The sequence below is a fragment of the Microvirga puerhi genome, from assembly GCF_020089865.1.
In the GTDB taxonomy this organism is placed as follows: Bacteria; Pseudomonadota; Alphaproteobacteria; order Rhizobiales; family Beijerinckiaceae; genus Microvirga; species Microvirga puerhi.
Genome location: NZ_JAIRBM010000002.1, coordinates 115,343 through 228,721, shown reverse-complemented (window position 1 = coordinate 228,721; position 113,379 = coordinate 115,343). Strand labels below are relative to the sequence as shown.

The 113,379-nt window shown below is 59.4% G+C and carries 106 protein-coding genes, 2 tRNA genes, 1 other RNA gene and 2 pseudogenes; 42 read left to right on the top strand and 69 right to left on the bottom strand.

Annotated elements, in window-relative coordinates; translation table 11 throughout:
- Positions 1-4 precede the first annotated feature (4 nt).
- Positions 5-1,603 carry a TIGR04028 family ABC transporter substrate-binding protein gene (locus K9B37_RS03410; protein ID WP_224311581.1) on the bottom strand — a complete coding sequence of 533 codons (1,599 nt, stop codon included), beginning with the start codon at positions 1,601-1,603 and terminating at the stop codon, positions 5-7.
- Between the two features lie 492 nt (positions 1,604-2,095).
- On the opposite strand from K9B37_RS03410, the gene K9B37_RS03405 reads away from it, so the two are divergent.
- The gene (locus K9B37_RS03405) at positions 2,096-2,557 is read left to right on the top strand and encodes an Lrp/AsnC family transcriptional regulator (protein ID WP_224311387.1); all 462 of its coding nucleotides are present in this window, start codon (positions 2,096-2,098) and stop codon (positions 2,555-2,557) included.
- Between the two features lie 13 nt (positions 2,558-2,570).
- On the opposite strand, the gene K9B37_RS03400 is transcribed toward K9B37_RS03405, so the two are convergent.
- The 3 genes from K9B37_RS03400 to K9B37_RS03390 form a co-directional block, all read right to left on the bottom strand.
- Complete coding sequence (locus K9B37_RS03400; protein ID WP_224311386.1) at positions 2,571-3,125, bottom strand: NAD(P)H-dependent oxidoreductase; 555 nt, start codon at positions 3,123-3,125, stop codon at positions 2,571-2,573.
- 287 nt (positions 3,126-3,412) lie between these two features.
- Positions 3,413-4,624: a glycoside hydrolase family 1 protein gene (locus K9B37_RS03395; RefSeq protein WP_224311385.1), complete on the bottom strand. Its 1,212-nt coding sequence runs from the start codon at positions 4,622-4,624 to the stop codon at positions 3,413-3,415.
- A gap of 19 nt (positions 4,625-4,643) precedes the next feature.
- The gene (locus tag K9B37_RS03390; protein ID WP_224311384.1) at positions 4,644-5,957 is read right to left on the bottom strand and encodes a family 1 glycosylhydrolase; all 1,314 of its coding nucleotides are present in this window, start codon (positions 5,955-5,957) and stop codon (positions 4,644-4,646) included.
- Positions 5,958-6,277: 320 nt separating this feature from the next.
- Here K9B37_RS03390 and K9B37_RS03385 point away from each other — a divergent pair, with 320 nt between their 5' ends.
- Positions 6,278-8,152: a glycoside hydrolase family 2 protein gene (locus K9B37_RS03385; protein ID WP_224311383.1), complete on the top strand. Its 1,875-nt coding sequence runs from the start codon at positions 6,278-6,280 to the stop codon at positions 8,150-8,152.
- Positions 8,153-8,241: 89 nt separating this feature from the next.
- On the opposite strand, the gene K9B37_RS03380 is transcribed toward K9B37_RS03385, so the two are convergent.
- From K9B37_RS03380 to K9B37_RS03350, 6 genes are all read right to left on the bottom strand, one after another.
- Positions 8,242-8,649 carry a response regulator gene (locus tag K9B37_RS03380; RefSeq protein WP_224311382.1) on the bottom strand — a complete coding sequence of 136 codons (408 nt, stop codon included), beginning with the start codon at positions 8,647-8,649 and terminating at the stop codon, positions 8,242-8,244.
- Positions 8,650-8,852: 203 nt separating this feature from the next.
- The gene (locus tag K9B37_RS03375; RefSeq protein WP_224311381.1) at positions 8,853-9,788 is read right to left on the bottom strand and encodes an HlyD family secretion protein; all 936 of its coding nucleotides are present in this window, start codon (positions 9,786-9,788) and stop codon (positions 8,853-8,855) included.
- The gene (locus K9B37_RS03370) at positions 9,785-10,024 is read right to left on the bottom strand and encodes a DUF3302 domain-containing protein (protein WP_224311380.1); all 240 of its coding nucleotides are present in this window, start codon (positions 10,022-10,024) and stop codon (positions 9,785-9,787) included. The genes K9B37_RS03375 and K9B37_RS03370 overlap by 4 nt, the downstream gene beginning before the upstream one ends.
- 694 nt (positions 10,025-10,718) lie before the next feature.
- Positions 10,719-11,480: a creatininase family protein gene (locus tag K9B37_RS03365; protein ID WP_224311379.1), complete on the bottom strand. Its 762-nt coding sequence runs from the start codon at positions 11,478-11,480 to the stop codon at positions 10,719-10,721.
- Positions 11,477-12,352 carry a Rid family hydrolase gene (locus K9B37_RS24860; RefSeq protein WP_369414201.1) on the bottom strand — a complete coding sequence of 292 codons (876 nt, stop codon included), beginning with the start codon at positions 12,350-12,352 and terminating at the stop codon, positions 11,477-11,479. The genes K9B37_RS03365 and K9B37_RS24860 overlap by 4 nt, the downstream gene beginning before the upstream one ends.
- Before the next feature lie 10 nt (positions 12,353-12,362).
- On the bottom strand, positions 12,363-13,508 hold the full coding sequence (locus K9B37_RS03350; protein ID WP_224311378.1) for a mandelate racemase/muconate lactonizing enzyme family protein: 1,146 nt from the start codon (positions 13,506-13,508) through the stop codon (positions 12,363-12,365).
- A 144-nt stretch (positions 13,509-13,652) separates the two neighbouring features.
- Between K9B37_RS03350 and K9B37_RS03345 the strand changes: the two genes are divergently transcribed.
- The gene (locus tag K9B37_RS03345) at positions 13,653-14,429 is read left to right on the top strand and encodes an SDR family oxidoreductase (RefSeq protein WP_224311377.1); all 777 of its coding nucleotides are present in this window, start codon (positions 13,653-13,655) and stop codon (positions 14,427-14,429) included.
- A 24-nt stretch (positions 14,430-14,453) separates the two neighbouring features.
- Here K9B37_RS03345 and K9B37_RS03340 read toward each other — a convergent pair whose 3' ends face one another.
- Genes K9B37_RS03340 through K9B37_RS03330 form a run of 3 tightly spaced genes read right to left on the bottom strand, consistent with a single transcriptional unit; the run spans position 14,454 to position 17,360 of the window.
- Entirely contained in the window at positions 14,454-15,338 is an 885-nt protein-coding gene (locus K9B37_RS03340) for a MurR/RpiR family transcriptional regulator (protein ID WP_224311376.1), read from the bottom strand.
- Positions 15,339-15,363: 25 nt separating this feature from the next.
- Complete coding sequence (locus K9B37_RS03335) at positions 15,364-16,356, bottom strand: hypothetical protein (protein WP_224311375.1); 993 nt, start codon at positions 16,354-16,356, stop codon at positions 15,364-15,366.
- Positions 16,357-16,388: 32 nt separating this feature from the next.
- Positions 16,389-17,360 carry an extracellular solute-binding protein gene (locus K9B37_RS03330; RefSeq protein WP_224311374.1) on the bottom strand — a complete coding sequence of 324 codons (972 nt, stop codon included), beginning with the start codon at positions 17,358-17,360 and terminating at the stop codon, positions 16,389-16,391.
- Positions 17,361-17,470: 110 nt separating this feature from the next.
- Here K9B37_RS03330 and K9B37_RS03325 point away from each other — a divergent pair, with 110 nt between their 5' ends.
- Both K9B37_RS03325 and K9B37_RS03320 read left to right on the top strand, forming a co-directional pair.
- The gene (locus K9B37_RS03325) at positions 17,471-18,544 is read left to right on the top strand and encodes an ABC transporter ATP-binding protein (protein ID WP_224311373.1); all 1,074 of its coding nucleotides are present in this window, start codon (positions 17,471-17,473) and stop codon (positions 18,542-18,544) included.
- Positions 18,541-20,196: an ABC transporter permease gene (locus K9B37_RS03320; RefSeq protein WP_224311372.1), complete on the top strand. Its 1,656-nt coding sequence runs from the start codon at positions 18,541-18,543 to the stop codon at positions 20,194-20,196. Before K9B37_RS03325 ends, K9B37_RS03320 begins: the two co-directional genes overlap by 4 nt.
- Before the next feature lie 356 nt (positions 20,197-20,552).
- Here the strand turns inward: K9B37_RS03320 and speB are convergent, their stop codons facing one another.
- The 8 genes from speB to argH all read right to left on the bottom strand — a co-directional run bounded on the left by speB (position 20,553) and on the right by argH (position 29,066).
- Positions 20,553-21,617 carry an agmatinase gene (gene speB, locus K9B37_RS03315; RefSeq protein WP_369414210.1) on the bottom strand — a complete coding sequence of 355 codons (1,065 nt, stop codon included), beginning with the start codon at positions 21,615-21,617 and terminating at the stop codon, positions 20,553-20,555.
- A gap of 20 nt (positions 21,618-21,637) precedes the next feature.
- Positions 21,638-23,032 (bottom strand): MmgE/PrpD family protein, encoded by a 1,395-nt coding sequence (locus K9B37_RS03310; protein WP_224311578.1) that lies wholly within the window; start codon positions 23,030-23,032, stop codon positions 21,638-21,640.
- 97 nt (positions 23,033-23,129) lie between these two features.
- Positions 23,130-23,972 carry an ABC transporter substrate-binding protein gene (locus tag K9B37_RS03305; RefSeq protein WP_439651674.1) on the bottom strand — a complete coding sequence of 281 codons (843 nt, stop codon included), beginning with the start codon at positions 23,970-23,972 and terminating at the stop codon, positions 23,130-23,132.
- A 37-nt stretch (positions 23,973-24,009) separates the two neighbouring features.
- On the bottom strand, positions 24,010-24,798 hold the full coding sequence (locus K9B37_RS03300; RefSeq protein ID WP_224311370.1) for an amino acid ABC transporter ATP-binding protein: 789 nt from the start codon (positions 24,796-24,798) through the stop codon (positions 24,010-24,012).
- A 10-nt stretch (positions 24,799-24,808) separates the two neighbouring features.
- Complete coding sequence (locus K9B37_RS03295) at positions 24,809-25,654, bottom strand: amino acid ABC transporter permease (RefSeq protein ID WP_224311369.1); 846 nt, start codon at positions 25,652-25,654, stop codon at positions 24,809-24,811.
- A gap of 25 nt (positions 25,655-25,679) precedes the next feature.
- Positions 25,680-26,672 (bottom strand): NAD(P)H-quinone oxidoreductase, encoded by a 993-nt coding sequence (locus K9B37_RS03290; RefSeq protein ID WP_224311368.1) that lies wholly within the window; start codon positions 26,670-26,672, stop codon positions 25,680-25,682.
- A gap of 22 nt (positions 26,673-26,694) precedes the next feature.
- A complete protein-coding gene (locus K9B37_RS03285) occupies positions 26,695-27,558 on the bottom strand; it encodes an ABC transporter substrate-binding protein (protein ID WP_224311367.1) in 864 nt (287 codons plus the stop codon).
- A 101-nt stretch (positions 27,559-27,659) separates the two neighbouring features.
- Positions 27,660-29,066 carry an argininosuccinate lyase gene (gene argH, locus K9B37_RS03280; protein ID WP_224311366.1) on the bottom strand — a complete coding sequence of 469 codons (1,407 nt, stop codon included), beginning with the start codon at positions 29,064-29,066 and terminating at the stop codon, positions 27,660-27,662.
- Positions 29,067-29,187: 121 nt separating this feature from the next.
- Here argH and K9B37_RS03275 point away from each other — a divergent pair, with 121 nt between their 5' ends.
- On the top strand, positions 29,188-30,105 hold the full coding sequence (locus K9B37_RS03275; protein WP_224311365.1) for a LysR substrate-binding domain-containing protein: 918 nt from the start codon (positions 29,188-29,190) through the stop codon (positions 30,103-30,105).
- Between the two features lie 14 nt (positions 30,106-30,119).
- Here K9B37_RS03275 and K9B37_RS03270 read toward each other — a convergent pair whose 3' ends face one another.
- From K9B37_RS03270 to K9B37_RS24850, 6 genes and pseudogenes are all read right to left on the bottom strand, one after another.
- The gene (locus K9B37_RS03270; protein ID WP_224311364.1) at positions 30,120-30,989 is read right to left on the bottom strand and encodes a polysaccharide deacetylase family protein; all 870 of its coding nucleotides are present in this window, start codon (positions 30,987-30,989) and stop codon (positions 30,120-30,122) included.
- Positions 30,990-31,088: 99 nt separating this feature from the next.
- Positions 31,089-31,520, bottom strand: coding sequence for a GNAT family N-acetyltransferase (locus K9B37_RS03265; RefSeq protein WP_224311363.1), 432 nt, complete (start codon positions 31,518-31,520; stop codon positions 31,089-31,091).
- Between the two features lie 769 nt (positions 31,521-32,289).
- Positions 32,290-32,775, bottom strand: a complete 486-nt coding sequence (locus tag K9B37_RS24855; protein ID WP_369414200.1) for an HU family DNA-binding protein — start codon at positions 32,773-32,775, stop codon at positions 32,290-32,292.
- Between the two features lie 313 nt (positions 32,776-33,088).
- Positions 33,089-35,224, bottom strand: a complete 2,136-nt coding sequence (locus tag K9B37_RS03255; RefSeq protein ID WP_224311573.1) for a CHASE2 domain-containing protein — start codon at positions 35,222-35,224, stop codon at positions 33,089-33,091.
- Positions 35,199-35,666: a hypothetical protein gene (locus tag K9B37_RS03250; RefSeq protein WP_224311601.1), complete on the bottom strand. Its 468-nt coding sequence runs from the start codon at positions 35,664-35,666 to the stop codon at positions 35,199-35,201. Before K9B37_RS03250 ends, K9B37_RS03255 begins: the two co-directional genes overlap by 26 nt.
- A gap of 547 nt (positions 35,667-36,213) precedes the next feature.
- Positions 36,214-36,462, bottom strand: a pseudogene (locus tag K9B37_RS24850) (FecR domain-containing protein); the annotation flags it as partial.
- A gap of 655 nt (positions 36,463-37,117) precedes the next feature.
- Here K9B37_RS24850 and selD point away from each other — a divergent pair.
- On the top strand, positions 37,118-38,164 hold the full coding sequence (gene selD, locus K9B37_RS03240) for a selenide, water dikinase SelD (protein WP_224311362.1): 1,047 nt from the start codon (positions 37,118-37,120) through the stop codon (positions 38,162-38,164).
- Positions 38,165-38,570: 406 nt separating this feature from the next.
- Here the strand turns inward: selD and K9B37_RS03235 are convergent.
- From K9B37_RS03235 to K9B37_RS03200, 8 genes and pseudogenes are all read right to left on the bottom strand, one after another.
- Positions 38,571-38,666, bottom strand: a tRNA-Sec gene (locus K9B37_RS03235).
- Positions 38,667-38,777: 111 nt separating this feature from the next.
- Positions 38,778-40,610: pseudogene (gene selB, locus K9B37_RS03230) on the bottom strand (selenocysteine-specific translation elongation factor); the annotation flags it as partial.
- Positions 40,607-42,007 carry an L-seryl-tRNA(Sec) selenium transferase gene (gene selA / locus K9B37_RS03225; protein ID WP_224311572.1) on the bottom strand — a complete coding sequence of 467 codons (1,401 nt, stop codon included), beginning with the start codon at positions 42,005-42,007 and terminating at the stop codon, positions 40,607-40,609. The gene selA and the pseudogene selB, both read right to left, overlap by 4 nt.
- Before the next feature lie 6 nt (positions 42,008-42,013).
- On the bottom strand, positions 42,014-42,931 hold the full coding sequence (fdhE, locus tag K9B37_RS03220; RefSeq protein ID WP_224311361.1) for a formate dehydrogenase accessory protein FdhE: 918 nt from the start codon (positions 42,929-42,931) through the stop codon (positions 42,014-42,016).
- Between the two features lie 42 nt (positions 42,932-42,973).
- Complete coding sequence (locus K9B37_RS03215) at positions 42,974-43,669, bottom strand: formate dehydrogenase subunit gamma (protein WP_224311360.1); 696 nt, start codon at positions 43,667-43,669, stop codon at positions 42,974-42,976.
- Positions 43,669-44,619 carry a formate dehydrogenase subunit beta gene (gene fdxH, locus K9B37_RS03210; protein ID WP_224311359.1) on the bottom strand — a complete coding sequence of 317 codons (951 nt, stop codon included), beginning with the start codon at positions 44,617-44,619 and terminating at the stop codon, positions 43,669-43,671. Before fdxH ends, K9B37_RS03215 begins: the two co-directional genes overlap by 1 nt.
- Positions 44,620-44,630: 11 nt before the next feature.
- On the bottom strand, positions 44,631-47,714 hold the full coding sequence (gene fdnG / locus K9B37_RS03205; RefSeq protein WP_224311358.1) for a formate dehydrogenase-N subunit alpha: 3,084 nt from the start codon (positions 47,712-47,714) through the stop codon (positions 44,631-44,633).
- A gap of 509 nt (positions 47,715-48,223) precedes the next feature.
- On the bottom strand, positions 48,224-48,412 hold the full coding sequence (locus tag K9B37_RS03200) for a hypothetical protein (protein WP_224311357.1): 189 nt from the start codon (positions 48,410-48,412) through the stop codon (positions 48,224-48,226).
- A gap of 661 nt (positions 48,413-49,073) precedes the next feature.
- Here K9B37_RS03200 and K9B37_RS03195 point away from each other — a divergent pair.
- Positions 49,074-50,123 carry an alpha/beta hydrolase gene (locus K9B37_RS03195; RefSeq protein ID WP_224311356.1) on the top strand — a complete coding sequence of 350 codons (1,050 nt, stop codon included), beginning with the start codon at positions 49,074-49,076 and terminating at the stop codon, positions 50,121-50,123.
- 94 nt (positions 50,124-50,217) lie between these two features.
- Here the strand turns inward: K9B37_RS03195 and K9B37_RS03190 are convergent, their stop codons facing one another.
- Together K9B37_RS03190 and K9B37_RS03185 are read right to left on the bottom strand one after the other, a co-directional pair.
- The gene (locus K9B37_RS03190) at positions 50,218-51,840 is read right to left on the bottom strand and encodes an ABC-F family ATP-binding cassette domain-containing protein (RefSeq protein ID WP_224311355.1); all 1,623 of its coding nucleotides are present in this window, start codon (positions 51,838-51,840) and stop codon (positions 50,218-50,220) included.
- Between the two features lie 211 nt (positions 51,841-52,051).
- The gene (locus K9B37_RS03185) at positions 52,052-53,680 is read right to left on the bottom strand and encodes an NADP-dependent glyceraldehyde-3-phosphate dehydrogenase (RefSeq protein ID WP_224311354.1); all 1,629 of its coding nucleotides are present in this window, start codon (positions 53,678-53,680) and stop codon (positions 52,052-52,054) included.
- Between the two features lie 786 nt (positions 53,681-54,466).
- On the opposite strand from K9B37_RS03185, the gene K9B37_RS03180 reads away from it, so the two are divergent.
- The 5 genes from K9B37_RS03180 to K9B37_RS03165 all read left to right on the top strand — a co-directional run bounded on the left by K9B37_RS03180 (position 54,467) and on the right by K9B37_RS03165 (position 57,016).
- Positions 54,467-54,721 carry a hypothetical protein gene (locus K9B37_RS03180; RefSeq protein WP_224311353.1) on the top strand — a complete coding sequence of 85 codons (255 nt, stop codon included), beginning with the start codon at positions 54,467-54,469 and terminating at the stop codon, positions 54,719-54,721.
- 113 nt (positions 54,722-54,834) lie between these two features.
- On the top strand, positions 54,835-55,647 hold the full coding sequence (locus K9B37_RS03175; RefSeq protein ID WP_224311352.1) for a hypothetical protein: 813 nt from the start codon (positions 54,835-54,837) through the stop codon (positions 55,645-55,647).
- 247 nt (positions 55,648-55,894) lie between these two features.
- Positions 55,895-56,425 carry a YqhA family protein gene (locus tag K9B37_RS03170; RefSeq protein WP_224311351.1) on the top strand — a complete coding sequence of 177 codons (531 nt, stop codon included), beginning with the start codon at positions 55,895-55,897 and terminating at the stop codon, positions 56,423-56,425.
- A gap of 151 nt (positions 56,426-56,576) precedes the next feature.
- Positions 56,577-56,801, top strand: coding sequence for a DUF7696 family protein (locus K9B37_RS25045; RefSeq protein ID WP_439651673.1), 225 nt, complete (start codon positions 56,577-56,579; stop codon positions 56,799-56,801).
- 29 nt (positions 56,802-56,830) lie between these two features.
- The gene (locus tag K9B37_RS03165) at positions 56,831-57,016 is read left to right on the top strand and encodes a hypothetical protein (RefSeq protein ID WP_224311350.1); all 186 of its coding nucleotides are present in this window, start codon (positions 56,831-56,833) and stop codon (positions 57,014-57,016) included.
- On the opposite strand, the gene K9B37_RS03160 is transcribed toward K9B37_RS03165, so the two are convergent.
- Positions 57,013-57,531: a hypothetical protein gene (locus tag K9B37_RS03160; protein ID WP_224311349.1), complete on the bottom strand. Its 519-nt coding sequence runs from the start codon at positions 57,529-57,531 to the stop codon at positions 57,013-57,015. The two genes, K9B37_RS03165 and K9B37_RS03160, sit on opposite strands and share 4 nt — an antisense overlap.
- Before the next feature lie 340 nt (positions 57,532-57,871).
- Here K9B37_RS03160 and K9B37_RS24845 point away from each other — a divergent pair, with 340 nt between their 5' ends.
- Together K9B37_RS24845 and K9B37_RS03150 are read left to right on the top strand one after the other, a co-directional pair.
- Positions 57,872-57,967, top strand: a complete 96-nt coding sequence (locus K9B37_RS24845; protein WP_224311570.1) for a DUF6471 domain-containing protein — start codon at positions 57,872-57,874, stop codon at positions 57,965-57,967.
- A 964-nt stretch (positions 57,968-58,931) separates the two neighbouring features.
- A complete protein-coding gene (locus K9B37_RS03150; RefSeq protein WP_224311348.1) occupies positions 58,932-59,084 on the top strand; it encodes a hypothetical protein in 153 nt (50 codons plus the stop codon).
- A 227-nt stretch (positions 59,085-59,311) separates the two neighbouring features.
- On the opposite strand, the gene K9B37_RS03140 is transcribed toward K9B37_RS03150, so the two are convergent.
- The 3 genes from K9B37_RS03140 to K9B37_RS03130 all read right to left on the bottom strand — a co-directional run bounded on the left by K9B37_RS03140 (position 59,312) and on the right by K9B37_RS03130 (position 62,739).
- Positions 59,312-59,821 carry a DUF1993 domain-containing protein gene (locus K9B37_RS03140; RefSeq protein ID WP_224311347.1) on the bottom strand — a complete coding sequence of 170 codons (510 nt, stop codon included), beginning with the start codon at positions 59,819-59,821 and terminating at the stop codon, positions 59,312-59,314.
- Between the two features lie 1,498 nt (positions 59,822-61,319).
- A complete protein-coding gene (locus K9B37_RS24840; RefSeq protein ID WP_224311569.1) occupies positions 61,320-61,682 on the bottom strand; it encodes a thermonuclease family protein in 363 nt (120 codons plus the stop codon).
- Between the two features lie 169 nt (positions 61,683-61,851).
- Positions 61,852-62,739 (bottom strand): PhzF family phenazine biosynthesis protein, encoded by an 888-nt coding sequence (locus K9B37_RS03130; RefSeq protein WP_224311346.1) that lies wholly within the window; start codon positions 62,737-62,739, stop codon positions 61,852-61,854.
- 623 nt (positions 62,740-63,362) lie between these two features.
- Here K9B37_RS03130 and K9B37_RS03125 point away from each other — a divergent pair.
- The 5 genes from K9B37_RS03125 to K9B37_RS24570 all read left to right on the top strand — a co-directional run bounded on the left by K9B37_RS03125 (position 63,363) and on the right by K9B37_RS24570 (position 67,113).
- Entirely contained in the window at positions 63,363-63,515 is a 153-nt protein-coding gene (locus K9B37_RS03125) for a hypothetical protein (RefSeq protein WP_224311345.1), read from the top strand.
- A 75-nt stretch (positions 63,516-63,590) separates the two neighbouring features.
- Positions 63,591-64,847, top strand: a complete 1,257-nt coding sequence (locus K9B37_RS03120; RefSeq protein ID WP_224311344.1) for an ABC transporter substrate-binding protein — start codon at positions 63,591-63,593, stop codon at positions 64,845-64,847.
- A gap of 78 nt (positions 64,848-64,925) precedes the next feature.
- Positions 64,926-65,804, top strand: coding sequence for a carbohydrate ABC transporter permease (locus K9B37_RS03115; protein WP_224311343.1), 879 nt, complete (start codon positions 64,926-64,928; stop codon positions 65,802-65,804).
- Positions 65,805-65,836: 32 nt separating this feature from the next.
- Positions 65,837-66,649 carry a carbohydrate ABC transporter permease gene (locus K9B37_RS03110; RefSeq protein ID WP_224311342.1) on the top strand — a complete coding sequence of 271 codons (813 nt, stop codon included), beginning with the start codon at positions 65,837-65,839 and terminating at the stop codon, positions 66,647-66,649.
- A gap of 329 nt (positions 66,650-66,978) precedes the next feature.
- On the top strand, positions 66,979-67,113 hold the full coding sequence (locus tag K9B37_RS24570) for a hypothetical protein (RefSeq protein WP_255616381.1): 135 nt from the start codon (positions 66,979-66,981) through the stop codon (positions 67,111-67,113).
- Positions 67,114-67,210: 97 nt separating this feature from the next.
- Here the strand turns inward: K9B37_RS24570 and K9B37_RS03105 are convergent.
- Both K9B37_RS03105 and phhA read right to left on the bottom strand, forming a co-directional pair.
- Positions 67,211-67,286, bottom strand: a tRNA-Lys gene (locus K9B37_RS03105).
- 102 nt (positions 67,287-67,388) lie between these two features.
- Entirely contained in the window at positions 67,389-68,246 is an 858-nt protein-coding gene (phhA, locus tag K9B37_RS03100) for a phenylalanine 4-monooxygenase (protein ID WP_224311341.1), read from the bottom strand.
- A gap of 120 nt (positions 68,247-68,366) precedes the next feature.
- Between phhA and K9B37_RS03095 the strand changes: the two genes are divergently transcribed.
- The gene (locus K9B37_RS03095) at positions 68,367-68,843 is read left to right on the top strand and encodes an Lrp/AsnC family transcriptional regulator (protein ID WP_224311340.1); all 477 of its coding nucleotides are present in this window, start codon (positions 68,367-68,369) and stop codon (positions 68,841-68,843) included.
- A 169-nt stretch (positions 68,844-69,012) separates the two neighbouring features.
- Entirely contained in the window at positions 69,013-69,267 is a 255-nt protein-coding gene (locus K9B37_RS03090; RefSeq protein ID WP_224311339.1) for a hypothetical protein, read from the top strand.
- Between the two features lie 141 nt (positions 69,268-69,408).
- Here K9B37_RS03090 and K9B37_RS03085 read toward each other — a convergent pair whose 3' ends face one another.
- Entirely contained in the window at positions 69,409-69,846 is a 438-nt protein-coding gene (locus K9B37_RS03085; protein WP_224311568.1) for a YqaA family protein, read from the bottom strand.
- Positions 69,847-69,934: 88 nt separating this feature from the next.
- Here K9B37_RS03085 and K9B37_RS03080 point away from each other — a divergent pair, with 88 nt between their 5' ends.
- Both K9B37_RS03080 and K9B37_RS03075 read left to right on the top strand, forming a co-directional pair.
- Positions 69,935-70,201, top strand: a complete 267-nt coding sequence (locus K9B37_RS03080; protein WP_224311338.1) for a metal-sensing transcriptional repressor — start codon at positions 69,935-69,937, stop codon at positions 70,199-70,201.
- Between the two features lie 7 nt (positions 70,202-70,208).
- Positions 70,209-71,315, top strand: a complete 1,107-nt coding sequence (locus K9B37_RS03075) for a HoxN/HupN/NixA family nickel/cobalt transporter (protein ID WP_224311337.1) — start codon at positions 70,209-70,211, stop codon at positions 71,313-71,315.
- A gap of 90 nt (positions 71,316-71,405) precedes the next feature.
- On the opposite strand, the gene K9B37_RS03070 is transcribed toward K9B37_RS03075, so the two are convergent.
- A complete protein-coding gene (locus K9B37_RS03070; protein WP_224311336.1) occupies positions 71,406-72,968 on the bottom strand; it encodes a 2-isopropylmalate synthase in 1,563 nt (520 codons plus the stop codon).
- Positions 72,969-73,345: 377 nt separating this feature from the next.
- Entirely contained in the window at positions 73,346-74,188 is an 843-nt protein-coding gene (locus K9B37_RS24565) for a methyl-accepting chemotaxis protein (protein ID WP_255616380.1), read from the bottom strand.
- A gap of 340 nt (positions 74,189-74,528) precedes the next feature.
- Between K9B37_RS24565 and K9B37_RS03060 the strand changes: the two genes are divergently transcribed.
- Positions 74,529-74,861, top strand: coding sequence for a hypothetical protein (locus tag K9B37_RS03060; RefSeq protein WP_224311335.1), 333 nt, complete (start codon positions 74,529-74,531; stop codon positions 74,859-74,861).
- Here K9B37_RS03060 and K9B37_RS03055 read toward each other — a convergent pair.
- The 3 genes from K9B37_RS03055 to pdxY are packed head-to-tail and all read right to left on the bottom strand — an operon-like array spanning position 74,827 to position 77,333.
- Positions 74,827-75,579 carry an NUDIX hydrolase gene (locus tag K9B37_RS03055; protein ID WP_224311334.1) on the bottom strand — a complete coding sequence of 251 codons (753 nt, stop codon included), beginning with the start codon at positions 75,577-75,579 and terminating at the stop codon, positions 74,827-74,829. The two genes, K9B37_RS03060 and K9B37_RS03055, sit on opposite strands and share 35 nt — an antisense overlap.
- A complete protein-coding gene (locus K9B37_RS03050; RefSeq protein WP_224311333.1) occupies positions 75,576-76,481 on the bottom strand; it encodes a PhzF family phenazine biosynthesis protein in 906 nt (301 codons plus the stop codon). Before K9B37_RS03050 ends, K9B37_RS03055 begins: the two co-directional genes overlap by 4 nt.
- Before the next feature lie 3 nt (positions 76,482-76,484).
- Entirely contained in the window at positions 76,485-77,333 is an 849-nt protein-coding gene (pdxY, locus tag K9B37_RS03045; RefSeq protein ID WP_224311332.1) for a pyridoxal kinase PdxY, read from the bottom strand.
- A gap of 152 nt (positions 77,334-77,485) precedes the next feature.
- Here pdxY and K9B37_RS03040 point away from each other — a divergent pair, with 152 nt between their 5' ends.
- From K9B37_RS03040 to K9B37_RS03030, 3 genes are all read left to right on the top strand, one after another.
- Positions 77,486-78,001: a DedA family protein gene (locus K9B37_RS03040; RefSeq protein WP_224311331.1), complete on the top strand. Its 516-nt coding sequence runs from the start codon at positions 77,486-77,488 to the stop codon at positions 77,999-78,001.
- A gap of 74 nt (positions 78,002-78,075) precedes the next feature.
- Positions 78,076-78,231 (top strand): hypothetical protein, encoded by a 156-nt coding sequence (locus K9B37_RS03035; RefSeq protein ID WP_224311330.1) that lies wholly within the window; start codon positions 78,076-78,078, stop codon positions 78,229-78,231.
- 114 nt (positions 78,232-78,345) lie between these two features.
- The gene (locus K9B37_RS03030; RefSeq protein WP_224311329.1) at positions 78,346-78,702 is read left to right on the top strand and encodes a hypothetical protein; all 357 of its coding nucleotides are present in this window, start codon (positions 78,346-78,348) and stop codon (positions 78,700-78,702) included.
- A 74-nt stretch (positions 78,703-78,776) separates the two neighbouring features.
- Here K9B37_RS03030 and ilvC read toward each other — a convergent pair whose 3' ends face one another.
- Positions 78,777-79,796, bottom strand: coding sequence for a ketol-acid reductoisomerase (gene ilvC, locus K9B37_RS03025; protein WP_224311328.1), 1,020 nt, complete (start codon positions 79,794-79,796; stop codon positions 78,777-78,779).
- A gap of 210 nt (positions 79,797-80,006) precedes the next feature.
- On the opposite strand from ilvC, the gene K9B37_RS03020 reads away from it, so the two are divergent.
- Both K9B37_RS03020 and K9B37_RS03015 read left to right on the top strand, forming a co-directional pair.
- The gene (locus K9B37_RS03020) at positions 80,007-80,414 is read left to right on the top strand and encodes a hypothetical protein (protein WP_224311327.1); all 408 of its coding nucleotides are present in this window, start codon (positions 80,007-80,009) and stop codon (positions 80,412-80,414) included.
- Between the two features lie 35 nt (positions 80,415-80,449).
- Positions 80,450-80,998, top strand: coding sequence for a DUF924 family protein (locus tag K9B37_RS03015; protein WP_224311326.1), 549 nt, complete (start codon positions 80,450-80,452; stop codon positions 80,996-80,998).
- Positions 80,999-81,000: 2 nt separating this feature from the next.
- Here K9B37_RS03015 and ilvN read toward each other — a convergent pair whose 3' ends face one another.
- Entirely contained in the window at positions 81,001-81,543 is a 543-nt protein-coding gene (gene ilvN, locus K9B37_RS03010) for an acetolactate synthase small subunit (protein ID WP_224311325.1), read from the bottom strand.
- A 37-nt stretch (positions 81,544-81,580) separates the two neighbouring features.
- Positions 81,581-83,353 (bottom strand): acetolactate synthase 3 large subunit, encoded by a 1,773-nt coding sequence (locus K9B37_RS03005; protein WP_224311324.1) that lies wholly within the window; start codon positions 83,351-83,353, stop codon positions 81,581-81,583.
- A 273-nt stretch (positions 83,354-83,626) separates the two neighbouring features.
- On the opposite strand from K9B37_RS03005, the gene K9B37_RS03000 reads away from it, so the two are divergent.
- A complete protein-coding gene (locus K9B37_RS03000; RefSeq protein ID WP_224311323.1) occupies positions 83,627-84,454 on the top strand; it encodes an RMD1 family protein in 828 nt (275 codons plus the stop codon).
- Here K9B37_RS03000 and miaA read toward each other — a convergent pair.
- Positions 84,414-85,364, bottom strand: coding sequence for a tRNA (adenosine(37)-N6)-dimethylallyltransferase MiaA (gene miaA, locus K9B37_RS02995; protein ID WP_224311322.1), 951 nt, complete (start codon positions 85,362-85,364; stop codon positions 84,414-84,416). The genes K9B37_RS03000 and miaA overlap by 41 nt on opposite strands.
- Positions 85,365-85,378: 14 nt before the next feature.
- On the opposite strand from miaA, the gene serB reads away from it, so the two are divergent.
- Positions 85,379-86,284 (top strand): phosphoserine phosphatase SerB, encoded by a 906-nt coding sequence (gene serB, locus K9B37_RS02990; RefSeq protein ID WP_224311321.1) that lies wholly within the window; start codon positions 85,379-85,381, stop codon positions 86,282-86,284.
- A gap of 124 nt (positions 86,285-86,408) precedes the next feature.
- On the opposite strand, the gene K9B37_RS02985 is transcribed toward serB, so the two are convergent.
- From K9B37_RS02985 to K9B37_RS02950, 8 genes are all read right to left on the bottom strand, one after another.
- Entirely contained in the window at positions 86,409-87,929 is a 1,521-nt protein-coding gene (locus tag K9B37_RS02985) for a DegQ family serine endoprotease (RefSeq protein WP_224311320.1), read from the bottom strand.
- A 91-nt stretch (positions 87,930-88,020) separates the two neighbouring features.
- Positions 88,021-88,212, bottom strand: a complete 192-nt coding sequence (locus K9B37_RS02980) for a DUF2065 domain-containing protein (protein ID WP_224311319.1) — start codon at positions 88,210-88,212, stop codon at positions 88,021-88,023.
- Positions 88,213-88,218: 6 nt separating this feature from the next.
- Positions 88,219-89,139 carry a protease modulator HflC gene (hflC, locus tag K9B37_RS02975; protein WP_224311318.1) on the bottom strand — a complete coding sequence of 307 codons (921 nt, stop codon included), beginning with the start codon at positions 89,137-89,139 and terminating at the stop codon, positions 88,219-88,221.
- Complete coding sequence (gene hflK, locus K9B37_RS02970; protein WP_224311317.1) at positions 89,136-90,287, bottom strand: FtsH protease activity modulator HflK; 1,152 nt, start codon at positions 90,285-90,287, stop codon at positions 89,136-89,138. Before hflK ends, hflC begins: the two co-directional genes overlap by 4 nt.
- A gap of 117 nt (positions 90,288-90,404) precedes the next feature.
- Positions 90,405-90,932 (bottom strand): dihydrofolate reductase, encoded by a 528-nt coding sequence (locus tag K9B37_RS02965; RefSeq protein ID WP_224311316.1) that lies wholly within the window; start codon positions 90,930-90,932, stop codon positions 90,405-90,407.
- Positions 90,933-90,943: 11 nt separating this feature from the next.
- The gene (locus tag K9B37_RS02960) at positions 90,944-91,450 is read right to left on the bottom strand and encodes a GNAT family N-acetyltransferase (protein ID WP_224311315.1); all 507 of its coding nucleotides are present in this window, start codon (positions 91,448-91,450) and stop codon (positions 90,944-90,946) included.
- Positions 91,451-91,489: 39 nt separating this feature from the next.
- Positions 91,490-91,795 (bottom strand): DUF2293 domain-containing protein, encoded by a 306-nt coding sequence (locus tag K9B37_RS02955; RefSeq protein WP_224311314.1) that lies wholly within the window; start codon positions 91,793-91,795, stop codon positions 91,490-91,492.
- 5 nt (positions 91,796-91,800) lie between these two features.
- Positions 91,801-92,595 (bottom strand): thymidylate synthase, encoded by a 795-nt coding sequence (locus tag K9B37_RS02950; RefSeq protein ID WP_224311313.1) that lies wholly within the window; start codon positions 92,593-92,595, stop codon positions 91,801-91,803.
- 80 nt (positions 92,596-92,675) lie between these two features.
- Between K9B37_RS02950 and ssrA the strand changes: the two genes are divergently transcribed.
- Positions 92,676-93,032, top strand: a transfer-messenger RNA (tmRNA) gene (gene ssrA / locus K9B37_RS02945).
- Positions 93,033-93,056: 24 nt separating this feature from the next.
- Positions 93,057-93,665 carry an SspB family protein gene (locus tag K9B37_RS02940; protein ID WP_224311312.1) on the top strand — a complete coding sequence of 203 codons (609 nt, stop codon included), beginning with the start codon at positions 93,057-93,059 and terminating at the stop codon, positions 93,663-93,665.
- A 36-nt stretch (positions 93,666-93,701) separates the two neighbouring features.
- Here the strand turns inward: K9B37_RS02940 and K9B37_RS02935 are convergent, their stop codons facing one another.
- From K9B37_RS02935 to K9B37_RS02925, 3 genes are all read right to left on the bottom strand, one after another.
- Positions 93,702-94,928 (bottom strand): RNA polymerase sigma factor, encoded by a 1,227-nt coding sequence (locus K9B37_RS02935; protein ID WP_224311311.1) that lies wholly within the window; start codon positions 94,926-94,928, stop codon positions 93,702-93,704.
- Positions 94,928-95,275, bottom strand: a complete 348-nt coding sequence (locus tag K9B37_RS02930) for a YciI family protein (RefSeq protein WP_224311310.1) — start codon at positions 95,273-95,275, stop codon at positions 94,928-94,930. The genes K9B37_RS02935 and K9B37_RS02930 overlap by 1 nt, the downstream gene beginning before the upstream one ends.
- 167 nt (positions 95,276-95,442) lie before the next feature.
- Complete coding sequence (locus K9B37_RS02925; RefSeq protein ID WP_224311309.1) at positions 95,443-96,879, bottom strand: cytochrome P450; 1,437 nt, start codon at positions 96,877-96,879, stop codon at positions 95,443-95,445.
- Positions 96,880-96,954: 75 nt separating this feature from the next.
- Here K9B37_RS02925 and fumC point away from each other — a divergent pair, with 75 nt between their 5' ends.
- The 3 genes from fumC to K9B37_RS02910 are packed head-to-tail and all read left to right on the top strand — an operon-like array spanning position 96,955 to position 98,784.
- Positions 96,955-98,346 carry a class II fumarate hydratase gene (gene fumC, locus K9B37_RS02920; RefSeq protein WP_224311308.1) on the top strand — a complete coding sequence of 464 codons (1,392 nt, stop codon included), beginning with the start codon at positions 96,955-96,957 and terminating at the stop codon, positions 98,344-98,346.
- A 14-nt stretch (positions 98,347-98,360) separates the two neighbouring features.
- Complete coding sequence (locus K9B37_RS02915) at positions 98,361-98,546, top strand: DUF4169 family protein (protein WP_224311307.1); 186 nt, start codon at positions 98,361-98,363, stop codon at positions 98,544-98,546.
- 1 nt (position 98,547) lies between these two features.
- Positions 98,548-98,784: a ribbon-helix-helix domain-containing protein gene (locus K9B37_RS02910; protein WP_224311306.1), complete on the top strand. Its 237-nt coding sequence runs from the start codon at positions 98,548-98,550 to the stop codon at positions 98,782-98,784.
- Here the strand turns inward: K9B37_RS02910 and K9B37_RS02905 are convergent.
- Together K9B37_RS02905 and K9B37_RS02900 are read right to left on the bottom strand one after the other, a co-directional pair.
- The gene (locus K9B37_RS02905) at positions 98,762-102,331 is read right to left on the bottom strand and encodes an AsmA protein (protein WP_224311305.1); all 3,570 of its coding nucleotides are present in this window, start codon (positions 102,329-102,331) and stop codon (positions 98,762-98,764) included. The genes K9B37_RS02910 and K9B37_RS02905 overlap by 23 nt on opposite strands.
- 84 nt (positions 102,332-102,415) lie before the next feature.
- Positions 102,416-103,831, bottom strand: coding sequence for an FAD-binding oxidoreductase (locus tag K9B37_RS02900; protein WP_224311304.1), 1,416 nt, complete (start codon positions 103,829-103,831; stop codon positions 102,416-102,418).
- 176 nt (positions 103,832-104,007) lie between these two features.
- Between K9B37_RS02900 and K9B37_RS02895 the strand changes: the two genes are divergently transcribed.
- A complete protein-coding gene (locus tag K9B37_RS02895; RefSeq protein ID WP_224311303.1) occupies positions 104,008-104,562 on the top strand; it encodes a thioesterase family protein in 555 nt (184 codons plus the stop codon).
- A gap of 13 nt (positions 104,563-104,575) precedes the next feature.
- Here the strand turns inward: K9B37_RS02895 and K9B37_RS02890 are convergent, their stop codons facing one another.
- A complete protein-coding gene (locus tag K9B37_RS02890; protein WP_224311302.1) occupies positions 104,576-104,857 on the bottom strand; it encodes a hypothetical protein in 282 nt (93 codons plus the stop codon).
- 133 nt (positions 104,858-104,990) lie between these two features.
- On the opposite strand from K9B37_RS02890, the gene K9B37_RS02885 reads away from it, so the two are divergent.
- Both K9B37_RS02885 and K9B37_RS02880 read left to right on the top strand, forming a co-directional pair.
- Positions 104,991-107,366 (top strand): ATP-dependent helicase, encoded by a 2,376-nt coding sequence (locus K9B37_RS02885; protein ID WP_224311301.1) that lies wholly within the window; start codon positions 104,991-104,993, stop codon positions 107,364-107,366.
- 275 nt (positions 107,367-107,641) lie between these two features.
- On the top strand, positions 107,642-108,913 hold the full coding sequence (locus K9B37_RS02880) for an SAM-dependent methyltransferase (RefSeq protein WP_224311300.1): 1,272 nt from the start codon (positions 107,642-107,644) through the stop codon (positions 108,911-108,913).
- A gap of 138 nt (positions 108,914-109,051) precedes the next feature.
- On the opposite strand, the gene K9B37_RS02875 is transcribed toward K9B37_RS02880, so the two are convergent.
- Entirely contained in the window at positions 109,052-109,927 is an 876-nt protein-coding gene (locus tag K9B37_RS02875; protein WP_224311299.1) for an SDR family NAD(P)-dependent oxidoreductase, read from the bottom strand.
- Between the two features lie 273 nt (positions 109,928-110,200).
- Here K9B37_RS02875 and K9B37_RS02870 point away from each other — a divergent pair, with 273 nt between their 5' ends.
- Both K9B37_RS02870 and K9B37_RS02865 read left to right on the top strand, forming a co-directional pair.
- Complete coding sequence (locus K9B37_RS02870) at positions 110,201-111,889, top strand: sensor domain-containing diguanylate cyclase (protein WP_224311298.1); 1,689 nt, start codon at positions 110,201-110,203, stop codon at positions 111,887-111,889.
- A 113-nt stretch (positions 111,890-112,002) separates the two neighbouring features.
- A complete protein-coding gene (locus tag K9B37_RS02865; RefSeq protein ID WP_224311297.1) occupies positions 112,003-112,953 on the top strand; it encodes a 50S ribosomal protein L11 methyltransferase in 951 nt (316 codons plus the stop codon).
- A gap of 91 nt (positions 112,954-113,044) precedes the next feature.
- On the opposite strand, the gene K9B37_RS02860 is transcribed toward K9B37_RS02865, so the two are convergent.
- Positions 113,045-113,266, bottom strand: a complete 222-nt coding sequence (locus K9B37_RS02860; protein WP_224311296.1) for a hypothetical protein — start codon at positions 113,264-113,266, stop codon at positions 113,045-113,047.
- Between the last annotated feature and the right edge of the window lie 113 nt (positions 113,267-113,379).

Sequence of the window (113,379 nt, the reverse complement as noted above, 5' to 3'; positions counted from 1 at the left end):
TTTATTACGAACGGGGGGCTAGCCAGATATCGTAGAAGCTCGGACGCCCTACTGCCTCGAAGGCAATTCCGTTCACGTAGGGTGCAGCGGCAAACGCCTGAGGTTCTTCGAAAATCGGAATGGCATAAGCCTGATCGATCACGTAGGACTGAATCTCACCTGCGATCGCGAGGCGCTTGATGCGGTCAGGCTCGGAGGCCAGACTTTCCAAAAGGCTGTTCAGCTTTTCATCGACGAAGGATTTCACCTTGTCGCTATTGCCGCCCTTCTGCAGCAAAACATTGCGGTTCGTCGGATAGTACTGGCTCTTGATGACGTCCGGATCGGCGCGCCCGACCATGGCAGGTGATACAGGAGCCTTGGACGGGTCCAGGTTATTCACCGTCGCAGTTCCAGAGTCACCGGTCAGGACGTTGAGCTTCACGCCGATCTTGCCCCATTGCTGGGCAACCAGTTGCAGCGTTTCCTTGTTCTGCGGCTGCGGCAAGGATTCATAAGCCGAGAGATCAAGCGTTTGGCCGTCCTTCTGGCGCAGACCATTGGAACCTACCTTCCAGCCCGCTTCGTCGAGCAGGGCTTTCGCCTTGTCGATGTCGTAAGTCAGCTTCGATGAAAGGTCAGTGTATCCGAGTGCGGTCCTCGCGATGATTGACGTCGCCTTGGGATAATTGTGTGAGAAGAGTGTGGAGACAATCTCGTCCGTATTGGTGGCATGAAGTAGCGCCCGGCGAACGCGAATATCGGCTACCAAGGGGTTGTCCGGCCGGAACACAACACTGTTGTTCACGCCGCGTGTCGAAGGCGCATGGATCCGATACCCTTCATCTTCCACTTGCTTCTCGTCGTAGGCTTGGATCTGGCGAATGAAATCGGCTTGGCCGGCGAGCAAAGCACCGATGCGGACACTATCTTCCGGGGTGACGATGAGCTTGATGGTGTCGAGATAGGCGCGTCCTTGATGAGCCAACTTTGCAGGCCCCCAGTTATAGTCCTTGCGCGCGGCGAGAGTGAGTTCACGGCCGAGCGTCTCGCTTGTCACCACGAACGGACCAGACCCAATAATCTTCGTGGCGTCGCCGAGCGCCTCGTAAGGCAGTGACAAGGTTGCCAGAGACACGAGTCCTGAGCCGATGACGGAGGTCCCTTGTAAGAACCCAGGTGATGACCTCTTGAAATAGAACTTGACGGTGAGTGGATCGAGAACTTCGCTGCGCTCGTAGTTATTGATCACCTCCGAAATCGGAAGCTTCAATTCCCTATTGCCACGACCGAATGTGTCATAATTCTTGGCAACGGCCGCTGCATCAAGCGGCGTCCCGTCGGAGAAAGTGATGCCAGACCGGATCTTGAAAGTGTATTCGGTTGCGTCCGCATTCACCGTCCACGCCTCTGCGATCCAAGGCTCGATCTCGAGGGTCTGCGGGTTCTGGTAAGTCAGCTTGTCCGTGATCTGATTGAGAATACCCCCGTTGGGATAGAATCCTCCCGCTGGGGGATAGAGATTCGTATGGGTCTGCTGCTCGAGATAGACCAGCGTTCCACCGATGGAGGGCGTCTTATTCCGATCCGCCGCCAATGAAGCCTGCCCCCAGCCGATGGCCAAGAGCGAGACCCCGACTCGTGCGGTCAAACCGGCTTTGTTTACGAAGCGTCCCGTGAGCGACACGATTATTACCCCTGCATGCTGTCTCGATGATCCGAGTGACTGAGGGAATTATCTCGGCAATTGGACGGAACGGCAATTGGAACGTTCTTTTTTTAGAACAAGGACATCTGGAAGATTCTTCTATCTCTGCCATGCGCCGTAGAAGAACCGTCTTTTTTTTGGAACCTCACCGGTTCCGAGACCGGAACCAGCGGTAAATCGTGCCGACAGCCTGTTGTCTCGTTCGTTATATAGAACGTCTCTAACTTTATGTAGCGGAGACACTATGCGACACTGAGAATTGTCGCCTTGGGAGGCGGCCAGATCTATTTTCGCCTTGCAAAAGGAACAAAATTCCACAAATGATCGAAAACGACTAGGCATTTAGAATAATTTTCTAAATCGCCTTCTCTGGCCTCTTTCTGATCCCTTGGATTTGCAGTTACCCAAATGGATGCGACTGATATCAAGATCCTGACTCTCCTGCAGGAGGACGCGAGCATTTCGATTGCGGAACTCGCGCAAAAGGTGAACCTGTCTCAGACCCCCTGCTGGAAACGCGTGCAGCGACTAGAAGCATCCGGCGTGATTCAAAAACGCGTCGCTCTGGTCAATCCGGAAAAGGTCGGACTCGGGCTGACCGTCTTCGTATCGATCGAAACCAATGATCATTCCGGCACGTGGCTGGAGCGCTTCGCAGAACTAGTCTCGGTCATGCCCGAGGTCATGGAATTCTATCGCATGGCTGGAGACGTAGACTATATGCTTCGCGTCGTCGTTCCCGATATGGCTGCTTATGATCGCTTTTATAAGCGGCTCATAGGGACAATTCCGCTCAAGAACGTTACCTCACGCTTCGCTATGCAACGGGTGAAAGCGACCACGGCCCTTGCTCTGAATCCAGAGAGGTAACGCAAGCTTTCACTTAGGCAAGACTGCTGTTCCGAACGCGGCTGCGTGCACGAAGTGCAGCAACTCCCTCCCGAACGAGATGAGACAGGCGCCGTTGCAGGAGTGCATCCTGTATTCGCCCGTCACGATAGGCACTGTCAGAGACAAAGACGCCTGTCGGTAATACCTGAGCATTGAAGAAGCCGAAGAGTGGACGGAATTGGTGGTCGATGACCATCGCATGACGGTCAGTGCCGCCTGTCGCAAGCAGAGCGACGGGAACGCCAATGAGAGACTTGTAATCGACGAGATCGATGAAGGCCTTGAAAAGACCTGTATAGGAGCCATTGTAGACGGGAGATCCAACAATCAATAAGTCGGTCCGTTCGACATCACGCAATGCCTCGATCAGGAGCGCCGAGGCATCAGCGCGGGATCGAACAGTGAGTTCGGGCGCGATTTCAGCAATGTCAATCATCCGCGCACTCGCGCCGGTCTCCTGGGCAATACGGATCTGAATTTCCGAAACCAGTCGGCTCGTGCGGGACTGAAGCGTAGGGCTGCCTGAAATGGCAACGATCTTGGGCATGGAATTTTGCTCGCTGATGCGCCTTTCAGAATTTCCTGAATGCTCAGCCAAATCAATAGAACGCTTTCCTAAAATCTCCTGCTGTCGAGAAATGCTGTTTCCCCTGCAGCCGCCATTGGAGAACTTTTGTCGTCCGTGCCGACTCCAATGCCTCCCAATGACGCGCTGTCCAATCGAACAGAGGGTCGATGCCACGAGTTGCGCTCTCGTTGAAAGAAAACTTGCATTATCAGGGTTTGGCGGCGGCTCAGCCAAACCTCTTAACGGGCTCCCCGCGACTATATAAGCTACTCGGCAGTCACTTCACGTCGCTCGATCCACTTCGCTCTGAGACTCGCTGCCCGCCTCTGTGCGGCACGATGGAGCTCATCAATGTGGCGGGCCGCCTGCAGTGCTTCGAGCATAGGCTCGTGGATCAGACGCTCGCCATGGGGCTCATGGTGCGAAACCGGATCCCACAGTCCCATAGGGGTCCAGACGTCTCGATCATGCCATTCCGGCATTCCGAGGATGGGATAGAGACACACGCCACGTAGGGGAACCTCTTCGAGAAGCAACACCTCTGCCTCGACAGCGACCTCCTGCAACCAACGGCTCCGATGCTCCCCGATATGGCTCGTTTCGGTAATCATAACGTCGCCACCATAACGAGACCAAACCGAGCGAACGAGATCGCCCAAATTCCATCGTCGCGGATCATCATCGGAGAGCGGTGGAATGACCCCGTCGTCCTGTGCAGTTCCCCCCAACTCCCACTGGTTTGTCCAGTAATAGTTGATCCCCACGACGTCGAGGTGTCTGCGGCTTCCTCCGAGTTCGGGCAGGAGCCGTCCACACAACATATCCCAGCTCTGAAACACAAGACGCTCGTTGAAATCTCGCGCATCTTCCTCCAAGTCAGGGCGATCAGGAGGATAACTCACGCGACATAATGGATCGACGTTGATTATGCGCGCTCGCGGGCAGGCAGCCCGCAAGGCATTGATACCTTCGATAGCAGCTCTTGTGAGCGCCACTTTCAGATCCCAGCCCCGACCGGTCGCATGCGGAGCAAATAGCCCTTTCTCTCCGGCTGCGTAAGCCATGAATGAAGGCTCGTTCACAGGCGTGAAGGCACAAATCCCATCCGTGCGCTGAGCGATGTAGCGACCAACCGCATAGCAATAATCCGCAAAAATATTCGTGAATTCATCGCTCCAGGGATCGAGATTCTGCGGATAGCCGTAATGGAAAAGGTCCCATATGACCTCCACACGATGTCGGCGGGCTGCTTCGACGAAGGGCTCAACAGTGGAGAAGTCGTAGTGCCCATTCCGAAGGTCGACCAAGGGCCAACGAATTGTCTCACGCGCCGCATGAATATCGAGTTCCGCGAGTTGTCGATAATCCTCATCAACGGTCTTGTCATGGCCTGTAGCGACGACTTGGTCGAACCAGAGACCATGACGATTGTACCCTGTAGAGCCCTCGAAGCCCGCCAGAAAGAAGCTGCGGAACATTGTGCTCTCCCTGTCTGCCTTATTGCATCATAGAAACACGAGACGAAGCATCTGACAGCGTGCCAACACCTTCCAACCCGCTCCGTACCAGCCGCATGTAGGCCTCCATAACGGGTGTGGGCACCCGTCGCAGCGGATCTGCCGGGTCCGGGACGATGTCCCACAGCCCCATCTGTGCCAAATGCTCAGTCACCGGACGTCTGCCTTGACGATAGGCCCACGTGACAAGCGCGAACATCGGCCACCATGTATAGCCAACAAGTGGAATGCCTTTGCTGCGGAGCTGCCGCGTGGCTTCAACCGAGTTCTCAAGCCAAGAAAGTCGGCGTCGCACGGACCCCATCGACGCGGTCTCCGAGATCATGAGCGGCACGCGATAGCGCTCATAATACAAATGCCCGAGGCGAGTGATGAGCTCAGCTCCCGCATAGGGCATGCGGATGCGGAAGCGTCCGCCAGCATCGCGCAGCAACTTCTTTTGCGTAAACATCGGATAAAGGTTCATGCCGACAATTGGCAATTGGACAGCACTATCAAGAAAATAGGCAAGTTCGGGTTCGCTCGCCCCGTTCTTCAATAGCCATGTCCATAAAGAATGACGGTCATCGACCCGGCCCGAGACAAGATCGAGTGCCAGAAATACGATCTCCTGTCGACGCTTGGCCTCGTCTGCAAGCTCGCTATCGTCCGTGTCGAAGAGATCCGTGGCATCGACGAAATACGGCACGATGCGAGGATCGACACTTTCGAGTGCCTTGACCGTTTCGACCATTCCTTTTGCGATGGCCAGCATCAGAGCCACAAACCCAGGCCAGCTGCGACGGAAAGGTGGCCACCATCCGAGACGCCCGCAATACCAAGCCGTAATGCGGGGCTCGTTGAGAGGTGTGTACCATGTAATCCGCCCGCGAAAACGTTCGGCGAGACGAGCCGCATAGTCAGACACGAGTTTTGGATAATCGGGGTGAAGAAAGGCACCCTCGATCCATCGCGGCAATCCATAGTGAACGAGATCAACCTGAGGTTCGATCCCCAGTTCAAGAAGGCGGCCTAAGGTCTCATCAGGGAAGGTCCAATCCCAAGTTGCTCGATCGGGCTGGATCCGATGCCACGGCACCCCGTAGCGCGCGCAGGGCACACTAAGCTCGGCAATAAGACCGAGATCCTTATACCAGCGATCATAATGGCCGGTCAGTTCGTACTCGTCGAGAGTCCGCCCCGTTGCAGCATGCGGCGCTGTAATGAATGTATCCTCGATCCCCGTGGACCACCAGAATGCATCTGGAGCGGTCAAACGGTGCAGTTGAGATCGACTGGGAAGAGTTTGGGTCATGCCGGGGCCGTCCCTTGAGCGTCAGTGCTTCCACTGCAGCACAGCGGTTCGGCCGCAAAATCAACCTCGGCCGTCACGTGATCCACGCCAGGAAACGGTTCAACTGCGAGAAAGTTGCATGCGGATCTCAGAACATCTCCGATCTTTCTGCGTTAACCGTAAGCGGGGCTTTTGCGTCAAGCGGAAAATAGAGCGACCTTGAACCGGGCGAAGCCACCTCCAGTTTGGCTTATATTTGGCGTCGCCTGGCTGCCCGGCCGCAAGCCTAACGATAGAGGCCTCGCGGCGCGGGCGGGCCTTTTTTAGCGGGGAGCGCTTCAATGATCGAGATGATCTCACAGGCAGGTACTCATCCCCGTCCACAGTTCCGACGTGATCGCTGGATCGATCTGTGTGGCAAGTGGCGATTTGCCTTCGATGATCGCAACCGGGGACTGGTTGAGCGATGGTTCGAGCAGACCACCTCTTTCGATCGTGAAATAGTGGTTCCCTTTCCTGCCGAAAGCAAACTTTCGGAAGTCCATGATACGAGCTTCCATCCTGTAGTTTGGTACTACAGGGAATTTCGCGTCGATGAAACAGCTCGCAAGGATCGCCTTCTCCTTCACTTCGGAGCAGTCGATTACAAGGCGACTGTCTGGGTCAACGGTCGAATGGCCGTCGAGCATGTTGGGGGACAGACACCATTCGAAGCGGATATCACATCGCTGCTCGTTCCCGATGAGACACAGACGATAACGGTGAGAGCCGAGGACGACCCGAGGGATCTGCAGCAACCGCGCGGCAAGCAATATTGGGAAGAACAGCCCGGCTATATCTGGTATCATCGAACGACCGGAATTTGGCAGCCGGTCTGGCTAGAGCCAGTCCCAGAGGTAGCGATTTCCGAGATTCGGTGGACACCCGACGTCGACCTTTTTGGTGTAGCGCTGACGCTCAGGCTTGACAGGGCGCCTCGTGATGGATGGCATATTCGCGTCCAGCTTTCAGGTGATCGCCCGCGGCAGCTCCTCATCGACGATCGATACAGTCTCTCTGTACGCGAGATACGGCGCGTTCTGCTGCTCGATATTAACAACGCTGCCATTCGTCGTCGCCGCAGCCTGCTCTGGGCTCCGGAGCATCCTAATCTCATTGACGCGACTATTGAACTTCTTGATGAGAACGATGTTGTTATCGACCGCGTGGAGAGTTATTTCGGCCTGCGCCGGATAGAGGCACGCGATGGACGCTTCATTATAAACGGTGTCCCCATCTTTCTGCGGCTGGTATTGGCGCAAAACTACTGGCCAGATTCTCTGCTTGCGGCTCCAGATGCAGAAGCACTCAGACGCGAGGTAGAGCTCGCCCAATCCCTCGGATTCAACGGCATTCGCATTCATCAGAAAATCGAAGATCCACGTTTCCTCTATTGGTGTGACCGACTCGGCATGCTGGTCTGGAGCGAAGCAGCCAATGCTTATGTCTATTCCGATCGATCTGCGGAGATGCTGGCGCGCGAATGGATGGAGGCCGTGCACCGAGACTATAACCACCCATCGATTATTACATGGGTGCCCCTCAACGAAAGCTGGGGTGTTCCGGATCTCGATCGCTCGGCTCAGCAGCGTGACTTTGTACGGGCATTGTATCACCTTACCCATGCCCTCGATGCAACTCGGCCTGTGATCGCGAATGATGGCTGGCAGCATGCTGTCGGCGATATTTTCGGCGTGCACGACTATGCGCCTACTGGCGATATGCTGCGAGAGCGATACTCGGATCGCCAAGCCATTGCGACAACATTTCGCGAAATTCGCCCTCACCACCACCCTTTGCTCGGAGAAGGAGTCGCTCTTAAAGACCAACCAATCATCATAAGTGAGTTCGGCGGCCTAGGTTTCGTGCCACAAGCCAGCGAAGACTGGTTCGGATATGGACAGTTCACGAGCCCCAACGAGTTGCTGGACCGCTACGAGCAACTTGTCGATGCTCTGCTTTCATCGAGTGCATTGGCGGGCTTTTGCTACACTCAACTCACTGACACCGGACAAGAAACGAACGGCCTCTTTACGATCGACCGTCAAGCAAAATTCGACTCTGCTCGCATACGCGCCATTAACAGCCGCCCCTCGAAGGCCGTCCCCAGCGAGATTCTGGATGCCCTGATCAAACAGGAGGTCGAACGGCGCCGGAAGGACCGTGGGCAGGAGTAGTACAAGCTTCCATTGCAAATAAACGGCGCGTCAATTTCGCCATGATATCGAACAGATCGTCCGCGGCAAAAGCCGTATGATCGATACAGTCAATGCGACTGCGCAACTGGAAACTGAGATTGATGGATAGCCTTCTCCGCTTGAATAAGCACGTCCAAGCCGCGCCAAGGTTTAGGGATAAAGGTAACACAATCGGGAAGAGTTTTGAGGCGATCGCCATTGCTTCCCGACGTAACCACAATCCTGATTGTGGGCCAGTTCCTTGCGGCGAATTGTGCAAGCTCGACCCCATCCATTTCCCCTGGAAGTCGGATATCTGCAAAGATCATTGCTACCTCGCCTCCGCGTTTCTGAAGGTAGGCAAGCGCAACTTCCGCATTCTCAGCCTCGACCACATCAAGTTCGGTCTCTTCCAGCAACGTTGCCGCGAGTTCACGAACTTCTACGTCATCTTCGATGATCAAAGCGACATGCTGCAAGGGTTGCAGGCTGCTCATGACCCATCTCCCCGTTCTCTGCTTGCGGCGAAATACAGGTACATCGCGCGTTTCCGTATCCTGCAAAGCAGTCTGGTTAGACTAACATACGTTGAAATGTGGAACGATCGACCTGCTCACTGGTTTCAGCGTGGCAGTAGAAACAGTTATTTCATGAGCAGTTTCGAACGTAGCAGAATATACGATAGCAATCTTTGGGCCGCTCAGAACGGATTGACATAGTTTAATATTGCTGCCTGCCGCAGGACGACTTTCCGAATGATGTGACTTGCCTTCACATGATCGGTAAAAATTGCTGCGAGTCCGGTACTTCCCGCTGGAAGATGATGCGCCGCGTCCTGATCGTCGATTCTTACGCGGACCACGAAAGGAGCTGCCTGGATCTCCGAGGGGGCAACGGCAAGACCACTTGGCTGAGTCTGCCCAGTGGCGATCGCCTGCAGCACCGCCTCGACGCGACCAGTATAGATTTGGCCGGGGAAAGTCTTGAATGTGACTTCAACCGGCTGGCCGATCGCAATATAGCGCGCGTAGATTTGTGGAACTTCTATACCTAAGATCGTTTCCGACGTGTCGATGAAAGCCATCACCGGAGACTGTGCTGTGATGCGCGCCCCCTTGCGCAGCGCCAAATTGGTCACATAGCCGTCGACGGGTGCGCGCACCGTGGTCTTGTCGAGGTTCCATTTAGCTGCGTCGAGGTCAGCCCGCAGTTGTTCGACTTCGGCCTCTCGTTGCTGAACATCGAAGGCCCGTCCTGTGTCGTGTCTCTGTAGCTCAGAGAACTGGGATAGGCGCAGCTCAGCGAGCTTGAGTTGTGCCTCAACTGCCCGAGCCTGAGCTTGATAGGTTGTTGGATCGATGCGGAACAAAACATCTCCCGCTTTGACCGGTGTATTAGCCGCGACTGGCACATCAACGACCTCGCCTGCGACCGAAGGAATGATCTGAACCGAATTGCGCACAACTGCAACGGGTCCCGACGGTGCACCCCACCCCATGGGAATGAACAGGCCAACAAGGAGAAGGAGCAGTACGAGAACCGGCGAAAGCTTCCAGAACAGGTTGAATGGTATGAAACGCAACCAGACGAACAGGGCAAGGAGGGCAATGTACGAGTTGAGCAGGACAACGATCATCGCGCCGGCTCCCGCCGTACTGGTACGTCTACATACGCCCAGATCAAAACCAGGGGCCAGAATACGAAGCCGCAGATCAACGTGGCCCAACTCCCGACTGTTACCGCCTCAGGCCACGGATGCCCGCGTTTGCGCGCAATGTGCCCCGGCATCATCCCGAGAGCCACAAAGACCGCAATGAGGCTTGCAAAGAGTACGAATAGGACGATCCACGCGAAAACATCGATGGCAGACATCAGGATCTCCCCACGGCGTCGAATTCGAACATTTTCTTCGGATCCGCACCATATGACTGCCGATCTATTCCGTGCGCTAGCATTTGAGATGCTTCTGGGACGTCGAATGAAGACGCTGCAACTGCAAGCCAGAGCTCGCAAGTCGCCTCGGAGGGGGGCATAAATTCAGTCGCCCGACCCGAAATGGCGATTCTCAAATTGCGGCTGCATCGATAGAGCAGGCGCCAGAGCAGGCCTCGACAGGCTGAACCTTTATAAAATCGATCTGAGGTCGACGCCCTTTGCGAATCCATGAGCCCCCGCTAGATGCGGATATCTGGCGATATAGGAGCGGCGTCGACAATGCTGCCGATCAAAGAAGGCTCGCCGTGAGCCTAGGTGGACGCAGGACTATTGATCTCTATTCATCAATGCATCTAGGGCGGGCGTGAGAAGCGGGAAGGGTCACTTAGGATAGTTCTCACAATGGAAGATCGAGGAACTCCGCTCTAATGTTTCGCATCGGTAAGCTTCTAAAGCGAGACGGTAGTCCGGATGGAAAAGCCGACCATGCCGCGCGGACGATTTCCAATGTCGGCCTTGCACAGCGAGCTTGATATGATCGCGATGGGTCTTTCAGCGCATCGGTGCCGGCTTCAGGATCACCGAGTCGATATGCAAGCATATTGACGGGTGTCTTCCCGACTGCGGAGCGTCAGTGTGCTTGTGTGAGGCTCTCGACAACGTGGACCAACTGATCGACCACTGCTGTTGTGATCCGTTGGCCCTTGTCGGCGCTTGCGCGCGATGGATCGCCGACGACGCCCGTGCCGCCAGACATATCCTTCATACTGCGGAACAAGGCTCCTCGTGCCGGCAGGATCATATCGGAATTGGCCCAATCAAAAGTTCCGGCATAGTTCATGCCGGTTATAAGGTCACGCCTAACACTGTCCGGAGCAGCAAGCAGCATGAGCGATGTCTCGAACTCACACGCGTGATTGACGCCGGCAAAGTCGCTTTCGCGGATTTTGCTCAACTCGCTGGCAGCGAGGCGCCACCAAGTCAGCATCGCAATGCGACAATCCTTATGTTTGGCGCCGAAGCTTTCCAGCAGAACCTGACCGATAGCCTGGTTCCCGCCGTGGCTGTTGAAGAGAATGATATTCCGAAATCCATGACGGACAACGGATTCGATGATCTCGCCAACGTACAGAAGAAACGTCTCGTGCCGAACGGTCAAAGTGCCGGTGAAATCCATATGATGTTCGGAACAGCAGACTTTGACCTGCGGCAGGATGAGCACTCCCTTATGAAGTCGCTCATCCAGCTCACTCAGGAAGTGGTCTCCGATACGGGCATCCGTGTCAAGCGGGAGATGTGGTCCGTGTTGCTCAATGGCTGCGATATTCAGCACAATAGGAACTGAGCGGTCTATGGTATTGATCTCTTGCGTTGTGAGCGTTTCCCATCTCATGGCTTCACCGCCCAGAGTTCGATTTCCACGACGAAGTCCCGAAGTAATCTGGTCTCCACCGCTGTCCTAACCGGGAGCGGATGCGGCATCATCTCGGCATAGACTTCGTTGAAGGCCGGCCAATCATTCAAGTCCGTCATATAGACGTTGACCTTGAACACGTCGGCCAGGGTGCAGCCCGCATTGCGGAGCTGCATGGCGCAGTTCTCGATGGTTATCCGGGCCTGCGTACGAATATCCGCTCCGACCGTTTTCCCATCCGGGCCGACGCCAGCCTGCCCGGAAATCACGACGATGCGGCCTGGAGTAACCTCAATAACCGGCGAGTACGGACCGTGCCCAGGCGCCTGAGCGGCAGGCGGTGCGCGCTTGACTGCTTCCGGGCGATGGTTTGTTCCCATCGGATTGGGAAGGTACCCAATGAAACCCGCGATCCGCCAACGGCCTTCAATGTTCCGGCAAAAATACTGCGTCTGCCAGCGCAGTGTCGTTACTGTTCCATCATCCAGACGGAGAGAGCCGTCAAACTTCTTTCGCGCGAGAGCGAAATCACCCATGATCTCGATATCTCGCAGGCCCGTAAGCTCGAAGAGAGATTTGCGCAAGGCCTCATCAGGGATACGCCCCTTAAGCTCCCTCGCACCATCCAGCCATGCCTGCCGGTAGCGGTTGATATCCGCATATGTGACGCGCCAGCTGTCCGGGTTATCTGAGAACCGCCCGTCGATCCCGAAGAATAGATCCGGTGCGAAATCGCGAAAATGCGCATCCCAATCGCCAGCCACGAAAGCATCGATATCGCGATGAACGAGCATTTCCCAGATCGCATGGCGCGCCGCATCGGTCGACGGGAATGGATTAACGTCTGTCATGGTTCTGCCCCTAACGGATCGTTCGCTCCGACACTTTGAAACGGCGGACCGCCTCTTCGTCAAGTTCAATGCCGAGACCCGGCCCCTCAGGTAAGCGAATATGCGGCGGGGACACAATGAGGGGTGTCTTGAGCAGATCGTGTGAGCGGATCATGCGACCGAAAATGTCACTCGGCCATGTGCAACTCGCTGCGGCAGCGCTCTGATGCACATACATCGCTTCCAAAATGCCGAGATCGACCTCTGATCCATGCCAGCACGGCAATCCCGACATTGCCGCCATATCAGCCATCGCCTTGAACTTGGCGAGCCCACCATTGAAATTGAAGCCATCAACCGCGCCATGGGCAACGGCATTCACAGCCTCATAAGGACGCTGCCCCTGAAAAACATAAGGTAAGGATACATGGAGGGCGATGGGGATGGCACTGAACTGGCGAAGATTGGCATAGTCCTGGATCATCCAACGCTGAATCGGATCCTCCAGCAGAAGGACATTTCCGATCTTCTCCAGATCCCGGATGATCGGCCGGGCATTTCCGGCATTTTCCCAGCGCTGATTGGGGTCGAAGATCACCTTCATACCGGGTGCATGCTTATGGATTTCTTTGCACCAGGCGACCACGTCATCCTCGAGGTCGCATTTGAACTTGATGCAATCGAACCCCTGCTCTCGGTACTGCCGGACCCAGGGGCCGATTTCACTCACCGTGCGGTGACTCGACCATGCGCTGATCTTTACGTGGCTGCGAACTGCACCGCCGAGAAGACGGTGAAGCGGAACGTCAAGGGATTTTGCATAGGCATCCCAGATTGCGCACTCGAAGCCATCATATTCACGGCAAAGAGCGATAGGAAGATCCTGCAACGGCATCTCGGCAATGCTCTGGCCAAGAAGCATGCTCGAGATATTCTCGATGATCGACCAGTTGTGATCCCGATAGAATTCCGCGAGCCCCACGGTTCCATCTTTGAGGGTCATACGCAGAATGAGCTTGGGCAACTCGTCGAATTGAACCGACCAAGCACGCTTCCCCGCCACCGGTAACATGTGGAGAGGCTTATTAAGGCTCTCGGAATTGATCACGCCGGGATGGGCGGGAACAATGACCTCTTCATAGTCGAAGCGAACAATGGTTTTAGCGTTGATATCCATACGACACCGGTCAAGAAGCAAAGGGAGACTACAAGCAGAAAAGTAGTTAAACAACGGAATTTGCAGAGCTCAGAAAAATTTTGACCACTGAATTTTTGTGACGCTACATTTCGTAAGGAACAGGATTCGGCGGGAGTGACGACGATGAGCCAAACCATTATCGTGACGGGCGGCGCAGGTGACATCGGGCGGGCCATGTGCGCGCGCTTTCTTCGAGATGGCCATCGCATTGCCATGCTGGATAAGGATCGCGCGGCACTTGAGCTCGCGCAGGAGAGCCTTGGCTCTTCTGAGCGACTGATCGTGATTCCCGCCGACGTGACAAACGTAGCGTCCATCGCGAGCGCTGTCGCGGAAACTGAGGGGCGCCTGGGGCCCATCGACGTCCTGATCAATAATGCCGGAGGCGTCGTCAGTCCGACCCTCTCGAAGACCTCAGAGGCGGCCTGGCTTTCTGACATGGAGCTCAATCTCAACGGCGCGTGGCGCTGTGTGCGGGCTGTCCAGGACGGTATGCAGGCCCGTCAGCGTGGAGCGATTATCAACATCGCCTCCGTTAACGGTGTGGGCATCTACGGCTACCCCGCCTACAGTGCAGCCAAGGCAGGCCTCATTCAGCTCACACGCTTCCTGGCAGTGGAATTCGGGCGTTATGGCATTCGCGCGAATGCCATCGCTCCGGGAACGGTCAAGACTCAAGCATGGCAAGCCCGGGTGAAGGAGAACCCAGCAATTTTCGAGCGTCTTAAGCGCTGGTACCCACTAGGAGACGTCTGTGTCCCCGAGGACATCGCGGGTGTTGCGACCTTCCTCATCGGCTCAGACGCGAGAATGATCACTGGTGCCATTCTTCCCGTCGATGGCGGTCTCTCGGTGGGTTCGATCACGATGGCTCAGGAATTCTGCGGTGACGCCTTCTAGCCCATTCAACTCGCTGCGGCTCTCCTAATCGCCGATCGGCTGCGCCTCGGTATGGCCGTGAAGGGCGAGCAGACTTGTCCGGATTCTATGCAACCGACGTGCCGAGGCCGGCTGCTTCAGCGCGCCCACGATTGCCGAAAGGCAGTCGATCACCAGCAGTTGGCCATAACGTGTGCGATTGGGAAAGTTGAAATGAACCTCGTCGCCTGGAACGACGAGCGGTAATAGCAGAGTGGATCGCCCGGCAAGGGGAGAGTCCGGTAACGTCACCGCAATGACTGAGGCGCCTCGAGCGGTCGCTATTTCGGCCGCATCGACAAGGGACTGCGGTTTGCCGGTGACGGAGAAGATCAGGAACGCATCACCTTTCTCAGCAATGGCGGCAAGCATCTGCTGCTTGTAGGCATCTGCCGACGAACTGACAGCCAAGCCGAACCGGAACAGCCGATTTTCCATCTCCTGTGCCATGATGGCGGAGCTTCCACCGACACCGAGGCATACGATGCGATTCGCTTGGGCAACTGTTGCAGCCGCTGTGTTCAGGAGCATCTCGTCGAGGCCGGAGAAAGTCGTTGCAAGCGCATCCACACCCGATTGATAAACCCGCTGTGCCGTCGTGCGAGCATCGCCGGACTGGACCTTTCGCTCAGCCTCGATATACATCCGGCCAACGGCAAAATCCTGAGCCAGCCGTATCTTGAAATCACTGAAGCCATCGCATCCCAGACGACGTGTGAAGCGCATCACCGTCGGCTCGCTCACCTCGGCTTGTGCTGCGAATGCTTTGATACTGATGCGGGTCATCCCCTCAATATCCCGCAGCACGAGATCCGCGACCCGGCGCTCGGCCTTTCTCAGGGATGGTGCGACCTGTTCAATGGCTTCGATCAGGCTGGCAGGATGCTTCATGCTGTTGGTCCCAAAGGACGAGGCTCTAGAATTTAACCCCGAGATAGGCCCTGTCATCGGCCCAAGTCGCCTCTGTCGATCCCTTCGGCGAAAGATAATGAATGACTTTCGATGGATCCTCACGCTCAGCCCGAGCGAAAGCCTCCTCCCAGGAGGCGACACCGAAAGCTGCCCCCTGTTCGAAATATCCATCGGAGTAAATTTCCACAGTCTCGACCTTCTCCAGGGCAAACTGCTCGATCCGGATCAGATTCTCCGGGACGGGGAACCCATCGAGACAGGCGTAACCAAGGATGGTGGAGCTATCATTCTGATAGGCGCCTTGGGCGTTAACGATGCCACCTTTGACGAGATGCTCGATCAAATCACGTGACATATGCGGCAGAGCCGAAAGACTTCGGCTGATGGCACACTCTTCGATCTGCCTCATATCATCTGCCGTCAGAAGGCCATCGAAGGCGTCAATCGCTTGGCGAGTGCCATGCCAGGTAATGCGTCGCGACAGTTGCTCGTGCTGAGCACGGTTCCGAATCTTGCGGACGATGACCGGCCATGCCTCTCTACGGAGCGTCGAGGTGATTAGATCCAGGTCTTTCTCGACGCGTAACGTTTCCCGGCCATTGAGACGTACGCCGCTGTCGCCAACAAGAATCACCTCCAAGCTCGGCCCACGAACCCAAACAAGGGCTAGCGCAGCGGAAAGTCGGATATTCCAATCGATCTTAGCTTTCTCAAAGACGCCATGAGCCTTGTACGCTCGCTCAAGAGCCCCGGTCAGTGCACGGACGAGGGCAAATCCATCCTCTGGCGTGCTTGATGCGCTCAGAATTTGCTCAAGTGCGCCCTGAACAATCGTCGCTGCATATTGGCCGGAAAGCATGCCGTCATACCGGGTGCCGAGCCGGTCCGTAACACCGTCGATGACGGCATACGCCCGGCCCGGGAGAATGACGAGGCGATCCTCGTTCGTATGAGGCTTGGACGGATCCTTCGCCTCTGAGAATGCCTCGATCAGCATGGTTCTATTATCGCGTTAGATATCCGTTGACTTCAGCGGCTCTGAAGAGCCGCCTTCCACTTGGAAATCCACTCGTTGCGATGCTCGGCGACTTTCTTGATATCGTAATCGACCAGCTTGACCTCGCTGATCGGCTTAAGTCCTGCACCAGTCACGTCCTTGCGCACGGAGCGACGGCCGATTTCCGATACAAGCTGCTCCTGGACAGGCTTGGACAGAAGCCAGTCGATAAACACCTTGCCATTGTCCGCGTGAGGAGCGCCCTTCACGAGTGCGACGCCGTCTGCCACTGTGGATGAGCCGTCTTCCGGATAGACAATCGCGACGTTACCGCCGCCCTTGACATAGTCGAGAGCGTTGTCCTCGAGCGTAAGGCCTACCAAAGCCTCTCCATCGTTAACATAGCGCGGGACGGCGCCAGAAGAATCGGACAGATTCATATTGGCGAGAGTCTTGTTATAGACATCCCAGCCCTTGTCCTTATAGGCGAGCAGGACTGTCGCGAGCTGCTGGAACGAGGAGCCAGATGTATCAGGCCGGGCTGAGGAGACCTTGCCTTTCCACTTTGCATCGCCGAGTTCAGCCCAGGTCTTCGGATACTCGTTCGGCTTGAGTTCCTTATTATTGACGGCCATGACCAGGAGAATACCGGTATAGGGAATCCATTCCGGACTTACCTTGTAAGTCTGAAGGATTGCAGCGTCTTCCTTGGGCGAATAGGTCTGCAGTAGGTCCTTGTTGTCTTCCAGCTGCTCCCCGCCGATGCTCCAGATCACGTCGGCCTTGGCGGAGGACGATTCAGCTTTGACCCGTTTGATGATATCGCCGGAGCCAGCCTTCACCACGTCGACCTTAATGCCCGTCTCCTTTTCGAATTTGGGAACGAGTGCATCGACAATCGATGCCTTGTGCGCCGTATAAACGACCACCGTCTTCTCTTGCGCCATGGCTGCGACGCTCAGCGACGCCAGCAACATTCCGGCTGTTAGCCCTACTTTCAGCATTTTTCCCTCCCCCGATTAGGTAGCAAAGCTACGCCATGTTGCTGAAAGCTGTAAGTTTTGTAAAGTCGGAAGCGACCAAGATGTAGTTATACCAAAAACAGGAGTGGGGCGTGGCCGAACTGAGGATCCAGGGATTGGCAAAGAGCTATCGGGATGTTCGCGTCCTCGAAAGTATCGATTTGACGATCGCCTCTGGGGAGTTCTTTACTCTGCTGGGCCCGAGCGGATGCGGAAAGACCACCCTCCTGCGGACCATCGCAGGCTTCCAGCACCAAGATCGCGGCGAAATCGTCGTCAAGGGCGAACGTATCGACCTGAAACCTGCCCACAAGCGCGACATCGGCATGGTCTTCCAGGATTATGCCGTTTTCCCTCACCTTACGGTTGCTGAGAACGTTGCATTCGGGCTCAAGGCTCGCTCTCTGCCTAAATCCGAAATCGAGACGCGTGTCGCAGAGAGCTTGAAGATGGTGCGGCTCGATGGCTATCAATCGCGCCTTCCAGCTGAAATGTCCGGCGGGCAGCAGCAGCGAATCGGCTTGGCCCGGGCTATGGCGATCCGTCCCACATTGCTTTTGATGGATGAGCCCCTCTCGAATTTGGACGCCAAACTCCGGATCGAGTTGCGCGAGGACATCCGCGATATCCAGCGACGCCTTGGCATCACGACGATCTACGTCACTCATGATCAGGAAGAGGCCCTGGCGGTCTCCGACCGCATCTGCGTCATGGATAAAGGGCGCGTGGAACAGATTGGAACGCCGTTCGAGATCTATCGCCACCCCGTCCGTCGCTTTGCCGCGGGCTTCGTCGGAACCATGAATTTCATATCCGGGACGCTGAAAGCCGGACAGTTGCTCATCGGCAGCCGATCCGTGCATTTTCCGGGAGCTGATGGAACAGGGCCGGTTGAACTGGCGATCAGGCCCGAAAACGTCATCCTCTCCGGCAGCTCCCCCGGAGCAGCCATACCTCTGCGCGGGGAGGTCCGAAAGGTTACGTTCCTCGGCCGCGAGGCACACTACACGCTAGGAACCGAGGCCGGAGAGATCATTGCTCAGGCGATGGATCCGAGTGCGGATTTCATCGCAATGGAGGGGCAAACAATCGATATTGTGCTGCCCATCGCGAAAGCTGCCCTGTTTGATGCCAATGGCGATCTCGTGAGCGCTGGACGGCCATGATGACAAAGCGCATCCGCTTCGAACTCTGGACCTGCGTGCTGATTGCCGCATGGGCTATCGTCTTTCTTCTTTTGATCTGGCCCTTGTCGTCTATCCTGAAGGCGAGCCTGATCGACAATGAGACCGGGACTTTTTCCCTGGTTCATTATGTCGAGATCTTCACACTGAAAGCCTACCAACGTGCCATCGGAAACACCTTCCTCGCCGGACTGGGCGGGATGGCTGGGGCGCTCATTCTTGGCGTTACGCTCGCCTTCATAACGACGCGTTTTCGCATTTTCGGCCGCGCCCTGATTCAAACTTTGGCGGTCGTAGCGCTGGTATCGCCGCCCTTCATCGGCGCCTATGCATGGATTGTGTTGTTCGGGGCAAGCGGGGTCGTTCGCAAGGCTCTTTCGTCGATCGGCCTTTCAATCCCGCCGATCTATGGCGCGGCAGGCGTCATCCTCGTGTTCAGCCTCAAGTTCTTCCCCCACGTCTTCCTGATCACCTCAGGAGCTCTGGCGGCCATCAACCGATCCGTGGAAGAGGCGGCGGAAAGTCTCGGTGTCCCGCCATGGAAGCGGCTCTTCATCGTAACCTTCCCGCTGATCCTTCCCGCCATTTCGGTCAGCGCGCTCTTGACCTTCGTACTTTCCATTGCGGACTTTGGCACGCCTCGCATCATCGGTCGCGATTTCAATGTTCTGGCGACGGAGGCTTTCAATCTGTTCTCAAGCGAGGTCGGAGGCAATCCTGGGATGGCCTCGGCGCTCAGCGTGGTCCTGATCGTACTCTCTATGATCGTGGTGCTCGCTCAGCGCTGGATGTTGCGCAAGAACGTCTATTACAGCAATTTGATCAAGAAGCCTGAACGCCAGCGGGTACGCGGCCTCAAGGCGACCGGTCTCCATATCCTCGCGTACACGATCGTCCTGCTCGGCGCATTGCCGGCGCTCATCGTGGTGCTGTTCTCCTTCAGACGCACCAGCGGACCGGTCTTTCAGCCTGGTTTCAGCCTTCAAAGCTATGAGAAGGTGATCTCAACCGTTTCCGATCCAATCTGGAATACACTGAACTTTTCATTCGCCGCGGTAATCGCCATCGTCATCAGCGGTACCCTGATCGGTTATTTGATCTCCCGGCGCCCCAGCGTTGCGACAGGGTCCCTCGATGCCCTGCTGATGATTCCCTATGTCGTTCCGGGAATCGTGATGGGCATCGCGTTCATCACCCGCTTCAACGATCCGCCGCTCGCGTTCACCGGCACGGGCTTCATCATCATTCTCGCCGTCTATATTCGGCGCCTCCCCTACTCTGCGCGGTCAGTAGCTGCAGCGTTGAAGCAGGTCGGGCCAAGCCTTGAAGATGCGGCAGTCAGCCTTGGATACTCACCGGGCAAGGCCTTCTTGAAAGTGACCGTGCCTTTGATCGCCCCAGGCATCCTCGCCGGAGCGCTCATGAGCTTTGTGACCGCCATGAACGAACTGTCGTCGTCGCTCGTTCTCTACGTCGGTAGAACGATCACGATGCCGGTTCGTATCTATCTTTCAGTCATGGATGGTGAGTATGGCACTGCATCCGCGCTCTCGACAATCCTACTCACCATGACTGTCATCGCAGTCTATGGCGCATTTCACTTGTCCGGACGAAAGGAGAGCGCATTGCTCTAGCCGTCCCTTGTCATGTGGAGTTTTCCCAAAGAGCTATAGCCTTATAAGACTGCCAGCAGCCTATGCGCCCTAGTTTCGCTGCATAGGCTGCGGAGCGACGGATGATATAACTTAAAAAAAAGCCGGGCACGAAGCCCGGCTAAAGTGAGGTCCGACAAAAGTCAAAACCTTCCAGAGGGAACGGCCGACACGGCAGCGCTGGGAGGAAGAAAGCGATGCCGCGTTGAAATCAGCCACTGCTCATATCGGCTGCATTGCGCCCTTTTGCAATGCAGCATGCCTCATAAAAGGGCTGCACTATGCGCATGGCCATTTCTGAGACTTGTTATGCTGTCGTTCATCGGCAATCCGAGCGGTTATGACTGCCGGATCTCGTGTCGCTTCAAATTGCTTGATGCGAGGCAAAGGAGTTCGAAGAGGACCTGCGCACCGGCTTGCGCCGTATTGCTCGTCGCATCGTATTGTGGCGCGACTTCGACCACATCGCCTCCAACCATGTTGATGCCGACGAGGCCCCTGAGAATCTCCAGCACCTCCCGCGGCTGAAGCCCGCCCACTTCAGGCGTACCAGTTCCCGGCGCAAAACCTGGATCGAGACTGTCGACGTCGAACGAGATATAAGTAGGCTCATTCCTGACGATGGTGCGCGCCTTCTCGACAATGGCAGCGATCCCCATTTGGGGGACCTCCTCGGCGTGAATGACCGTCATGCCGGAGGCGTAGGAGAATTCCCACAGATACTCCGCACCACCGCGAATACCGATTTGAATCACGCGCTCCGGATCCAGTGTTCCCTCAAGAACAGCCTGCCGGAAGGGGCCGCCGTGATGAAATTTCGATCCCTCATAGACTCCGCCCGTATCGCAATGAGCATCGATGTGGATCATACCAACGGGACGATCCTTTCCAACCGCAGCCAGGATGGCGCGAGTGATCGAGTGATCGCCACCGACGGCCAGCGGAAGGACACCCGCGCCGACGACTTTCGCGAAGAAGGTCTCAATGTCCGCATGACATGATTCCAAACTGAATCGGCTACGAAAGGGGACATCACCAATGTCTGCGACCTTCACATCCGCCATGGGCGTCATGCGCAAGACGTGTTCATAGGGACCGATCCGCTCGATTGCGCGCACAGCACGTGGCCCAAGGCGAGCGCCAGCCCGGTTAGTGACTCCGAGATCCATCGGCACGCCGATCAGTGCCACATCGATTCCACCGAGATCAGGCAACTCAGTTACGTCCGGACGAAATGGCGCGTCAAGAAAGGTTGCGGGATCAGCGAAGGGCCATTTGCGTCGATCGCTTTCAGAGAATTGCAGGCTTGCGGCTTTGCGGAAATCTGCATTGTCGATATCGCCGCCCGTTGCTCCCTGGTACCGAACGCGCAAGCGTTCGAGCTTCCTCTGGTCCATGCTGATATTCCCCATGCCTTGAATTTCTATCGGAAGACGGACGGACGAGACACCTCTGAGCGCAGAGCATTGTTCAGCCAGCGCATATCCTGCTGTCTCCACAGCCCCAGCACGCCTTCAATAAGGCGTTCCGCACGCGCTTCGTCCAGCGACATCGCGGTAAGGCTTCGGATCTTGGCAAAGTAAGCGTTCTCAGTGATCGGATTTGCAGGTGAACCGAGCGCCTTCTGTACGCGTGCTTCTTCCACGTGCCCATTGGACGTTATCACGCGCACGAACGGTTCTTCGTTCGCAGCAATATCCTGGTCGACAATAAGACTGACCCGCCCCATCGCGGCCTGAAGGCGCGGATCGGCTCGCTTGTCAGCTGCGTAGGCAGACAGTCCAGCCTGTCCGAACGCAAGGCGCGCAGCAAGCGCGTAAGGCAGGCTCATCTGAGCAAACGGCAAGGTGGAGACATCCCGACCGCCGCACATATCATGGAGGAATGGGCTAAGTCTGACCTCGATCTGGCCCACCTCGTCAACTGCTAGGCCCTTGCCGTCAAGAATCTGCCCCAACGCGTCAATCGACGAATGTGTGCCACGACAGGAGGCGTAAGGCTTCAGAGAAACCCGTTCGAGACGCCAGCTATCGCCGAGCCCTACACAGAGAGCTTCAGGCTGTGCGGAATCGGGCGCAAACGTCTTAAGAAAGCCGCCCCATGCGTCATCGAAGACTGCGGAAGGCCCGCTCACGCCGGCGCGCGCCAAAAGTGCGGCAAATAACCCACCCTCCGCGGCACGCCCGGCATGAATGCGCTTAGTCTGGCTGCCGTCGTGGATAAACGCCCATAGCCCACCGCTGAAGCTCGCGGCATGACCAAGCGCATGCGCGATGCACATCGCATCGAGTCTAAGGATTCGTGCAGCAGCGACGGCTGCCCCAAAAGTGCCGCAGGTTGCGGTCGAATGCCATCCGGCCTCGTTGTGCGGCTCATAGCCACCGCATGCCTCAAGGACGCGGCGTGCCACATCGTAGCCTAGCACGACTGCCAGCAGGAACTCCTCGCCACTGATCGGGTATTCAGCAAGCGCCACAGCGGCCAAAGCGGCTGGGACGACCACCGCACCCGAATGGTCGCACCCGCCAGTATCGTCAAGCTCGAAGGCATGACAGGCAATACCGTTGACGAGAGCAGCGGATCGAACACCAAGCGCCTCGCTCGTACCCCAGATTGGAACGGCGCCTCTCTGTTCGGTGCTGAGGATGAGGTCGAGAGTGGTCTGTGCCTCCCGCGAGGCGGCCCCGGCAACGCCACAGGCCAGCGTATCAAGCGTATGGCGGGCCGCCTTGAACCGAATGGGCTCCGGAAGGTCAGAAGGAGCTGCGGATGCGACGAACTGAGCGATCGCAGCCACACGCGACGAGCGGATTTGCATGTTCAAGACCGGGAACGACTCTTAGAAGTGGAAAAATAGGAAGACGCTTCTCGCATGTACCGCCGGCATCGGGCGATGCCGGCGGTACGCTCGGAGGCTACTGTGCCTTGGCTGCCTCGCCGTTGATCATGATCTTGTCGACCTTGGCCGAGGAGAGCTCCCATTTCTTGAGCACGTCGGCATAGGTACCGTCTTTGATCATTTCCCCGAAGGCTCTCGCAACAGCATCGCGCAACTGCGTGTCCTTCTTGGCGAAGCCCATACCCTGATAGACAGACGTGAAGGGCTCTCCGAGAATGACGTAGCTGTTCGGCTCCAGGTTCAGAAGGTATGGCAGGGTCTCGGAACCCTGGACCGCCGCATCAAGGCGCTTCTGTCGGAGCTGAGTGCGAGCGTCGGCGGATCCCTCCGTCCCGACAATCTTCAGAGGCGGTTTTCCTGCGCCCTCACACGCGGTCTTGCTCCAAGTTTCCATTTCCTTCGGAAACGACGTGCGCCGGCTTGCACCGACGGTCTTCCCACAAAGATCTGTGAGGGTCTTGAACTCGTCCTTACGATCGGCGGTCGTATAGAACTGCGCTCCAGACTCCAGATAATCGACGAAATCAAGCGTATCGCGGCGGGTTGGCAGATCACTCATTCCGGACAGGATCATATCGGCCCGGCCGGTCGTGAGCGCGCTCACCATCTGCTCGAAGCTAATCTCCTCCCACTTAATTTCGACACCGAGCTTCTTCGCTAGGGCGTTGCCGAGATCAATGTCCAGTCCCGTGAGGGTTGCGCTCTTTGGGTCCTTGAACTCGAGCGGTGGATAATTTGGCACGTTAGCCACCACGATGACTTTCTTCGACGCGATGGGCTCGGGCAGCTGCTGTGCCATGGCGATACCACCGGTGGTTACCAGGGCGGCAAGTGAGCAGAGAATAGTTCTCGCTTTCATGTTCGATTTCCTTTTTCTGGCATTGATTTATCCGAACTTACTTATGTACGGCCGAGATGAACTCCCGAGTGCGGGCCTGTTGCGGATTTGCGAGGACGGAGCGCGAATCCCCTACTTCCACAAGCTGCCCCTGATCCATGAAGGCTGTGCGGTGGCTTACTTCCCTGGCAAAACCCAACTCATGAGTAACGACGATCATCGTCATGCCTGTCTGTGCCAAGTCGCGCATCACATTCAGTACCTCTCCCACGAGTTCCGGATCGAGGGCGGAAGTCGGTTCATCGAAGAGAAGGAGCTGTGGCTGCATCGCCAACGCACGGGCGATCGCGACACGCTGCTGCTGCCCCCCTGAAAGATGAGCCGGATAGACATCGCGCTTGTCATACAATCCTACCCGCTCAAGCAGCGCGTGAGCGCGCTTCTTCGCCTCGTTCGGATTTTCGCGGAGAACCTGAACCGGACCCTCGATAATGTTCTCGGTCACGGTGAGGTGTGGGAAGAGATTGAAGCGCTGAAAGACCATCCCGATGGCGCGCCTCTGCCGCGCGATCTGCGCATCATTCAACTCATGAAGATTGTCGCCTTCGCGTCGGTAGCCGATCAACTCGCCACCAACCCATATGGCGCCGCCGTCGATGCGCTCGAGTTGGTTGATGCAACGCAGGAATGTGCTTTTGCCGGATCCAGAGGGGCCGATGATGCAGAGCACTTCACCTTTCTGCACACTGACATTGATCCCCTTCAGAACTTCCAGTGGGCCGAAATGCTTACGAACGTCGGCAGCAATGACGAGCGGGGCGTCAGGAGAGAGATTTTGCGTTTCCATATTCTGCTCCTCACTTCGCATTGCCGACTGCGGCCACGCCTCTGGAGAAGTATTTCTCGATCCGCCCCTGAATGAGGCTAAGAATGGTGACCACGACGAGGTACCAGATCGCAGCAACGATCAGGAGTTCAATGACGCGGGAATTGGCGTAGTAGATATTCTGCGCGCTATGGAGGATCTCTGCGTATTGAATAACGCTGGCCAGCGATGTCAGTTTGACCATACCGATGAACTCGTTTCCGACCGGCGGAACAATCACACGCATGGCCTGCGGCATGATAATCCTACGCAACATCTGGAGTCGCGTCATGCCGATGGTCTGTGCCGCTTCGTATTGTCCGCGATCGACCGAAAGCAGGCCGGCACGCACGACCTCGGCGGTGAACGCGCCTTGTTGAATGCCGAGGCCGAGAAGAGCCGCTACGAAAGGCGTCATGATATCGACGGTCTTGAGCGAAAACAGGCCCGGAATTCCGATGGTTGGGAAGACCAGCGCTAGGTTGAACCACAAAAGCAACTGTAGCAGTGCCGGAATGGCACGGAAGAACCAAACGTAGCCAAGCGCAGTCATTGAGAGGACAGGATTCTCAGACAAGCGCATAATGGCGAACACGATGCCGAGTACAATACCTAGTACCATGGCGAGGATAGCCATGATGATCGTGTTCAAAAGACCTTTCATGATCACCGGGACAGTGAGGAACTCACCGACATAGTTCCACTCGATCTGCCCTACTGCGAATGCATGAACGATGACTGCGAGCACCGCCACTACAATCGCCGCTGCAACCAGGCGTCCGTAATGCCGGCGTGGAACCAAAGTGAGATGACTGACTTGATAGATTGTATCGCTCATGGCCTGCGTTTTTCTCCACGGCTCTTCATATTTGTCGTTCTTTTACGCTTACCACGATCTTTCCGACATGCTTTCCATCCTCCATATAGCGATGAGCCGCAGGCATATCGGCAAACGAGAAGATCCGGTCGACCGTCGGCAAGATGTCACCGCGCTCGACAAGCGGCCAGAGATCTCGTCGCACGCCTTCCACGATCCGTGCCTTGGCCGCAAGAGGGCGATCACGAAGAGAAGTGGTGAAGAGCGATCCGCGCTTGGCCATCATGCGTCCGAGAGGAATTTCTGCGTCTCGGCCACTCTGAAGGCCGATCATTGCGATTCGACCATCCGATGCAAGCGCATCGATGTTCCGCGACAGATAGGCCGCGCCCATATTGTCAAGGATGATATCCACACCATGCTGCCCCGTCTCGTTCAGCACGACCGTCTTGAAATCCTCATTCCGATACGAAATGGCGCGCTCTGCCCCAAGGTCCATGCAACGTTGCAATTTTTCCTTGCTGCCTGCCGTTGCGAAGACGCGCGCGCCCATCGCGCGACCGGTCTGGATTGCGAATGTACCGATCCCTCCGGCGCCGCCATGAACGAGGAGCGTCTCTCCAGGAGCCATCCTGGATATATCGAGAAGATTGGACCACACGGTACAGGCCGCCTCCGGCAATGCGGCCGCGGTTATCAGATCGGCGTTGTATGGACGCGCTAGGAGCTGAGTGGCGGGGACCGCCACTCGCTCTGCATAGGCACCACCGGAGACCAATGCGCAAACCTCGTCACCGACGGCCCAGTTCGAGACTCCTTCGCCGATTTCGATGATCGTGCCGGAGCACTCGATGCCAAGGATACTCGGCAAGTTGGCCGGCGTTCCATAGGTACCTCGTCGCTGCAGGAGATCAGCGAAGTTCAACGCAGTCGCATGAACATCGACGATAACCTCGCCTGCGGCGGGGTGCGGATCAGGAACCTCGGCCAATACCAAAGCTTCCGGCCCACCTGTCTGTGGCAGGATGATAGCGCGCATGATGCTCTCCGAGACGGACTAGTCAGGTCCCAGCGTCTATCTTCGCTTCTGGCAGAGCCTGGCGTTCGAGACCGAACTTCTGCAGGGCCTGCTTATAGGCGCCGCTTTTCATGGTTGCGGTCAAAGCAGAAGCGACAGCATCGCGCAAAGCAGTGTCGTTCTTGTTGAACGCAAATCCGAAGAGCGTCCTGATCAGAGGCTCCCCCGCCAGAACATAGGTATTCGGCTCATCCGCCATCAGATGAGCCACAAACTCCGGCCCGAGCACCGCGGCGTCGAGACGGCCCTGCTTGAGATCGAGTCTAGTTGCCGTTGCTCCGGCGGTTCCGTTGATTGTCGCAGCAGGCTTTCCTGCACCAGCACAGTTCTTGTCGTTCCATGCCTGGGCGACTGGATAGTAGTTCGTGGTCCGCGGAGCCCCCACGGTCTTACCGCAGAGATCGGCTTCCGACCGGATCTTGTCTTTGTTCGCGACAGTTGTGAATGGTTGAGCGCCGGTCATGAGATAGTCGACGAAGGTCAATTTCTCGCGGCGCGATGGCAAGTCGCTGATCGCAGTACCGATCATGTCGATGCGGCCAGTCGTCAGGGATGTCATGAGCTGCTCGAAGCTCATCTCCTCCCACGTTACCTTCACACCGAGTTCCTTCGCGATACTCTCGACAAGGTCTATGTTCACACCGATGCGCTCATTGGACTTTGGATCCTTGTAAGCCATCGGCGGATATGTGGACTCGATGCCGACGACGAGCGTACCGGCAGCTTTCACCTTCTCGGGAAGCGCGGCGGACTGTGCTTGCGCTGCCATCGGCAACAGTATTGCAAGCGCGGCTCCGACCGCGGCATGACGGACGCTCCGGGAGAGCGGGTTGTATGTAATCATCATTTCAATTTCCCTTGGCTGGATCAAGGCCACGGTTTCCTCCGCAGCTCGTTGCTCTTATTCAAGAGAGTTCGGAACCGGCGCTTCCTCTCGCCGGTCTGAGATCAAGCTTTCGCCCACTCGCGCTGATGCGAAACGAGTTCTTTAAGGCGTGCGATCTGCTCGCTCACTCTCGCAGGTGCCGTGCCACCATATCCCGAGCGTGCAGAAACGGCCGCCTCGGGCGTAAGATGCCCGAGCAAGTCGGGGTCGAGACGGGAGTCTACTGTGGTTAGATCGCTCGGCGTGAGTTCCGAGAGCTCAAATCCCTTTTCCTCACAATAGCGGACGAGTGCGCCTGTAATTTCGTGTGCCTCGCTGAAGGGGACGCCGCTGCGAGCAAGCCAGTCGGCAACCTCGGTAGCCAGAGTAAAGCCCTCGGTCGACTGGGTTTTGAGCCGATCGGCATTGACCCGCATGGTCGCGATCATCCCCGCCATCGCCGGCAAGACAAGATCAAGGGTGTCAATCGCCTCGAATGACGCCCACTTGTCTTCGGAAAGGTCACGGTTATAGGCAAAGGGCAAGCCCTTCAGCGCCGTGAGCATCGCATTGAGGACGCCAATCAGACGCGACGCCCGGCCTCGGGTGAGCTCAGCGATATCCGCGTTCTTCTTTTGCGGCATGATCGATGAGCCGGTGGCATAGCTATCATCCAGCGTAACCCATCGGAACTGCCGCGACGACCAAAGAAAGACCTCCTCCGCGAGCCGAGATAGATTTGCTCCGATCATCGCACAGACGAAAAGAAACTCCGCCACATGATCTCGGCTGCCTACTGCGTCAATAGAGTTCTCGCAGGGCGCATCGTAGCCGAGCTCAAGGGCAGAAATCTCGGGATTAAGCGCAATGGCGGAGCCAGCCAAAGCGGCTGCGCCAAGCGGGGAACGGGAAGAACGGCGGTCCCAATCTTGCAGACGCTCAATGTCACGCGAAAATCCCTGGGCATGAGCGAGAAGCTGATGAGCGAAGGTGACCGGTTGCGCCGGTTGAAGATGCGTGAAACCGGGTGCAAGGGTGCTCTGATGCTCACTCGCCTGCGCAATTAGTGCATCCTGAAGTGCGAGCAATGCGTTGGCGATCTGCTTCGCAGCGCTGCGCAGGTGGAGCTTGAGATCGTTCGCGGCTTGATCATTGCGTGAACGGCCCGCTCGCAGTTTACCCCCTAAGGAACCCAAGCGCTCCACAAGCACTCGCTCAAGGAAAGTATGCACATCCTCATCCGCCTGCGATGGCGCAAGCGTTCCGGTGGCATAGTCCTTGCCAATCGTCGTGAGTGCATCAGCGATACGCCCTCCTTCCTCCTGTGTGAGAATGCCAGACCGCACGAGCTCACGAGCGTGCGCGATGGAGGACTTCAGATCTTCGGGGACCAGTCGGAAATAGTTCCCAGGCGCCCGCGAAAGGCGCATCAGCGCTTCGGACGGGGATGTCCGGAATCGCGCTCCCCAAAGTCGAACCGGTTCGGTCATAGCCATCCTCCCTATCAATGGGATGCTTGCACCTGACCAAAATGTAGACAATTGAATTGATTTCTCGAACTATAGTCCAAAATGGAATAGACACATTATCACAATGGAGCTGTGTGAAAGGATGTCCAGATCGCATCTCCCGAGCACCATCGGATTGCGGGTCGTGGCGGCCCTCGCGCAATACGGTACCGTTTCCTCAGCGGCCAACGCTCTTCATCTCACGCAAAGCGCTGTAAGCAAGCAGCTTAAGAACGTTGAAGCCGTTGTGGGAATGCCGCTCTTCGATCGTACGGGTCAGGGCCTATCACCGACGCAGGCGGGCATGATCTACATCGAGCAGGCGCGCATCGCTCTCGGCGCGATGGAAACGGCAGCTATGCGTGTCGCAGCCCTCCGCAGTTCTCAACCAGCAATCAGGCTACATGTTCTCCCCATCCTTGGAGATCGCTGGTTCATGCCTCGGTTCTCGCGCTTTGCGGAGCGTCACCCGGATATCGACGTTCAATTCACCACCTTCGCACCGACTGATACTCTCGAAGAGGCAGACGCCGTCTTCCGCTTCGGCATCGGAGAATGGCCTGGGTGGAGGGCTGACTACGTTCTGGGCCGCGACGTCATCCTGGTTGGCTCGCCTCAACTGATTGCAAAGTACGAAGGTATTGCGTCGATAGCGGACATTCTCCGCTATCCGCTCCTCGAACATCTCCAAACTCCGCTCCGATGGAATGACTTTGCAGAAGCCTGTCATCTTCGCGATTTCACGCCGGCAAGAGTTACGCGCTTCGGCTACTACTCTCTGGTCATTCGCGCCGCTATCGGTGGACAGGGGCTCGCCCTTGTGCCGCGCAGCCTTATCCTTGATGAGCTCGCGGGCGGCCAACTCATGAATCCGAGCGGACTGGGCTTCACGAGCCGCAATTGCTATTGGCTGACAACGCCCGACGACAGACCGCCGAACGCAAGCCTCGCGGTCCTGCGCGACTGGATCCTCCAAGAGGCGCAGGCGTCGGAGCATAACAACCCTGAAGGGCTTAGTTAGCGATCATCGAACCCTCACTTGGAAGCTTGCTCGCAGGCCTCGAAATGCTCAGCGATCTCACGGCCCGTCGTCCACCAGACATCGTCATAGCGACGGACATATTGCAGGAATTCCTCAAGGATCCGGTAACGCATCGGCCGGCCGGAGACCTGCGGATGCATGATCATGGTCGCAACACCACCCCATTCTCGGGTCTGGTCGAACTCATCACGCCAGATCGAAAGCACTTCCTCCCGTCCGAACAGGGCTCGCGGGCTCATTCGATGCGTGATGCCGAAGTTCCAATCGTCGAAGCTGTAGTTGACGGGAATTTCGATCGGCCCCGGGCCGTCCGGCAGGACATGTCGATAGGGCCGGATGTCGTCGCGCCATGAGCTTGAATAGCGAATGCCGCGATCCCGCAGCAGCGCGAGAAGCTCCGTGAAACTCTCGCCCGAGGGTGCACGATAGCCGACTGGCTTCACGCCGAGAACTCGCTTAAGCGCTTCGAACCCACGATCGACCTCTTCCACCATCGCGGTAAGATCACCCGGCTCGGGCCTCAGATGCCAATAGCCGTGGTGACCGATCTCGTGACCCGCCTTGAGAATCGTCTCGCATACTGCTGGATGAGCCTCGACGGTCCATCCTGTGACGAAGAAGGTTGCCCTGACATCGTAGCGAGCCAACAGTTCAAGCAACTTCGGAATGCCAACACGCGCCTCGTAGCCCCCATAGGACATCGTCACGAGGCGCTCCGCATTGCGCCGATCCATGCCAAGCCAAACCGACTCCGCGTCCACATCAAACCCAGGAAACAGAGCACATTTCTTCCCATCGGGCCATGGGAAGTCCGGCGCTGGGGGGGCTAGGTTTGCTGGATGTGGGTGGGTGTTGTTCGACATGACGTTCCTCTTCGCGCGGCATCGATGCTGCGCGCTTGAGGCGATCTGGCAATTGAATAGTTTTCCACGCCGCCAGTCGCGAATGGAATATTTCGAACTCTACGTCGTCGCCGTCCCGCTCGCCAATGCCTGCAACGCGTCCGACGTGATCGTATAATAGACCTTCTCCTTCACCACTCCACCCAGGGCGACATAAAGCCTCTGGGCGGCGGCATTGTTGCCATCGGTGGTAAAGTCCATACGGCCGATATCGTTCTCAGACGCGAAGGCTGCGAGAAATCTCATGATTCTGGTGCCGGTGCCGAGGCCGCGAGCACCTTCGGCCACATAAAGATCCTTGAGATAGAGCAAGCCTCGCAAATCCCGACCAGGACGCAGAATTGCCACGCAGGCGAGGCCAATGCCCCGATTTTTATTGTCTTGAGCAATGACAAACCGGGTTCCCTCCCAACTTCCGATGGCCTCCTCGATCGTCCTAAGATAGTCCGTCTCGGGTCGTAGAATCTCACCAGGCCGATAGTAGCGATCCATGTCTCGAACCAACTGAGCTACTACAGTGGCGTCTTCAAGGGTTGCAAAATGGATGGTCCCGGACATTGATGCACTGCCTACGTGAATTCACTTCTATGATATTCTAAGTTCCAGAAAATCCGCTTAGAGCCAAGCCCACAGCTGGATTTCCCAGCTTTTCGCACCCGAAATGTCTCGTTTAACTATTCGCCATTCAAGGAGACAATGGCCTCGATAGCGAGGCTGTTCAGCGCGATGGTTCAGTGAATGCGCGAAAAAGCGATACGATGCCCCAATCGTGATCTCTATATCAAGGCGATATCACTGATCCCACCGGGCCAGGAGCGAAGGCCCACAAAGGATTGATTGGCTCAAAAAAATCCGCTCATTGACTTGGTCATCGATGAGCCTATCCATCAGCGCCTGACAAACACATTAACAAAATGTCGATAGCTGCTTAAAAACGCACAAAGATCTCAACGTGAGCCGGATCGCGCCGCCATACACTCCTGGGCCTCTCAGTACGGCTGAGCTAAACCTCAAGACGATGATACTGCGGTCGGCAGAGAGCCCGTTAGAACTGCTCCCCATGCTGACTTAGTTCGCCACGTCTTACGCCTATCAAGATCAATATCGAAGGGAATTTCAAGGACAGCGAACGGAGAGCTTTGGCTTTGTCTCGCAGCACAACCGCGTCCGGCGTGTTTAACATAAATTATGACAATGCCGCAACGACAGCGGACAATCGCTTGAAATGGGCGGACCGAATGACCGGCCCGCCCATAAAATATTAGATTGCTTCCTTGAGGTCCTTGGCGGGCCTAAAGGCAATCTTCTTCGAAGCTTTGATCTTCACCGGCTCCCCAGTCTGTGGGTTGCGCCCCATGCGAGCCGCGCGCTTGCGCACCTGCAGAATGCCAAGCCCCGAAAGTCGGATCTTATCCCCCTTCTTCAGGCTCTTGGTGATTGCCTCGACCACATGGGTGAGCATCTCATTGGCTTGACGCTTCGGAACCTCGAACGCGTCCGCGAGCTGCTCGGCGATATGGCGGAGGGTCAAGATTGGGCTTGCCGTTGCCGCAGAAGCCTTCGTTGCCTTTTTGATAGCCTTGGTCGCGGTCTTTGCCGCGGCGGCCTTGGTTGCGGTCTTTGCTGCGGCAGCTTTGGCGGGCTTGCGCGCAGTCTTAGCGGTCGCCTTCGGCGCAGCCGCTTTGGTTGCAGCCGCCTTGCGTGCGGCCGGCTTCTTGGTGGTGGTTTTGGTTGTAGCTCTTGCCACGGGATTATCCCTTTTCTCGAGAGAGACCTTTCGGTCCGCGCTTCGCCATAATCATAACCTAGGGATTTTCAATCAAAAATGGCGGTTTCGACAAGAGGTGGGGATAAAGATGCACATTTCTTTCGTTTCAAGCGGCCCAAACTGGAGGCTGAACTTGCCCTGATGGGCCTCCGCACTCCTTCGTTGACAGTTAGGGGCCCCGTAGAAACAACCGTATGAGGGCGGCCGATGGCAATCCATCCGAGCTCATAGACCCCAACGGCGTCACGACCGACCCGTTTAGATGTCCATCAAAATCAGCACCATACCTCGTTCAGAGAGGCTCCCGCGCCAGTCGGGGTTTAGCTCGGTCGACGGCTATGTGCCTGACGCCGCCTCTGTAGAACCCATACAGCCACGGAAAGCATCGATCGGCGAGTGCGTTGCAAGCGGAAAGTGCAGCAGCGTTGGCAACGCTCTTCTCAACGGAGGCCAAGAGCTCCGCGTGATGATGCTTCAGCTCGATGTACTCTGGGCTGGAAGCCGTGCCCCCATCACCAGCCAATATAAACAGCTTCACCTTGTGCGACTTGCCTCGCAGTGCAAGTCGGCCCGCCTTCAAATAGGCAAATTCGTGCGCCGATGCCTTAACGGTGTCGGCAACGACGATGTCTACGCACAGAGGCTTGGCCTGACCCTCGACCCGGGAGGCGACATTCACGGTGTCGCCGACAACCGAATAATTGAACCGGACATCTGAGCCCATATTGCCGACGAGTGCCGGTCCGGTATTAATGCCAATTCCGATAGCGACATCCGGAAGTGGGTTGGTTCTCTGCCGGAAGCGGAATGCATCACTTTCGTTGAGTTCGTGAAGCGTATTTCGAATGCGCAATGCGGCACGACAGGCACGTGCGGCATGGTCCGGCACCTGGATCGGCGCATTCCAGAATGCCATGATCGAGTCTCCAATATACTTATCGATCGTTCCCCCCTCGGTGAGAACATCCCTGCTCAAATGCCCAAGAAGCACGTTCAAAAACTCGACGACCTCTGTTGGAGACAGCCGCTCGCTCAGGCTCGTAAAGTCGCGGATATCAAGGAACAGGATCGTCATCTCGCGCTCGTCTCCGCCAAGCCTGAGACTCGCTGGATCCTTCTCGATATGTTCGAGATAGGACGGCGCAACGTAGCGGGCAAAGGCTTGGCGCACGAACCGTCGATCGCGATCCGAGACGAAGTAGCGGAACGAGATCATGGCGACGTATAGAAAAAGGCCCGCCGCGCAAGGATAGGTAGGGTCGAGAAGAATTCCCCCCTGGCTGAACGCTATCCAGGCGCCGAGAAATGTCACGGCTGCCAGCGTACCACCATAGGCAAGCGCAGTGCCAGGCGAACAAGTCGCCGCAACGATTGTGGTCGCGGCGCCGAGAAGCAGCATCCAGGCCCATTCGAGCGGATCGCCCCAATCGGGACGTCGCAGATGATCGCCTGCCAGTATCTGTTCAAGGGCCTGTGCATGCACGGTGACTCCCGGAACAGTCTCGCCGAGGGGCGTCACACGGTAGTCGTAAAGGCCAACCGCCGATGTGCCGATGAGCACTGCATGGCCTGCGATCAACTCTCGCAACCCATCGCTATCCGCTCGATACAGCAAAGCTTCCGCCGAGATGCGCCGGGCTGGCGTGTCGTGTCCGAACCGGATCCGCAACTCCCCCGCCGAGGTCGTCGGAAGATCGAAGCGTCCCACCCGCACGCCAGTTACTGCGAAGGGTGCGGTATCCCTGCTATGCACGAGCACCGAGGTTTCGCCCTGCATGACACGCAAAACCTCGACAACCAGACTCGGATAGATGCGCCTGCCGTCAGTCCAGAGCAGTGGAATCCGACGCACCACCCCCTGCGTATCGAGCGGACTCAAGGTGATCGCGCCGATACCTCTGGCGACACCGTCGAATTCCCGCAGGTTCAGAGTGCCGGAGGTGAATGACGGAAGGGCGGGACGGGGATCTTCACCCGTGAACGCCAGACCTGTCTTGATTGCGGGGCGGCGTTCGTCGCTGCCGGGGATTGCAGCGAAGCCGAGCACGACCGGCTTTCCCGCCACCGCCGCAGCAAACAGTTGGTCATAGTCCGGAACGCGAGATGCGATGCGTTCGGCAAGATCTGCTCCGATGGCGACCTTCAAATCAGACTCCTGCACGAGCCTCGATGGAGATAGCCGATCAGCCTCAGGGAATACCATATCGAATGCGATAGCGGATGCGCCAAGGTCGTGCAGGCGCTCGACAAGGCGAGCAAGTTCGCTGCGAGGCCAGGGCCATTGACCGATTTTGGCAAGCGACGCCTCGTCGATATCCACAATCTGGACGGGAACCTTGCGATTGGGTCGCGGAAGAAGACGTTGGTATTCATCAAAGACCAATTCCCGCGCGAGGCGTAGTTCATACGGATCCGCGATGCGGAGCATCGAGCAGAGTATGATGCCGACGAGGCCGAGCGAAAGGGCCAGGATCTGCGACCGGGTAAGAGCAGGCCACAGATGATGTCCTAGCATCCGCAGCACCGCCTTCATCGGTTCCCGTCGCCTCCATCGCGCCTGCCATCTGATCCGCCATTTCTGTGGCCACCGCCATCGTCGCGATCGGAGCGACCATGTTCGCCCGTTCGGTTCTCACGTCCGCTGCGATCTCGCTCGCCGGATTGATCGAAGCGGTCTCCTCTGCCGAAACTCCGTCCGGCATCCCCGCTGAAACCTCGTCCGGGTCCGAAACCACCGCTTCGATCTTCTCCCCTGTTGCGCCCCTTGTCTGCGTTGCCCCATCCATGATCACCGTCACCGTGGTGACTCGGCCCACCTTTGTCACCACGCCCTCGGTCTGTACCATCCCTGTGTCCACCTTTATGATCATTGCTCGCCCCCAGAGCAGGCGGTCCCGGGGCTGGTGGCGACGTGGCCGGTGGGGACGTGGCAGGGCTTGCAATCGGCCCTTGCGATGGCGGTGACGAAGCCAGTGGCGCAGCGGAGGAACTAACGGAAGTTGGGGCGGCTGCAGCAGGAGTCGCGTCGCGGGTCGGCACGGAGGCAGGCTGGGGATTCGGTGCGGGAGTGGCGGGCTCCGACCGCGGTGAGGCTTCCAGAGGCGCAGATCTGATGATGGGGTCATTGGTTTCGGATGGCAGATTCAGGGCTGCGATATTTCCGCACGAGCGCACATCGATCCTAAATTCCTGCCGCAGACTTGTGTGCTGCGTCCAGACATAAGGGAAATAGAATCTGAGCCGTCCATTGCGGTCTTCACGCTCCGTGACGGCGCGAATGGGCCCGTTCGGAGGCACCGAGATCGCACTGCAGGCCTGCTGCGCGACAATACAGGCACCGGCACGGTCGCAAACACGAGCCTGTCCGTGGAAAAGGACAAATTCGGTGCCTCCGTTCGGGAGAACGGTAAAATCGAACTCGGTACCGCGCACGCCGATCGTGGCCGTGGGCGTGCGGATCGCATAGGCAGGCTTCGGACTCGCGCCGCTGATGAACCGGAATGCTCCGCGCAACGCGCTTACGACGAAGCTGCTCATCGTCCTTCGATTCCGCATGACGGAACTGTCAATGAGCAAGGACGAAGCCGGCCCTACGACGAGGCGCGTGGAATCGACGAAATGGATCTGCGCCTCGCCGCTGGAGCCCGTCTGAATACGATCGCCCATGTAGACAGGCTGCTGAACTGCTAACGGACGGTTGCCTTCAGGCCGCAGGGCGGATGCGTCTGGAATAACTCCAACCGCACGTCCCGACGGCTCCTGAGCACATAAGGAGCTTTCCAGTGCAAATTGAACCAAGATGAACGCAAATACGCCAGCCCATACAAGAACACGTCGAGGCATTCGCGCCTCCTGGTTGTTTCAGGGGCTAACGCTGCAAAAATGATACGCTTTGTGACACTTCCCAGCAATGTAACCTTTGGAGCCATTTCACGCGCGTGCTGTCCGATAAGCTTCGCAACGGCCCTGCTGCTCGGAGAGCTGGAATTCCCGTAACTCGACGAGTGATAGGCCTTGAATCTTGAACGTTTCGCGCCGCCTTTCCGAGCCAGTCACACTTCGGAAAGCGCCCCTCGCCTGGACACAAGGACGTCTCCACTCGATGTGAAAAGTGAATATTCCTATTGCCTCGCACATCAACTGCGACATCTTGAGTGAATGAACCCTCAGGCGCAGGTGCGGGAGCTTCCTAAACTCATTCAAGGCCCGGAGAGAGCGAGCATGGGATTAGGCTTCTGCTATAATTGTCCAGGGTTTCAGTCTGCCGGGAATTTGCCCCACCTGCACTCACGGCCATCGATAGTGAAAGCAAGAGGATGTCATGGACACACAGGAAGTTCGGCTCAGCCAATTGTCCCATGGCGGTGGCTGCGGCTGCAAGCTGGCACCATCGGTCCTCCAGCAGCTTCTCTCGGAGCAGCCGGCTGCCGGGCCATTTCGCGAACTGCTTGTCGGCACCGAAACGGCGGACGATGCGGCGGTTTGGCAGTTGAACGCCGATACATGCATCATTGCCACCACCGATTTCTTCATGCCGATGGTAGATGATCCGTTCGATTTCGGGCGCGTTGCGGCAACGAACGCCATCTCCGACATCTATGCCATGGGCGGACATCCGCTCATGGCACTGGCGATTCTCGGCATGCCGCTGGGCAAGCTCGCGACGGCCACCGTGCGCGAAATTCTCAGAGGAGGCGCTGCGATTTGCGCGAAAGCTGGAATTCCCGTAGCGGGTGGCCACTCCATCGATTGCCCGGAGCCAGTCTACGGCCTTGCCGTCATCGGGACGGCGAAACCAAGCGAGATACGCCGCAATAATGGCGCCAAGGCGGGGGACGCCCTGATCCTGACGAAGGCCCTTGGTGTCGGCATCTACTCGGCAGCTTTCAAGAAAGACGCACTCTCGGCTGGCGGATATGAGGAGATGATGGCCTCCATGACGCTTCTGAACAAGATCGGGACAGTACTTGCGCAGGAGCCGGACATCCATGCCATGACGGATATTACCGGCTTCGGCATTCTCGGGCACGGCCTCGAAATGGCGCGCGGATCAGCGCTTTCCATCGCGATCGAGCGCACGCGCCTACCCTTGTTCCAAGAGGCTGAAACTCTCGTGCGTCAGAGCTACGTCACAGGAGCATCCACACGAAACTGGGACAGCTACGGCGCCGATGTTGTGCTGCCTAACGGAATCGAACTGTGGCAAAGGCAGTTGCTCACCGATCCTCAGACCTCCGGCGGCCTCCTTGTTTCATGTTCTCCGGGGAGCGCAGAGAAGATTCTTCGGACCATCGTCGATCAAGGTTATCCATCCGCGCGGATTGTCGGCAGCGCAGAAGCTGGCCCTCCACAGATCAGGGTGATCTGATGAGCCCAGGAACTGGGCCACGCGTCAATGCGTTCCTCAAGCGTCGGTTTGCACGAGGAGTAATATGCATGATGCGCATGACTTCGGCCTTCGCCGTCATTGTCTTCGGGCTAGCCACTCCATGCTGGGCACAGCCTGCTGATCGAGATTGCAACAACGCAGCAGCGACGACGGGCGCAACGCAGCACGATCCCAATAGTCAGGCCTCTGGAACTTCGCCAGGAACGGCCGGCTCTACCGGTTGGACAGGAGGAACCGGCGGATCCTATATTGGCACGGCGCCGAAGGGGCCGACGCCGACCTCACCATCGGATCATCCTGCAACAGCGAGCGGTTTGGATCCCATGAAGTCGGCGACCGTCGAGAAAAAGTGCTAGGCCCGCCGCTTCGCGGCACTTGGTGATGATGGCGGAAGAGAGTGGGAGTCGAACCCACCTAGGACCGTCTCGCAGCCCCACCCGGATTTGAAGTCCGGACGCCCCACCAGGGACGCTTCTCCTCCTTGAATATCCTCTAGCCGCGCCTCTCGGAAAAGGTCCAGCCGGTGCTTGTTGATGCGACGGAGGTCACCCCGGCGCAGGGTAACACCATGGCGGTCAAAGAACTCAAGAATCTGAATTGCGACCTTACGGCCGTTCAGCACCTTATCGCGAAACTGCGCAGCCGTGAATTGCTCTCCGGGCACATCAAGTGCAAGCTGTTGGATGATGCCGACCATCTCGGCCACGGTGCTCCGCAGAAAGAAATGGTCATGCGCAATCTCGTCAAGCTGACCAAGGCGGCTGAGCAATTTGCACAGAGCGCGGATTTCTTCCTCAGATCCTCCCAAATGCCCCGCAATGTCACGGACTCGCGGAGGGCGAAAGCGCTCCTCGCCCGATAGAAGCGGCTGGAGAGATTGCCACAGATGTTCTTCGTCTGAACTCAGCCGCACTTCATGCTCAGGAAGATGAATCCAAGAACCTTCGACCTTGATCCGGCCGGCCGCGATAAGAGCATGAAGCGCAGCCCGGAAGCCCGCTACAGGGAGCCGCGGTTCGCTTTGAAGACGGAGCCTCTCGAAACCAATACCCTGTAGGTCGGGATTTTCCGCATGGTACTTCTTGAGGTCGCCGATGAGGTTCGATTCGAAACTCAGCCAGCATTCCCGTTCAAGGACAAGACGTGCGTGACCAGCGACCAGACGCATCAGTCCAAGGCCCTCTGCAATGCTCTCGGCATCCTCAAGCCTCATCGCCCTATCCCGAGCAAAAGCCGAAAGATCGAAGAAATGCGGCGGCACCGCAGAGAGGCACCTCATTGCCTCAACAGGTTCCTCCTGTGCCAAGGCCAGGATCTGGGCGCGACGCTCGCAGCCGCGTCGGTGACGCGCAGGAGCGCGGAGATCGATAAAGCGCCCTCCTCCGACTGTTCGTTGCGCCGACGTATCGCGTAGGATAAACGCGTCCTGCGAGGTGACGGCGATAGGTTTGTCGAGGACAAGCTGGACAAAGGCTCGTCCACCCGGAGAGATGGGTTCGTCATCTAGAAGAACGATCCTAGCCCCAACCTCGACCGCCGCGTGATGCAAGCGGACGGGATACCATTGACCAACGGACTTCTTCTCACTTGCCATAATGCGCAGCGAGACATCAATTCGGTCCGTTGGCGCATGAAGCTCTGGAGTAAGCAACATATCACCGCGAGTGACCGCGTCCCTGGATATCCCCTCTCCGACGATATTGAGGGCGCAACGCTGACCTACCGCACCTCGAACCGATGGACGGCTCTGCGCATGAATTGAACGGACACGCGCTGCGCGTCCGGAAGGGCTGACAACGGTCTGATCCCCAACTGAGACAGATCCGGACAGGACAGTTCCCGTCACAATCGTCCCGGCACCAGTGAGAGTGAAGCTGCGATCGACCGAGAACCGGAAAAGTCCCTCCGTATTGCGCTTTTTCTGAACTAACGCCTCGCCACGCAAGTACGCCTTCAGCACCTCCATTCCTTCTCCTGTGATCGAAGAGACAGGAAGGATTAGGCTATTTGCGAGTTTTGTCCCCATGAGCAGCGTGCGAATTTGATCTGCCGCCGTGGCACGGCGCTCTTCATCCGCGAGATCAGCCTTACTGAGAACAATAATGCCACGGTTGATGCCAAGAAGGTCGATGATGGCCAAGTGCTCCCGAGTCTGCGGCTTGATTGCATCGTCTGCCGCCACCACAAGCATCACGAGATCGATGCCACCTGCCCCCGCGACCATGGTATGAACGAAGCGTTCATGTCCTGGAACGTCCACAAAGCCTATGACGTCGCCGTTATCCTGAGGCCAATAAGCGAAACCGAGATCGATTGTGATCCCCCGTGCCTTCTCCTCCTTTAGGCGATCCGTATCGATCCCGGTCAGCGCCCTCACGAGCGCTGTCTTGCCGTGATCGATATGGCCCGCCGTGCCTACGATCATTGCGTCGCCCCAGATCGAAAGGACTTGAGGTTTTCCAGGAATGCGACCTCGTCTTCCAGACATCTCAAATCGAGGAGGAACCCACTATCCGCCAAGCGGCCGATGACGGGCCGCGGCAATTTTCTGAAAGCGTTGCCCAAAGCGTCTAGAGCTCGCCCACCTCCCCTCGGCTTCAACGCGAGACCGACGCTCGGCACAGTTTCAAGCGGAAGCGCACCAGAACCGATCTGACTTTGACAGGGCAAGATTTCAATCGCGGTATCAGTCCCGATAGCATCCGCTACGAAAGGGGCGAGGCGCCTCGCCTGCTCAGCGATCTCTTCCACGGACCTTGTCAAGCAACGGAGAATAGGCAGGCGCTCTGCGAGCCGCTCCGGATTGCGATAGAGCTTAAGGGTCGCTTCGCAGCCAGCCAGCCGGATCTTGTCCACACGCAGGGCACGCTTCATGGGGTTTCGATTGATCGTAGCGATGAATTCCTTGCGGCCGACGATGAATCCGGCTTGTGGCCCTCCAAGGAGTTTATCGCCGGAGAAGGTTACGAGATCCGCCCCCTCCTCCACGGCCTCCCGCACGGTCGGCTCTTTCGAAAGCCCGAACCGAGCAAGATCTATCAACGTTCCCGAGCCGAGATCATTGACGAGCGGCACGTTATGCGCCTTCGCTATCTTGCCAAGAACACGGGCGCTGACTGCCGCAGTGAAGCCTTCAATCCGGTAGTTGGATGTGTGAACCTTGAGGATAAGGCCCGTATCCTCTCCGATCGCCATCTCGTAATCACGCGGATGAGTGCGGTTCGTGGTGCCAACCTCGCGCAGGCGTGCACCGGCCCGTGCCATGATCTCAGGCATGCGGAATGCACCGCCAATCTCAATGAGCTCGCCACGGGACACAATGGCTTCACGGTTCTGCGAGAATGTGTTGAGGACGAGAAGAACCGCTGCGGCATTGTTGTTGACGAGAGTTGCATCCTCTGCCCCCGTCAGCTCGCAGACAAGTGCCCGAATGTGATCGTCGCGCTCGCCGCGCTTGCCATCATCAAGGCCGAACTCCAGGGATACCGGATTGCGCATCGCTGCGATCGCCGCCGCAATAGCCTCCTCAGCGAGGACAGCGCGACCAAAATTGGTGTGCAGCACCGTACCGGTGAGGTTGAAGAGTGGCTTTAATTGGGTCGCCGCCCTCGCTTCGACACGCGACAAAACGGAAGCGACAATGCTGGTTTCATCGATCTCGCAGCTCGACTGCAACTCCTGACGAAGGGTCGACAGAGTTTCTCGGATGACATCAGCCGTCTCCGAATGACCGTGGCGTTCGACCAATGTCATCATGATGGGATGGCGCAATAGGCGATTCACGGAAGGAAGCCGGCGAAGAGGAGACTGAGCAGCGTCCATCATCGACTAGACCCTGAGCAGGAATGGGTTGAAGCTGCCGCGACGGTACTCGGTTTTCTGCAGAAGAAGGTCGAGCCCGAGGCTTGCGATATCGTCCGCCACAGGATCCAGGGCAGCATCCTTGTGTTGATACAGGATCTTCACGTATCCACGGCAATTGTCGCAGCATTCCGCTTTGACAGTTCCGGGGCCTCCCTCGATTTCCTTATATCCGATACCCTTTGTAGAACTGCACAGAATGCATTTCACACGCACGACATTCCACAGGGTACTGCAAAGAGAGCAGGAGCAATAACGAGCACCTTCGGCTCCGATCCAGCCGACAACGAGCGTCGACGTAGGCGGACCACCGCAGCTAGGACAGATGCTATCCCCAAGCCGAACCAGCTTCTCCGCCTCGAGTTTGGCAACAAGACGCGTGAAGTGAACCTGCAGCCCTGCGGCCACGTAAGCGTGCTCGGCAATGGCGTCAGCCGGAATTGAATCTGCGAGAACGCTTCGCACGATCTCAGCCAGAACCTCCGCCGTCATCCCCCTCACCCGCTCAAGAGCGGCCTGCGCTTCTGTCGGTTTGGAAAGAGGTAAGGCGGCATCGAACAGGCGCGTCAGTGTTTCGCTCAAAGTAGCATCCACCTCGATCCGAGTCCGATCGAGCGGCGGCATTCCGAACTCATGGGCACGGGCGAGTGCTTCCGGAAGTGGCTGCTTCGGCTCAGGCAGTCCATCCTGAATGCGCCTTTGAGCCTCCGCCAGACCGGCCACGAAGTGCAGATAGGGAGCAAGCCCGCTTGTCTGCGCCAGAGTTTCGAGGCGCTGACGACGGCCCTCAAAAAGGCTGCCTGGATCGGGAAGTCGGACGAAGGGCGGGGCCGGAACGCGGCCTTCCGAAGCGGCATTGGGCGTAGGAAAATTTGGACTTGTCATACAGCCTCACGAACCACACGGGTCACGTGCCAAGGGAACTCCTTACTCGGCAGGCGCCTCCGGCTTCTTGAATCTGTGTCGCTCGGCCAGTTCTTTCAACCAGAGGCGATGATGTCGCCAAGCCCACCCTCCCGTCACGGAGCCGTGTGTCATCGCCGGGATGGTTCCTCTTACCCAGATCGCTGCGTACACATGGATGATCCAAACGCAAATGATGACAACGGCGGCAAGCGAATGGACGAGGACGGCCACGCGCTTTTGTGGGATAGTCGTCCAATCGGCGAAGTACTGATCCCAGATCACGAATCCGGAAAAGATGAGAACAATGATCAGGGTCGCCATGCTCCAGAAAATGGCTTTCTGGCCAGCATTGTATTTTCCAACTTCAGGCATTCTCTCTTCACGCCCGGCGAGCAGATCGTCCGCATGGGTCAGCCAATCCTTGTCGACCTGTGCCGGAAGATTGGCACGCCAGAACCGGATGAAAAGGCCTGCAAAACTGAAGAACAGTACGACACCAATCCAAGGATGAATGGCACGCGTATTCTGCCCACCTCCGAAAAGGCCGCTGAGGAAGAATAGCCAAGGATGGAATAACGCCAGTCCGGACAGCGCGAGCAGAATAAGGCATATCGCCGTGACCCAGTGATTGATCCGCGCGCCTCCTGTATACCGGTCGACGACGACCGGCGGTCCCGGCTCGATAGCATCACCTTCTTCGATGTCTTTGACAGGCATCAGACCGACTCCTTCACGAGCTTTTCGGCTTCATCCTCGTCCTCGCGGGTCACCCGGTTCGGTCCGACGAGGGTGGAATGGAGAACTCCAGCCGCGGCTGCCAGCCCCATCGCGGCAAAGCCCAGGTACTTCGTCATCCCCTTCCAGGCGTTGACCACTGGACTGATCCTCGGATTTTTCGGCAGACCTGAATAGATCTCAGGTTGATCGTTATGATGAAGAACGTACATCACATGCGTACCGCCGACACCCGGAGGATCATAAAGTCCGGCATTCTCATAGCCGCGCGACTTCAGGTCCTTGATTCTGCTGTCGGCCAGCGCCTTCATATCCTCCTTTGTACCGAAGGAGATGGAGTGAGTTGGGCAGGCCTTGGCGCAGGCGGGCCCCTGCCCGACTGCGACGCGGTCCGAGCAGAGCGTGCACTTGTAGGCTGTGTGATCGACCTTCGAGATGCGCGGGATGTTGAAGGGGCACCCCTTGATGCAATAGCCGCAACCGATGCAGTTCTCATGGACGAAATCGACGATGCCATTTGAATACTGAACGATGGCACCGGGCGCAGGGCAGGCCTTCAGGCAGCCCGGATCCGCGCAGTGCATGCAGCCATCCTTGCGAATCAGCCACTCGAGGTTGCCAGTCTGCGGATTGTCCCATTCGTTGAACCGCATCAGGGTGAACATTTCGGGCGTCAGGTCATGCGGGTTCTCGTAGACGCCGACATTGGTCTCAATGGCCGGCTGAGTGTCATTCCACTCGATGCAGGCAGATTGACACGCTTTGCAGCCGATACACTTGGACACATCGATCAGTTTCGCGACCGGCTCCAGCTGCCGCGCAGGTGGCGGAACAGTCGAAGCCGAGCGGCGAATGAGATCCTTCTCCGTCAGGTTAGAAGTCGTGGCCGCGACGGGAGGGTTGCTTTGCGCCGTATGAGGACTTGGTTCCATTCCATTCCTCCTTAAACCGTCGCCGGGGGTGTCGTAGACTCGATGTTGACCAGAAACGCCTTGTATTCGGGCGTTTCGATGTTGGCGTCGCCCACGAAAGGCGTAAGGGAGTTGGGTCCCCACCCTTTTCGGGCCTGCCCCATGAAGCCCCAATGCAGTGGGATACCGACCACATGAACCTTCTTGCCGTCACACATGAGCGGCTTGATGCGCTTCGTCACCACGGCTTTGGCTTTCACCTCGCCGCGTTTCGACCAGACCCGCACCCATGAGCCGGGCGTGATCCCTTTTTCGGCCGCGAGCTGCTCTGAGATTTCCACGAAGAATTCCGGCTGGAGCACCGCATTCACCCGGTTGTGCTTCGTCCAGTAGTGGAAGTGCTCGGTGAGTCGATATGACGTCGCCGCGTAAGGGAACTCTTCCGACGTGGCGAACTGCGCCACATCGTCCTGGAAGATCCGTGCTACAGGATTGCCGCGTATCTTCGGTGCAATGACATTGGCAATCGGTGCCTCGAACGGCTCGTAATGAACCGGGAAGGGTCCATCGCGCATCAGTCCACGGGCGAAGAGGCGCGCAGTTCCTTCCTGGTTCATGATGAAGGGACCGACCACGTCGGGCTTGGCGGTCGGCGCAATATCCGGAACATCGTAGCCGGACCATTTGGAGCCATCCCATGCAATCAGCTTACGGGAGGGATCCCATGGGTTGCCCTGAAGGTCCGCAGATGCGCGGTTATAGAGGATGCGTCGATTAAGCGGCCAAGCGAAAGTCCAGTTGAGATAGGCGCCTGTATCGTCGGGATCTGTATTGTCCCGACGAGCCATGTTGTTGCCGGCCTCGTTATAACAGCCGGAATAAATCCAGCAACCGCTGGCTGTAGTGCCATCATCGCGCAGGACCGAGAAATTGACGACCTGCTTTCCTTTTTCCAGGAGAACCTTCGTGGGGTCGGCAGGATCGTAGAGTGTTTCGACAGCGTAGCCGTTGATTTCTTTCGCGAGTTCATCCGCCGTCGGTTCGTCCGGATTTTGGTAATTCCACGTGAGATTGAGAATCGGATCCGGGAAGGGCCCACCCTCTTTCTCATAAAGCGCTCGCAGACGCCGGAAGATCTGCGCCATGATCCAGTTGTCGCGCTTCGCCTCACCGGGTGGCGTGCCCCCAGCCCAATGCCATTGCAGCCATCGACCCGAATTGGTGAGCGATCCGTTATCCTCCGCAAAACAGGTGGAGGGTAGCTGGATCACTTCCGTCTGGATGGTGGCAGAATTCACGTCGTTATATTCGCCGTGGTTCTCCCAGAAACGCGAAGTCTCCGTATCGAGCGGATCTATGGTCACGAGCCATTTCAGCTTGGAGAGCGACTCGGTGATCTTCTTGCGGTTCGGGAAAGCGAGAAGGGGGTTGAACCCCTGGCAAACATAGCCGTTCACCTGCCCTCGATACATCATCTCGAAGATGCGCAGCACGTCATAGGCCGGAACATCAAGCTTGGGCAGGTACTGATAGGCAAAGTCGTTCTCCGCCGTTGCAGCGGATCCCCACATGGCCTTCTGGAAACTGACGAAGAACTTCTTGTAGTTCTGCCAGTAGCTCGTCTGATCGGGACGCAGAGGCTTGAAGGTACGGCTCGACATGTAGGTCGTAAAATCAGTCTCCTTTTCGACCGGAATGTTCAGATAGCCCGGGAGAAGATTGGACATCAGACCCACATCGGTGAGGCCCTGAATGTTCGAGTGCCCGCGCAACGCGTTCATTCCGCCGCCGCGCACGCCGATATTGCCGAGAATGAGCTGCAGCATCGCCATGGCGCGAATGTTCTGCGAACCCTTGGAATGCTGCGTCCAACCAAGCGCATACATCGACGTCATGGTCTTCGTCGGTACAGAGCACTCGGAGATCATCTGAGCGACCTTCAGGAATTTCTCCCTCGGAGTGCCACAGATCCGCTCGACCATCTCCGGCGTATAGGATGCCACGTGGGACTTGAGCATGTTCCAGACGCAGCGCGGATTTTGCAGTGTCTCATCGACAACGGCGAAGCCATCCGGCCCAATATCGTATTCCCAGGTCGAGCGGTCATAGTCGCGCTTGCTCTCGTCGTAGCCTGTGAACAAACCGTCCTGATAGGCGAACCCATCCTTCACCACGTACGTCGCATTGGTGAAAGATTTCACGTATGGCCACTGCACCTTGTCGTTCTGCATACAGTAGTTGATCAAACCAAGAAGGAACGCGATATCCGTGCCCTGGCGAATGGGGGCATAGAAATCGGACACTGAAGCCGAACGCGTGAAGCGCGGATCGATTACGATGAGCCTAGCGCCACGATTAGCCTTTGCCTCCGTCACCCATTTGAATCCGCACGGGTGTGCCTCGGCAGCGTTGCCACCCATGATGACGACGAGATCCGTGTTCCGAATATCGGTCCACGAATTGGTCATTGCGCCACGACCGAAAGTTGGGCCCAGACTGGACACCGTGGGGCCGTGTCAAACGCGCGCCTGATTATCGAATGCAACGATTCCCGTGCTGCGGACAACCTTGTAAGTCAGGTAGGCAGTCTCGTTCGTGGTTGCCGAGGCGGCAAGGAAGCCTACGGTCGTCCAGCGATTGACAGGAACGCCTGCCTTGTTGGTGGCGATGAAGTTCGCATCGCGATCGTCCTTCATCAGCCTGGCAATACGATCAAGTGCCTGATCCCATGAAACCCGTTCGAACCGGTCTGACCCAGGCTTGCGAACCATCGGGTATTTCAACCGAGTGTCGGCCTTCACGAAATCCTTGAGGGCAGCCCCCTTAGGACAAAGTGTTCCCCGGTTGGTTGGATGGTCGGCATCACCCTCGATATGGATGATCTCGGCCATCTCGCCCTTCCGGAGATCCCCTTTTGAATACATGATGATGCCGCAGGCCACCGAGCAATAGGGACACGTATTGCGTGTCTCCATCGTATTCGTCAGCTTGAAAGGCCTGATGGCCGCGGCTTGCGCCGCCTCAAGGTCTGCGAACCCGAAAGCTCCCAAAGTAGTTCCTGCAACACCCACGCCGGCTGCCTTAAGGAAGCCGCGCCGTGAGAGTTCCATATTCATGGTAACCCTCCCTCGGTCTTTTGCACTGCACTGACTTCAAGCCTTGGAAAATAGGGTAGTTTCGGTCAATTCCAGTGTCAAACCTGCGCTTTCAGGCGGAATAATTCTGAGCTGGACGGCGACTGTCAGCATCGAATGGTCCAATGCTCCGGGAATGTCCGGTACGACGTGGCCCCTCAGATGGGTTACAATAATACGCGATATCTATTTCGAGAAGCTATCTCGGCGCGCCTGAAGCTTGGCTTAACTCCGCGTCCAGGATCTCATGAGCGAAAAATTGCTTCGAGCACCTCGGCCTGCTGCGGGCCCTATCGGTTGTGCCGACAGTTAGATGCGTAACGCTCATCACCTTGGCTATTAACCGGTTGTTCATTAGCGTCGATGTCTTTGCGCGGCGGGGGCGTAAAGACAAAGGATGGATGATAATGTTGCGTACGATGGCTCTTGCCGCGGTGGCGTTTTCTGCACTCGCTGGTTTCAGCGGAAAAGGCGTGCAGGCAGCTCCGTTCTCACCGCCAGCTGACGTCGTAAGACAAGAGAATATTGTTCAAGCACAGTACTATGATCGTGGAAGGCGCATTGGTCATCCCCGGCGCGTCTGCCGATGGGTCGTCGAAGAGCGGCGCTTCCGTGGCAGAATTATCAAGGAACGTGTCCAGCGGTGCACTGTCGTGCGGCGCTAAATCGAGTACAGACATGAAAGGGCTCCATGGAGCCCTTTCAAATTTGAAGCAGTGCTATTTCCTATCCAGATGGATCATCGGCGGAGTGTCGTTGGCACGTACCGCTCTCAAGCACGGCGGCTCACGGAGCTGAAAGCTTAGGCATTCGCCATGTTCCGGGCCTACTCCAAGCACATTGGCGGAGTAAATTTTCGGGCTGGAGGTGACGGCTATGTTTGGTGATTTACCCAAGCCTGGATGGCACAGCTGGGCTGCATACGGATTTATCGTCGCGGTCACACTTGCTGGATTACTCTTATTATGGGGTTTGAAATTGTGAGCGCCGGGCCACTTGTCTAGCCAGGTAGCAGTGCCACCCCGCTTTCATCGCTTACTTGTAGCGCGGGAAACTATCGGCCTTTCTACGACGGTGTCTTCCTGGCGACTGTCGGAACGAGGATAGGTACTGCATATAAGGCGCATTGGACTGCTTCCTTCGCATCCTGAAACCCGACCGCTGGTCATCTCGCACTGAATTCTGATGTTGGAGCGAAAAGATAGCGTCAGGGCATGCGCCTCAGCACATCCATCCTTTACACCTCAAACCTCAGCGAAGCCTTCCCTTCTGAGAATAGGTGATGGTCAGGCTCCTTCACGCTCGTTAAGCTACGCTTCTGGCGTATTTTGGAGCTGATCCATGGACTACCAATCGGTGAGCGTGAAACCCAGCATTCCTTGTGTCGATCAACTGACCGACGGCCCTGGAGTTTCGCGGATCGATCCATCGGACCCGGCCGTCGCATACTATCAGTTGCTGGCAAAGATGCGCTCACCCCTTGCTCTTCGTGACATCATGATCCGACCAGTTCGTGGCGGGTATATCAACCACGACCTTGGTCCAGATGACCTGCCGCCCAGTGCGGACAAACTCTACCCAGAGGTGACTGTCTCGAACATTTATGTTCCATCACCGAGCGGACCTATTCGCTGCCAAGTCTTTCGCCCGCCAGGGCACGATATCCGGCCCATGTTGCTCTATGCCCATGGAGGCGGCTTCACAGTGGGAAGCTCGGAGGACACCGCCTACATCACGAGCCGGGTCGCCTGGGAAAACAGAATGGTGGTGGTCAGCGTCAATTACCGCCTCGCTCCAGAGTGGCCCTTTCCAGCAGGCCTGAATGATTGCTGTGCCGTCCTCAGCTGGCTGAGAGCTCATGGCCATGAGATCGGAGGAGATGCATCCTGGATCGCCGTCGCGGGAGATTCAGCGGGCGGCAACATTGCCGCTGCTCTGCCGCTCAAGGCGCACGACGAAAACGTCGCTCCTCCGGAGGCAGCGGTCCTCCTGTGCCCGATCACCGACTTCCATGTCGAACGGCATGATTCGTTCGAGCGCCTTGCACCGCTCGGCATTATTTATGACACCGCGTTCGTCGGCTATATCCGCGGAGCCTATGCAGTTCATCACAGGAACTGGTCGCACCCACACGTCAGTCCGGCACTTGCAGACCTTCGCGGCTACCCGCCGGCGCTTGTGGTATCTGGCACGGCGGATCCCATTGTCGACGACAACCTTGCTTTCGTTCGCAAACTACGGGAGGCCAGCAATGTACATGTTGAACATTTTGTCCGGGAGCGTATGCCGCATGGATACTATTTTTTCCCCGGTCTGCTGAAAGAAGGCGACGAAGCATTCTCGGCCGTCGCAGATTTCCTTCAAGGCAGGATGCCAGGCTTTACTTCGTAGGGAAGAATGATTCTGCTCGGCATAACGCAGCCAAAACGAGGCTGCCCTGGGAGCGATCTCCTTAACCTGTCGGCCCCGACCCGCAATCGACTGTTCAGGTCCGTAGCCCCGGGGCTTCATGGCCAGTGCGCGCCACATACTCAAGATAGCCGCCACCGTACTTATGTATGCCGTCGGGCGTGAGTTCGAGGACACGGTTGGACAAGGCCGCCAGAAAATGGCGATCGTGCGAGACGAAAAGCATAGTCCCCTCGTAGCTCGACAATGCTTCGATCAGCATCTCTTTCGTAGCCATATCCAAATGGTTTGTCGGTTCGTCGAGCACCAGGAAGTTCGGCGGGTCGTAGAGCATCTTGGCCATCACGAGCCGCGCCTTCTCTCCGCCCGAAAGCACACGGCATTTCTTTTCCGCGTCATCGCCTGAGAAACCGAAACAGCCGGCTAGGGTGCGCAGTGAGCCTTGGCCCGCCTGTGGGAACGAATCCTCGAGGAACTGGAAGACGGTGCGGTCGCCCTCGAGAACTTCCATGGCATGCTGTGCAAAATAGCCCATCTTCACGCTGCTGCCGAGCGCAACCGTTCCTTCGTCAGGCGCCGCGGCCTCCGCCACGAGCTTCAATAGCGTCGATTTTCCGGCTCCGTTGACCCCCATGACGCACCAGCGCTCCTTTCGTCGAACTACGAAGTCAAATCCCTCGTAGATGCTTCGACTGCCATAGCGCTTATGGACATTTTTCAGGCTGACCACGTCGTCCCCAGATCGTGGCGCTGGTTGGAATTCGAATGCAACCGTTTGACGCCGTCTGGGAGGCTCCACGCGATCAATCTTCTCAAGCTTCTTGACACGGCTCTGCACCTGGGCCGCATGAGAGGCGCGAGCCTTGAAGCGCTCGATGAACTTGATTTCCTTGGCAAGCATCGCTTGCTGTCGCTCATATTGAGCTTGTTGTTGCTTCTCGTTCAACGCGCGCTGCTGCTCGTAGAATTCGTAATCACCGGAGTATGTCGTCAACGTCCCTCCGTCGATCTCGATCACCTTATTGATGATGCGATTCATGAAGGCGCGATCATGCGAGGTCATGAGCAGCGCGCCGTCGTAACCCTTCAGGAATTGTTCGAGCCAAATAAGGCTCTCAAGATCCAGATGGTTGCTCGGCTCGTCCAGCAACATGACGTCCGGACGCATCAAAAGAATGCGAGCAAGCGCGACACGCATCTTCCAGCCTCCGGATAGGACTCCAACGTCGCTATCCATCATCTCCTGGCTAAAGCCCAAACCTGCGAGGACCTCTCGGGCGCGCCCTTCGAGCGAATAGCCGTCCAGTTCCTCATATCGCGCCTGCACCTCGCCATAGCGATCGAGGATCCTGTCGAGATCATCGGCCCGCTCAGGATCCGTCATCGCAGCTTCGAGCTCCCGCAAGTCGGCTGCTACCAAGCTCACCGGCCCGGCGCCATCCATGACTTCGGCTACAGCGCTGCGGCCCGCCATTTCGCCGACATCCTGGCTGAAATAGCCGATAGTGATGCCGCGTTCGACGGCGATTTGGCCCTCATCCGGCTGTTCTTCCTTGTTGAGCAGACGGAACAGGGTTGTCTTTCCTGCACCATTGGGGCCAACCAACCCGACCTTCTCCTGCTTCTGGAGGGTTGCCGATGCCTCGATGAAAAGAAGTCGGTGGCTGTTTTGCTTGCTTACGTTCTCGACGCGAATCATGGGTCCTGAGCCTGATGTTGCGGCCGCCTTATGCCATGGGCAGAGATGCTGGACGAGCGTCTTGGATCGGACAAAATGTCAGGGACCTGGCGATCTGGCGTCATCCAGCGAGCATTCGACACGCCGGCATGGTGCGGCCATAGCCAAGATGCGAGCGACTTCGCAGGGGAAGGGACGCCCGATCGCCGGGCGCCTCCAAGATACGTAGCCGCTAGAAGATGAAGCGCGTATTGATGAAATTCGACTTGTGCTCGGTGACGATCGTATCGAGAAGCTGTTTGTTGGATTCAGTCTGCTTCGTCGCGATCATCGACCGGATCGAGAACGAGCGCAGAGCATCGGTAACGGACAGCGTTCCCTCTGCCGAGTCCTTTCGCCCGGTGAACGGGAATACATCCGGCCCACGCTGGCACTGACAGTTGATATTGACGCGGCAGACCTGATTGACGAGCGGGTCGACGAGACGGCCGATCTGATCTGGACTTGAGCTGAAAATGCTGACCTGCTGACCATGCTCGGAGGAGATGACGTATTCCAGGGCGGTCTCCAGATCCTCGAACGAGGCCACCGGGACGATCGGGCCGAACTGCTCCTCTCGGTATAGCTTCATCCCCTCTTGAACGGGATAGACGACAGCCGGATAGAACAATGTTCCGCAAGAGGCTCCTCCGCCGGCGTTGACGACACGGGCCCCTTTCGCTTTGGCGTCCTCAAGAAGTTGAGTCATGTAATCGACCTTGCCGAGTTCGGGGAGCGGCGTGATGCTCACCCCTTTCTCCCAGGGCATGCCGACTTTCAGCTTGGCGAGTTCTTCAGTGAAACGATTGAGGAACGGCTCGACGATCGACTGATGCACCATCAGCATCTTGAGAGCCGTGCAACGCTGTCCGTTGAAGGACAGACTGCCCAAAAGGCATTCCTTGACCGCGAGATCGATGTCGGCGTCAGGCAGGACAATGGCCGCATTCTTCGCGTCGAGGCCGAGGATGGCCCGAAGACGGTGAGCTTTCGGGGGCAGCTTTTTCAGATGATCGGCGACCTTGCTCGAACCAATGAGGGTCAAGACATTCACGCGCCCCGAATCGAGAAGACGCGGAACGACGACAGCGCCTCGTCCATAGACGGTATTGATCACGCCCTTTGGAAACGCACTGCGGAAGGCCTCGAGAAGCGGATAGAACAGGAGAGCGCCGTAACGCGGCGGTTTGAACACGACGGTATTGCCCATGATGAGGGCGGGGATCAGCGTGGCGAAAGTCTCGTTGAGCGGATAATTATATGGCCCCATGCACAGCACTACGCCAAGCGGGGTGCGTCGAATCTGGCCAATGGTGCCCTCGACGATCTGAAAACGTGAATTATTGTTGTCCAGTTCCTTGAGCGCTTCGATCGTCGCTCGGATGTAGTCGACGGTCCGATCGAACTCCTTCTCGGAATCGGCTCGACTCTTGCCGATCTCCCACATGATGAGATTGACCACATCCTCGCGACGGGCAACCATCTGATTGGTGAAGGACTGCATGCAGGCAATACGGTCACCGACCGTCATCGTCGGCCAGACCCCTCGCCCTTCATCATAGGCGGCTACGGCCGCAGCGAGAGCACTCTCTGCCTCCGGCTCCCCGCCAACGGGATAACTGCCGAGCTCGATCTGCTCCAGCTTACCATCCGCATGACGGATGCAGACAGGCGACCGAACCGTCTCGACCTCTCCGCTCCAGGACTTGAGCTCACCATCGATGAGATAGACACGTTGATTGATCGGAGCTGGCGGACGAACCTCCGCGAGCATTTCGCCTTCTGTTGGAAAGAGCTGCTGCAGGGTCTCTACGCTGATCATGCGAATGTCGCTTTCTCTAAGAAGTCCGAATAATACTGCCTCGCCCGCAAGTTGCCAGCTGATGTGGCCGTCCTCACCTCAGAGTGCGGACTGGCAATTGCGGCGGCTCGGGACGCTCCATTCTACTCCAAGGGAGGAGAGGATCATCCAGCTATCGTGTTAAAAGAGGACACGCGTTCTTCTGGTGGCACGGCGCTTCAGCTTCCTCACCATACGGTCAAGATTCGGGGTCTGGTTCTGAGTGCGGATAACTGAGTTGGCTAGATCACCAGATGGTAAGCGCTGGCGCCGATATCGCCCCGTTTCCAAGGCGGCCTGCGCACGAACGTCGGCGCAGTAGCCCCAGCAATCACGGTGCCTTTGGAAGTCCCATAAGGTTACTGAAAGGAAAGCTCTCAGTCGCAAAATGGGCGGAGAATTTCCGTCGCACCGCAGTTTAAATTTCTGAACCCTTTGTGCTGCAAGGGTTAAATTGGTGGGTGTACAAGGACTCGAACCTTGGACCCGCTGATTAAGCTGCGATTATTTATAAGATTTTTCAAATACTTACGTGCGAATCGACTCTAAATCGAGGCACGTAAGATCAATGACTTACAGTCGAAATGTAAACCGAGAACCTGCCTTCTCCGCCCCCTTTCTTGTTCTGGGAAGACGGGGATGAGCGGAATCGAGATCGAATATCTAGGCGGCAATTGTCCCGCCCAAGCGGAAGGCTTGGTGGACGGCAAGGCGTTCTATCTCCGCGCCCGTGGTCAGCGTTGATCTATGGGGATCGGTGGCGAGCCCGTGGGCAATCCTGAGTGGGAGCACGAGGAAGCCTATGGTGACAGGCTGTATGCTGCTGAGTGGATGACCGACGGGGAGGCTCTTGCGTTCATTGCCAAGGCAGTTTCGCTCTACCGCGCCGCCAGCGTCAGCGACGAGAACCGGAACGGCGAGAACGCGGAGCGGTCGAGTGCCGGAGGCATTCCGGCGCGGTCCTCTGAAAGAGGAGACGCCCTATCCCCTTCCCTCTCCCCCAAAGAACAGAAGGGGGAATAGATGGATAGAGCCGCACTTAACTCCTTAAGAAAGTACGCACGAGCCCATATAGTGGACTTTGTCCCAAATGGTGTGGCAGAAATCCTAGCAAACTCGGGGCAGGCGAGTCGCGAATGGCGGCCAACGATCCAAAAGACCTAAGCTTTCTGACACCTTCAGAACGTATATTTGTCGCGAAGTCGAGGATGCAGCGGCTCCACGAACACCTATGGGGCGTTATAATTCTTCAGGAAGACCTGCGGTCGCAAGATAAGTATAACCCATTAGCCACTGTTGAAAACCGCTCGGTACTGACATCTGGTCGCGTTGTTACGGAAGTAATTGGGAACACAGTTATCCTAGAAATAGCCGCGATTTGGGAGAGCTTCGATGCAGCTGGCTTCAGTATTCCTACTTTTTGCACGGCACTAAACCACCCAGCCGTGCTCGACTTGATCGACAAGTCTTATGAAATCCCTCCCGAACTACCAAATCCATTTGGGGAAATGGGGCCGCCCAAAACAGAGTTCTCCGTAGTGGATACTCTCGTGAACGCCTTCGACAAAGCAAAATCGGTTGAAGGGGGACAAACCCTCCTTAAAATCAAGAATTATAGAAATACTGCGGCCCACCCAATTCTTACAACTCGGGAAGAGCGGCGCGGGAAAGCTCCCATAGGTCGTCCTACGTGGGAAGAAACTACTGAGATTGTCGAGATAGCTACTGACATCGTGAAATCCATAGCGAAGTGCTTGTTTGGCTTCTCCCATAGATACGATGAAATCCGGAAAGTGGCATCAAGCGCATCTGACTTACTGTATAGTGGCATAAAGTACTCGCCGGCCCGTGCTCAGCGGAAGATGGGTGATCCTGCATTGTCGGCCGCGCTTACGATTGACGCAGACAGCTTCTTTCCCAAACCCGATACATTCGCGGGAGCCCCCTAGATGGCGGCCTAGGCTTAATCCCGTGAATATCGGCCCTCCTGGCAACGCAGATAAATGAGCAATCAACCCTACTCCCGCGATACCACCGCCATCTCTGAGGACGCCCCGGCCCTCCTAGGAGCACCCTTCGACAATTCTTGAACCTTCCGGCCCAGGGGCATCAATTCCCGTCAGAGCAATCTTCTGCTAGGGTCGTCCTTGTGGCCAAGACAGAAGACCCTGTAGCTCAGGCAGGCCGTATGTTTCGATGATCCATTTCATTCTTTCGTTGCGCTGGATCACGCTCCTTGCTGCCGCTGGCGCGGCCATCGGAGCGCTCCTGATCTTCGGGGTTGGCGGAATCAAGCTGGCCTATGCCTTAGGGTTTGCCTTTTTGCCGAGTGAAACCAGCGGCCTCACGGTCATCGCCTCGGTTATGCAGGCCACTGACGCATTCCTGTTCGGGCTTGTGCTGATTGTCTTCGCCTATGCGATCACGTTCGGCTTTGCCTTCGATCTCCCCGAGACTGCTCGGAGCAGACTACCCCAGTGGATGCGGGTGAGCGGGATCAGCGAACTTAAGATCACGCTGATGGAGGTTATACTAGTCTACTTAGTCGTAGACTTTGCCACGGATATGGTGGAGGTCGAGACGCATGTCTCCTGGCAGATGCTGATGAAGCCAGCCGCCATTCTATGCATCGCAGCATCCCTCCGGCTTGTCTGGATCTCTCACTTAGGAAGCCAAGGGACCGTCGAAGAGGAGCCTGACAATTCAACTCACCTGGGACCAGGATAAGAGGCGAGCCAGTTTATTGACGGACTTAGCTTATCAGCTGGGGCCTTTCCCATCTTCCTGACCCTCCCAGTCAACCTGCCGTTTCTCCTAACAGGGGCTGGGGCCTGGGCCGATCAACTCTGTATTCACCCTTCCCTGCCATTTGTAGGGCATGACCTACTCCCGCGACACCACTGCCATCTCTGAGATCACTGGCGAGCCAGTGAACACCTGGTCAGAGGAATGGCGGGCCGAATGCGAGGCAGCATCTGTCCTCGCTATGTCCGCCTCAGCTCGGGATGCCTTCTTTAATGGTGATAAGGAGAATGGCCAACGAGGGGTGATTGCCGTTCGCGGGCCACAAGGAGCCGAGAACATCCGGGCCTGGATGGAGTAGCTCCAGCCCGCCCGCCTGAAGAAGCGCCAATGACCAGCGACTACGACGATTACGACCTTTCCAAAGATCCCACGATGCTGGCGATCCTCGAACGTCGGGCTCGGCGCGGCCGCATCGCAGACTACGCAGTCGTCATCGCTGCAATCCTTGGCGCGACCTTGGGATACGAAGTAAGGTGCGCGACCCGACTACGAAGTCGGTCGTTCACCAGTTAGGAAGCAGTGTCAGCAGACGGTTCTAGCCCCAGGGTGTCCCAGTCTGTGAGGGCATTGGCAAACATGGCTCCTGCGGACACGCCAGCCAATATGCCGTACAGCAGGAAGAACGCCCCTGTTCTCTCGTCAGGGTCCGCTACAGTATACAGCAGCGAGCCCGTAGAAGCTCCTACTACAGGCAGGATCAGGTAACGATAGAAACGGCGCTTTGGAATGATCAACGCGACAACGGGAAGTGCAACGAGCGTGGCTGGCACGACCGTTTGAAGAATGGAAAGCAGGAGCGCCGGGAAGACCGCGATGACAAAGATTACATAAATGAGCGCCAAGTCAGGGCTGACAAATGCGGCAACGATCAAAAATGCCACAAGAAAGAAGAGCCCAACTCCTGCGCCGGCCAGCTTCGCTAAAAGGGCGGCGAAAATAAAACTGATGGCAGAGTTTATCTGCCAAAGGACAAGGGCGACGCCTCGCATCACCAGACGACCAGATTTCGCTACCGACGGCACCGCCACCTTCCCTGCCCTACCCAATGATCATAGAGATTCAAATTGGTCGGAGCCAGTGGCTGCTCCAGCATTGCAAGGCGCCACATCATGGGCGAGCGCGGGCCGACCTGGCCAAGGCCGGCACAGGGCTGAATCGCTCCGGACACTCCACCCGCAAGCCGCGGCGATGCGGGATCTCCACCCTGCCTCAATCCGGATAGGCGTCAATGACGCTCCGCGCAGGAACGCTGCAATATAATCACAAGATCAAAATACAGTAGGAATCCACAGCTTCCGGTTTTCGATGTCTGTTTTCGCTCTTGAGCAGACGCTAGCCGCTATTTGAGTGAAGGAGACTTAACCGTACATCCGCAATAAGCTGGCGCGAGGTAAGTTCACAGCGGTCTCCTTTCTGCAATGGCTCGCTGCTATTGGTTGCTCCTCCTTGCGGTTGGAGGACTAACGATCGGCTTTAGCGCAGCCTATCGAAGCACCCTAACCCATATCCCTAGCTCATTCCCCCAGTGGCGATAGTGCCCCCAGGAGCCGCTATCCGCTTCCCACATTACAGTTCCTTATCCGCCGACATGGATTGCTCAGCCAGCTAACGCTGTACTCGGCGAGCAAGAATCCCTACCCGGCAGGACTGAAGCTGAAAAAAGGCAACCGAGATAGAAAAACGAGATCTCGCCGCCCAAGAGAGTATGGCGACGACTGCTCTCAAGGCGCTCGATGCTGCTTGGTGGCAAACCGGACTGACCTTTGTCGGTCTGTTATTCGTCGCAGGCACTCTTCACCACACCCGCCGAGCCGTGCAGGAAGCAGCTCTCGCCGCCAAAGCCGCGCAGGACGCGGTCCATTCCGAGCGGGCATGGATTACCTATTTCGGAAGTTCCGTCGGCTCATCCGACAATATTCGAATTCCTGACGGAGGGCGACCGGGACGGGTTTGGGCCATTGGATTGCGCTGGCAGAACGATGGGCGCAGCCCTGCCATGAAGGTCGGTATGTGGATTACTTCTCAGATCTTGGACGCTTGCGATCCCATCCCGACCTTTTCGGTGAAAGACGATATCACATGCGACATCATTATTGGTCCTGGCAGAGATTTCGATACCGGTAGGATTCCCCTGAGAGATCGGGATTTCCAAAGGGTCCAACGAGGAGAGGCGTTCTTGTTCGTCTGTAGTAGGGTCGAATACAGTGATGTGTTCTCTGCCGCTCGGCGGTATACTGAAGCATGCTTCTCCGTCGATATCGAAAATGGTCCTTGGCCAGGCGGGACTGTCGGGCCCGTGTTGGCCCTGCATCCCATCGGGCCACAGAACACAGCCAGCTGATGGAGCCAGCCTAACGGGAGACGCTTTATCTCACGCCGCCACCGCTTAGTGAGGTTTTCCCTTTCCGCCGCTCTGCGAAGTCGCACTATGACCCTTCAAATAGAAATGGGTCCGGTCGCCGGTGATGAGCTCGGCCATGTCGTCAATCCGGCCGATGAGATCGTTGGTGGTGAGCTTGTCACGCGATCCATGTGGGAGCGGAGCAACCTAGAGCTTCCGCAGCATTGCCACACGCTATGAGAAGCTTGCCACCAATTTTCTCTCCATGGTCCAGCGCGCCTCGCTGTGGCTGTGGCTGTGGCTGTGCGCATATGAGTCTACGGCCTAGCGAACTAAAGCGGCCCTCAAGCATATCAAAGCACGCTGGCCGAAAATGGTGACCGGGGGGCCGGAGCGAACGATATCAAAAGCCCCCAGTTCACCCGCGCTTTTGGCGTTTGGGTATCGCCCCGGCACACAGCCCAGGCTTAGGGGACTACGCCAATGAAGTCGCGCTTCCCGATTGCAATCCCGTTGTGCCGCAGAATGGCGTAGGCTGTCGTCAGATGGAAATAGAAGTTCGGCAATGCGAAATAGAGCAGATACGTCTGGCCGTTAAAGGTCCTGGTCTGCCCGCCGAGCGGCAGCGTGATCTCCCGCTCCTCCGAGCCGTCGATGCGGGCCGGTTCGATACTGTTCACGAACTCGATCACCCGGGCAAGCCGCTGTTGCAATTCATCGAAGCTCTTCTCCACGTCCTCGAATTTTGGCACCTCGAGCCCGGCAAGGCGTGCCGGAGCACCCTTGGCGTGATCCGAGGCGATTTGCACCTGACGGACAAGAGGGAACATGTCAGGAGCGAGACGATCATTGAAGAGTACCGTCGGATCGATCTTGCGTTCGGTTGCCTGAGCAACAGCCTTGTCCAGGATCGCAGACAGATTCTTGAGCCCTTGAAGGAACACGGGAACTGACGCTTGATACATCGACAGGGTCATCAAACCTCTCCAGATTGTTGGTCCCGATCCTTGGGCCTAGCGAGGTAGATCTATCTGAGCCGCAACGGCCTTGTCTACCATCGTGTCAGCTGAGGTCGGACAGCTCAAGATGCGGCTCTGTCGCAAACTCTAACTGCGGGCAGCGGTCTTGAAAATCGGTGGACGCTTCGCTCGCATGCGCACAGGTGGACCGAATGTGAGGCTCGAGCGTTTCCTTGAGCTTCGCGCTTCCAAGAGCCTTCACGATGGCTTGTGGGACGCGGGCCCACACTCGGACTGGGATCAACGGCGCAATAGTGGCGCGCTAAGCGTCATTGGCGGGCGGCCACTCCGGTGTGGAAGGTTTCTTGAGGCGAGGCCTACGCACTCCCAAAGCGAGCGGTCGTGGCGATGAGGTTGAACATTCTCATGGCCGATGGCGGCTTCATGTCGCGTATAGGCATGGGCTGATAGCAATGGACGATCATCCACCGGTCCGCGGTGTAAAACGCGCCTCTTATGCCCCTCACCAGCAGGCGGCCCGCTCTGGTCATACCAGAGTACTCGGACGCGCCCCCTTTGAAAGGACCAATACGGTGCGGTCTGTACCCGTGCTCAACCACGTCGCTCACGAAGGTGTCATGGTCCGTACGAAAGCCCTGTCGGATCTGTACATCCAGTCGGGGCGCTCCCGACCCGCGTACCAAGCGATACAACGCAAGAAGCACCTGATCCATCGTCTGCTCGGAGCGCAAGGTGATTCGCGGCTGGTGACTGTAGCCTCTCAACCCGCCAGTCCTGTGGATGGCGAAACGATATTCCCAAGGCCGTGTCGTGATACACGATGGTAACGGGTGGCTGTTGCGCTACAGCTCCTTTGCTCGAAACAGCAGCCGCGGCAAACATCAAAACCGATACAATCCTGAGCACGCGCGATTTCCTCCAACGATCTGCCGCTACGTCCGATCAATCTCTGCGGACTGACAGACAGCTATCGGCGCCAGATTTCGTCATCCGGACTGAGTAACCACCAATCCGAATGATCGGGAAAATAAGCACGCCACTGATAGCAATAGCAAGGACAGTACCGGGATCTCCACGCGGATCGCAGGAGCTTCATTGGGTTGGCAAGGATGGCAAAGCATACATCCCGCATCACTCACCTACCTGAGCGGCCTAAGGCGACGAGCAGGTATGATAATCGAGGAACGCAGTGAGCTCGATAATGAGTCTTGGCCGGGGCCGACAAAGGGCTGAATCGCTCTGGACGCTTCATCCGCATGGCGCGACAACTCGAGATATTCAACCTACCTCAGTTCGCGATCACTACCAACATGCAGAGGGAGTGATGGGTCTTCCAACTGCCAGAGAGTTTCGCGCCCTTTTCATGAGGGGCTTCGCCTGCCTTTCCTCCATTCATCCGGAGAGATGAAGGAACCTTCCCGGATGCCACCTTGTTACGGAGGCCAGCCTCCTCGTCTGATATGTTCTCTGTCGAGAAGCGACGATGTGCGATCGCCTACCCCTGCCGAACCATCCACTGATTCAAGTCCGCCCGCCTCCTGAAGCAAGTAGCCACGATACGCGCATAACGGTCAGTATCTGTTTGCCTGCAAGTGACCGTTGCTCTTCCAATTTCATCCGCTAGAGCAACGGCAGCCTTCTGACCATACCGGTACTCTTTCCGGTTTCTGCCCGGGCATGCCTGACGGCTTTCCGGAGCGTCGATTCCGTTCAGACGGATGCGCTGCCCGTGGATTTCGATCGTGTCGCCATCGATCACGGTTGCCTGTCTGGCTAGATCCTGAGCGCGGGCTCCCCTTGCGGTCAGGCATGCGAGAATGAGGAGAGCAGTCCCTAGACTGGAGCCAGGAGAAACCATGCGGCCCCGCTCAACGCGACTGAAGCTAAGCATCGAACGTTCGGGCTTGGATGGAAAAGCTCCAGATCGCCCTCCTAGAGAAGCGCCAGTAAGTTGAGGGCTGACGACCTGCATTAGGATATTCCAAGCCAGATTTCCCACACGATCAAACACGCAACTTTGAGACCGCCTAGAGCTGCGCTTCGCCCCTAAACATCGGAGCGCAGCTGCCTCCGACGCGGGAGTGGAAGCCATCCTCGGAGCGCCGCGACGTCACCTTGAGCAGGCTTGGCCGTCCCATCTCGACGCCCTGTGTAATGGTGAAGGCCGCCTCGTCTCCGCCGTCGAGCGAGAGCAGCAGCGCGCCGAGCGTGGCGCTTGCACTACCTGTGGCCGGATCCTCCCAAGTCCCGGCGAGAGGTGCGAACATCCGTGCCCGGATGGTCTGGCCATCACGCGCATATAAGAACAGCGACAAGCGCCCGGCCAGCTCGCTACGCTGCCGCACGAGCTTGCGGAAAACCGTGAGATCGGGCGTGGCTCCGGCGAGAGCTTCGGGCGCGACCTGCGACAGCACGAACTTGACACCGACCGAGGCCTGTACCGGATTGTGGGCCGCTGTAATGATATCGTTGACTGCAAGGCCGGCGCAGGCGGCGATCTCATCGGCCGGCAATTCGATACCGAAAGACAAGGCCTGCGGCGCCGCGATCACTGCGCCTGTCACCGCTCCGGTCGCATCACGCTCCACTGCGATTTCGACGAGGCCAGCCATCTGCTCGAAGCGCAGTATGCCGTCGCGGTCGCGGCCATGGCGCGCCAGTACACAGGCCGTGCCAACGTTGGGATGGCCGGCAAACGGCATTTCGGCTGTGCGATGGAAGATGCGCACACGCGCGTCATTGGCCGGATCATCCGCTGGCAGGACGAACGTGGTCTCGCTGTAATTCATCTCCGCTGCTAGCGCCTGCATCTGCACGTCGGAAAGTCCGCGTGCATCGGTGAAGACAGCGAGCGGATTGCCGCCGAAGGGGCGGTCAGTGAAGACATCGACAGTCTCGTACGGGAAGCGGGGCATAGCAGGCTCCGAAGGCGGATGAGGCTCGGCCGTTCCTACCAGCCACGTCTTCCGAAAGCCAATGAAGCGATGGAATGCGATCCATCAGCCTTGGTAATTGTAGTCCGGTCTTGCTTCTTGGGGCCTTCAATTTCTCAGCCGTTTGATGCGCGCGCCGGCCTGGCCAAGGCCGGCACAGGGCTGAATTGCTCCGGGGGCTTCACCCACCCGCCGCGACAATGCAGGATCTCCTCCCTACCTCTGTCGGGTAAGCGTCAATGACGCTCCGCGCATGCATAAAGCAACACAATCACAAAGCCGCGATACTGTCGGAATATACAGCTTGTGGCTCATCCTAGACTTGCCTCTGCTCAATGTCCGCTTGTGATCCTAGGAAACCTTTCAGTCGGACCCGTCGTTTGGGTGGGCCCGATCAAATGTATTTCCAAATCAGGCAGCGGCGCACTACCGCTGGAACCGCTCCGTTCGGCCGAGGTGACCCCGCGCGGTTAATCGCGAAGGTCGAGGCTAACCCCATCAACGTCCAACCAGCTTCGTGCATTGTTCAGCGTAGCGGGCACTTAGGCCGGTATCCGAGCGAGAATACTGCCAATCTTGCACAGACCGTCGGTTGTCAGCTCCAGATGGCCGAAGCGGGCGCCAAGACGCCGCTCGGACCGACGCATTACGCCGGCGACAAGCTTGAAGGACATGGTGGCGCTGGTATGGCACGCTTGCAGCAGCAGCTTGCTGCTCCAGGTATGCAGCAGTATGAACTGCACGCAAACCTGCAGTGATTGCCCGCCAGGCTGTCTGTTACGGAATCCGGCGACATGCAGGCGTACGGATTTACCGCTTTAATGGGAGGAAAAATGAGAACGACTTTGAAATTCGGCCTGACCCTGGCCCTCGGACTGAGCCTAAGCGGTGGGGTGCAGGCCCAGACGAAGGAAATACGCGTCCTTCTGGCCAATCATCCGTATGGCGACATCCTCAAGGCAGAGATTCCCCAATTCGAGAAGCAGAGCGGCATCAAGGTCAATGTGGAGAGCCTGCAGGAAAGCCAGCTCACGACCAAATTGACCACCGAGTTCGCCACGAATTCGTCGTCGGTCGATGTGTTCATGACGCGACCGTTGCAGGACGGAAAGCTCTTCGCAAAAAACAAGTGGTATGAACCCTTGGCCGGTTATGACTTCTCGGATTACCCGGCCAATACGGTGAGCATTGTTACATACGACGGCAAGCCGAACATCGTTCCGCTGGTCACCGAATGGCAGGTTCTGTTCTATCGCAAGGATCTTCTTGCCGCCGCTGGCATCAAGGTCCCGGCGAATTTCGACGAGTTGGAGGCCGCTGCGGCGAAGCTCAATACCGGCGGTGTTGCGGGCCTCGCTTCCCGCGGCAAGGGCGCGGCAGCCGTGACGCAGCTCTCCAGCTACATCTATAATTTCGGCGGTCAGTATCTCGACAAGGGCGTAGCGGTCTTCGACTCGAAAGAGGCCGTCGACGGCTTCCGCTTTTACGGCAAGGTCGTCGGGAGCTACGGTCCCCGCGGTGTGACGTCGATGTCGTGGGAAAACATCCTGCCGCTGTTCCAGGCCGGTCGTATCGCGATGTGGACGGATGCCTCCGTCTTTTATGGCCAGCTGACCGATCCGGCAAAGACGTCGCTCGGAGCAGACAAGATCGGGATCGCCAACTTCCCGGCCGGACCAAAGACCAATACCCCCTTCTACGCGACCTCCTGGGGGCTCGCCATGGCGAGCCAGTCGAAGAAGAAGGACTTGGCGAAGACCTTCCTCGAGTGGGCCACCAGCAAGGAACTCGCGGCCAAGGCGATGGTCGCCAACATCACGATGGCACGGACTTCCGTTTGGGAGGATCCGGCTGTCGTGGCCAAGGTCGATCCCGGCCTCGTCGAGACGCGTGCGTTCGTGGCAAAGAACGGCGTTCCGACCGACAGGCCCTTCATGAGTGCCGTCGGTGAGGCCCGCGACCTGATCGGTGAGATCATTATTGAATCGATCAACACCAAGGGCGCGTCGCCGCAAATCGACGAGATGGCAAAGGACCGTGCCGCCAAGGTCAACACGCTGCTGCGCGACACAGGCGAGTATGGGCAATAAGAGCCCGAAGTGCCGCGCCGCTCCAGAGCGGCGCGGCATTGATCCGAAATACCTAGCGCTTGCACCCGTCTGGAATTCATGACCCATAACAGCTACGCGGACAGCAATATCCGTTGGATCTATCCCCTGCCGGCGATCCTGTTCGTCGCGCTGCTGATGGTCTTCCCGGTCCTCTACACCACCTATATCAGCCTGACGAACTGGACGCTGACGTCAGGCGCAGCGCCGTCATTTGTCGGCCTCGCCAATTACGGTCAGGTGTTGGTCGAGCCGCGCTTTCTGCAGGCGCTGTGGCGCACGATGGTTTTCACCATCTCGGCCGTGGCGGTAGAGGCCGTACTAGGAGTGGCGGCCGCTCTGTTGCTGAACCGCGTCTTCGTGGGTCGGAACCTAGTGAAACTGCTGCTTCTCCTGCCTCTGGTCGCGACACCGGTCGCGGTGGGAATCGTGTTCAACCTTTTCTACGATCCGACGATCGGGCTGGCTAATTATGTTCTGGAATCGCTCGGGCTGCCGGCCAGTTCCTGGATTTCCGATGCCCGCACCGTGCTGTTTTCCCTCGTGATCGTGGACGTGTGGCAATGGACGCCCATGATCACGCTGATCGTGCTCGCCGGCCTCGCGGCCCTTTCCGACGAGCCGGCAGAGGCCGCGCGGATCGACGGCGCAAGCGAATGGCAGATTATCCGGCTCATTACGATCCCGATGGTGATGCCGGTCATCGTCACGGCCGTCATTCTGCGCCTGATCGATGCCCTCAAGACCTTCGACATCATTTTCGCCATGACAGGCGGAGGCCCGGGCTACGCCTCGGAGACGCTCAACCTTATCGGTTACAAATACAGCTTCGAGTATTTCCGCATGGGGCAGGCCGCCGTCATCCTGGTGGTGCTCTTTCTCATCGTACTTGCGTGCAGCGTGGCGATCACACGGCTGAGCAAGCGAACGGCAGCCTGAACGGCGGATCCAGCGCGAGGCAGGAATCGATCATGAAAAAAGTTGGATTCAAGATTCTGTTTTACGGCGCGGTCGTCCTGCTGGCGGCAATCGTCCTGATGCCTTTCCTTTGGATGCTGATCTCCTCGCTGAAGACCCAGGTGGACATCGTCGCCTGGCCGCCCAAATTCGTCTTCAGCCCGACGACCCAGAACTATTACAAGGTTTTCGCAGAGCAGGATTTCATCCGGTACTTCTTCAATTCGACCATCGTGGCTGTTTTCGCCGTGGGCGTGTCGCTCTTGCTTGGTCTTCCGGCGGCCTATTCCATCGCCCGCTTCTCGCAACGGCGGCTCGCGCTGACGATCTTGCTGGCGCGACTGATGCCAGGCATCTCCTTCCTGATGCCCTGGTACATCATCTTCTCCCGCCTCGGCCTCATGGACACCTACGTCGCGCTGGTGCTGAGCCACGTTCTGATCGCTCTTCCCATCGTGGTCTGGATCATGTCGAGCTACTTCGAGACCATTCCCATGGAGCTCGAGGAATCGGCGATGGTCGATGGCGCATCGCGCAACTACATCTTCCTCCGAATCATTCTTCCCCTGTCTGGACCCGGCATCATCACGGCCACGACCCTGGCCTTCATCTTCTCCTGGAACAACTTCCTCTTTTCCCAGGTGCTCAGCATGGAGAAGACCAGAACGCTTCCGATCGCCGTGTTCAACTTCCTCTCCTATGCCGATATCGACTGGGGCGGCGTCATGGCAGCCTCCGTTGCGATCATGGCGCCTGCCCTTGTCCTGACGATGATTTTCCAACGCTATGTCGTGAGCGGTCTCACCATGGGAGCCGTCAAGGGATAGCCCAAGGCAGCCACTCCCGGCGGCTTGCCTTCCACTTCAACCAGGGGCGTTTGCGGAGGCTGCCGCCGTTAACAAGTGGCTGTTCAACAAGGACACGGTCGACAAGGTGCTTGAACACCTGATGACCCACAGCCTCAAGGTGGCCAATGGCGACCGCATCGGGAAAACCATCGTCTTCGCCAAGAACCACGATCACGCGCAGTTCATCGCCTCAAGGTTTGACGAAAACTATCCGCACCTGAGGGGGACCTTTGCGCGTGTCATCGACTTCAAGACCGAATACGCCCAGTCCCTGATCGATGATTTCAGCCAGGCGGAGAAGGCCCCCCATGCGGCACTACTCGAAGGACGTGAACAAGCGCCGACTGGCGGTCAACGCTATGAAGAAGCTCGAGGCAGGTTGGCAGGATACGCGGAAGCAATTGTTTGGCGGGACGGTGCACCGCCTCGTCAAGAACAGCTGACGAACGCAGTTTGGCAACCAGGGCCTCTATTTTGGCAATGCGTCGCCAATGGCAACGCCCCCGACTTCTTTGAAAGCCTTATTTCTCAAGGAAGAAATGGTGGGTGTACAAGGACTCGAACCTTGGACCCGCTGATTAAGAGTCAGCTGCTCTACCAACTGAGCTATACACCCGTCGCCGAAGCGAATTCGGCGATGCGTTGTCCGCCGAAGAGGTCGTGCGTGTAACAAACGGCACGGCTGCTGTCTACCCCATTCAGAGAGGTTTTTGCATACTCATGCCGCCGATTTCGGCTTGGCGCGATGATAGCTCCCATCCCCGCGCGACAGCACCCGGTCTTCCGGCTGGAGATCGCCCGGCTTGATGTCCTCCTGCGCCTCCAGGTCACGCCAGAGGGGGAGCAGGCGGTCGAGGTCGAGGCTCGGCCAAGCTTCGATGCCATCGAGGACGAAATAGGTCTCCTGGTAGTCGTCGATCCGGTAGAGGGTCCGCATGACGCGGCCGAGGTCGAAGGCCACACGGTTCGGAGAGGGGCTGTCGAGGGAAAAAACTGTCTCGCCAGGGGAGGACGCGATTCCGGCGCCTACGATCCGCAGTCCCTCGGGCGTCTGAGCGAGGCCGAACTCCACAGTATACCAGTAGAGCCGCGCCAGACGCTTCAATGCTCCATGCTCGGCCGCCACGAGACCCGCTCTGCCGTATGCTTCAAGGTAGTCCGCGTAGATCGGCTGCATGATCAATGGGACGTGGCCAAACACGTCATGAAAGATGTCGGGCTCTTCGATGTAGTCGATCTGCTCCGGCTTGCGGATCCAGAAGCCTGCCGGAAATTTGCGGGCAGCCAGGAGCCGAAAGAAGGCGAGATCCGGGATTAGCCCCGGCACCGCCACTACTTCCCAGCCTGTCGCGTTCTTTAGACGCTGGTTCATGACGCGGAAGTCCGGAATTCCCTCTTCCCCTATACCGAGACGGTCCAGGCCCTCCAGGAATTGGTCTGCGATACGCCCTTTGAGAATCTCCCGCTGACGCCGCGCCAGGGTTCTCCAGGTGGCATGATCTGTGTCTGTGTAGTTCTCGAAGCCTTGAGATACCAAGTAGTCCCGGGGATCATCGCTGCCGGTCGCGGAATTCATAGCCGTCTCCTCTGGTGCTGGTCCGAGGATATCACCCCCTTATCGTCATGATTCGCCGTTTTGTTCCCACTCTTGTCCCGTTAAGGTCAGATAATGACCCATAATCGACATGAGGCAGCGATGCAGCGCCCCCTCTCTCCTTCCGACCGTCGTATTCTCCGCATCCTGCAGAGCGATGGCCGCATCACCAATTCCGCGCTCGCGGAAAAGGTGGGTCTCGCGGCTTCTCCGTGCCTGCGGCGCCTGAAGGCTCTGGAGGAAGACGGAGTGATCGAGGGCTACCGTGCCATGGTCAACCGCAAGGTCCTCGGCTTCGGCGTCGAGGCCTTCGTGTTCATCAAGCTGGAACAGTCGGAGCCCGGCTGGCGCACGCGGCTGGTAGAACGACTGAAGGGCTACGAAGAGGTGATTGCCTGCCATGCCCTTGCAGGCGAGATCGATCTGCTCGTCCATGCGGTCGCAAGAGATATCGAGAGCTTCGGCGAGTTCACCATGAATCGCCTGCTCACCCTTCCCGGCGTGGCCGACGTGCGGTCGAGCTTTGTGCTGTCGAACATCAAGCCGATGGCGCCGATCCCGGTGCCCGACCATTCGTGAGCCCGCATTGACATACGCCGCTCACCCAGAGGAGCCCCGCACGGGGCAGAAAGTGGCGCTCTGTCGCAATTTGTTCAGTCCTCGTCCCCATCGATCAAGCACGCCTCTGCCGCTATGCAGGAAATGAACCGAGGTGCATCCTATGTTCCGTTATCCAGGGAGAGGAACCATGAAGCTCGCGTTTCTGGCGACGATACTCGGCGTCATGATCGCTGCGGCACCCACCTCGGCGCAGCGTGGCGCCGATCCGTTCACAGCCTCCGGAGAAATTCGGATCCCGTCTCAGCGACAACTCGAACGAGAGGTCTTTACCGAACCTGGAAATGACTTCTCGTCGATCGATTCCGTTGCCGACGGCGAAATGGACCGCATGAACCGCGAGATCGACAATCTCGTCGACCGTGGCATTTGCAACGGGTGCTGACGGCAGGCGGGGCCTGGCGCGCGAAGGTGAAGGATCGGCGCGAGCTTGAGGGATCGGCGCAACACGCGCCACGTGGAATCCCGAACCCTGATGTGATCTGCAGCTGCGCACCGATAATTGCCGCCGCATAGAGACCTGAAACTACATCCAGCCGAGTGCGAGCGCGGCGACGGCCAAGTATCGAAGAGTCTTGGCTATTCCGATCAGGATGACGAAGACGAGGAAGGGCTCCCGCAGGACGCCCGCGACGACGGTGAGCGGGTCGCCGATGACCGGCATCCATGACAATAGCAGCGACCAGCGCCCATAGCGGCGATACCAGCGCTCTGCCCTGGCGACTTGATCCTTGGTGACGGGAAACCAGCGTCGTCCCTCGAAACGAGAGATGAATCGCCCGAGGAGCCAATTGAGGCATGAGCCGAGGATATTGCCGAGGCTGGCCGCAACGAGCAGTGTCCCTACGTGATAACGCCCGGCGAGAAGCATGCCGAACAGCACCGCTTCGGACTGAAATGGAAAAATCGTCGCCGACAGGAAGGCGACACCGAACAGGCCGGCATATTCGGCCGCATGCTCCATCAATTCACCCGAACCGCGACAATCGCCATCATTGCCATCCTCCACCCGTTCCCTTGAAATATCCCCTCCGGGGGGATAGGACATCAACATGATCCATGCAAGCCATCCCGACATCATCGCGCGCCTCAAGCGGGCGCATGGCCACCTCGCTTCCGTCATTCAAATGATCGAGGCCGGTCGTCCCTGTGCCGATCTCGCCCAGCAGCTTCATGCCGTGGAAAAGGCGATCGCCGGCGCCAAGCGAGAGCTCATTCAGGACCATATCGACCATTGCCTAGAGGATGCCGCCGGCCAGAACGGCCGTGGGGCAAAAGCCGCTCTCGCAGAGTTCAAGACCCTGACCAAGTATCTTTGAGATCCCGATGCCCGATATCGCCCAGATTCTCCAATCCGGCGGCAACGGTTGGCTCTACCTGCCGCTTGCCGTTCTCCTCGGCGCACTGCATGGGCTGGAGCCCGGCCATTCAAAGACGATGATGGCGGCCTACATCGTCGCCATCCGCGGCACCATCGCACAAGCAACTTTGCTCGGCATCTGCGCGGCTCTCTCCCATTCGCTGATCGTCTGGATCGTGGCCATGCTCGGCCTGTCGCTTGGGCGCGAAATCCTGAATTCGCATTTCGAGGCGTGGTTGCTGATCGCCTCTGGAATGATCATCCTCAGCATCGCCGCGTGGATGCTCTGGCGCACGGGTCGCAGCCTCGGCTGGTTTGGGCATCAACGTCCCCACGACCATCATCACGACGAGGCTCGGATCGTCGATACCGGCCACGGCGCCGTGGAGCTTTCGATCTTCGAGGACAACGTGCCGCCCCGCTGGCGCCTGCGTACGCTGAGCGGCAAAACATGGAAGACCGCCGATGTCGCCGTCGAGACCGATCGCGGAGATGGCTCGGGTGAGCGGTTCAGCTTCGTCGAACGTGAAGGATATCTTGAATCCTTAAGGGAGATTCCGGAACCGCACGAGTTCACAGTTCGCCTGCGACTTTCGCATGGCAATCACGCCCATGCATACGCGCTTAGCTTCAGTGAGCACGCGCACGGTCATCACCATACGCATTTTGACGAAGACGCTCACGAACGCGAACATGCCGATCAGATCGCGCGCCAACTCGCCACCAACGGCGATCAGGTCACGACCTGGCAGATCGCACTCTTCGGCATCACCGGCGGATTGATCCCCTGCCCGGCCTCGATCACCGTGCTGCTGATCTGCCTTCAGCTCGGACAAGTCACACTCGGCGCAGCCACCGTCGCCGCCTTCAGCCTCGGACTGGCGATCACCATGGTGACGGTCGGCGTCGCAGCCGCATGGGGCGTGCAGCATGCCTCGAAACGGATCAGTTTCTCGGATCGTGTGCTCCGCCGCCTTCCGCTCGCCTCGGCCGGGCTCGTTGCAGCAATCGGCACGATCATGCTCGTGCAGGGCGTGGTGGATCTTTCGGCTCCGGCGACAATGCTCTCGTAGGAGTTGAGATCCCATGCCTCACATCTGGATCTCGGGGCATTCCGAGATCCAGATGTGAGTATTTGAAAAAGTGATGCCTCAGCGGCCCGGCTATTCCGCAGCTTGCGCGTGCAAACGGGCGCCGCGGCTCAGGAGCTTGTTGAGGGCGCCCAGATAAGCCTGGGCCGAGGCCACCAGCGTATCGGGATCGGCGGCGCGGGACGTCACGCTGCGATCATCGGCGGACAAGCGCACCGAAACCTCGGCCTGAGCGTCGGTTCCCTCGGTCACCGCGTGAACCTGATAGAGTTCGAGCGCGGCCTCGTGGGGTACCAGTGCCTTGATGGCGTTGAACGTGGCGTCCACCGGGCCGTTGCCCTCCTGCTCTTCGGTGATGATGCGGTCATCGACCTGGAGCTTCATGGTGGCGCGCTGCGGGCCCCGCGTGCCGGCGACGATCGAGAGCGAGACCAGCTTGATACGATCATGAGCCATCGCAATGTTCTGATCGACCAGAGCCTCGATATCCTCGTCGTAAACGTGCTTCTTGCGGTCGGCGAGTTCCTTGAAACGCTCGAAGGCGTCCTGGAACTGGTTGTCGGAAAGCTTGTAGCCCAGCTCGTCCAGCTTGTTGCGGAAGGCAGCGCGGCCCGAATGCTTGCCCATGACGAGGCTGGTCTTCGTGACGCCGACGCTCTCCGGCGTCATGATTTCATAGGTCTGGGCATGCTTGAGCATGCCGTCCTGATGAATACCGCTCTCGTGCGCGAAGGCGTTCCGGCCGACGATGGCCTTGTTGTACTGCACCGGGAAGGACGTAGCAGCCGATGCGAGCTTCGAGGCGCGGGTCAGCATCGCGGACTCGATGCCAGTCTCGTAGGGCAGCACGTCACCGCGGGTCTTGATCGCCATGACGATCTCTTCCAGCGCGGCATTACCGGCGCGCTCACCGATGCCGTTCAGCGTGCACTCGATCTGACGCACGCCGCCTTCCAGTGCCGCAAGAGAATTGGCGACGGCCAAACCGAGATCGTTGTGGCAGTGAGCGGAGAAGATCGCCCTGTCGGCATTGGGGACGCGCTCGCGGACGGCGCGGAACATGGCGCGGTACTCGTCGGGCGTCGCGTAGCCCACCGTGTCGGGCAGATTGATCGTCGTGGCGCCGGCCTTGATGGCGGCCTCGACGCAGCGGCAGAGATATTCAATTCCGGTGCGCGTGGCATCCATGGCCGACCATTCCACGTCCGCGACCAGATTGCGCGCCTGGCCGACCGTGGTGGTGATGATCTCCAACACTTCTTCTTCGGTCTTGCGCATCTGGTGCGCCAAGTGGATCGACGATGTGGAGACGAAGGTGTGGATTCTCGGGCGCTGCGCTTCGCGTACCGCCTCACCGGCCCGTGCGATATCGGCCGTGATAGCTCGAGCTAAACCCGCAACCGTCGCCCGCTTCACCTGCTTGGCAATGAGGGACACAGCTTCGAAATCGCCGTTCGAAGCGATGGGAAAGCCAGCCTCGATGATATCGACACCCATGGTGTCGAGCAGCTCGGCCACTTCCAGCTTCTCTTCCAGAGTCATCGTCGCGCCGGGGCATTGCTCGCCGTCGCGCAGGGTCGTGTCGAAGATCAATACGCGGTCCTTGGAGGAGCCGGCAGTGGGGGAAACGGTCATCAATCTCTTCCTTCTCGGGGTGAGCGGCATAGGCGCTCCAGGCTGGTTTCTCTTCACGAACCCCTGAGAGCCCAGGCGACAGCGCCCAGCCGACCCTCAGGGGCGACTAAGGAGAAGGAGACCAAGGAGGCGCGCGGAACCGGCCGCCGAAGCGGTGCCGATCGTCCTGGCGCTGTGGGAGCCGATGAACATCGCGTCCCATTCCTCCTGAAGACCGCGTCCGTCGCAGTCCGGACCCGTTGTACCGACGCTTTTCTCCGAAGGCAAGCGGTTGAAACAAATGAAAGCTTGGGCGGTTTGACCGCGCACGAATCCGTCGTCCCTGCATTCGCTATCGTTCCGGACCCGAAACCGCCGCCATGCGCCCATCGCCCGGATTACGCAGCCCTGACGCGAGCCAGAAAAGCGGTGATTTCACGACCTAGCTCCTGCGAGGTCCCCGCCAGATGGGCCGATACCGTGAGAACATTCCCAGCCATGGCGTCATTCGACGCGGCGACTTCCCGTACCGAGGCGAGGCCATCGGCCATCTCCTGAGTAGCGGAAACAGCTCCGGCGACGCTCTCGGCGATCTGCAGCGTGGCTTCCTGCTGCTCGCCGGCCGCTGCCGCCACCGCTGTGGCGATGACATTGATCCGCTTGATCGTCTCTCCTGTCTTGGCAATCGCCTGGATGGTGGCATTCGCTGCTGCGCTGATCGCACGGATCTGGTCCGCAATCTGGCCGGTCTGGGTCGCGAGTGCTTTCACCTCGTGAGCGACAATGGCGAAGCCGCGACCGGCAGCGCCGGCCCGGGCAGCCTCAATCGTGGCATTCAGGGCGAGAAGGTTCGTCTGGGCAGCGATGCCGGTGATGAGGTCAACGACGGAGCCAATTTCCTGCGTCGCCTCCGTCAGGGAGCGCGCCGCCACATCGAGCCACGACAGGAATGGCGGCCTGAGGTGTTCAATGGCCTCGAGCGCCGTCGCAAGCGACTGAAACTTCGACCGCGCGTCATCCTTGTCCTCGGCACTGTAGACCGCATGGGCCATCACTACGGCATGCTCGATGGCAAAGGCCAGTGTCCGAGCCTGCAGGGCGCCGTTCCAGGCCGCTTCGACGGCACCGGCCCGCTGATACTCACGATCCATCTGAAGCTGACTGAATCCCGCGAGACAGAGAGCGGCGAGCCCTACCAAACCAATCACGGCAGCGAACTTGGTGCGCAGACTAAATTTCATCAGATTTTTCCAGGTGTCGTTACCCTGGTCACTTGTGCGTATCAATACCCTACTCGTCGGTTAAACGTAGCCGACTAGGAATTACTTATTTTACCCGCACTTACAGAAATATTTTTAATGTATATACTATGCTTATTCTGCCGTAAGCTCGCACCATTGAAGAACGATACTGTCATCAGAACTTCAAATAACTTTCACAATCGAAGCTCTGTAGAGGCACCGGCCTGCGATCTAAAGGCGGGTATCAGGACCTTTTCCTCCCCTGCATCCCCTTCAGTGAACTTTGCTCTATGTGGGATACGACGCCCGAAAGGGCGAAGCACAAGGGGAGCTCATATCAATGCCGATCGATTTCCGTATCCTTTGCCTGGCCGGTGTGGCTGCACTGTCGCTGGCGGCCTGCAACCAGACAACGGCCTCTGCCCCGTCAGCCGCGACCCTGACGGTGACGCCGACGAGCTTCCGGATGCCCGAAGGCACGGGCTGCCAGGGAGAGATCGCCCGTTATCGCGCCGTCATGGACAACGACCTGTCCATGGGTCATGTCAACCAGTCGGTCTATAACGGCGTCGAGAAGGACCTGGCTCAGGCGGATAGCGCCTGCGCCGCTGGCCGCGACGCGGAAGCGATCCGGATGGTCAACGCGACCAAAGCCCGGCATGGCTATCGCTGACGGCCGGATCCGCTGAAAAGCTCCACCGCAGAAAGGACTGGAGAAAGAGCGGCATCGCTTTCGGATCGATGTCATCCATGCCGCGGATGACCCGAACGTCACTGAGCTCCGGATGCTCCTGCGTCGCGATTCTGGCGCGGATCATCTCCGCGCCTTCCGCAGCCGGCACGTTCATCGTCGCAAAGCGCATGACGGCAAGGGCCGGCCAGCGCTCCACGACCACCCATTCATCTGAAACCCGATAGTCATCATCCAGGAGGCCGGTTTCCTCAGCGAGCTCGCGGGTGAGGCTTGAGGCGAGATCGACCGTGCCGTCGGGGAGCAGATCCGACCGGTCCGGCGTCCCTGCCGGAAAGTACACCCGCCCGCCATTCACGGTATCATGGCTCATGACGCCGCAGATGAAGGCGCCGTCTGAGCCACGCAACGCCGCCATAGCGAATCCATTGGCGACCGTGGGATCTGGGTGCCCCATATCGATCCAGGCGACGAGATTGGCGTAGTCGGTCTCGAAATAGACGTTGCGGCAGACATCCGGCGTCACCGAGATCTGGCTCACGAGAAGAACCTTGCCGTTGAACATCTTAGGCTTCGCTGACACGCGACGCCGCCAGTTCTCGGCGATGGCATCGCGGTGCTCTTCGGCCCAGCGCCAGGTGAACGGCTCGCAGGTCGCCTCGACGCGCCTCACATGCGTAATTGCCAATTCCCTTCTCATGCCACGATCTCGCCGCGGCTCACGACGACGGCGTGACCGCCGATTTCGGCAGAGACAAGCGCTCCCCCTTTGATCGTCATCTGAAGTGCAATCTCGCTCGGCCTCCCCATCTCGACACCCTGCTCGATCATGATGTCATGCTCGCCATCGCCAAGAGGCTCGCATTGCATCAGCGCGCCGGCGAAGGCGGCGGCGGCCGAACCGGTCGCCGGGTCCTCGGCGACACCCATGCCAGGGCCGAACATCCGCGCCCGGAAGCGCAGCCCCTCAACGCCTGATATCCGCGTATAGACATAGGCCGCCGGATGATCGCTGTCGGCGAAGGTCTTGTTGAAGGCCTCCGCATGCGGCTTCGCGCGTGCCAGTATCTCGAGCGAGGCGACCGGCACCAGATCGTAGGCCACGCCAGCCGAATGGCGGCTCGGGACGTGGCGCTCGAAGCCGATCTCCTTCGGATCGAGGCCGAGCGCCCAGGCGCAGTCGCTCGTCTCCTTGCCCTCGCCCCATGCGAACGGAAGCCGGGGCAGCTTGAAGCGGGCGCGCCCTTCGCTCTTGCTCGCGATCTCCACGGCACACGGCACGATGCCGACATTCTCCTTCAAGCCGAACGCTGCGGCTCCCGGCTCTCCGTCCTGATCGAGCAGGGCCAGGAGCACGGCGGTTCCGACGGTCGGATGCCCCGCAAAGGGCAGCTCGCGTGCCGGGGTGAAGATGCGGATGTCCGCCCGCTGGCGCGGATCGTCCGGAGGCAGGACGAAAACCGTCTCGGAGAGGTTGAACTCGCGGGCAATCGCCTGCATGGCTGGCGTGTCGAGACCCTCGGCCTCGAGAACCACGGCAAGCGGATTGCCTGCGAACGAACGATGCGTGAAGACGTCGAGGGTAACGAAACGGCGGGCCATCGATCAGACCTCCTCGGCCGGGTAACGATAAGTCGGCGCGATGAACTCGTCCTGCGCCGCGATGGTGAGAATTTCCCGCGATCCAGCCTCCTCGGTCCGCTTCAGGAGCCCGAAGACCGAGGCGGATGCCTCCTCGAGAGCCTTAGCGGCCGACAGTGTCCGCGCATAATGGACGAAGAACAGGGCGGCGATGGCGTCCCCTGCTCCGTTGACACTGAGCGAGAGGCGCGGCGTCCGGACCCGCCAGAAGCGCCCGCCCTGGCCTGCAATCAGATCGACGCAATCATCGGGAGTCTCACGGGACACGACCGATGTGACGAGCACGACCTTGGGACCGAGCAAATGCACGGCAGCGACTGCCTCCTTGACCGAGGCGAGCGTTTCGGTCGCGATCCCTGAAAGGTAGTCCAGCTCGAACTGGTTGGGCGTGATGATGTCCGCGGCAGGAACCGCCTGTTCTTTCATGAACTCTGGAATACCGGGGCGTACGAAGACCCCGCGCCCGACATCACCGATCACCGGATCGCAACAGTAGAGTGCATTAGGATTTAAGGACCGCACGCGCGCAACAGCGGACAGAATCGCGTTGCCGATATCCGCGGATCCCATATAGCCGGAGAGGACGCCGTCGCAGCGTTCGAGCACACCTCTGTCAGCAATTCCGTCCAGAAGCTCCTCGATCGCAGGACCGTCGAAAACGCGGCCCTTCCATGAGCCATAGCCGGTGTGATTGGAAAACTGCACCGTATGGATCGGCCAGACCTCGACGCCGAGGCGCTGCATGGGAAAAACGGCCGACGCATTGCCGACATGGCCGTAGGCGACGTGGGATTGAATCGAGAGAACGTTCATGGCACCTGCCCCGCTGACCGCCCTCGGTTAGCGCATCGGCCCGGCCGCATCAAATTGCATGCCGTGATGAAATCGATCACAACGGTGCAATGTCGCCGCATGGACTGCGATCTTCTCCCCGCGTCCAATTTGCTGCGTCTTATAGGAGTACCATGCTGGAAGGCCTGACTCATGCGACGATCGACTTCATTCGCGCCCACAGGGACTATGCGCCGCTGATCCTTGCCTTGCTGACCTTCGGCGAATCACTCGCCTTCATATCGCTGATACTCCCCGCGACCACGATCATCGTCAGCGTCGGCTTCATGATTTCGGCTGCGCAGATCCCATTCTGGGAATCCTGGGCCGGTGCTGTCGTCGGCGCGATCCTCGGCAACTGGATCTCCTTCGCTATCGGACGCCATTATAAGACCGAAGCCTATGGAATCTGGCCTCTGTCCCGGAACCAGCATCTCATTGTCCGAGGAGAACGCTTCTTTCAGCGATTCGGTCCTTGGGCGGTCTTTTTCGGAAGGTTCTTCGGTCCTACACGGGCGGTTCTGCCTCTAGTCGCCGGCATCTTTCTCATGCCATCAATTCTGTTTCACGCCGCGAACCTGGCTTCAGCCTTCGTATGGGCCTTCGCGCTGCTCGCGCCGGGAGCCGGGCTGGCGCATTACTTTTTCTAAGAAAATAGGTCGCTTCTCGAAACGGAACCATCCGTCTGGCATGTCATTGCCCCTCATCGTCCGAGGAGGCTCTCATGAGGAAAGGCAAGATGCACGGCGACAATTCCGCCGAAAGCAAAAATCATCCGGGCGACATGACGCGCGGCTCCGGCGGCACGACAAAGAAGCACCTTGATCCGGGCAAGCAAGACAATAACAAGGCCAACAATACGAAAAGCAACACGCAATAATTCCGCCAAATCGGCCGTTACGTCATTTTTCTTTGGCTTCCCCTCCGTTTCGGCAGGTGGCAGCCGCGCCAGCGGGTGATACATAACAGCATTGCCTTACGTCAAAGCAATGTTATGAAACAGAGCCCGCCAGATACGTACGATTGGTACGACGAGGATGACGCACTTCAGCCCATGGCTGGAGTAGCTGGGGGCGCACTTCCTGGATTCCTGCCCTCCTGGCAGCAACTCGGGTGGTGGACCGGCGGCATTACGTTCGCGGCGCTCTGGGTTTTCGAGAGTTGGAGCAAGACCCCGTCCTCCATTGGACGAGAGGGCATCGGTCGGCTGGCCGAAAGCGTTTGGGGTCTCCTTCTCGCCCTGGCTATTTGCTATGGGATCTACAAGTTCTGCGTGCCCCGGTATCCCAAACTGGGACATGCCTTATGCATTATCAGCGCTATCGTATTGCTCCTGCAGCACGTGGCCTGACTGTCTCTTTGGGGGCATCAAAAAATAAGGGGCGGATCAACCGCCCCTTCTTTTTGCCTGATGTTAGGCAGAAATCAGTTCCGGCTCTTGTCGACGAGAGCCTTGGACTTGATCCACGGCATCATCTCGCGCAGGCGAGCGCCGACTTCCTCGATCTGATGCGATGCGTTGCGAGCCCGGACCGCCTTGAACGACGTCTGGTTGACCTTGTTCTCCAGCATCCAGTCGCGCGTGAACTTGCCAGTCTGGATGTCGGTGAGGACGCGCTTCATCTCGGCCTTGGTGTCCGGCGTGATGATGCGCGGGCCGGTCACGTACTCGCCATACTCCGCGGTGTTGGAGATCGAGTAGTTCATGGTCGCGATGCCGCCTTCGTAGATCAGGTCCACGATGAGCTTCACTTCGTGCAGGCATTCGAAATAGGCCATCTCGGGAGCGTAGCCCGCTTCGACCAGCGTCTCGAATCCGGCCTTGATGAGCTCGACGAGTCCACCGCAGAGGACCACCTGCTCGCCGAACAAGTCGGTCTCGCACTCTTCCTTGAAGGTCGTCTCGATGATGCCGGCGCGGCCGCCGCCATTGGCGGATGCATAAGAGAGACCGAGGTCATGGGCGTTGCCCGTGGCATCCTGATGAATTGCGATCAGGGTCGGCACGCCGCCGCCACGGACATACTCGGAACGCACCGTGTGGCCAGGTCCCTTCGGTGCCACCATGAGCACGTCGAGATCCTTGCGCGGCTCGATGAGATTGAAGTGGACATTGAGGCCGTGGGCGAAGAGGAGCGCTGCGCCTTCCTTCATGTTGCCATGGAGCTCGTCGCGATAGATGTCGGCCTGGAGCTCGTCCGGCGTCAGCATCATGACCACGTCGGCCCACTTGGCGGCCTCGGCGACTTCCATCACCTTGAGCCCTTCCTTCTCGGCCTTGGCAGCCGAGGCGGAGCCCTTGCGCAGGGCCACGGCGATGTTCTTCACGCCGGAATCGCGCAGGTTCAGCGCATGGGCGTGTCCCTGGCTGCCGTAGCCGACAATGGCGACCTTCTTGCCCTTGATGAGATTGATGTCGGCGTCGCGATCATAATAAACGCGCATGGCTGCCCTTTTCCTTCAACGTTCGTAATGCTTGAATTTGCCCCATTTTTATCGGGGCATTGCGGGATGCGGCTTCTTAGCGACCTTTTGTTGCAGAGGGAAGCTGCGAAGCCGTTCTTTTCGTTCGTTTCAGAGAACCGTTATAGCGATTGCGTCACACCTCCCCTTACGCTAACAGAATAAAACATTATTCTGTTTCCAGAGGGAACCATGCCGAAGATTGACATCTCTTTCATCCTCCTCTCCGCCATATGCCTCATCATAGGAATCTTTCTCGGTATCTGGATGGCTGCAGCGCACGATTTCCAGTTTGCGCCCGTCCATGCCCATCTGAACCTCCTGGGGTGGGCCTCCCTCGCCCTGTTCGGCCTGATCTATCGGGCTTATCCGACCCTCCAGGCTTCCTGGCTCGCCAAGGCGCATCTGCTTCTGTCCGGATCGGCAGCCTTCGCTTTTCCGCTGGGCATTTACTACTCCATCGCACATGAGCAGCACGGGCTTGCCATCGTGATGTCCTTCGTCACCCTGGCCGGCGTCGTGATCTTCTTTGTCAATCTGGTACGGGCCTTCTTCTTCGCCTCTGCGTCTGCGCCAGCCGTTGCGCAGCCGATCGCCTGATTGAATTCTCGTCGTCGTTGTGGAGAAATGGGCTCATGGAACAGCTCATTTCTCCCGACACGGTGCTCGACTTCTGGCGCGAAGCCGGACCCGATAAATGGTTTACGAAGGACGAGGCTTTCGACCAGGCCTGCCGCGACCGCTTCATGTCCACCTACCGGGCTGCTGCCCGGGGAGACCTGAACGAGTGGGAACTGACGCCGGATGGCGCGCTCGCCGTGGTGCTCCTTCTCGATCAGTTTCCGCGCAACATGTTTCGCGCCACCCGCGATGCGTACAAGACCGATCCGGTCGCCGTGATGGTCGCGGACCGTGCAATCGAGCGGGGCTACGACAAGCGCGTCGAGCCGGCGTTCCGTCGCTTCTTCTATCTGCCCTTCATGCATTCCGAGTCCCTGCGGCATCAGGAGCGGTCGGTCGCGCTGAACGAGACTCTCGGCGAGCCGGACTCGGTCAAGTATGCTCATCACCATCACGACATCATCGCCCGCTTTGGCCGCTTTCCCCATCGCAACGTCATCCTCGGGCGTGAGACGACACCTGAGGAGGAAGAGTTTCTGAAGGTCAGCGAGTTCAGAGGCTGACCTCACATGCTTCCAGGGCCGCGCGCCATGGCGGCAACGCCGGTGCGCGAGACCTCCACGAGACCCACGGCCGTCATCAGCTTGATGAAGCGCTCGACCTCCTCGGTCGTGCCGGTGAGCTCGTAGATGAAGGATGTCAGCGTCGCGTCCATGGTGCGCGCTCCGAACGCTGACGCAAGCCGCATCGCCTCTACCCGGTGATCGCCCTTGCCGACCACCTTCACGAGGCAGAGCTCGCGCTCCACCGCATCACCCGTCATCGTCAAATCGACGACCCGATGAACGGGAACGAGACGGGAAAGCTGGCTCTTGATCTGCTCGATAATGCTGTCCGTCCCCGTCGTCACGATGGTGATGCGCGAGATGTGAGCCTCGTGCTCGGTTTCCGTGACCGTCAGGCTTTCGATATTGTAGCCGCGGCCTGAGAACATACCGGCGATCCGGGCAAGGACACCGGGCTCGTTGTCGACGATGATCGCCAGCGTATGACGATTGACGGGCTCGACGCGGGTGGCGCCAGGATAGTGGGTGCTCATCTGACTCATGATTGTTGCGTTCCGGATTTGATAAACAGGGTTTTCATCAGACCAGCATCTTGCCCTTCTCGTCGATGACGGAGCCGATGTCGGTTCCCGCCTCGCCGAGATAGTCGTTGAGCAGCATCTCGTTATGAGCCTTCCCGGACGGGATCATCGGGAAGCAGTTCTCCGTCTTGTCGACGATGCAGTCGAAGATCACCGGACGGTTCGTGTTGATCATCTTCAGGATCGCCTCATCGAGATCCGCAGGCTTTTCGCAGCGGATGCCGACGCCGCCATAGGCCTCTGCGAGCTTCACGAAATCAGGCAGCGACTCCGAGTAGCTGTGCGAATAGCGGCCGCCATGCAGCAGCTCCTGCCACTGACGCACCATGCCCATATACTCGTTATTGAGGATGAACACCTTGATCGGCAGATCGTACTGCAGCGCCGTAGACATTTCCTGCAACATCATCTGGATCGAAGCTTCGCCTGCGATGTCGATCACCAGGGCATCCGGATGGGCGAGCTGCGCACCGACCGCCGCCGGCAAGCCGTAACCCATCGTGCCGTGACCGCCCGATGTCATCCAGCGATTCGGCTCCTCGAACTTGAAGTACTGCGCCGCCCACATCTGGTGCTGACCGACCTCCGTGGTGACATAGGTCTCGCGGCCCTTGGTGAGTTCGTAGAGACGCTCGATCGCGTATTGCGGCTTGATGGTCTCGGTCGAGTTACGATAGGCGAGACATTTGCGCGCCCGCCAACCCTCGATCTTGTCCCACCATTCCTTGAGGGCGATCTTGTCGACCTGCGGTGCCTTCTGCCGCCACAGGCGGAGCATATCTTCCAGCACGTGCGCACAGTCGCCGACGATCGGGATATCGACCTTGACGTTCTTGTTGATCGAGGACGGATCGATGTCCACATGGATGCGCTTCGAATACGGCGAGAACGCATCGAGGCGTCCCGTAATGCGGTCGTCGAAGCGCGCTCCGATGTTGATCATCACGTCGCATTCATGCATCGCGAGGTTCGACTCGTAGGTGCCGTGCATGCCGACCATGCCGAGGAATTGCGGGTCGGAGGCCGGATAAGCACCCAGACCCATCAGAGTCGAGGTGATCGGGAAACCGGTCAGGTGCACGAACTCGCGCAGAAGTGCCGCGGCATGCGGGCCTGAATTGACGACGCCGCCGCCGGTATAGAAGACGGGCCGCTTGGCGTTGGCGATCAGATCGATGGCGGCGCGGATGCGCTCCGCATCGCCCTTCACTGTCGGATGATATGTCTTGTGCTGGTTGTTGGCCGGCCGGACATAGGTGCCCGCCTTGAACTGGATATCCTTCGGCAGATCGATCACGACGGGGCCGGGCCGGCCGTTCATCGCCACATAGAAGGCCTCGTGCAGGACGCGCGGCAGATCCTCGATCGACTTCACGAGATAGTTGTGCTTCGTGCAATGGCGCGTGATGCCGACAGTGTCGCATTCCTGGAAGGCATCGGAGCCGATGAGGTGCGTCGGGACCTGCCCGGTGATGCAGACCAGCGGGATCGAGTCCATCATCGCGTCTGCAAGGCCGGTCACGGCATTCGTAGCGCCCGGTCCGGAAGTCACCAGGACGACACCCGGCTTGCCGGAGGAGCGTGCATACCCCTCCGCCGCGTGAACGGCGCCCTGCTCGTGCCGGACGAGGACATGGCGGACCTTGTCCTGGTGGAACAGCGCATCATAGATCGGTAGGACTGCGCCGCCGGGATAGCCGAAGATATGTTCGACCCCCTGATCCTGGAGAGCGCGGATCACCATCTCGGCTCCCGTCATCGTCTCGCTCATGTCACTCGCTCCGTCTGAACTTTTTCATGTCGTGTGGAAATCTGGGCAATAAAAAAGGCCCCTGAGGGGGCCTGTGCGCCATCGCCGGACCTGCGGGTGTTAGCCCCGCTCCGTCGATGGCGCTCGTACTACGAGAATAAGCTTGCGCATAAATGCAGCCTTCGGTTCGAAAGTTGCGCAGACGCTAGCCGATGCATTTCATTCGGTCAAGCGTCTCGCATTTGGCAGTTCAAGGTCTAGCTCTTAGGATGCACGACCTATCAGTAGCTTGCCATGACCGATACCGTTTCCTCAACTGAAAATCCGATCCGCGGCCCCCGCATCACGGCTCGCGCCCTTCTCCTGGGCGACCGGCTGGACGTGGCCGGGCTCGAGCGCAGTGACGTTCTCTCGACCTCTCCCCTCGCCTTCCGGGCGGGCCAGGAGGGTTTTGTGGCCCTGTTCCGCTTCGGCGTCGCGGTGCTGGTCGGCCTCACGCCCCTGGAGGAGGACGAGGTGATCCGGGGTCTCCGCCAGCGGATCGTCGGGGAATTCGCCCGTCACGAGGAGGAGACGGCGGTTATCGAGATCTCATCCGACAAGGACGATCAGATCCCACCCGGTGGCCCCATCTACGTTCGGCAGCTCTCGACGGAGCGCCTCATCGTGATCACCGACGCCCTCGCCAAAAGCGCTGCCCTCTCTCGCGACGAACGGGAGGCGGCAGCGGTGTTCGACGTCATGGAGCCTTTCGCCCGTTTTCTGGCCGAGAAAGGCAGGCGCCCTGGCGGACGGCGCGAGATTCTCAAGCTTGTGGGAAACGCCCTGCTGGTCCGGCAGCGGGTCTCGGGCCGCGTGGCCGTCGAGGAAAAGCCTGATGTTCTCTGGGACCGGCCGGATCTGGAGCGCCTCTATGCTCGCCTGGAGGACGAGTACGAACTGAGGGAGCGCGCAACTGCTCTTCACCGCAAGCTCGACGTGATCGGCGACACGACCCAGGCCCTGACCGATCTGATCGACACGGAACGCTCCTTACGCCTCGAATTGATCATCGTCATCCTGATCGTCTTCGAGATCGTCATTACTTTCTACCAGATGGCGACGGGCACACCGGGGCATTGACGGCCGCCATCGCGACTTCGAATGCCTCTTCGGGCGCGACCCACTGCCAATCCGGCAGTTGGTGACGGAACCAGGTGAACTGGCGCTTGGCATAGCGGCGCGTATCGGCCTGCCCCTTCGCGACCGCCTCCTCCCGCGAGACCTCGCCGCGCAGATAGGCCAATAAGCCCGGCACCCCGTGGGCGCGCATCGCTGGGAGCATCGGATCGAGATGGCGCTCTCCAAGCGCCCTCACCTCTTCAAGGGCGCCGCTCTCCATCATGGTAACGAACCGCGCATCGATGCGCCGGCGCAATTCATCCCGATCCGGGGCGAGAAACAGCTTAATGATGGAGCCTGCCGCCAGAGGCCCGGGCTGGCGAACACCGTGGAACGACACCAGAGGCTTGCCGGTCGCAGCGAAGATCTCGAGGGCCCGCTGTACCCGCAATCGATCCGATGGGCGCAGAGTCTCGGCCGTTTCGGGATCGCGTTCCATGAGAAGCCGGTGAAGCTCTGGTGTTTCCAGCCCCTCGCTGTCCTGTCGGATAGCCTCCCGAACTGCCTCGGGCACCGGAGGCATATCCGAGAGCCCCTCCGTGAGCGCCTTGAAATAGAGCCCGGTCCCGCCGACGAAAATCGGCACTTTCCGGCCCTGCAAATCCTTGAGCAGGTCTGTGGCATCGGCGACATAGCGTCCGACGGAAAAATTCACCGCCGCATCCACGTGGCCATAGAGCCGATGCGGAACGGCCGCCTCCTCCTCCGGGGTCGGGCGGGCGGTCAGGGTGCGCAGATCACGATAGACCTGCATGGAATCGGCGTTGATGACGACGCCGCCGAGCCTTTCCGCCAACCAGATGCCCAAAGCGGACTTGCCTGATGCGGTCGGCCCTGCAATGAGAACCGCGCCGATCCCACCGTCACTCACACCCGGTCTCCACGATGACTGCTCCTTCCGATCTCGTCGCGACGCTCGTCGCCAATCCCGACCGTCCCGTCCTCACCGGGACGATCCTCGCGACGGCGGCCAAGGCGCTGGGACAAGAAACGGAACCGGCCGTCCTGGCAAGCGGAATCGCGGCGGACCTGATCCTTCCGGGAGGCCGTGAGAGGACAGTGATCGAGGCGATCCTGCGCGACGCCCTCGGCGATGCGCCTATCGACATCATCGTCCAACCCCTCGCAAATCGGCGCAAGCTCCTCTTCCTCGCGGACATGGATTCCACCATGATCGGCCAGGAATGCATCGACGAGCTGGCCGATTTCGTCGGGCTGAAAACGGAGGTCTCAGAGATCACCGAGCGTGCCATGCGCGGCGAGATCGCCTTCGAGCCGGCGCTCCGTGAACGTGTGGCGCTCCTCAAGAATCTTCCCGTGAAGGTGGTCGACGAAATCATCGCGAGCCGCATCAGCCTGACCCCTGGCGGTCCTGCTCTGGTCCAGACCATGCGGGCGAACGGAGCCTATACTTGTCTCGTGTCGGGCGGCTTCACCCTTTTCACGGGCCCGATTGCCGCCAAGATCGGCTTCAACGAGCACCGCTCCAACCATCTGATCGTCGCAGACGAGATGCTCGCCGGGAAGGTGGAGGAACCAATCCTCGGACGAGAGGCGAAGCTCGCCACCTTGATCGAGCTGCGCGACCGTTTCGGACTCTCCCATGCCGACACCATGGCGGTCGGCGACGGCGCCAACGATCTCGCCATGCTCGGCGAGGCAGGTCTTGGCGTCGCGTTTCACGCCAAACCTGCCGTTGCGGCAGCCGCCCATGCTCGGATCGACTATGGTGATCTGACCGCGCTCCTCTACGCGCAGGGATATCGAGACCAAGACTTCGTCGAGAACTGACGGAACGCTTCTGTCGCTTGTCGTGAGATCTGCTCGCACACCACCAGAGCGGCGGTACGGGACGGTGCTACAAGTGGAAAGGGCAGCCCAAAGCTGCCCTTCTTTATAATCATGAACCTCTTCGTCACTCGATGGACAGAGCCACGAAGCGGACTTCGCCTTGGGTGTTCGCGACGAGGAGAAGCGCCGACTTGCGCCCCTGGGACTTGATGGTGTCGATCCGCTTTGTCACATCGGCGGGGGTGGAGACCGGCTCCTGTCCGACCTCGACGATCACTTCTCCCGGCTGGATCCGCTTATCGGCGGCCGTGGAATTCGGATCGACGCGGGTGATGACCACGCCCTTCTGACCATCCTTCAGGCCGTAGCGGCGGCGCAATTCGTCCGTCATGCCCGAAAGCTCGAGGCCAAGGGCCTGCTTGGTGACTGTCGGTGTGTCGGTCGAGGGCTGCTGGAGGTTCGCCTGCTTCTCGCCATCCTCAAGACGGCCGAGGGTGACCTGCTTGGTCTCTTCCTTGCCCTTGCGCACGACCACCACGTCCACCGTCTTGCCAACGGGGGTCGAGGCAACGATGCGCGGCAGATCGCGGGAATCCTTCACATCCTTGCCGTCGAAGCGGGTGATCACGTCTCCGACATCGAGTCCTGCGGGCTTTGCCGGTCCCTTATCGTCTATGCCGGCGATCAAAGCGCCCTTGGCCGAGCCAAGGTTCAAGGCCTCTGCGGTGGCGTCATCCACGTTCTGGATGCGCACGCCGAGCCAGCCGCGACGCGTCTCGCCGAACTGGCGAAGCTGATCGATGACCGGAGCCGCCGTCGACGCCGGCACCGCGAAGCCAATGCCGACCGATCCGCCCGTAGGCGACAGGATCGCCGTGTTGATGCCGACCACTTCGCCGTTCATGTTGAACAGCGGCCCGCCCGAGTTGCCCTTGTTGATGGCCGCATCGGTCTGGATGTAGTTGTCATAGGGACCGGAATCGATGTTGCGGCCGCGGGCCGAAACGATGCCGGCCGTGACGGAGCCGCCGAGGCCGAAGGGATTGCCGATCGCCATCACCCAGTCGCCAGGGCGGAGCGCATCGGAATCGCCAAACTTCACCGCCTTGAGAGGCTTGTCCGACTTCACCTTGAGAACGGCGAGATCGACCTTGCTGTCCTTGCCGATGATGTCCGCCTTCAGGCGCGTGCCGTCGGAGAAGATCACCGTAATCTCGTTGGCGTCGCCGATGACGTGGTTGTTGGTCACCACGATGCCGGATGCGTCGATGACGAAGCCGGAGCCGAGGGAGTTCGACCGGCGCTGCCGCGGAAGCGGATTGTCGCCATTGCCATTGCCGTTGCCCTGCCCTCGGCGATTGAAAAACTCTTCGAACAGATCTTCGAAGGGAGTGCCGGGCGGCAGCTGCGGCAGGGTCCGGTTCTTGGCCTCAACTGTGGTCGAAGCCGAAATGTTGACGACGGCACCCGTCACCTCGTCCGCAAGGTCTGCGAAGGATTCAGGCGCTGATCGGGCCTGTGCCGCCATTGGAAGAGCGGTTGCGACGAAAGTGACGACGGCAAAGCAGGACGCGGCCAGCCTGCGCGACAGGCGCGTGGGACGCACGGTCTGCGAGGGCGCCAGTGCGTTCATGGCTTGGGTCATTGAAAATCCTCTCTTGGAGAGCTGTGGCTATAGATTGTCCCTCTGTTTCGCCATTCAAGCGCGGATTGCGGCGGAAGAGGGGCTGAATCCGTCATCCAAACTGCCGAATGACCCAGATGATGCCGAGTCCGACAATCGCCGAGACGATGCCGACAAGGCGCATCCGGTCGCTCGGGCTGTGGGCAGCCTCATACATGGCGCGGCGCATACCGTCAGGGAAAGCCGCAAATAGAATGCCCTCGACCACGAGAGCGAGGCCGAGGGCTGCGACGAGATCCAGCATCAGAGCTTATTGTGCTGGCGCCGGCTGGGCCGGCGGAACGGGAGCCTGACCGCTCTTGGAGCGCCCTGCCGGATCGTTGAAGTAGCGGAAGAAATCGGAATTCGGGCTCAGCACGAGGCGGGTTTCTCCTTTGAGACCGGTCTCGTACGCCTGCAGCGACCTGAAGAAGGCGAAGAAGTCCGGATCCTGGCTGAAAGCGTCAGCCAGAATACGATTCCTATCCGCATCGCCCTTACCGCGCAATTCCTCCGATTGGCGATTGGCCTCAGCCCGAATGACCGTGGCATCGCGCTCGGCGCGGGCGCGGATCGTCTGCGCCTGCTGCTGGCCGTTGGCCCGCAGATCCGCCGCCTCACGTTCGCGCTCGGTGCGCATCCGCTGGTAGACGGCCTGACTGTTAGCGGCCGGAAGGTCGACCCGGGTGAGCCGCACATCGATCATCTCGATGCCGAGGCTCTGCGCCTGCCGGTTCACATCTTCTTGAATGCGCTGCATCAATTGGCTGCGATCCGTGCGGACGATAGCGTCGCGGGAGGCGCTGGCGAGCACGTTACGCATCACCGAATTGGTGAAGCTGGCGAGGCGCTGATTGGCGAGCGGAATGCTGCCGACCGCCTGATAGAACTTGAGCGGATCGACGATCCGATAGCGGGTAAAGGCGTCGACCTCGAGGTTCTGCCGGTCTGCGGACAGGATGGTTTGGACCGGCAGGTCGAGATCGAGGACACGCTTGTCGAAATAGGTGACCGTGTCGATCATCGGGACCTTGAAGTAAGGTCCGGGCTCACGCAGAGCCGACTGCACGGCGCCGAAGCGCAGCACGAGAGCATACTGGGTCTGCTGCACGATGAAGATCGAGCTGTAGAGCGCGATCGCGGCGATCGCCAGGAGGATGATGAGACCCGTCCGGAGGGCTGGGCTGTTCATCGCGTGGCTCCCTGCTGACCGGTGGCGGCGCCTTGGCCCTGAGGCTGCGGCGGACGCGGCAGTTGCGTGAGCGGCAGGTAGGGAACGATCCCCTGCCCGTTCTGATCGATGATCACCTTGTCGACCCCGTTCATGACCCGCTCCATAGTCTCCAGGAACATGCGTTCCCGGCTGACGGCAGGTGCCAGTTTGTAGGCTTCGTAGATTTGGCTGAAGCGCGAGGCCTGACCGGTTGCGTCTGCAACCGCCTGTTCGCGGTAGGCTTCCGCCTGCTGCACTGTCCGAGCTGCGTCACCGCGGGCCTCGGGCACGACGCGACTTGCAAAGGTCTCGGCCTCGTTCTGGACGCGGACGGCATCCTGCTGGGCGGCGTTCACATCGAAGAAGGCCTGGCGCACCTCGGCTGGCGGCTGAGCGGCCTGGAGCTGCACCACGTTGACGAGGACACCGGCGCCATAGGCGTCGAGGGTCGTCTGCATGATCTGGCGCACTTCCTGAGCGACGCTGGCCTGCTCCGTGGTCAGGACGTTCTGGATCTTCCGGCGGCCGATGACCTCGCGCATGGCGCTCTCGCCTACGGATTTGATCGTCCCCTCGGGGTTCTGAAGGTTGAAGACGAAGTCCTGAGGACGGGCCGGATTGACCTGCCAGACCACGTCGAAATCGATGTCGATGATGTTCTCGTCCCCGGTGAGCATCAGGCTCTCTTCCAGGATGTCACGAGCGCGCCCCTGACCCGATGGGGTCGAGCGGTAGCCGACCTCGATACGTTGCTGCTCCGTAACATTCGGCTTGATCACTCGGCCGATCGGATAGGGCCAGTTGTAGTTCAAGCCTTCGCCTGAGGCGCCCGTGAACCGGCCCAGCCTCATGTTGATTCCGACCTCATTCGGCCGAACCGTATAGATTCCCGTCAGCAGCCAGATGATGATGGCGCCGAGAATGAGGACAAGCAGCCCCTTGCCGCCGCCTATCGAGCCGCCGGGCATGAAATCCTTCAGCCGGTCCTGGCCGCGGCGCAGAATATCTTCAAGGTCGGGGGGCGCTCCATTGCCCTGTTGGCCGCCGGAACCCCATGGGCTCTTGCCGCCTCCCGATCCTCCGCGCTGGCCCCAGGGCCCGCCGCCGCTTTGGTTACTCCAAGGCATGGTCGCCTTTCCTCACTCTGAAAAGACCGGCCGTCTAAGCCGATGGACATCAGGCGGTTGTGGTTGGTCTTTCTCCCGCCTGTCAAGGCTGCGACTTGGGGATTGCGGCGGCTTTCGTCAACCTTGGCAGGATCGTGAACGGCGTTCCAGATCGATAAAGGTAAACGGATGCTCGTCGTCCCCGGCTTTCGGGTGGTCGCTGCGCCGCATTTCCGTAAATGCAGAACGATCGAAAGCCGGAAAAGTCGCGTCCCCGTCCGGAGCCGTGTGAACTTCCGTCAGATGGATTCGCTTCACGAGCGGAAGGGCGAGAGCATAGATCTCCGCGCCGCCGGCCACGGCGATCGCATCTGCTCCCATGCGCACGGCAATTTCCTCACCCTTCGCGAGGGCTTCGTCCCAGGTCCTTGCCACATGCACGCCCTCGACGGCGAAGCCCGGGTCCCGGGTCAGAACAATGGTCTCCCGCCCCGGCAGCGGCTTGCCGATGGACTGGAACGTCTTTCGTCCCATGATCATCGGCTTGCCCCAGGTCAGCTCCTTGAACCGGCGGAGGTCGGTCCGCAGGCGCCAGAGCAGGCGATTGTCGCGTCCGATCACGCCGTTGTCGGCAACGGCAACCACGAGAATGAGAGGAAGGGTCATGGCATTCTGTCCTATTCAATCGATGTCCTAGGTGCGAAAGCCCTACCCGCCAACCTCTCCAGCGCCTCGCCCGTCACGCGCTGCACGGTCCATTCGTCCATCGGAGCCGCACCGATGGAACGGTAGAAGCGCAGGGCCGGCTCGTTCCAGTCGAGGACCCACCATTCGAGGCGCGGAAGCTTCTCCGCAAGACAGCGCCGGGCCAAGTGTTGCAGCAGAGCTTTCCCGATGCCTTTGGACCGGAAGTCGGGCCTGACGAACAGGTCCTCGAGATAGATCCCGTGGCGCCCTCGGAAGGTGGAAAAATTGTAGAACCATAGGGCAAAGCCTGCCGGTTCCCCGTCCCACTCGGCGATATCGGCGAAGACGCGCGGCTGCGGCCCGAACAAAGCCGCGGAAAGATCCTCCTCCGTGGCGTCGACCTCGTGAGCGAGACGCTCATACGCGGCCAGCTCACGGATGAAGGTGAGAATCAGAGAAGCGTCCGGCGCTTCGGCCTTGCGGATCGTCAGTGTCATGGGAAGGGTTGTGCCCAAGCTTGCAGGCCCTGTCGAGCCTCAATCCGGCTCGTCCTCGGGCTTGATACGGCGCGGGGAGCCCCACTCTTCCAGGACACCGTTCATGTCGTCGAGCACGAAAAAGCGCGCGCTGTCGACATCATAGCCGTCGTCGAGAAGCTCGTCATACTCGGTCAGCCGATGGCGGATATAGGAGACGATGGACAGCCATGCCGCTGTCTCCGGCGTCGCCGTATGGAGACCGCGGCTGCCAAGGGCATGGTCGGTCACCGCCTCGAATTCATGGCGCGGAATGCGCGGAGCGAGGATCCTGACGGCGCTTTCGATGAATTCGCGCCTGTTCATGGAGGCTACACAGCGACGGGGGCCTTGATGGCCGGATGAGGATCATAATCCTCGATGACGATGTCGTCGAAAGTGAAATCGAAGAGCGAGCGCACCGCCGGGTTGAGACGCAATTTCGGCAGGGGTTTCGGCTCCCGCGACAGCTGCAGACGCGCCTGCTCGAGATGATTCACATAGAGATGCGCATCCCCGAAGGAATGCACGAAATCGCCGGGCTGCAGCCCTGTCGCCTGCGCCATCATATGCGTCAGCAGCGCGTAGGATGCGATATTGAACGGCACACCGAGGAAGACGTCCGCCGAGCGCTGATAGAGCTGACACGAAAGCCGCCCTTCGGCCACATAGAATTGGAAGAGGCAGTGGCACGGCGCCAGCGCCATCTTGTCGAGATCTGCCGGATTCCAAGCAGACACGATCAGGCGGCGCGAATCGGGATTGCGGCGGATCTCATCCAGGACCCATTGGATCTGGTCGACCGTGCCGCCGCCAGGCTTCGCCCAGGAGCGCCATTGCTTGCCGTAGACTGGACCGAGATCACCGTTCTCGTCGGCCCATTCGTCCCAGATCGTGACACCGTTCTCCTTCAGATAGCCGATATTGGTGTCACCCTTCAGGAACCAGAGCAGTTCATGCACGATGGAGCGCAGGTGCAGCTTCTTCGTCGTGACCAGCGGAAAGCCCTGGCTGAGATCGAAACGCATCTGGTGCCCGAAGACAGAAAGGGTCCCGGTTCCCGTCCGGTCGTCCTTGCGGACTCCCTCATCCAGGACACGCCGGAGAAGATCGTGATAGGCCTGCATGAAATGCTCCTCGTCTTTCTATACGCCAAGCCGACCGATCGTTCCGAGGGCGCATTTCGTCCTCTTAGAACTTGTCCCCCGCTCTTTCAAAATGCATTCGGCTTTCCTATATTGGGGGCGCCAGCCGCGAGGTTGGCTATGGCGATAAACGGCTATCGAAATAAACCCATCGGACCCGGGGGCGGTACCCGGCGCCTCCACCAAAGCCCAGGCACGGCCTGGGTTTCGACGGGGGCGAAATAGGATCGACGAGGGCGTAAAGGATAGACTTTCGCTCGGCATGGTTCCGCCGTTATCGGGCCGATTCAATAGTTGCCAACGACAACTATGCTCCGGTTGCGGTGGCTGCGTAAGCAGCTTCTAAAGCCGATTCAAAGCCCTAGCGGGTAGCACCGTTAGGCGGGGTTCGGAGGCACCTGGCAACAGAAGCCTCCACTCTCTTATTCCTCAAGGGCTCCCTCATGGCCGGTAAAGACCTGATCCGTTATGATCTTCTTGTGCAGGACGCGCTGAAAGGCGTAGTGCGCAAAGTTTTGATCGATGCGGCCAAGGACGGTTTGCCGGGTGAGCACCATTTCTACATCTCGTTCCAGACCGATTTTCCTGGCGTAAGGCTCTCGAACCGCCTGCGTGAAAAATATCCGCAGGAGATGACGATCGTCCTCCAGCATCAGTTCTGGGACCTGAACATCACGGAACATACTTTCGAGATCGGTCTGTCTTTCTCCGGCGTTCCGGAGCGGCTGCTGATTCCCTTCGACGCGCTGACGGGCTTCTTCGACCCTTCGGTTCAGTTCGGCCTCAAGTTCGCCGCCGAAGGCGAGGAGGAGATCGAAGAGGAGCCATCCCAGCCGGCGCCAGTCCGCACTGGCGAGGCGCAGCCCGTCGAATTGAAGCGCCCGAAAGCCACTTTCGCGTCAGGCAGCAAAAAGGCGGACGAGAAGAAACCCGCCGCCAAGGGTGAGACATCACCGCCGGACGCTGCCGAGCCGGCCAAGCCCGACGAATCGAAAGCCGGCGACAGCGGAGCCCAGGTGGTCAGCCTCGACTCATTCCGCAAGAAGAACTGAGATTCCCGACGCAGACGCCTGTCGTGTAAGCACGGTTCAGCGGAGCTCGTCTCTCCGTCTCTGCAGCCATAATTTCTCCGCCTGCGACGAACCAAGCGCGAGCGCTGTATCGTAGGCAGCAATGGCTTCCTTCGTGCGCGAGAGGCGCCGCAGACAATCGGCCCGCACGGCGTGATAGGGAGCAAAACCTTCCAGCCGCGCCGCATCGAGCACCTCGATATCCGCCAATGCCATCGCGGCGCCGTATACCTCCGCGACCGCAACGGCGCGATTGAGCCGTACGAAGGGATCGTCGCGAAACATCAGCAGGCGATCGTAGAGTTTCAAGATCTCGGGCCAAGGCGGCGGATCATCATGTGTAAGGCGAGAGCACCACGCCCCGTGAAGGGCTGCCTGCACGCCACGAGCACCCGCCGATCCGATGGAAAAGGCGTGTTCCAGATAGGCGTCCGCCTCGCCAATCAGGGAGCGGTCCCAGAGGGCAGGATTCTGCTCGGAAAGCGGAATCATGATTCCTTCCCCGTCGACTCGCGCCGGTCGGCGCGCCTCGGCATAACGGACCAGCGCGGCAAAAGCCGCCACCTCGGGATCGCGGGGCAGTAGCTCGCACAACAGAGCGGTCAGCCCGAGCATTTCGGATGCGAAACCTGCATGGGAGCCGGTCCCCGCTGCATCCTCATGCGCACGTGCATAAGCCACCTCCAGCGTGCTCAGAACCGCTTCCAGACGCTCCGGCCACGCGGCCGGCTCCGGCACTTCGAAACGAATCCCAGCCTCGGCAATCTTGCGCTTCGCCCGCACGAGCCGCTGCGCCAATGTCGGCTCCGGAACGAGGAAGGCGCGGGCGATCTCGCCGGTGGACAACCCGCAGATGAGGCGCAGCGTGAGAGCAGCACGGCTCTCGGCCGCCACGGCCGGATGACAGCACACGAAGATCAGGCGCAACCGATCATCGGGAATCAGGCTCGCGTCATCGCACATGGCTGCCTCCACCGTGGGTTCAGGATCGGGCGCGTCCGGAAGCAGTCCTCCGCGGATGCGCCGCGCGCGCAGGATCTGCAGGGCGAAGCGCTCCGCGACACGATAGAGCCACGCGGCGCTGTCCGATGGCGATCCGTCGCGCTCCCAGACCTCCGCCGCGCGCAGACACGCATCGGCGAAGGCCTCTTCGGCAAGATCGAGATCGCGGAAGCGTACAGCCAATGCCGCAACGATTCTTGGCTGCGCCGTCCGGACCGCGATCGTCAGCGCCTCGCGCATCATCACGCGGCGCCGAGCAGCGGCCTGATCTCGATGGAGCCGTTCTTGAGAAGCGGAAACTTCTTCGCGACGGCGATGGCAGCGTCCAGATCCGGCACGTCAACGACGTAGAGGCCCGCCAATTGCTCACGCGCTTCCGCGAACGGGCCATCGTGCACGGTCCTGTTGCCTTCGGCGATTTTGACCGTGGTCGTCATCTCCGTCGGCTTCAGGCCGGAGCTGAAGAGCCGCTGCGGTCCGAGTTCGTTGCGCAGAGCCACGTGTTTCGCGAGCAGATCCTTGACGGCCGGTCCCGACCGGTCAGAGCCGTAGATCGTTTCGTCTTCATAGAGCAGCAAAGCGTATTGCATGGGTCTGTCCCCCTTCACACAGCCGCCGGGCATGGCGCCGTTTCACAGGATAGATGCACGAGACCGGTCGATTTCGACATCCTGCCCAAAATTATTTCAACGGCTTGCAAAAACGCGCGGCGATGTCTCGCCAACCTGCCGGACGAGGCCTTGAATGCCAAGCGCGATCAGGCCGATGCGGCGGCGGATCGTGACGGCAGCGTCTTTCGATGCGTCAGTCGCATCGGGAGGCCTCCCTCTGGCCGCAGGGTGACGCGATGCACGGGCCGGACCTCATGACCAGGCATGAGATCGAGCCGGACAGCCCGGACCACGCTGGCGAGGACGATGGTGGCCTCCTGGAGGGCGAAGCTCGCACCGATGCACACACGCGGGCCGGCTCCGAACGGCAGATAGGCGAAGCGGTCGATGCGGTCCCGATTCTCCGGCAGGAAACGCTCCGGATTGAAGGCATCGGGCGCCTCCCAGAGCCCTCGATGCCGGTGAAGCACGTATGGCGCGACCGTCACGACCGATCCTGCAGGAATGGGCAGCGAACCGATGCGGTCCTCCGCGATGGCCGCCCGGCTCAGATATGGCGCAGGCGGATAGAGCCGGAGTGTTTCGTCGAGAACGGCGCGGGTGAAGACCAGGCGCTCTAGATGGTCGAACATGATCGGTCCGTCGCCAAGAACCCGATCCACCTCTTCTTCGATGCGTGCGCGAGACTTCGGATCCTGGGACAGGAGATAGAGCGACCAGGACAGGGCGTTCGCCGTGGTCTCATGCCCGGCCCCGATGAAAGTGACGATGTTGGCCCGCACATCCTCATCGCTCAGTCCTCTCCCGGTTTCGGGATCGGAGGCCTGCAAAAGGAGCGTCAGAAGGTCGTGCGGTGCCGGTTCCCCCCGGGCCAGCAAGGCGCGGCGGGCCTCGATCAGTTCGTTGACCAGCTGCTCGAAGAACCGAATGGCGGGCCTTGCCCTGAGCCGGCCGATCCGCGGAACCCAATCGGGAAATCCGAAGATGTCGATGGGGTCGACCCGGCCGATCCCTTCGAAATACCGGCTGATCGCGCCCGCGAGGGCATCCGGGTCCCAAGTGGCGCCTTTCGTGAAGATCGTGCGCTCCAGGACGTCGAGGGTGATGCGGGTCATCTCGACGGATGCATCAACGATCCGACCGTTCGGGCGGCGCTGCCAGCGCCGGACGAGACGATCCGCCGCCTCCACCATGGCAGGAAGGAAGCTGGCCACCGTGCGCGGCGTGAAAAGCGGTGCCAGGGTTCGCCGCTGCAGCCTCCAATCCTCCCCTTCGGCCGTCAGAAGGCCCCGCCCCAGGCCGGGGGCCAGGACGCGGATCTGCAGGTCGTCCTTGCGGTAATTCGCAGCATTGTCGACGAGGACATGCCGGATGATGACGGGGTCATTGACGACGGTCATGCGCCCGAGCACCCCGTCTCCGGTGATAACCGGCTCCTCGAAATGCTTGTCCATCCAGGTCGTGAGGGGATTGCGGCGAACGGCGAGCAGAAAGGACAGCAATCCCATCGGCTCGGTCCGTGGCCGCGGAGCAGGAGGGTAGAAGAGCGGCGTCTCCGGGGTGTTCGTGACAGAATTTGCCATGCCGTCATGCTCGTTCGCTGTTGCGGGCTGGAAAACTTGAGATAAGAACACGATCCCCCATCTAAAGAGGTTAGGATGTCGCCCTCAACCCGCACGGAAACAGATACCTTCGGCCCCATCGAAGTTCCCGCCGACAAGTTCTGGGGTGCTCAGACCCAGCGCTCGATCCAGAACTTCCGCATCGGCGGCGAGCGCTTGCCGATTCCCCTCGTCCACGCTCTCGCCATCGTGAAGCAGGCATCTGCGCTCGTGAACAAGGACTTGGGCAAGCTCGATCCGAAGCTCGCCGAGGCGATCGCCAACGCTGCCGCAGACGTGGTCCAGGGCAAATATGACGACGAGTTTCCCCTCGTGGTGTGGCAGACGGGCTCGGGCACGCAGTCCAACATGAACATGAACGAGGTGCTGTCGAACCTCGCCATCGAGCGTCTCGGCGGCACGCGTGGCTCTAAAAAGCCCGTGCATCCGAATGACCACGTCAATATGGGCCAGTCCTCCAACGACTCGTTCCCGACCGCCATGCACATCGCCGTGGCGCGCGAGATCAACGACCGCCTCCTGCCCGCCCTCAAGCACCTGCACAAGGCCCTGGACGACAAGGCGAAGGCCTACAAGGACATCGTCAAGATCGGCCGCACCCATCTTCAGGATGCAACCCCGGTCACTCTGGGCCAGGAATTCTCGGGCTACGCGAAGCAGGTCGAACTCGGAATCGCCCGCATCGAAGCGACTCTGCCAGGCGTCTATGCCCTCGCCCAGGGCGGCACGGCCGTCGGCACGGGCCTCAACGCCCATCCGGAATTCGCCGAACGCTTCGCCGCGAAGGTGAAGGACCTCACCGCCCTGCCCTTCACTTCGGCGGAGAACAAGTTCGAGGCGCTCGCCTCCCACGATGCGCTCATCTTCACCCAGGGTGCGCTGTCGAGCCTCGCTGCCGGTCTGTTCAAGATCGCCAACGACATCCGTCTCATGGGCTCCGGCCCGCGCTCGGGCCTCGGCGAGATCTCGCTGCCGGAGAACGAGCCCGGTTCGTCGATCATGCCGGGCAAGGTCAACCCGACCCAGGCCGAGGCGCTGACGATGCTCTGTGCCCAGGTGGCAGGCAATCAGACCACGGTGACCTTCGCGGGCAGCCAGGGCCATTTCGAGCTCAACGTGTTCAAGCCGGTGATCGTCAACGCCGTGCTGCAATCGATCCGCCTCCTGGCGGACGGCGCCGTCAGCTTCACGGACAATTGCGTGGTCGGCATCGAGCCGAATCATCAGCGCCTGAACGACCTGATGCAGCGCTCCCTGATGCTCGTGACCGCTCTGGCCCCGACGATCGGCTACGACAAGGCGGCCGCCATCGCCAAGGCGGCGCACAAGAACGGCACAACCCTCAAGGAAGAGGCGTTGAAGGCTGGCGTGTCCGAGGCCGATTTCGATGCGGTCGTGCGCGCCGAGACCATGCTGGCCCCAGGCTAGCCGGAGACGCGCCGATGGCGGAGATCGTCAATCTGCGCCAGGCGCGCAAACGCAAGGCGCGGGCCGACAAGGAAGCCCGCGCCGCCGAAAATCGCATCCTGTTCGGCCGGACCAAGGCCGACCGGGACCGGACGGAAGCCGAGAAGACCTTAAGCGAACGCCGGCTCGACGGACATAAGCGCGACGAGGACAAGCCCTGACATGGGCGCCGGAATCCTCAAGCGCTCCGTGTCGATCGCAGGGCATCGCACCAGCATTTCGTTGGAAGAGCCTTTTTGGGACGCGCTGCGGGAGATCGCAGCGGGGCGCTCCCTTTCCGTTCAAGCCCTGATCGGCCGCATCGACGCCGAACGCGGCGAGCAGAACCTGTCCTCCGCCATTCGCGTCTTCGTGCTCCAAAGCGTCAGGAACGGCATTAGCCGCCCGGACGAACATTGATCGCCGGCGGCGGACTGATCTCGAGCGGCGGGGTCAGGGGCGGCATCACGAAGGGCGAGGCGTCCGGAGGCGGCAGAGCCGCATTCGGATCGTTCTGCTGCTGCGACTGAATGCGCTCGGCCTCGATCCGGGCGCGCTCTGCTTCTTCCTTGGCCTTGGCCTGACGCGCAGCCTCCTCGGCTGCGGCCTTGGCGCGGCGCTCGGCCTCCTGCTGTGCCTGGATCTGACGCTGCCGCTCCGCTTGAGCCTTTTCGAAGGCCTCGATCTTCTCAAGCTCCCGCTTCAGCACGATGGCTGCAAGTCCATTACGGAAGGGACCGGCATCGATCTCGCGCACGGGTGCAGCCAGGGAGCCGCGCCAAGTCAGCCCGATGGCGGGCGGCGCCCCGACCCAGCCGGGCGGTGAATTCTTTGCGGTGAGCGAACCTCGCGCCTCGAAGGCCAGTGACTTCAGGTCATAGCTGACGGCGCCCTGAAACGCGGCCGCGTTGGTCTGGAATGCAAAGGGAGAAAGGCGCAGTGCGCCCGAAACAAGGGCTGCCGAAGTCGCGACGTTCGGCGCCGACATGGGTGCGCGACTGAGTTCCGCACCGAGGGCCATTTCGGCCTTGCCCGCCACCAACGGCTCATCCTCTGCAAGCAATCGCTTCAGGGCCTTGTCGAACGCTGACGGGTCCGTATCCGGAATGCGAAGGTTCGTGATGCGCCATTCACCGGCGCCACCAAGATTGGCCACCAAGCCCGCCATCGTGTCGGCTGCAGCTCCGAACTTGAGTGAGCCGGACAAACGCGCCTCGAACGGCGTCGCGCCACCGAGGGCGGCAAGGGGGACATCCGTCAGGGATCCTTCGCCGACAACGGAAGCGAGAGCGCCTTGGCGCGTGATGGTCGTCGATCCGGCGACGCGCCCGCCGCCGATCAGCGCCTCGAAGTCGCGGATCGTCACGCCGTCCGTCGTTGCCTCGGTGGTGAAACTGGCCCGCGTTCCGAGCAGGCCGCGCCCGAGATCGAGATTGGCTGCCCTGAACACCACCTGGCCACCTGTCACAAGCCGTGCACTCTGGCCGAACCGCGCCGTTGACCAGATGGCGTTCGCATCCGGACTAGGCGGCGTATTGAGCGCGAGAGTCGTCACGAGCCAGGGAAGCGACAACCGGTCGAGGGATACATCGCCTGTGATATCCGAACGGGACCGCACCGCGAGCCGCGCCTGAAGGTTGCTTTTGGCCACCTGTCCGGAGACCGAAAGAAGCGACGCATCGCGCTCGCGCCCGAGGGTGATCCGTCCCTCCACGGGAATCGGCGAGGCGATGCCGGACCCGTCTCCGAGAAGAAGCAGGAACGGCGCAATGTCGGCGGTCGCGATTTCGGCTTCGCCGCTGTCAACCACATCGTCGTCGGCGCTGAGCGTGAAGGGCCGCTTCGTCGTGACCTTGACGCCGCCGACATCGCCCGCGAGCGTGACGTTGAACTGGCCCGAACTGACGCGCGTGCCGCGCAGATTGACCTGGGAGGGGCGGTTCAGGGACGCAACGGTCGGCCGGTTGACCCAGCGCCCCGTATTCTCCGTCGCGAGCGTTACGTCGAGGTTTTCGGTCCGCCCGTCGAGAGAATCGACCGAGCCGAGGAAACTGCCTCCGGCAGCGGTCCCCTTGGCCGTAGTGCGCAGGCGCAACTCGTTGGAATTCGGCGCCGGTGCCACCCGTTCGGTCACTACGTCGAGATTGAGGTCACCCTCGCGCAGGAAATAAGGCACCAATTTCGAGATCCCGCCGATCCAGACGCTGCCCAGGAGATCGACCAGGGGCGAGGCGCGTTGGGCCGTGACCTTGCCGGCGATGCGACCTGAGCCGTCAGGCGCAATCCGCCCGCTCACGCGCGCATTGGCGCCGGCGAGATCGACGATGTCGAGAGATTCGACCAGAAGGGCCGGGCCGTCGGAAAGAATCCGGGCCGTAATGCGACCCGCTCCGGGCCTCGTTCCGGCCTGGACATTGCGGGCTTCGAGAATGAAGCCGACGTCCAGATTCTGCGTCGCCTCGAAGACGCTGGAGACACGCGGCAGCTGATCGAGATTGAGGTTCTGGATGCCGACCTGCGCCTCAAGCTTGCCGCGTCCGTTGTTCTCGGGAGCCGTGTAGCGCAGGTTACCTGTCATGATCGCATCGCCTGTCTTCACGCGCATGCGGCTCAAGGACAGCAACGGATTCGAGAACGCGACATCGGAAGACACCTCGAGGGGCCGGCCATCGAGGATCTTGAGGAATGGCGAACGGATCCCGAGGCGGTCGAGATAGCGTGCGAAGCGATCGGACACGTTCGATGCCAGCGCGACCTTGCCGTCGGCTCCGCCCCTGGTGCTCAGCCCCACGACGCCTTCCATCGCGACGCGCGTGTCGCCGGGCGCCCGAAACTCGATGCGGTCGACCTTCGCCTCTCCCTTTTCGAGGGATACGCGCAGCACCGCGTTCGACAGATCGTCTTGGCCAAGCCCAATGCTGTCGAGCCTCAGATCGAGATCGATCGGGATCGAGATGCGCGGGACTGACCATTCAGCCAGACGGCTTTTGAAATCCTGGCCGTTTTGAGACAGGATGAAACTGTCCGCATCGAGGCGTCGACCTTCGAGCTTCAGGGAGATCCGGGGATCGTTGAGCTGAACGCTCCCCTCGCCGGTCATCCTCAGGCTCGCTCCGCCCTCCCCGGCTTCGAGGGAAACCGGATTGAGCGCCACCGTTCCTCCACCGGCCTTGAACTCCGTCTCAATGGCGATGGGAATGGGAATGCCGGCGGCCGCTACCTGAGCCGGAGGACCGAAGAGGACCTTGGCCTTTCCGGCAAGGCTGGGCGTCGGAGCAGCGGGATTGTCGCCTTCGAGAGCAAGCTTTGCATCGACGTCGAAGCGCGGGAAGATATCGCCGCCCCCGGACAAACGGAGCAGGACCGTCTTGTCCGGTGCCAGCTCGCCGGTCACGAGCCGGAACGGGACGCCCGCTGTCGTCCCTTCGACACGCCAGGGGCCAATGAGCTTCTGACCTTCGATGGAGACGTTTTCCGCATAGGCCTGATCGGTACGACCCGTCGTCGGCGTCTGGGTCGTCACGAGGAGCTGAGCGACCTTGAGACTGTCGATGGCGAATTCCCGTGCCCGAGCGCTGCCTCCGGCAAGATCCTGCGGCACGCGCCAGCTACCGTCCGGTGCTACCGGCACGCGGATATCGGCGCGGCCGATCCGGGTCTCCGTAAAGCGCACCTCGCCCCGCATCAGTGGCGTCAGCGCCAGCTCCGCCCAGACGAAGTCGGCGGTAAGGGAGGGAGAATCCGGCGTCTTGCCGCCGAGCCTCAGCCGGTCGAAGCGCAGCCGCGGCGACGGCAGGATGCGCACGGCGATCCGGCCCTCCGTATGGGCTTCGGTCCCGGACGCGCGCGAGATCAGGTGATCGATGGAGCCGCGATGGGCTTCCCAGTCGACGAAGGGAGGCGCTGCCACGGCGACCGCCAGGATCAGGATCACGATGGATGCGATAATCGTCAGGATGTCGCGCAAGAGGCGGCCTTTTCTCCGTGTCGTCTCAAGTTCTTTATCTCACCGGCAAAAATAGCGGGAGCGGATCAGCCTTTCCATCCACCGTCAAAACGCAATAATCTTGCCTGGATTCAGTATGTTGCTCGGGTCCACAGCCTGTTTCAAGGTACGCATGAGGGCCAGTGCCGCCGGTCCATGCTCGATTTCGAGATATTTCATCTTCTTCTGGCCGACCCCATGCTCGCCCGTGCAGGTGCCTTCCATGGCGAGCGCCCGCCGCACGAGCCGATCCACGAAAGCCTCGCAAGCCGCCACTTCCGCCGGATCGTCCATATTCACAAGCGGTTGAACATGGAAGTTTCCATCGCCCACATGGCCGACGATGGGGGCGATCAGACCACTCTCGACGATGTCGCGCTTCGTTTCGTCGACGCATTCGGCAAGCCGCGAGATCGGAACGCACACGTCCGTCGCAACCGATTGCGCGCCCGGCCGCAGGCCGCGAGCCGCCCAATAGGCATCGTGGCGCGCCTGCCAGAGACGCGAGCGCTCCTCGGGCTTCGTCGCCCATTCGAACGGGCCGCCAGAGAACTCCGTGGCAATCTCGCCGAACCGCTCCGCTTGCTCCTTTACCCCCGCCTCGGAGCCATGAAATTCGAGCAAGAGCAGCGGGCTTTCCGGCAACGTGAGCTTGGCATGGGCGTTGACCGCCCTCACCTGCAGCTCGTCGAGAAGCTCGATCCGCGCAACCGGAATTCCCGACTGGATCGTCATGATGACCGCGTCACAGGCTGCCTTAACGCTAGGGAAAGGACAGATACCGGCAGAGATCGCCTCGGGAATGCCGTGAAGCTTCAGGGTGATTTCAGTGATGATCCCGAGGGTTCCCTCGGAGCCGACGAACAGGCGCGTCAGGTCGTAGCCGGCTGAACTCTTCTTCGCGCGGCTCGCGGTCTTCACGATCTCCCCGTCCGGCATTACCACCGTCAGAGAAAGAACAGCGTCCTTCATGGTGCCGTAGCGGACCGCATTGGTGCCGGAGGCGCGCGTCGCCACCATGCCTCCGATGGAGGCATCCGCGCCGGGGTCGATGGGAAAGAACAGGCCCTTGTCGCGCAGATGCTCGTTCAGCTCCTTGCGCGTGACCCCAGCCTCGACGACACAGTCGAGATCCTCGTCGTGCACCACGATGATGCGTTTCATCAGGCTCATATCCACGCAGACGCCGCCATAGGGCGCGTTGACGTGTCCCTCCAGCGATGTGCCGGTTCCGAAGGGGATGACCGGAACGTCGTGCTTCAGGCAGAGCTTGACGATGTCGGACACTTCCTCGGTTGTGCGTGGATAGACGACGGCATCCGGCGGCTGGTTCTTGGTCCAGGTCAGGGTATGGCCATGCTGCTCACGGACCGCCTCGGACGTCGCAACCTGATTGCCGAACCGCTTCAGGAGCGTGTCCAGAAGAGAAGCCACGGCGGCTTCAGGGGGCTTGGTGCGGCGGGACGATTGGAGAGCGTTCATCGGTGCTTCAGGTCCGGTTGCGATGCTGACTTGTCTCATGACTACCAGAACCGTTGCAAAGGCAACACTCTGCGTGAGAATGACGCCGTAAGCCTCTGGATCGTCGCGGGAAATGTGTTAGTGTTGCGCAGTGAGGAGGCGCGGGTCATGATCGAGGTCGGAGGAGAAGGCTGATCATGGACGAGCGCGCGCCCGTTTTCTTCTTTGCTCCGTTCGTATCGTCGACGATGCGCGTCCAGCCGAGCTGGATCGACTACAACGGCCATATGAACATGGCCTATTACCATGTGCTCTTCGACCGTGCGGTCGAGGAGGCTTTCGGACTCGTCGGCCTCGGACAGGAATATCTGGAGGAGCGGAACGCATCGTTCTTTGCGGCGGAAACACATACGCTCTACAAGCGCGAACTGCGCATGAGGGACACCGTCCGCGTGACACTCCAGCTCATCGATTTCGATGAGAAGCGCCTTCATTTCTATATGGAAATCCGTCATGCGACGGAGGGCTGGCTTTCGGCCACGGCCGAGGGCCTGAGCCTTCACGTGGACATGAAGACCCGCAAGGTCGCCCCCTTCCCGGATGACATTCTGGCCAATCTCGCCATCATGAAGGCGACCCATTCCCGCCTCGCCACGCCCCAGGCGCTCGGCCGCATCATGGGAATTCCCGGCAGGTCCGAGGCATCAAGCCCGCTGCGCGAACCTCTGCGAGCCTCGGGAACCTGCCACTAGCTGCGCAAACGGCCTAGCAGCCGACCGAGCCTGCCGGGCACGTCCCGATCCGCGCCGGAGGCGACGGGTTGGAGAAAACGCGCTGTCGGTCGATGCTCTGCTGCAACTGGTTGTTGTTGAACTGATATTGCTGCTCGGAGCGCTGGAAGCGCTGCTCAAGCTGCATGTTCCGATTGAGTTCCTGCACCCGCCGCTCCGCCGGGCTCGTGCGCGGCAGCCGCGTCTGTGCGACGGCCGGTACAGCGAGCATCAAAGCCACGCTCAAGGAAACGGCAGCCTTCATGACACGACACATATTCCATTCCTTTCGGGGCCGATAATAACCATATGGGTTCTGACGCCTTTCTCGACAACGAAGTTCCGCCTGCGGCAGCATCGTCGCCTTTACAGGCTCGACGCCGTTCGCCTTTTGATCCATGGTCGCCCGGATGAATCAGCCTGAATCCAGACCCGAGCCGTACGACGACGCGAGAGAGCCGGCCGCTGGCTCCTTAAGCGCTCGCGCCCGTGCAGCCGTTGCCCCGCAATCGCCCTATCTTTCCGGACTCAATCTAGAGCAGCGGGCGGCGGTAGAAGCCACAGAGGGCCCTGTCCTGGTCCTCGCAGGCGCCGGCACCGGCAAGACGCGGGTGCTCACGACACGCATCGCCCATCTGATCGCCACCGGCAAAGCGCGTCCCTTCGACATCCTGGCCGTGACCTTCACCAACAAGGCCGCCCGGGAGATGCGCGAGCGCGTCGCCTCCTTGATCGGCCCCGTGGCCGAGGGCATGCAGTGGCTCGGCACCTTCCACTCCATTGGCACCAAGATCCTGCGCCGCCACGCGGAGCTCGTCGACCTCCGGTCGGACTTCACGATCCTCGGCACCGACGATCAGCTTCGGCTCATGAAGCAGGTGATCGAGGCAGAAGGCATCGACGAGAAGCGCTGGCCCGCCCGGCAGCTCGGCGGGATCATCGACGGCTGGAAGAACCGCGGCCTCGGTCCGGACCAAGTCCCGGCGGGAGAGGCCGGCGCCTTCGCCAATGGCCGCGGCGGCAAGCTCTACCGGGCTTATCAGGAACGCCTGAAAACTCTCAACGCCGTGGATTTCGGCGATCTGCTGCTGGAGTGCCTGCGCCTGTGGCGTGAACATCCCGACGTCCTTCAGCAGTACCAGAACCGCTTCCGCTACATGCTGGTCGACGAATACCAGGACACCAACGTCGCCCAGTATCTCTGGCTCCGGCTGCTGGCCCAGGCGCGCAAGAACCTGTGCTGCGTCGGCGACGACGACCAGTCGATCTATGGCTGGCGCGGAGCCGAGGTCGACAACATCCTGCGCTTCGATCACGATTTTCCCGGCGCGACCGTGATCCGCCTCGAGCGAAACTACCGCTCGACCGCGCATATTCTCTCCGCCGCCTCCGGCCTCATCGCTAAGAATCAGGGCCGCCTCGGCAAGACATTGCGCACGGAGGACGAGCCGGGCGAGAAAGTCTCGATCACTGGCGCCTGGGACTCGGAAGACGAGGCAAGGCTTGTCGGCGAAGAGATCGAGGCGCTTCAGGCCAAACGCCATCCCCTGTCGGAAGTCGCCATCCTGGTGCGTATCTCCGCCCAGATGCGCGAACTCGAAGACCGGCTCGTGACGCTCGGCGTCCCCTATCGTGTGATTGGCGGCCCGCGCTTCTACGAGCGCGCGGAAATCCGCGATGCTCTCGCCTATCTGCGCGTCGTCAATCAGCCCGCGGACGATCTCGCTTTCGAGCGCATCGTCAACGTGCCAAAGCGCGGCCTGGGCGATGCCACGATTCAGGTTCTGCACAATCATGCCCGCGCGGCCCGCGTGCCGCTTCTTGAGGCGGCCCGCTTCATCGTCGAAACCGACGAATTGAAGCCGAAGCCGAGGGCGACCTTGCGCGATCTCCTGATCTCCTTCGGCCGTTGGTCGAAGCTCTCGGAGACCATGACGCAGTCCGAAGTGGCGCAGGTGGTCCTGGAGGAGTCCGGCTACACCGAGATGTGGCAGAAGGACAAATCGGCGGACGCGACGGGGCGGCTAGAAAACCTCAAGGAGCTCGTGCGCTCCATGGAGGAATTCCCGGACTTGCAGAGCTTCCTGGAACATGTGTCCCTCGTCATGGAAGCAAACGAGTCCGATACCTCCGAGCGTGTGAGCCTGATGACGCTCCACGCTGCGAAGGGGCTGGAATTCGACACGGTCTTCCTGCCCGGATGGGAGGAAGGTCTTTTCCCGAACCAGCGGGCCCTCGACGAGAGTGGGCGCGCAGGTCTCGAAGAAGAGCGCCGCCTCGCCCATGTGGGCCTCACGCGAGCCCGGCGCCGCGCCAAGATCTACTTTGCCTCCAACCGCCGTATCCACGGCCTCTGGAACTCCACCATTCCAAGCCGCTTCATCGACGATCTGCCCGAAAGGGACGTGGAGATCCTCGAAGCCCCGGCCAACTTCTCCTATGGCGGCGGCTTCGGTGGCGGCTCCCGGTTCGACCGCATGGCCCCGTTCAGCGGCTCCTCCTATCAAACCCCTGGCTGGCAGCGCGCCCAGGCGCACCGGACTGCAACCGAGGACGGTGGCTACTCAGCCCGCCGCTCGGGCGATCGGCGTGGATCAATGATGATTGAAGGGGAGCTGGTGGCGAAGTCCACCGGCGGCTCCGGCTTTTCCATCGGCGGCCGTGTGCTCCACACCAAGTTCGGCCCCGGAACCATCGAGGCTGTGGACGGCAACAAGCTCACCGTCGAATTCGACAAGGCTGGACGGAAGATGGTGCTGGATAGTTTTGTAGAGGCGATGGGCTAAACTCACGCAAAGCGGGAAACCCGCAACCGCCTGTCATTCCGGGGCGAGCGCAGCGAGGGCCCGGAATCCATAGCCGCTAACGCCTTGGGAGAGTGACGACGGAGATCGCAGCTTTCTATCCGGAGTCGCTGACGGTTATGGGTTCCGGGCCCAGCGCTCCGCGCTGTCCCGGAATGACGGCGGAGGGCCAGAAATAACGCTGGGGAAATGCCCCCTAGCCATGCGTCTGCAACTGTGGAACCATCGCGCCCAGTCGAAAGCTGCTCGAGGTCGCGATGTTTCCTCTTTCCCACATGCTGAAAGCGTTCGTGCGCACCGGCACACTCAAGGTGATCGATGCGGATGGGAAGGAGCATGTCTTCGCCGGGACCTCGGAGCCTAAGGTCACGATGCGGCTCACGGACCGCTCACTCTATCACAAGCTCTTCCTCAATCCCGAGCTTCACGCCGGCGAAGCCTATATGGACGGGCGCATGAGCTTCGAGAACGGCTCCACGATCCGGGATTTCCTGACGCTTTTCTCCCTCAATCGGTCGTCGCTGGCGACCTACCCGCTCCAAAGCGTCCTGAAACGGATATCGCGTGGCGTGAAACGCTTCCAGCAGGCCAATCCCGTGGGACAGGCCGAGAAGAACGTGGCGCACCACTACGATCTCGGCAACGACTTCTACAAACTCTTCCTCGACAAGGGCATGCAGTATTCCTGCGCCTATTTCATCCACGACGACGACACGCTGGAAGAGGCGCAGCAGAACAAGCTCCGCCTTCTCGCCTCGAAGCTGCAGCTGAAGCCTGGCCTGAAGATCCTCGATATCGGCAGCGGCTGGGGCGACCTTGCTCTCTATCTCGCCGCCATGGAGGACGTGGACGTCACCGGCGTCACTCTCTCGAAGGAACAGCACGCGCTTTCCAACGAGAAGGCGCGGCGGGCGGGCCTTGCGGATCGCGTGCGGTTCGAACTGCTCGATTACCGCAAGGTCGAAAACCGCTTCGATCGTATCGTCTCGGTCGGCATGTTCGAGCATGTGGGCGTCCACCACTACGGCGAGTTCTTTGCCAAGATCAACGCGCTTCTCAAGGACGACGGGCTGATGGTGCTACATTCCATCGGCAAGATGAGCCCGCCCGGCACCGCGAGCCCATGGCTACGCAAATACATCTTTCCGGGAGCCTACTCACCGGCACTCTCGGAAGTCTTCCCGGTTGTCGAGCAGAACAGCCTGTGGGTGACGGATCTCGAATTCCTGCGGCTGCACTATGCGAAGACGCTCAATCATTGGCACCGACGTTTCGAGGCCAATCGCGACAAGATCGCAGCCATGTATGACGAGCGCTTCTGCCGGATGTTCGAGTTCTATCTGATCAGCGCCGAGACGATGTTCACATCGGGCAGCCAGCTGGTGTTCCATATGCAGCTCGCGCGCAAGCGCGACGCGGCCCCTATCGTGCGCGATTACGTCACCGATCTGCAGCGCCACTATCGCCTGCAGGAGGCGGAGCGGCTCAAGATCCTTCGGCAGGAAGTGCCGGAGCCAAGCACTGTTTAGCGCTCGCCTCCGACCTGACGACCCTAGCGCATCGTGCAGAAAAGTGGATCCGGTTTTCTGCGTTCTACGATACGCCGCTTAAAGAAGAGAGCATCGGATCGGCTCTCAAAAGTGGAATCCACTTTTGGGTCCGATGCTCTAGGTCACGGTCTCGTAGTCCTTGTTCTTCAGGCCGTCATGGGCATGGCGCGTCGGCAGCCTGCCCTCCGGCTGCTTCTTGAAGAACGACGAAGCCTTGGCACCCATAGGCCCCTTCGAGATCGTGATGCCGCCGTCCACCGCGTAGAGCGCGCCCGTCACATAGCTGGCTTCATCCGACGCAAGGAAGCAGAACACGTTCGCGACCTCTTCGGGCGTGCCGCGGCGTCCCATGGGTGTTGCCTGCGTGATCATGGAAGCGAGTTCGCTGTCCATCGGCCCCGTCGACTTGTGCGTCCAGGCCGTATCGATGGGTCCCGGACAGACGCAATTGGCACGCACGCCATAAGCAGCCTGCTCGCCGGCAACGCCGCGAATGAAGGAGTGGATGAAAGCTTTAGTACCGCCATACATGGCATTCTTGGGATGGCCGATCATGCCTGCCTCCGAACCGGTCGCGACGATATTGCCATGTGTCTCCTGCAAATGCGGGAGGGCGAACTTCGTCATGAGGAAGACCGACCGCACATTGTCACGCAATGTCTCGTCGAACTTGTCGATCGGATAGTCCTGCGTCTCCGCGACGGCGAGAAACACGCCGGCATTGTTGACGAGCACGTCGAGGCGGCCATACGCGCTGATACAGGTCTCGACCGCGGCCTCCGCATGACGCTCTTCGGCGATATCGCCCAGATAAACTTCGGCGAAGCCGCCGGCGCCGTTGATAAGCCGCGCCACGTCATCTACGGGATCGTTGGGCAGGCCGACAAGCAACAGCCGGGCGCCCTCCTGTGCAAATTTGAGTGCAATTGCTTCGCCGATCCCAGTGCCCGCACCGGTGACGATCGCGACCTTGTTGAAAAGGCGTCCAGGCATGGTCGAACTCCTGTTGAGATATAGTGGCCTGGAGGGGTCATCGCGTGCCCAGGCCGGACGAGGGCACAACGGACCGATCTTCAGCCGGTTCCGCAAAGCTGAATCGCGGAAGAACGCGACGATATTCCGCTGCTGCAGGACCTTTTTCCAAGCACAGCCTGGGTTTTGCGCGTACGAAAAGGATGCTATGTCGAGCCTCGTCGAAGGAGAGATCGACGGCATGAAACTGGCCCAGCTTCCGGAATGGAATCTGTTGGGAGCTCGTCTTTCATCATGATGCGCCGCCTTTCCCTGCGACAGCAGATCACCTTCCTTGTCGGCCTGCTGTGTCTCGTCCTCGTCAGCGTTGCGGCCTTCGGCGCGTCCTACATCGCCTTTGAGCGGACGAAACAAGAGATCATGGCCGATTCCGAGGAGACGGCTTCGACCCTGGCGGCCATCCTCGATCGCGGTATGGCGGAGCGTTACCGGGAGATCCGCAACATCGCCAGCCTGCGTCCTCTCCAGGGGATCTGGACCCGTGAGCCCGACAGCATCCGCCAGGTCCTGGAGCAACTCCAGGCGACCTATCCCGATTACAGCTGGATCGGCTTCGCCACGCCGGATGGAACAGTCCAGGCATCGACGCGAGGTGTTCTCGAAGGAGCTTCCGCCGCTGAACAGCCATGGTTCCAGGAGGGCCTGAAGGCACCCTATGTGGGGGACGTGCATGAAGCCAAGCTGCTCGATCAGCTTCTCCACCCATCTTCATCGGATGAACCCTCGCGTTTCGTGGATTTCTCGGCCCCCGTTCACGACGAAAACGGCAAGCTCATCGGCGTCATCGGTGCTCATCTCAACTGGGACTGGGCCCGTGAGCGCCTTGAGATCCTCCTTAATCGACGTGGCATCGTCAGACCGGAAGCGATCTGGATCCTTGCGCGCGACGGATCGGTCCTTCTCGGGCCGGAGGGGACGACCAAGCCGCTTCCCGATACGCTCATCGCACGGATGAAGGAGTACGGTAGCGGCTGCTTCGAGCTGGGCGACGGACATGACAAAATGCTGACCGGCTTCGCCATTTCCCAAGGCTATCGGGACTATCCGGGCCTCGGATGGATCACCATCTCGCGGCAGGAGGACAATGTGGCGTTCACGGCGGCGCGCAGTGCCGTCTGGACCATCCTCGGCCTCTGCGTCGTGGTCGCCCTGCTCGGAATCCTTTTTGCGCTGTTCATCGCGCAGGGCGTCTCCAAGCCTCTTCAGGCGATCATCGCCGCAACCGACAAGATTGGTCGCGATCCGACCGTGTCGCTTCCCCCTATCGGGACAGGATCCCGGGAGATTGTCCGCCTGTCGGCGGTCCTTCGCTCTCTCGTTCGCCGCGCCGGCGCTGCGGAGAAGCGGGTCCTGGAGGTCTCCACCCTGCGGGAGCAGGAAGTCTTGACGCTCACACGTCTGGCCGAGACCGATGCCCTCTCCGGTCTTCTCAACCGCCGCGGCTTCGATATCCTGGGAGAGGAAGCCTTCGCCCAGTTCAAGCAGTTCGACCGGCTTCTCGCCGTGCTGATCGTGGATATTGATCATTTCAAGAGGGTCAATGACACCTACGGCCACGCCGCCGGCGACGAGGTGATCCGGGCGATCGGCGAGGCCCTGACGCGGCAGCTCAGGTCGACCGATACGGTCTGTCGCTTCGGCGGGGAGGAATTCGTCGTCCTGCTGCGTGATACAAGCCGTGAAAGCGTTCAGATCATCGCACGACAGATCCGCTCTGCCGTGGAGCGACTTCGCCCGGTCCATCACGGCCGGACGCTGTCCGTTACCGTCAGCGTCGGCGGTGCGCTCGCCAGCGACGCTGATCGCGACATCCAGGATGTCTTCGAACGGGCGGATATCGGTCTCTACGAGGCCAAGAGCACCGGCCGCAATCGTGTGGTCATTGCCAGCGTCACGACGCCCGTGGCCGTGGCTTTGACCTGAGAGCCGACGGGCGGGTGACCCGGGCGCCGCGAGGTGCTAGAGCGGTTCACACCGATGGACAACCGCCTCTTGAGGCGGCTCCCGTCTCTTCCAGGAATGCATCAAGCGGTCTCATGCTCGAAGGACTTCACCCCAACCGTCCCACCCACATCTTCCGGATCACCACGGACGAACGCTCAGCCCGCGCCATGACGGAACTGATCGGCGAGATCTTCGATCCGACGGAAACCGCCGTTGCGGCTTTCGAGACGGAGGAGGACGGGCCTTGGCTCCTGGAAGCCTATTTCGCTCGCGAGCCGAACGAGACGGCAATCCGCGATCTGCTCCGGCCAGTCGTCGGTGGGCAGGCGGATGAAGGCGTCTTTCTTCCTCTCGCGCAGCAGGATTGGGTGAAGGCGTCTCTGGAAGGGCTCAACCCGGTCCGCGCCGGGCGCATTCTCGTTCACGGCGCCCATGATCGCGAGACACGGCGGCCCAATGATCTGTCGATTGAGATCGAGGCCGCTCTCGCCTTCGGCACAGGCCATCACGGCACGACCAAGAGCTGCCTTCTCGCCTTCGTGGACGAACTGAAACGGCGCAAGCCGCGCAACGTGCTTGATGTGGGAACGGGAACAGGCATCCTGGCTTTCGCCGCGGCGAAGGTCCTCAAGCGCCCAGTGGTTGCGGGAGATATCGACCCCGAGGCGATCCGCGTCGCGCATGAGAATGCCCGCCTGAACGGGATTCATCCCTGGATGAAGCTCTATGTCGGTGCAGGCGTACAAAATGGCCTAGCCAACCGGCCAGGCCATTTCGACCTGATCTTCGCCAATATCCTGGCAAAGCCGCTGCGCCTTCTAGCTCCTTCGATCGCCCGCGTGGCATCGCGAAACGGCACGCTGATCTTGTCGGGACTGCTCGGGCGCGACGTGCCGGGCGTCCTCTCCGCCTACGAGGCGCAAGGCTGGCATCTGGAGCGGCGCTACGACCGCGAGGGCTGGGTTGCCCTCGTAATGAAGCGGGGCGGCGCGCATCCGCAGCCCCGCCACTTCGATCCTTACTCCGACGAGATGTTCGGATAGCGCTTGGCCAGTGTCCTGCGGAGGGCCCGAGCCTCAACGTAGATGTCGTGAGCGGCCTTGAGGATGGTGATAATGATCATCGGTCTTCTCCTTACAGCTTGAACGGCAGGAACGCGTCAGGAGTCAGGTTCATTGAAGCCCGACCATGACGTGACGCGAGTTCCTTGAGGGTGTCGCCGTGCGGGCGCAGCATTCGTTCGGCGGAGAAGGCTCGGCTGACCATCAGCGCGTTGATGAAGCGCCTGGCATGAAGACCGAGATTGAGGGACAACGTCCCGACGCTTGCAGCGGGGACAAGAGTGGCGGTGGCCATAGGTTCATCTCCCAAGTTGGTGTGATGACCCTTCGACGTTCCTCGTTATGTCGTTGCCCTATAGCTAAGTTCGCTCGACCTGCTTGAGGAGACATGCAAAAGCATGTGAGCCA

Excerpts from the sequence above, each read along its gene's own strand:
- K9B37_RS02870 (WP_224311298.1), top strand. The coding sequence starts at position 110,201 with ATGATGCGCCGCCTTTCCCTGCGACAGCAGATCACCTTCCTTGTCGGC.
- K9B37_RS03335 (WP_224311375.1), bottom strand. The coding sequence starts at position 16,356 with ATGCTGATCGAGGCATTCTCAGAGGCGAAGGATCCGTCCAAGCCTCAT.
- K9B37_RS02875 (WP_224311299.1), bottom strand. The coding sequence starts at position 109,927 with ATGCCTGGACGCCTTTTCAACAAGGTCGCGATCGTCACCGGTGCGGGC.
- K9B37_RS03275 (WP_224311365.1), top strand. The coding sequence starts at position 29,188 with ATGTCCAGATCGCATCTCCCGAGCACCATCGGATTGCGGGTCGTGGCG.
- fdhE (WP_224311361.1), bottom strand. The coding sequence starts at position 42,931 with ATGACAAGTCCAAATTTTCCTACGCCCAATGCCGCTTCGGAAGGCCGC.
- K9B37_RS02935 (WP_224311311.1), bottom strand. The coding sequence starts at position 94,928 with ATGATGCGCGAGGCGCTGACGATCGCGGTCCGGACGGCGCAGCCAAGA.
- K9B37_RS03115 (WP_224311343.1), top strand. The coding sequence starts at position 64,926 with ATGACCCATAACAGCTACGCGGACAGCAATATCCGTTGGATCTATCCC.
- K9B37_RS03295 (WP_224311369.1), bottom strand. The coding sequence starts at position 25,654 with ATGAGCGATACAATCTATCAAGTCAGTCATCTCACTTTGGTTCCACGC.
- K9B37_RS03020 (WP_224311327.1), top strand. The coding sequence starts at position 80,007 with ATGCCGAAGATTGACATCTCTTTCATCCTCCTCTCCGCCATATGCCTC.
- K9B37_RS03140 (WP_224311347.1), bottom strand. The coding sequence starts at position 59,821 with ATGACCCTGTCGATGTATCAAGCGTCAGTTCCCGTGTTCCTTCAAGGG.
- K9B37_RS02880 (WP_224311300.1), top strand. The coding sequence starts at position 107,642 with ATGTTTCCTCTTTCCCACATGCTGAAAGCGTTCGTGCGCACCGGCACA.
- K9B37_RS03055 (WP_224311334.1), bottom strand. The coding sequence starts at position 75,579 with ATGAGAAGGGAATTGGCAATTACGCATGTGAGGCGCGTCGAGGCGACC.
- K9B37_RS03385 (WP_224311383.1), top strand. The coding sequence starts at position 6,278 with ATGATCGAGATGATCTCACAGGCAGGTACTCATCCCCGTCCACAGTTC.
- K9B37_RS03285 (WP_224311367.1), bottom strand. The coding sequence starts at position 27,558 with ATGATGATTACATACAACCCGCTCTCCCGGAGCGTCCGTCATGCCGCG.
- K9B37_RS03030 (WP_224311329.1), top strand. The coding sequence starts at position 78,346 with ATGAAACAGAGCCCGCCAGATACGTACGATTGGTACGACGAGGATGAC.
- fdxH (WP_224311359.1), bottom strand. The coding sequence starts at position 44,619 with ATGGAACCAAGTCCTCATACGGCGCAAAGCAACCCTCCCGTCGCGGCC.
- K9B37_RS03320 (WP_224311372.1), top strand. The coding sequence starts at position 18,541 with ATGATGACAAAGCGCATCCGCTTCGAACTCTGGACCTGCGTGCTGATT.
- K9B37_RS03370 (WP_224311380.1), bottom strand. The coding sequence starts at position 10,024 with ATGTCTGCCATCGATGTTTTCGCGTGGATCGTCCTATTCGTACTCTTT.
- K9B37_RS03270 (WP_224311364.1), bottom strand. The coding sequence starts at position 30,989 with ATGTCGAACAACACCCACCCACATCCAGCAAACCTAGCCCCCCCAGCG.
- K9B37_RS03310 (WP_224311578.1), bottom strand. The coding sequence starts at position 23,032 with ATGCAAATCCGCTCGTCGCGTGTGGCTGCGATCGCTCAGTTCGTCGCA.
- ilvC (WP_224311328.1), bottom strand. The coding sequence starts at position 79,796 with ATGCGCGTTTATTATGATCGCGACGCCGACATCAATCTCATCAAGGGC.
- hflK (WP_224311317.1), bottom strand. The coding sequence starts at position 90,287 with ATGCCTTGGAGTAACCAAAGCGGCGGCGGGCCCTGGGGCCAGCGCGGA.
- K9B37_RS03195 (WP_224311356.1), top strand. The coding sequence starts at position 49,074 with ATGGACTACCAATCGGTGAGCGTGAAACCCAGCATTCCTTGTGTCGAT.
- K9B37_RS03080 (WP_224311338.1), top strand. The coding sequence starts at position 69,935 with ATGATCCATGCAAGCCATCCCGACATCATCGCGCGCCTCAAGCGGGCG.
- K9B37_RS03090 (WP_224311339.1), top strand. The coding sequence starts at position 69,013 with ATGAAGCTCGCGTTTCTGGCGACGATACTCGGCGTCATGATCGCTGCG.
- K9B37_RS03375 (WP_224311381.1), bottom strand. The coding sequence starts at position 9,788 with ATGATCGTTGTCCTGCTCAACTCGTACATTGCCCTCCTTGCCCTGTTC.
- K9B37_RS03200 (WP_224311357.1), bottom strand. The coding sequence starts at position 48,412 with ATGTCTGTACTCGATTTAGCGCCGCACGACAGTGCACCGCTGGACACG.
- K9B37_RS02985 (WP_224311320.1), bottom strand. The coding sequence starts at position 87,929 with ATGACCCAAGCCATGAACGCACTGGCGCCCTCGCAGACCGTGCGTCCC.
- K9B37_RS03255 (WP_224311573.1), bottom strand. The coding sequence starts at position 35,224 with ATGCTCCGCATCGCGGATCCGTATGAACTACGCCTCGCGCGGGAATTG.
- K9B37_RS03110 (WP_224311342.1), top strand. The coding sequence starts at position 65,837 with ATGAAAAAAGTTGGATTCAAGATTCTGTTTTACGGCGCGGTCGTCCTG.
- argH (WP_224311366.1), bottom strand. The coding sequence starts at position 29,066 with ATGACCGAACCGGTTCGACTTTGGGGAGCGCGATTCCGGACATCCCCG.
- K9B37_RS03125 (WP_224311345.1), top strand. The coding sequence starts at position 63,363 with ATGGCCGAAGCGGGCGCCAAGACGCCGCTCGGACCGACGCATTACGCC.
- serB (WP_224311321.1), top strand. The coding sequence starts at position 85,379 with ATGACTGCTCCTTCCGATCTCGTCGCGACGCTCGTCGCCAATCCCGAC.
- selD (WP_224311362.1), top strand. The coding sequence starts at position 37,118 with ATGGACACACAGGAAGTTCGGCTCAGCCAATTGTCCCATGGCGGTGGC.
- K9B37_RS03405 (WP_224311387.1), top strand. The coding sequence starts at position 2,096 with ATGGATGCGACTGATATCAAGATCCTGACTCTCCTGCAGGAGGACGCG.
- K9B37_RS03070 (WP_224311336.1), bottom strand. The coding sequence starts at position 72,968 with ATGACCGTTTCCCCCACTGCCGGCTCCTCCAAGGACCGCGTATTGATC.
- K9B37_RS03175 (WP_224311352.1), top strand. The coding sequence starts at position 54,835 with ATGGCGGCCAACGATCCAAAAGACCTAAGCTTTCTGACACCTTCAGAA.
- K9B37_RS03075 (WP_224311337.1), top strand. The coding sequence starts at position 70,209 with ATGCCCGATATCGCCCAGATTCTCCAATCCGGCGGCAACGGTTGGCTC.
- K9B37_RS02930 (WP_224311310.1), bottom strand. The coding sequence starts at position 95,275 with ATGCAATACGCTTTGCTGCTCTATGAAGACGAAACGATCTACGGCTCT.
- K9B37_RS03305 (WP_439651674.1), bottom strand. The coding sequence starts at position 23,972 with ATGAAAGCGAGAACTATTCTCTGCTCACTTGCCGCCCTGGTAACCACC.
- K9B37_RS02925 (WP_224311309.1), bottom strand. The coding sequence starts at position 96,879 with ATGGCAAATTCTGTCACGAACACCCCGGAGACGCCGCTCTTCTACCCT.
- K9B37_RS02885 (WP_224311301.1), top strand. The coding sequence starts at position 104,991 with ATGAATCAGCCTGAATCCAGACCCGAGCCGTACGACGACGCGAGAGAG.
- K9B37_RS03265 (WP_224311363.1), bottom strand. The coding sequence starts at position 31,520 with ATGGATCGCTACTATCGGCCTGGTGAGATTCTACGACCCGAGACGGAC.
- K9B37_RS03085 (WP_224311568.1), bottom strand. The coding sequence starts at position 69,846 with ATGGAGCATGCGGCCGAATATGCCGGCCTGTTCGGTGTCGCCTTCCTG.
- K9B37_RS24840 (WP_224311569.1), bottom strand. The coding sequence starts at position 61,682 with ATGGTTTCTCCTGGCTCCAGTCTAGGGACTGCTCTCCTCATTCTCGCA.
- K9B37_RS02860 (WP_224311296.1), bottom strand. The coding sequence starts at position 113,266 with ATGGCCACCGCCACTCTTGTCCCCGCTGCAAGCGTCGGGACGTTGTCC.
- K9B37_RS02890 (WP_224311302.1), bottom strand. The coding sequence starts at position 104,857 with ATGTGTCGTGTCATGAAGGCTGCCGTTTCCTTGAGCGTGGCTTTGATG.
- K9B37_RS03040 (WP_224311331.1), top strand. The coding sequence starts at position 77,486 with ATGCTGGAAGGCCTGACTCATGCGACGATCGACTTCATTCGCGCCCAC.
- K9B37_RS03050 (WP_224311333.1), bottom strand. The coding sequence starts at position 76,481 with ATGGCCCGCCGTTTCGTTACCCTCGACGTCTTCACGCATCGTTCGTTC.
- K9B37_RS03400 (WP_224311386.1), bottom strand. The coding sequence starts at position 3,125 with ATGCCCAAGATCGTTGCCATTTCAGGCAGCCCTACGCTTCAGTCCCGC.
- K9B37_RS24565 (WP_255616380.1), bottom strand. The coding sequence starts at position 74,188 with ATGAAATTTAGTCTGCGCACCAAGTTCGCTGCCGTGATTGGTTTGGTA.
- K9B37_RS02915 (WP_224311307.1), top strand. The coding sequence starts at position 98,361 with ATGGCGGAGATCGTCAATCTGCGCCAGGCGCGCAAACGCAAGGCGCGG.
- K9B37_RS24570 (WP_255616381.1), top strand. The coding sequence starts at position 66,979 with ATGCGGCACTACTCGAAGGACGTGAACAAGCGCCGACTGGCGGTCAAC.
- K9B37_RS03340 (WP_224311376.1), bottom strand. The coding sequence starts at position 15,338 with ATGAAGCATCCTGCCAGCCTGATCGAAGCCATTGAACAGGTCGCACCA.
- K9B37_RS03390 (WP_224311384.1), bottom strand. The coding sequence starts at position 5,957 with ATGACCCAAACTCTTCCCAGTCGATCTCAACTGCACCGTTTGACCGCT.
- K9B37_RS03190 (WP_224311355.1), bottom strand. The coding sequence starts at position 51,840 with ATGATTCGCGTCGAGAACGTAAGCAAGCAAAACAGCCACCGACTTCTT.
- K9B37_RS02980 (WP_224311319.1), bottom strand. The coding sequence starts at position 88,212 with ATGCTGGATCTCGTCGCAGCCCTCGGCCTCGCTCTCGTGGTCGAGGGC.
- K9B37_RS03380 (WP_224311382.1), bottom strand. The coding sequence starts at position 8,649 with ATGAGCAGCCTGCAACCCTTGCAGCATGTCGCTTTGATCATCGAAGAT.
- K9B37_RS02895 (WP_224311303.1), top strand. The coding sequence starts at position 104,008 with ATGGACGAGCGCGCGCCCGTTTTCTTCTTTGCTCCGTTCGTATCGTCG.
- K9B37_RS02955 (WP_224311314.1), bottom strand. The coding sequence starts at position 91,795 with ATGAACAGGCGCGAATTCATCGAAAGCGCCGTCAGGATCCTCGCTCCG.
- K9B37_RS03035 (WP_224311330.1), top strand. The coding sequence starts at position 78,076 with ATGAGGAAAGGCAAGATGCACGGCGACAATTCCGCCGAAAGCAAAAAT.
- K9B37_RS02900 (WP_224311304.1), bottom strand. The coding sequence starts at position 103,831 with ATGAACGCTCTCCAATCGTCCCGCCGCACCAAGCCCCCTGAAGCCGCC.
- K9B37_RS03005 (WP_224311324.1), bottom strand. The coding sequence starts at position 83,353 with ATGAGCGAGACGATGACGGGAGCCGAGATGGTGATCCGCGCTCTCCAG.
- K9B37_RS03345 (WP_224311377.1), top strand. The coding sequence starts at position 13,653 with ATGAGCCAAACCATTATCGTGACGGGCGGCGCAGGTGACATCGGGCGG.
- K9B37_RS03300 (WP_224311370.1), bottom strand. The coding sequence starts at position 24,798 with ATGGAAACGCAAAATCTCTCTCCTGACGCCCCGCTCGTCATTGCTGCC.
- K9B37_RS03060 (WP_224311335.1), top strand. The coding sequence starts at position 74,529 with ATGCCGATCGATTTCCGTATCCTTTGCCTGGCCGGTGTGGCTGCACTG.
- K9B37_RS03330 (WP_224311374.1), bottom strand. The coding sequence starts at position 17,360 with ATGCTGAAAGTAGGGCTAACAGCCGGAATGTTGCTGGCGTCGCTGAGC.
- K9B37_RS02865 (WP_224311297.1), top strand. The coding sequence starts at position 112,003 with ATGCTCGAAGGACTTCACCCCAACCGTCCCACCCACATCTTCCGGATC.
- K9B37_RS02950 (WP_224311313.1), bottom strand. The coding sequence starts at position 92,595 with ATGCAGGCCTATCACGATCTTCTCCGGCGTGTCCTGGATGAGGGAGTC.
- K9B37_RS03365 (WP_224311379.1), bottom strand. The coding sequence starts at position 11,480 with ATGAGATGGGAAACGCTCACAACGCAAGAGATCAATACCATAGACCGC.
- K9B37_RS03250 (WP_224311601.1), bottom strand. The coding sequence starts at position 35,666 with ATGATCATAAAGGTGGACACAGGGATGGTACAGACCGAGGGCGTGGTG.
- K9B37_RS02940 (WP_224311312.1), top strand. The coding sequence starts at position 93,057 with ATGGCCGGTAAAGACCTGATCCGTTATGATCTTCTTGTGCAGGACGCG.
- K9B37_RS03165 (WP_224311350.1), top strand. The coding sequence starts at position 56,831 with ATGACCAGCGACTACGACGATTACGACCTTTCCAAAGATCCCACGATG.
- selA (WP_224311572.1), bottom strand. The coding sequence starts at position 42,007 with ATGGACGCTGCTCAGTCTCCTCTTCGCCGGCTTCCTTCCGTGAATCGC.
- K9B37_RS25045 (WP_439651673.1), top strand. The coding sequence starts at position 56,577 with ATGACCTACTCCCGCGACACCACTGCCATCTCTGAGATCACTGGCGAG.
- K9B37_RS03215 (WP_224311360.1), bottom strand. The coding sequence starts at position 43,669 with ATGCCTGTCAAAGACATCGAAGAAGGTGATGCTATCGAGCCGGGACCG.
- K9B37_RS03130 (WP_224311346.1), bottom strand. The coding sequence starts at position 62,739 with ATGCCCCGCTTCCCGTACGAGACTGTCGATGTCTTCACTGACCGCCCC.
- pdxY (WP_224311332.1), bottom strand. The coding sequence starts at position 77,333 with ATGAACGTTCTCTCGATTCAATCCCACGTCGCCTACGGCCATGTCGGC.
- K9B37_RS03000 (WP_224311323.1), top strand. The coding sequence starts at position 83,627 with ATGACCGATACCGTTTCCTCAACTGAAAATCCGATCCGCGGCCCCCGC.
- K9B37_RS03150 (WP_224311348.1), top strand. The coding sequence starts at position 58,932 with ATGACCCTTCAAATAGAAATGGGTCCGGTCGCCGGTGATGAGCTCGGC.
- fumC (WP_224311308.1), top strand. The coding sequence starts at position 96,955 with ATGTCGCCCTCAACCCGCACGGAAACAGATACCTTCGGCCCCATCGAA.
- K9B37_RS03350 (WP_224311378.1), bottom strand. The coding sequence starts at position 13,508 with ATGGATATCAACGCTAAAACCATTGTTCGCTTCGACTATGAAGAGGTC.
- K9B37_RS02910 (WP_224311306.1), top strand. The coding sequence starts at position 98,548 with ATGGGCGCCGGAATCCTCAAGCGCTCCGTGTCGATCGCAGGGCATCGC.
- K9B37_RS03120 (WP_224311344.1), top strand. The coding sequence starts at position 63,591 with ATGAGAACGACTTTGAAATTCGGCCTGACCCTGGCCCTCGGACTGAGC.
- K9B37_RS02965 (WP_224311316.1), bottom strand. The coding sequence starts at position 90,932 with ATGACCCTTCCTCTCATTCTCGTGGTTGCCGTTGCCGACAACGGCGTG.
- K9B37_RS02960 (WP_224311315.1), bottom strand. The coding sequence starts at position 91,450 with ATGACACTGACGATCCGCAAGGCCGAAGCGCCGGACGCTTCTCTGATT.
- K9B37_RS03395 (WP_224311385.1), bottom strand. The coding sequence starts at position 4,624 with ATGTTCCGCAGCTTCTTTCTGGCGGGCTTCGAGGGCTCTACAGGGTAC.
- K9B37_RS03170 (WP_224311351.1), top strand. The coding sequence starts at position 55,895 with ATGATCCATTTCATTCTTTCGTTGCGCTGGATCACGCTCCTTGCTGCC.
- ilvN (WP_224311325.1), bottom strand. The coding sequence starts at position 81,543 with ATGAGTCAGATGAGCACCCACTATCCTGGCGCCACCCGCGTCGAGCCC.
- K9B37_RS03095 (WP_224311340.1), top strand. The coding sequence starts at position 68,367 with ATGCAGCGCCCCCTCTCTCCTTCCGACCGTCGTATTCTCCGCATCCTG.
- K9B37_RS03015 (WP_224311326.1), top strand. The coding sequence starts at position 80,450 with ATGGAACAGCTCATTTCTCCCGACACGGTGCTCGACTTCTGGCGCGAA.
- K9B37_RS03290 (WP_224311368.1), bottom strand. The coding sequence starts at position 26,672 with ATGCGCGCTATCATCCTGCCACAGACAGGTGGGCCGGAAGCTTTGGTA.
- hflC (WP_224311318.1), bottom strand. The coding sequence starts at position 89,139 with ATGAACAGCCCAGCCCTCCGGACGGGTCTCATCATCCTCCTGGCGATC.
- phhA (WP_224311341.1), bottom strand. The coding sequence starts at position 68,246 with ATGAATTCCGCGACCGGCAGCGATGATCCCCGGGACTACTTGGTATCT.
- K9B37_RS03185 (WP_224311354.1), bottom strand. The coding sequence starts at position 53,680 with ATGATCAGCGTAGAGACCCTGCAGCAGCTCTTTCCAACAGAAGGCGAA.
- K9B37_RS24860 (WP_369414201.1), bottom strand. The coding sequence starts at position 12,352 with ATGACAGACGTTAATCCATTCCCGTCGACCGATGCGGCGCGCCATGCG.